The sequence below is a fragment of the Mahella australiensis 50-1 BON genome, assembly GCF_000213255.1.
Taxonomy (GTDB): Bacteria; Bacillota; Clostridia; order Mahellales; family Mahellaceae; genus Mahella; species Mahella australiensis.
In genome coordinates, this window is sequence record NC_015520.1 from 2821193 (window position 1) to 2936535 (window position 115343).

Annotated in this window: 85 protein-coding genes, 1 tRNA gene and 4 pseudogenes (1 of these 90 cut by a window edge); 15 read left to right on the plus strand and 75 right to left on the minus strand. The window is 43.4% G+C overall.

The genetic code is table 11. From position 1 onward, the window contains the following. The 33 genes from MAHAU_RS13285 to MAHAU_RS13445 form a co-directional block, all read right to left on the minus strand. On the minus strand, positions 1-224 hold the beginning of the coding sequence (locus MAHAU_RS13285; protein WP_013782237.1) for a sensor histidine kinase. It extends 1582 nt beyond the left edge of the window; 224 of the gene's 1806 nt are visible here — the first part of the coding sequence; its start codon is at positions 222-224; its stop codon lies off the left edge, out of view. Then, a complete protein-coding gene (locus tag MAHAU_RS13290; RefSeq protein WP_013782238.1) occupies positions 214-1809 on the minus strand; it encodes a response regulator in 1596 nt (531 codons plus the stop codon). The genes MAHAU_RS13285 and MAHAU_RS13290 overlap by 11 nt, the downstream gene beginning before the upstream one ends. Before the next feature lie 131 nt (positions 1810-1940). Continuing rightward, a complete protein-coding gene (locus MAHAU_RS13295) occupies positions 1941-6818 on the minus strand; it encodes an OmpL47-type beta-barrel domain-containing protein (RefSeq protein WP_013782239.1) in 4878 nt (1625 codons plus the stop codon). A 73-nt stretch (positions 6819-6891) separates the two neighbouring features. Continuing rightward, complete coding sequence (locus MAHAU_RS13300; protein WP_013782240.1) at positions 6892-12546, minus strand: OmpL47-type beta-barrel domain-containing protein; 5655 nt, start codon at positions 12544-12546, stop codon at positions 6892-6894. 285 nt (positions 12547-12831) lie between these two features. Then, a complete protein-coding gene (locus MAHAU_RS13305) occupies positions 12832-13026 on the minus strand; it encodes a hypothetical protein (RefSeq protein WP_013782241.1) in 195 nt (64 codons plus the stop codon). A gap of 166 nt (positions 13027-13192) precedes the next feature. Beyond that, positions 13193-15268, minus strand: coding sequence for an alpha-galactosidase (locus tag MAHAU_RS13310; RefSeq protein ID WP_013782243.1), 2076 nt, complete (start codon positions 15266-15268; stop codon positions 13193-13195). A 34-nt stretch (positions 15269-15302) separates the two neighbouring features. Continuing rightward, on the minus strand, positions 15303-16388 hold the full coding sequence (locus tag MAHAU_RS13315) for a uroporphyrinogen decarboxylase family protein (protein ID WP_013782244.1): 1086 nt from the start codon (positions 16386-16388) through the stop codon (positions 15303-15305). Between the two features lie 96 nt (positions 16389-16484). After that, complete coding sequence (locus tag MAHAU_RS13320; RefSeq protein ID WP_013782245.1) at positions 16485-18932, minus strand: glucosidase family protein; 2448 nt, start codon at positions 18930-18932, stop codon at positions 16485-16487. A gap of 25 nt (positions 18933-18957) precedes the next feature. After that, positions 18958-21009 carry a beta-L-arabinofuranosidase domain-containing protein gene (locus MAHAU_RS13325; protein ID WP_013782246.1) on the minus strand — a complete coding sequence of 684 codons (2052 nt, stop codon included), beginning with the start codon at positions 21007-21009 and terminating at the stop codon, positions 18958-18960. A 37-nt stretch (positions 21010-21046) separates the two neighbouring features. Continuing rightward, complete coding sequence (locus tag MAHAU_RS13330; RefSeq protein WP_013782247.1) at positions 21047-24205, minus strand: glycoside hydrolase family 2 protein; 3159 nt, start codon at positions 24203-24205, stop codon at positions 21047-21049. A 10-nt stretch (positions 24206-24215) separates the two neighbouring features. After that, positions 24216-25235 carry a uroporphyrinogen decarboxylase family protein gene (locus tag MAHAU_RS15200; RefSeq protein WP_013782248.1) on the minus strand — a complete coding sequence of 340 codons (1020 nt, stop codon included), beginning with the start codon at positions 25233-25235 and terminating at the stop codon, positions 24216-24218. An 83-nt stretch (positions 25236-25318) separates the two neighbouring features. Then, on the minus strand, positions 25319-29941 hold the full coding sequence (locus MAHAU_RS13340) for an FIMAH domain-containing protein (protein WP_013782249.1): 4623 nt from the start codon (positions 29939-29941) through the stop codon (positions 25319-25321). An 86-nt stretch (positions 29942-30027) separates the two neighbouring features. Further along, positions 30028-31986: a type 2 periplasmic-binding domain-containing protein gene (locus tag MAHAU_RS13345; protein ID WP_013782250.1), complete on the minus strand. Its 1959-nt coding sequence runs from the start codon at positions 31984-31986 to the stop codon at positions 30028-30030. 75 nt (positions 31987-32061) lie between these two features. Next, positions 32062-32961, minus strand: a complete 900-nt coding sequence (locus MAHAU_RS13350; protein WP_013782251.1) for a carbohydrate ABC transporter permease — start codon at positions 32959-32961, stop codon at positions 32062-32064. 13 nt (positions 32962-32974) lie between these two features. Beyond that, positions 32975-33922, minus strand: a complete 948-nt coding sequence (locus tag MAHAU_RS13355; protein WP_013782252.1) for an ABC transporter permease — start codon at positions 33920-33922, stop codon at positions 32975-32977. 115 nt (positions 33923-34037) lie between these two features. Next, positions 34038-35723 (minus strand): sensor histidine kinase, encoded by a 1686-nt coding sequence (locus MAHAU_RS15205; protein WP_013782253.1) that lies wholly within the window; start codon positions 35721-35723, stop codon positions 34038-34040. A 15-nt stretch (positions 35724-35738) separates the two neighbouring features. Beyond that, entirely contained in the window at positions 35739-37346 is a 1608-nt protein-coding gene (locus MAHAU_RS13365; RefSeq protein ID WP_013782254.1) for a response regulator, read from the minus strand. A gap of 100 nt (positions 37347-37446) precedes the next feature. Further along, positions 37447-38553 carry a DUF4432 family protein gene (locus MAHAU_RS13370; RefSeq protein WP_148258440.1) on the minus strand — a complete coding sequence of 369 codons (1107 nt, stop codon included), beginning with the start codon at positions 38551-38553 and terminating at the stop codon, positions 37447-37449. A gap of 74 nt (positions 38554-38627) precedes the next feature. Then, complete coding sequence (locus tag MAHAU_RS13375; RefSeq protein WP_013782256.1) at positions 38628-39650, minus strand: uroporphyrinogen decarboxylase family protein; 1023 nt, start codon at positions 39648-39650, stop codon at positions 38628-38630. A 140-nt stretch (positions 39651-39790) separates the two neighbouring features. After that, complete coding sequence (locus tag MAHAU_RS13380) at positions 39791-41146, minus strand: L-fucose isomerase (protein ID WP_013782257.1); 1356 nt, start codon at positions 41144-41146, stop codon at positions 39791-39793. A 40-nt stretch (positions 41147-41186) separates the two neighbouring features. Further along, entirely contained in the window at positions 41187-42035 is an 849-nt protein-coding gene (locus MAHAU_RS13385) for a carbohydrate ABC transporter permease (RefSeq protein WP_013782258.1), read from the minus strand. An 8-nt stretch (positions 42036-42043) separates the two neighbouring features. Beyond that, complete coding sequence (locus MAHAU_RS13390) at positions 42044-42943, minus strand: carbohydrate ABC transporter permease (protein ID WP_013782259.1); 900 nt, start codon at positions 42941-42943, stop codon at positions 42044-42046. A gap of 68 nt (positions 42944-43011) precedes the next feature. After that, positions 43012-44328: an ABC transporter substrate-binding protein gene (locus tag MAHAU_RS13395; protein WP_013782260.1), complete on the minus strand. Its 1317-nt coding sequence runs from the start codon at positions 44326-44328 to the stop codon at positions 43012-43014. Positions 44329-44498: 170 nt separating this feature from the next. After that, positions 44499-45353 carry a sugar phosphate isomerase/epimerase family protein gene (locus MAHAU_RS13400; protein ID WP_013782261.1) on the minus strand — a complete coding sequence of 285 codons (855 nt, stop codon included), beginning with the start codon at positions 45351-45353 and terminating at the stop codon, positions 44499-44501. Then, complete coding sequence (locus MAHAU_RS13405) at positions 45350-46783, minus strand: aldehyde dehydrogenase family protein (RefSeq protein ID WP_041644723.1); 1434 nt, start codon at positions 46781-46783, stop codon at positions 45350-45352. Before MAHAU_RS13405 ends, MAHAU_RS13400 begins: the two co-directional genes overlap by 4 nt. 55 nt (positions 46784-46838) lie before the next feature. Beyond that, positions 46839-47996 carry a UxaA family hydrolase gene (locus MAHAU_RS13410; RefSeq protein WP_013782263.1) on the minus strand — a complete coding sequence of 386 codons (1158 nt, stop codon included), beginning with the start codon at positions 47994-47996 and terminating at the stop codon, positions 46839-46841. Between the two features lie 3 nt (positions 47997-47999). Continuing rightward, positions 48000-48284 carry a UxaA family hydrolase gene (locus MAHAU_RS13415; protein ID WP_013782264.1) on the minus strand — a complete coding sequence of 95 codons (285 nt, stop codon included), beginning with the start codon at positions 48282-48284 and terminating at the stop codon, positions 48000-48002. A gap of 24 nt (positions 48285-48308) precedes the next feature. Beyond that, entirely contained in the window at positions 48309-49607 is a 1299-nt protein-coding gene (locus tag MAHAU_RS13420; RefSeq protein WP_013782265.1) for a nickel-dependent lactate racemase family protein, read from the minus strand. 13 nt (positions 49608-49620) lie between these two features. Next, on the minus strand, positions 49621-50469 hold the full coding sequence (locus MAHAU_RS13425; protein ID WP_013782266.1) for a class II fructose-bisphosphate aldolase: 849 nt from the start codon (positions 50467-50469) through the stop codon (positions 49621-49623). Between the two features lie 55 nt (positions 50470-50524). Then, entirely contained in the window at positions 50525-51610 is a 1086-nt protein-coding gene (locus tag MAHAU_RS13430) for a Gfo/Idh/MocA family protein (protein ID WP_013782267.1), read from the minus strand. Positions 51611-51834: 224 nt separating this feature from the next. After that, positions 51835-52869 (minus strand): YeiH family protein, encoded by a 1035-nt coding sequence (locus MAHAU_RS13435; RefSeq protein ID WP_013782269.1) that lies wholly within the window; start codon positions 52867-52869, stop codon positions 51835-51837. A gap of 37 nt (positions 52870-52906) precedes the next feature. Beyond that, the gene (gene melA, locus MAHAU_RS13440; protein WP_013782270.1) at positions 52907-54229 is read right to left on the minus strand and encodes an alpha-glucosidase/alpha-galactosidase; all 1323 of its coding nucleotides are present in this window, start codon (positions 54227-54229) and stop codon (positions 52907-52909) included. A gap of 142 nt (positions 54230-54371) precedes the next feature. Continuing rightward, on the minus strand, positions 54372-55589 hold the full coding sequence (locus MAHAU_RS13445; protein ID WP_013782271.1) for an ROK family protein: 1218 nt from the start codon (positions 55587-55589) through the stop codon (positions 54372-54374). A 190-nt stretch (positions 55590-55779) separates the two neighbouring features. On the opposite strand from MAHAU_RS13445, the gene MAHAU_RS13450 reads away from it, so the two are divergent. The 3 genes from MAHAU_RS13450 (at position 55780) to MAHAU_RS13460 (ending at position 59596) form a co-directional block, all read left to right on the plus strand. Then, positions 55780-56514 (plus strand): ABC transporter ATP-binding protein, encoded by a 735-nt coding sequence (locus MAHAU_RS13450; RefSeq protein ID WP_013782272.1) that lies wholly within the window; start codon positions 55780-55782, stop codon positions 56512-56514. Continuing rightward, positions 56511-58175: a putative ABC transporter permease subunit gene (locus MAHAU_RS13455; protein WP_013782273.1), complete on the plus strand. Its 1665-nt coding sequence runs from the start codon at positions 56511-56513 to the stop codon at positions 58173-58175. The genes MAHAU_RS13450 and MAHAU_RS13455 overlap by 4 nt, the downstream gene beginning before the upstream one ends. Positions 58176-58270: 95 nt before the next feature. After that, on the plus strand, positions 58271-59596 hold the full coding sequence (locus MAHAU_RS13460; protein ID WP_013782274.1) for a tetratricopeptide repeat protein: 1326 nt from the start codon (positions 58271-58273) through the stop codon (positions 59594-59596). Positions 59597-59632: 36 nt separating this feature from the next. On the opposite strand, the gene MAHAU_RS13465 is transcribed toward MAHAU_RS13460, so the two are convergent. The 11 genes from MAHAU_RS13465 to MAHAU_RS13515 form a co-directional block, all read right to left on the minus strand. Next, positions 59633-60589 (minus strand): 1-phosphofructokinase family hexose kinase, encoded by a 957-nt coding sequence (locus MAHAU_RS13465; protein ID WP_013782275.1) that lies wholly within the window; start codon positions 60587-60589, stop codon positions 59633-59635. An 82-nt stretch (positions 60590-60671) separates the two neighbouring features. Next, a complete protein-coding gene (gene rbsK / locus MAHAU_RS13470; protein ID WP_013782276.1) occupies positions 60672-61601 on the minus strand; it encodes a ribokinase in 930 nt (309 codons plus the stop codon). A gap of 72 nt (positions 61602-61673) precedes the next feature. Next, entirely contained in the window at positions 61674-62828 is a 1155-nt protein-coding gene (locus MAHAU_RS13475; protein WP_013782277.1) for a baeRF3 domain-containing protein, read from the minus strand. 28 nt (positions 62829-62856) lie between these two features. Then, positions 62857-62933, minus strand: a tRNA-Pro gene (locus MAHAU_RS13480). A gap of 69 nt (positions 62934-63002) precedes the next feature. Then, positions 63003-63713, minus strand: coding sequence for a DUF554 domain-containing protein (locus tag MAHAU_RS13485; protein ID WP_013782278.1), 711 nt, complete (start codon positions 63711-63713; stop codon positions 63003-63005). A gap of 1 nt (position 63714) precedes the next feature. Continuing rightward, complete coding sequence (gene hpf, locus MAHAU_RS13490; RefSeq protein ID WP_013782279.1) at positions 63715-64254, minus strand: ribosome hibernation-promoting factor, HPF/YfiA family; 540 nt, start codon at positions 64252-64254, stop codon at positions 63715-63717. Between the two features lie 65 nt (positions 64255-64319). Next, entirely contained in the window at positions 64320-65042 is a 723-nt protein-coding gene (locus tag MAHAU_RS13495) for an amino acid ABC transporter ATP-binding protein (RefSeq protein WP_013782280.1), read from the minus strand. A gap of 10 nt (positions 65043-65052) precedes the next feature. After that, a complete protein-coding gene (locus MAHAU_RS13500) occupies positions 65053-65727 on the minus strand; it encodes an amino acid ABC transporter permease (RefSeq protein ID WP_013782281.1) in 675 nt (224 codons plus the stop codon). A gap of 72 nt (positions 65728-65799) precedes the next feature. Then, positions 65800-66594: a basic amino acid ABC transporter substrate-binding protein gene (locus tag MAHAU_RS13505; protein ID WP_013782282.1), complete on the minus strand. Its 795-nt coding sequence runs from the start codon at positions 66592-66594 to the stop codon at positions 65800-65802. Positions 66595-67204: 610 nt separating this feature from the next. Continuing rightward, positions 67205-67492: a zinc-ribbon domain containing protein gene (locus MAHAU_RS16245; RefSeq protein ID WP_013782283.1), complete on the minus strand. Its 288-nt coding sequence runs from the start codon at positions 67490-67492 to the stop codon at positions 67205-67207. 195 nt (positions 67493-67687) lie between these two features. Continuing rightward, positions 67688-68707: a uroporphyrinogen decarboxylase family protein gene (locus MAHAU_RS13515; protein ID WP_013782284.1), complete on the minus strand. Its 1020-nt coding sequence runs from the start codon at positions 68705-68707 to the stop codon at positions 67688-67690. A gap of 166 nt (positions 68708-68873) precedes the next feature. On the opposite strand from MAHAU_RS13515, the gene MAHAU_RS13520 reads away from it, so the two are divergent. The 4 genes from MAHAU_RS13520 to MAHAU_RS13535 all read left to right on the plus strand — a co-directional run bounded on the left by MAHAU_RS13520 (position 68874) and on the right by MAHAU_RS13535 (position 73367). Further along, positions 68874-70583 (plus strand): proline--tRNA ligase, encoded by a 1710-nt coding sequence (locus MAHAU_RS13520; RefSeq protein WP_013782285.1) that lies wholly within the window; start codon positions 68874-68876, stop codon positions 70581-70583. Positions 70584-70651: 68 nt separating this feature from the next. Next, positions 70652-72586 (plus strand): flagellar filament capping protein FliD, encoded by a 1935-nt coding sequence (gene fliD / locus MAHAU_RS13525; protein WP_013782286.1) that lies wholly within the window; start codon positions 70652-70654, stop codon positions 72584-72586. A gap of 30 nt (positions 72587-72616) precedes the next feature. Next, positions 72617-73009: a flagellar export chaperone FliS gene (gene fliS, locus MAHAU_RS13530; RefSeq protein ID WP_013782287.1), complete on the plus strand. Its 393-nt coding sequence runs from the start codon at positions 72617-72619 to the stop codon at positions 73007-73009. A gap of 4 nt (positions 73010-73013) precedes the next feature. Beyond that, the gene (locus tag MAHAU_RS13535) at positions 73014-73367 is read left to right on the plus strand and encodes a flagellar protein FliT (RefSeq protein ID WP_041644165.1); all 354 of its coding nucleotides are present in this window, start codon (positions 73014-73016) and stop codon (positions 73365-73367) included. A gap of 2 nt (positions 73368-73369) precedes the next feature. Here the strand turns inward: MAHAU_RS13535 and MAHAU_RS13540 are convergent, their stop codons facing one another. The 12 genes from MAHAU_RS13540 to iolG all read right to left on the minus strand — a co-directional run bounded on the left by MAHAU_RS13540 (position 73370) and on the right by iolG (position 88707). Next, a complete protein-coding gene (locus MAHAU_RS13540) occupies positions 73370-74365 on the minus strand; it encodes an ABC transporter substrate-binding protein (RefSeq protein ID WP_013782289.1) in 996 nt (331 codons plus the stop codon). Positions 74366-74413: 48 nt separating this feature from the next. Next, positions 74414-75448 carry an ABC transporter permease gene (locus MAHAU_RS13545; RefSeq protein ID WP_013782290.1) on the minus strand — a complete coding sequence of 345 codons (1035 nt, stop codon included), beginning with the start codon at positions 75446-75448 and terminating at the stop codon, positions 74414-74416. 35 nt (positions 75449-75483) lie between these two features. Continuing rightward, entirely contained in the window at positions 75484-77001 is a 1518-nt protein-coding gene (locus MAHAU_RS13550; protein WP_041644166.1) for a sugar ABC transporter ATP-binding protein, read from the minus strand. Positions 77002-77116: 115 nt separating this feature from the next. Continuing rightward, positions 77117-78583: an ATP-binding cassette domain-containing protein gene (locus MAHAU_RS13555; RefSeq protein ID WP_013782292.1), complete on the minus strand. Its 1467-nt coding sequence runs from the start codon at positions 78581-78583 to the stop codon at positions 77117-77119. After that, positions 78573-79616 (minus strand): sensor histidine kinase, encoded by a 1044-nt coding sequence (locus MAHAU_RS13560; RefSeq protein ID WP_013782293.1) that lies wholly within the window; start codon positions 79614-79616, stop codon positions 78573-78575. Before MAHAU_RS13560 ends, MAHAU_RS13555 begins: the two co-directional genes overlap by 11 nt. A gap of 7 nt (positions 79617-79623) precedes the next feature. Beyond that, a complete protein-coding gene (locus MAHAU_RS13565; protein WP_013782294.1) occupies positions 79624-81240 on the minus strand; it encodes a response regulator transcription factor in 1617 nt (538 codons plus the stop codon). Positions 81241-81379: 139 nt separating this feature from the next. Next, entirely contained in the window at positions 81380-82903 is a 1524-nt protein-coding gene (locus tag MAHAU_RS13570) for a CoA-acylating methylmalonate-semialdehyde dehydrogenase (protein WP_013782295.1), read from the minus strand. A gap of 18 nt (positions 82904-82921) precedes the next feature. Then, entirely contained in the window at positions 82922-83701 is a 780-nt protein-coding gene (locus tag MAHAU_RS13575; RefSeq protein WP_013782296.1) for a 5-deoxy-glucuronate isomerase, read from the minus strand. A 15-nt stretch (positions 83702-83716) separates the two neighbouring features. Further along, entirely contained in the window at positions 83717-84793 is a 1077-nt protein-coding gene (locus tag MAHAU_RS13580; protein ID WP_013782297.1) for a transaldolase family protein, read from the minus strand. 28 nt (positions 84794-84821) lie between these two features. After that, positions 84822-85715 carry a myo-inosose-2 dehydratase gene (iolE, locus tag MAHAU_RS13585; protein WP_041644734.1) on the minus strand — a complete coding sequence of 298 codons (894 nt, stop codon included), beginning with the start codon at positions 85713-85715 and terminating at the stop codon, positions 84822-84824. Between the two features lie 17 nt (positions 85716-85732). Then, complete coding sequence (iolD, locus tag MAHAU_RS13590; RefSeq protein ID WP_013782299.1) at positions 85733-87664, minus strand: 3D-(3,5/4)-trihydroxycyclohexane-1,2-dione acylhydrolase (decyclizing); 1932 nt, start codon at positions 87662-87664, stop codon at positions 85733-85735. Positions 87665-87681: 17 nt separating this feature from the next. After that, positions 87682-88707 carry an inositol 2-dehydrogenase gene (iolG, locus tag MAHAU_RS13595; protein WP_013782300.1) on the minus strand — a complete coding sequence of 342 codons (1026 nt, stop codon included), beginning with the start codon at positions 88705-88707 and terminating at the stop codon, positions 87682-87684. Between the two features lie 227 nt (positions 88708-88934). Between iolG and MAHAU_RS13600 the strand changes: the two genes are divergently transcribed. After that, positions 88935-89564 carry a hypothetical protein gene (locus tag MAHAU_RS13600; RefSeq protein WP_013782301.1) on the plus strand — a complete coding sequence of 210 codons (630 nt, stop codon included), beginning with the start codon at positions 88935-88937 and terminating at the stop codon, positions 89562-89564. Here the strand turns inward: MAHAU_RS13600 and MAHAU_RS13605 are convergent. The 7 genes from MAHAU_RS13605 to MAHAU_RS13635 all read right to left on the minus strand — a co-directional run bounded on the left by MAHAU_RS13605 (position 89561) and on the right by MAHAU_RS13635 (position 98219). Continuing rightward, on the minus strand, positions 89561-90562 hold the full coding sequence (locus MAHAU_RS13605; RefSeq protein ID WP_013782302.1) for a LacI family DNA-binding transcriptional regulator: 1002 nt from the start codon (positions 90560-90562) through the stop codon (positions 89561-89563). The genes MAHAU_RS13600 and MAHAU_RS13605 overlap by 4 nt on opposite strands. A gap of 864 nt (positions 90563-91426) precedes the next feature. Then, positions 91427-92197: an amidohydrolase family protein gene (locus MAHAU_RS13610; protein ID WP_013782303.1), complete on the minus strand. Its 771-nt coding sequence runs from the start codon at positions 92195-92197 to the stop codon at positions 91427-91429. Next, positions 92194-93627: a glycoside hydrolase gene (locus MAHAU_RS13615; protein ID WP_013782304.1), complete on the minus strand. Its 1434-nt coding sequence runs from the start codon at positions 93625-93627 to the stop codon at positions 92194-92196. The genes MAHAU_RS13610 and MAHAU_RS13615 overlap by 4 nt, the downstream gene beginning before the upstream one ends. Before the next feature lie 102 nt (positions 93628-93729). Then, positions 93730-95370 carry an extracellular solute-binding protein gene (locus MAHAU_RS13620; RefSeq protein WP_013782305.1) on the minus strand — a complete coding sequence of 547 codons (1641 nt, stop codon included), beginning with the start codon at positions 95368-95370 and terminating at the stop codon, positions 93730-93732. Between the two features lie 153 nt (positions 95371-95523). Next, positions 95524-96399 (minus strand): carbohydrate ABC transporter permease, encoded by an 876-nt coding sequence (locus MAHAU_RS13625; protein ID WP_013782306.1) that lies wholly within the window; start codon positions 96397-96399, stop codon positions 95524-95526. A gap of 15 nt (positions 96400-96414) precedes the next feature. Further along, a complete protein-coding gene (locus MAHAU_RS13630) occupies positions 96415-97398 on the minus strand; it encodes an ABC transporter permease (RefSeq protein ID WP_013782307.1) in 984 nt (327 codons plus the stop codon). A 128-nt stretch (positions 97399-97526) separates the two neighbouring features. Continuing rightward, positions 97527-98219 carry a FadR/GntR family transcriptional regulator gene (locus MAHAU_RS13635; protein WP_013782308.1) on the minus strand — a complete coding sequence of 231 codons (693 nt, stop codon included), beginning with the start codon at positions 98217-98219 and terminating at the stop codon, positions 97527-97529. A 215-nt stretch (positions 98220-98434) separates the two neighbouring features. Here MAHAU_RS13635 and MAHAU_RS16090 point away from each other — a divergent pair, with 215 nt between their 5' ends. From MAHAU_RS16090 to MAHAU_RS13650, 4 genes and pseudogenes are all read left to right on the plus strand, one after another. Continuing rightward, complete coding sequence (locus MAHAU_RS16090; RefSeq protein ID WP_049783371.1) at positions 98435-98968, plus strand: Druantia anti-phage system protein DruA; 534 nt, start codon at positions 98435-98437, stop codon at positions 98966-98968. Between the two features lie 18 nt (positions 98969-98986). Beyond that, a pseudogene (locus MAHAU_RS16095) lies at positions 98987-99349 on the plus strand (Druantia anti-phage system protein DruA); the annotation flags it as partial. A 76-nt stretch (positions 99350-99425) separates the two neighbouring features. Continuing rightward, positions 99426-100157 carry a hypothetical protein gene (locus MAHAU_RS13645; RefSeq protein ID WP_041644167.1) on the plus strand — a complete coding sequence of 244 codons (732 nt, stop codon included), beginning with the start codon at positions 99426-99428 and terminating at the stop codon, positions 100155-100157. A gap of 36 nt (positions 100158-100193) precedes the next feature. Next, a pseudogene (locus MAHAU_RS13650) lies at positions 100194-100982 on the plus strand (IS66 family transposase); the annotation flags it as partial. A gap of 501 nt (positions 100983-101483) precedes the next feature. Here the strand turns inward: MAHAU_RS13650 and MAHAU_RS13655 are convergent. The 4 genes from MAHAU_RS13655 to MAHAU_RS13670 all read right to left on the minus strand — a co-directional run bounded on the left by MAHAU_RS13655 (position 101484) and on the right by MAHAU_RS13670 (position 105575). Next, complete coding sequence (locus MAHAU_RS13655; protein ID WP_013782309.1) at positions 101484-102584, minus strand: DUF362 domain-containing protein; 1101 nt, start codon at positions 102582-102584, stop codon at positions 101484-101486. 99 nt (positions 102585-102683) lie between these two features. Then, entirely contained in the window at positions 102684-103382 is a 699-nt protein-coding gene (locus tag MAHAU_RS13660) for an SDR family NAD(P)-dependent oxidoreductase (protein WP_013782310.1), read from the minus strand. A 136-nt stretch (positions 103383-103518) separates the two neighbouring features. Further along, positions 103519-104271, minus strand: a complete 753-nt coding sequence (locus tag MAHAU_RS13665; protein WP_216086245.1) for a PIG-L deacetylase family protein — start codon at positions 104269-104271, stop codon at positions 103519-103521. An 83-nt stretch (positions 104272-104354) separates the two neighbouring features. Then, complete coding sequence (locus tag MAHAU_RS13670) at positions 104355-105575, minus strand: MFS transporter (RefSeq protein ID WP_013782312.1); 1221 nt, start codon at positions 105573-105575, stop codon at positions 104355-104357. A 269-nt stretch (positions 105576-105844) separates the two neighbouring features. On the opposite strand from MAHAU_RS13670, the gene MAHAU_RS15460 reads away from it, so the two are divergent. The 3 genes from MAHAU_RS15460 to MAHAU_RS13685 all read left to right on the plus strand — a co-directional run bounded on the left by MAHAU_RS15460 (position 105845) and on the right by MAHAU_RS13685 (position 107375). Then, positions 105845-106111 carry a GrpB family protein gene (locus tag MAHAU_RS15460; RefSeq protein ID WP_281004407.1) on the plus strand — a complete coding sequence of 89 codons (267 nt, stop codon included), beginning with the start codon at positions 105845-105847 and terminating at the stop codon, positions 106109-106111. Between the two features lie 119 nt (positions 106112-106230). Further along, complete coding sequence (locus tag MAHAU_RS13675; RefSeq protein WP_041644169.1) at positions 106231-106488, plus strand: type II toxin-antitoxin system prevent-host-death family antitoxin; 258 nt, start codon at positions 106231-106233, stop codon at positions 106486-106488. A gap of 467 nt (positions 106489-106955) precedes the next feature. Beyond that, the gene (locus MAHAU_RS13685) at positions 106956-107375 is read left to right on the plus strand and encodes an SMI1/KNR4 family protein (RefSeq protein WP_013782314.1); all 420 of its coding nucleotides are present in this window, start codon (positions 106956-106958) and stop codon (positions 107373-107375) included. Positions 107376-107398: 23 nt separating this feature from the next. Here MAHAU_RS13685 and MAHAU_RS16250 read toward each other — a convergent pair. From MAHAU_RS16250 to MAHAU_RS13720, 8 genes and pseudogenes are all read right to left on the minus strand, one after another. Further along, positions 107399-107622, minus strand: a pseudogene (locus tag MAHAU_RS16250) (phage portal protein); the annotation flags it as partial. A 110-nt stretch (positions 107623-107732) separates the two neighbouring features. Continuing rightward, positions 107733-108293: a GNAT family N-acetyltransferase gene (locus MAHAU_RS13690; protein ID WP_013782315.1), complete on the minus strand. Its 561-nt coding sequence runs from the start codon at positions 108291-108293 to the stop codon at positions 107733-107735. Between the two features lie 371 nt (positions 108294-108664). Further along, a pseudogene (locus MAHAU_RS13695) lies at positions 108665-108934 on the minus strand (hypothetical protein); the annotation flags it as partial. 77 nt (positions 108935-109011) lie between these two features. Beyond that, positions 109012-109893 (minus strand): carbohydrate ABC transporter permease, encoded by an 882-nt coding sequence (locus MAHAU_RS13700; RefSeq protein WP_013782316.1) that lies wholly within the window; start codon positions 109891-109893, stop codon positions 109012-109014. 15 nt (positions 109894-109908) lie between these two features. After that, positions 109909-110808: an ABC transporter permease gene (locus MAHAU_RS13705; RefSeq protein ID WP_013782317.1), complete on the minus strand. Its 900-nt coding sequence runs from the start codon at positions 110806-110808 to the stop codon at positions 109909-109911. Between the two features lie 113 nt (positions 110809-110921). Next, on the minus strand, positions 110922-112658 hold the full coding sequence (locus tag MAHAU_RS15220; protein WP_013782318.1) for an extracellular solute-binding protein: 1737 nt from the start codon (positions 112656-112658) through the stop codon (positions 110922-110924). Positions 112659-112776: 118 nt separating this feature from the next. Beyond that, positions 112777-113946: a uroporphyrinogen decarboxylase family protein gene (locus MAHAU_RS13715; RefSeq protein ID WP_049783373.1), complete on the minus strand. Its 1170-nt coding sequence runs from the start codon at positions 113944-113946 to the stop codon at positions 112777-112779. After that, complete coding sequence (locus tag MAHAU_RS13720) at positions 113930-115330, minus strand: trimethylamine methyltransferase family protein (RefSeq protein ID WP_013782320.1); 1401 nt, start codon at positions 115328-115330, stop codon at positions 113930-113932. The genes MAHAU_RS13715 and MAHAU_RS13720 overlap by 17 nt, the downstream gene beginning before the upstream one ends. Positions 115331-115343: the final 13 nt, after the last annotated feature.

A 115343-nucleotide genomic window follows, 5' to 3' on the forward strand; every position in this document is an offset into this window, starting at 1 on the left:
TCCCGAATCATTACATCTACCATATCCCTGACTTTCGACAGCGCATTAGCATTAAGCTCTCGCATTTCACCCTGCATAAGGTTATTATAGTAGCCGTACACCCCGATGCTTAGTCCCACAAGCGGCAATATTATGAGCAGTAAAACAAGTATAAAGTTCTTCACGAATATGCTGTTAAATTTGTAATTCTTGATATAGCGCCATATTTCCGTTTTATTGCTCACAATCGTATCTGTTCTCCCGCAATATATTTGATCGGAATTCCGACGGTGTAAAACCCGTATAAGCCTTAAATAATTTTGAGAAATATCTGGTATTTTTATATCCTGCCATTTCGCTTATTTCATGCACTTTAAGCCTCGGATCCCTAAGCATTTCCTTTGCTTTTTCCATCCTTACTCTTACGAGGTAATCGATAAAATTCTCGCCAGTTTGCTGCTTGAAAAAGCGGCTGAAATATACGGGATTCAAAAATACGTGATCGGCTACGTTCTCCAATGATATATCTTTGTTGTAATTTCTGTTTATATATCTTTTGGCCTTTTCTATGGTATTTTGTTCGGGAGTCTTTTTGACTTGTCTCACCAATTCTACGATTCGGTACAGTTCGTTCTGCCCCCACGAATGTATTTTATCGACGTCGTCCAGCAACAATATGGTATCGTAGTTAATACCACCTTGATCCAAAATGCGCATATCGATACCGGCATCCTTAAGCTTGTCACGAATAGTGGCAAACAACTCGATTATAAGGCTGCGTATCTTTTTTATACCCATATCTTTAATATCGCTTAAAAAGCCATTGAATAAGTTTGATACCCCATCGGAATCGCCCGCCTCTATGCACGATACAAAAAGCTTCTCTCTGTCGAGCATCCCGGTTAAATCGTAGTCGTTCACCTCATTTGCATGTGTATACAACAACGCCCTGCCACCGGATGACAGTTCAAATAGGCTACCGGACACATACTGCAGCTTTACGGTGGTCTCTAAACCAAAGATAGCCTTGATACCTTGCTTAACGCTTTCAAAAGTATCTTCTATCGCATGTTTAAACGACGCTTCGTCCATTGCGTACGTAGCTATCACCAACATCTGCACATAGTTATGGATATTATATACGGGAAAACAGCGTATGCCATTATCCTCAATTCGCACAAAATTGTGCATAGCTGTATAAAAACCGTCTTTGCCATATTCCCATTTATCTTGAATATATTCATCGAATCCTATTATTTCCAGCAGGATAAGCCCACATATGTTTGATTCAGGGTTTATATCTATCTTACAAAGTCGCATACGCCTTTCTATTTCCTGTTTGTCGGTAAGCACTCCCGTTATTATATCTGTGAACAATTGCTCTTGCAAAATAGGTATAATCTCTTGGTACTGACGGCGCTCCTGCTCGATTCTTCTTTCTCTCTCATTTTCTTCATCCAACTGGGCTTTTATTTGCCTAAAAACACGAGTTATTTCATTAAATGCGATAGGCTTCAGAAGATAATGCTCTACTTTATAGTCAACCGCCTGCCTTGCGAAATCAAATTCTTTATAGCCGCTTATAAGCACTACTTTTATGTCAAGCTTATTTTCATAGATGTATTTCGCCAAATCAAGGCCGGATACAAAGGTCATCTTTATATCGGTCAATACAACATCCACAGACGCTTTTTCCACATATTCCAACGCCTGCTTACCGTCGGCAAATTGAGCAACTACTTCAAATCCCATTGCTTGCCAATCGACAAAATTGGCTAATCCCTCTCGTACAATATCCTCATCATCCACTATAATGATTTTATAGGGCATCAGATATAACCCCCATCAATACAAAATACATTCATTTGTTGTCTAAAATCGATAACAATATTATATCATCATATGAAACAAAGATAAATGGCGCTGTTTCTTTTGAACAACGCCATTTATCTTTATGCTTGTTATTCTTTCGTCAACGCTTCAATAAATGCATCGGCATCAGCATTGAGAGCCGTCTTCGCACCCTCCGATACGAACCTGTTCATGGCTTTGTTGTTAAGATGATTCTTGAAATCCTCCATGCCCTTTACAGCCATTTTCAGATTGGCTTCCGCAAGCTTCTGCTCGACTTTATCCCGTATCTTTTCTATCAAGTCTTTTATCCTGTGTCCGATTCCTAAGCCTTTGTCCCCGTCCTCATTATCCGCTCCAAGCTGCTCTTCTACTTTGTCCATAAAGAACTCGGCTTGCTTTAGATCATTGCTGAGCTGCATAAACAACGGGTTTTTTATGTCCCCCGATGCTTTATAGCGGTCCAGCAACCCCTGCATAGAAGCAATGCTGGTCGTTATTTCAAATGTGAGGTTCGCTTCTGTGGTGTTTCCCGCCTTATCCTCTACGACAATAGCGATGCTATGCTGTCCCAGCTTACCCGCGAAATCCATTTTTGTGTCCGGTTGATACGGCTCACCATCTACAACAACAGATGATATTGCTATGCCGGACAGATTATCCTCAGCTTCAACAGCGAAGCTTAAAAATTGATAATCCTCAAATACAGAAGCATCCTCAAATGATGTTCCGTTAACCGTCAGGTTGAATGCCGGCGCTGTCTTGTCTATAGCCAAAGCCACAGTCTTAGCCTCTTCGACATTACCGGCCTTGTCGACGGAGCGATACATGATCACGTATTGCTCATCTCCTGTCAGAACAATGGGCTGGCTGTATGTCTCCCACGTCTGGCCGCTGTCCATACTGTATTCAGTTCTTGCAATGCCGGATACATCGTCTGTCGCTGCAAATGTAACCGTTACATCGGATGTATACCAGCCATTCTCACCCTGCTGCCCCACTATTTCGGTGGTTGTTACCGGCGACACATTGTCCGGTATTGGCACAAATTTGAACCAATCGAAATTGCCGCTTGATCCGCCCGCTTTATCCGGAAATACGAGGTATAAACCATGAACGCCCGTGACCGTATCGACAGATACCTCTTGCGTCTGATAATTCTGGAATCCACCGGTAGACTGCACAACCATCGTGCCTATCAGTTGCCCGTCGGGAGCATCAAGCCTTATTTCCACGCGACCCCCGGCCCATCCATCGCTCACTGCCACATTGAGAATAAATTTTGATACTCCATATTGAAAATCAACGTTATTATAACATACCCAGCCATTCCCTTGAGTGTTCCAAATAATTGGAGGATCCGACATAGCGGAAACCGGATATTTGATGTCATCATAAATGACAGCCTCAATAGACTCATATGCATTTCGATTCATAATAATCATTGAACCTGATACTGTAATCCCGCCCAATGTTACCTCTGCTGAAATTATAGCTCTGCCATGCTTTTTAACCGTAACCAGACCATCACTATTTACAGTAGCAATTTCTGGGGCGCTGCTGCTGAAAGAAATCCCTGCCTCCGCTAAATTAGCATCCTTTCCATCCAGCATGATCCCTCTGATATCAAGTAGAGCTGAAGATCCAACTGTTAACGGCTCCATACTGCTTACCAAAACTTCATTCAGAATGTTTTTGATAACTGTTATCTTTATATGAACATATCTGGTAACCCCGCTAGTGGTCACAGAAGCAAGTATGTTGGCTATCCCAGGTTGTATTCCTGTAACGCCACCATGATCATCCACCACTGCAACCTGTTCATTATCACTACTATACGATACAATAGAAGAATCCGGATCATAACAATCTCTTAGTGTCTTTGAAACAAACTGTTCTAAATCCAGTTGATTTTGCTCGATTAAATTAGTGTTGATTGCATAGTCAAACCCAGACAAAATATCGAAACTGCTTGTTTTTGTTATCCCACCTTTCTTAACCGTCGCAGTAATCCGAGCTATACCTCTGCTTATGGCCGTTACTAATCCATGTTTATCAACAACCGCAATACCTTCATCGTCACTAGCATATTGTATATCTGCGCCTGACAAATCAGCTATATACCCATCAACTGTTCGCCCTAATAACTTCAACTGCAATGAATTATTCAAAGCAAGAGGCGTCCACGACTTATTGTTCGATTGTTCGGAATGTATATATAGTCTATCCAGTTTGTCAGACTGATCAGTAAATGGAAAATCTTCTGTCAGACCGATATCTTTTAAATCGATATCCTCAACACCTAGTGCATAAACGGGAGAGTCGTATATAAACCTGTAATCATGCTCATCTGGATTAATAAACTCAGGATTTGCTGTAATGGAATTTGAGTCGAAAATTCCCTCATTGATCTGCTTCCATTGGTCAATTGTCGAAACATTAGCCACTCCCTCTATTTTATATTCATCACTAATATTGAAAAACACGTTGTTATCTGCTTTTTTAATTAAGTCCTGCGGTTGTCCATGCTCCAAGTGATAAATAGGATTTACTTCGCAGAGAACGTTGTTCTCAATTACGGCATTTGGCGATTGTCGTATCCAAAATCCTCTTCTCAAATTTTTATTATCAACAATTAAGTTGTTTTTATATAGGTTATCGCCCAGCTGTGCTTGTCCTCCTTCTATTATGTTGTCCATTATCGCTGAAATAGGAACATCTCTGTTTTCTTCATTCATATTAGAAATAATGTTATTGGTTACTGTAAATCCATCCGCTAAGGCATCTAAGTATATTCCGTTTATGTTATTTGTTCCATATTTCCCATAACCATTAATATCATGTATCCAGTTGTTATTAATAATATTCCCCACTCCAGTATGATAGGCATAGATAGGGCCTGCGTCACCCGCTTCAGTTACAGCATCAAAAATGTCATTAAACTCCACAATATTATTTCGAGTGTGCGTATAAGTCTTTACATTTTCTCTCGTAACAACTGTACCGTCTGCTGCAGTCTTTCCTAGAGTTCTCATCCAATCATCGTAAAGTTCAATTGCTCCTCTGGTTGTATCATAAATCCGATTATGAGAGATAATATTGTCTCCGCTGCCGACTATAATGATACCATATCCGTCAAACGCATTGAAAAAACCCGTACGAAAAATCCGATTATTTGATACAAGGTTATGATCATTAATCGAATTAGCAGTTAGATCATTTATTGTACCCTGACGCAAACATGGACCTTCTAAAAATACACCAGCCCCACCGATATCACATATCTGATTCCCTTTAATTTCGTTATACTGAGCAAGCCCGAATAACCGTATACCATTCATACCAATATTAGTTAATCGGCAGTTTATAATTTCAATATTTCGCACATTTTCCATCCAAACTGCACTCATTTTAGTTTGTATTAATTGCTGTAAATTAGCCATACCACCGAAATAATAATTGTCAACCAAATCAGTGTTTCCAATCGTGAGACCATTAAATATGACATCATGTACCGGGCTTTGCTCCGAACTCCCCTTTACCTCCAAAATCGTCTTTAGTTGCGGAATTTCGATTATCTGCTGCTCGATAGGGGTTTCCCTCGGCCAGTAATACAATGTACCGGTAGCTTTATCCAGATAAAATTCCCCCGGTTGATCCAAAAATTCCACCGCCCCCTGGATATAATAACGCGACTGCGCGGGAATAGAGCTTGCAGGATATTTAAGCGTTACGCTTCTATCGGCATAATCAACGTTCTTCACCTCATATATCCCCGCATTCCAACCGGAATCCTGGGAAAGATATACCTGAAGACCGCTCATATCACCGACCGCCGGTATATCTCCTTCGGTAAAGTGGAATTGAGTATTTGTGGTCGGTCCCTGCGTATCTTTGAAAACATTCTTACCGTCGTCGCCTATATTGGGATACCTGGCTTTCCAACTTCTCTCTCCGTTCTCATACAATGTGTTAAAATACATGCCTTCATACACAGGCCCGCCTTTGGAAAGCACCTCTTTAAAGGAAGCATCATCATAATACGCTTCGCCTACAACCGTTCTATAATTATTATCCAACGGATAGTTCCTCAGTTCAAATCTTATCTTCACCGTATTGGCATTCCATATTATATCTGCGCCGCTTCCCGCCGGTCCTATAGTCCCCGCATACATCTTCCAGTCGTTTGCCGTTTTATCCAGTTGAAATCCATTAAATGAAACCTGTTGCCCCGAAGCATTAGCCTGCATTATGCGAAATCCCGCACTCCCCGATACATATTTGGCCCAGAATGTGTATCGATAGGTCTTTGTTGTGTCCACATCAACCCATTGAAACGTATCCATAGCGCCGTTTCCGTCGGCGCGCGGTTCATTAATATGCAGGCTATGACTGCCCGACTTGGCCTCGTTCGTGCTTATCTCCGCAATGTCCTGAGGATCGACCGGCCACGGTTTCTCTACTATCCACTGTGCCATGGCATCTTCGAATCCTCCGTTGACGAGCATTTCATCGCCGAGCTGTTCCGGTACATCTGTCGTGCCTTCTCCTACTTTGGCTTTATATATATTGCCTTCGTATGGTTCCCAATCGGTTATACGAGTACCACCGTTGAGCACCGGTTCCTCTCCGGGATAGTTCTTGTATATGACCTTATAACCGTTCCTACCGGAGTCCCTTTCATCAAATGTCACCGTCGAATCAAGATAGTATGTACCTCCGCGGAGCATAACGGTTATATCCGATGTCATGCCATTTGCAATAGCCGCTCTCACCGTATCCCTCGCCTTTTCGATGGTCCTAAAGGGTGCCTCCAACGTACCCGGATTGGAGTCGTCGCCATCGGGCGACACATAATAATCGGCTAAACCCTCGGCTTTGGCGCTGATAGCAGGCACAACCGGTACGCCGAACACTGTTATCAAGAACACCGCCGCCAATATAGCAGAGATCCAACGCCCCACAGATCGCTTTAGTAATATAAACATATAATTAACCTTCCTCTCATATATTTATAAGCATCTTGACATAAGCTATTTTCATAGTACATACGACAAATTGTTATTCTTTCGTCCACGCCTCAATAAATGCATCGGCATCAGCATTGAGAGCCGTCTTCGCATTCTCCGATACGAACCTGCTCATGGCTTTGTTGTTAAGATGATTCTTGAAATCCTCCATGCCCTTTACAGCCATTTTCAGATTGGCTTCCGCAAGCTTCTGCTCGACTTTATCCCGTATCTTTTCTATCAAGTCTTTTATCCTGCGTCCGATTCCTAAGCCTTTGTCCCCGTCCTCATTATCCACTCCAAGCTGCTCTTCTCCTTTGTCCATAAAGAACTCGGCTTGCTTTAGATCATTGCTAAGCTGCATAAACAACGGATTTTTTATATCCCCCGACGTTTTATAACGGTTCAGCAATCCCTGCATAGAATCAATGCTGGTCGTTATTTCAAACGCATAGTTTGCCTCAGACATGTTGCCCGCTTTATCCCCCACGACAGCGCTGATGCTATGCTGTCCCAGCTTACCCACGAAATCCATTTTTGTGTCCGGTTGATACGGCTCACCATCTACAACAACAGATGATGTTGCTATGCCGGACAGATTATCCTCAGCCTCAACGGCGAAGCTTAAAGGCTGATAATCCTCGAATACCGACCCGTCTTCAAACGGCGTTCCGTTGACTGTCAGGTTGAATACCGGAGCGGTCTTGTCTATAGCCAAAGCCACAGTCTTAGCCTCTTCGACATTGCCGGCCTTGTCGACGGAGCGATGCATGATCACGTATTGCCCATCTCCTGTCAGAACAATGGGCTGGCTGTAAGTTTCCCACGTCTGGCCGCTGTCCATACTGTATTCAGTTCTTGCAATGCCGGACACATCGTCTGTCGCTGCAAGTGTAACCGTTACATCGGATGTATACCAGCCGCTGCTTTGTTCTCCCGAAATGTTAGCTGTAGTTATAGGTGCTTGCGAATCGCCGGAAACATATTCTACGGACAGATCCGATATTTCGCTTCTAGTGAAATTGCCATCAATAACTGAAAATACGGCTATACCAGCTGTAACGGTGTTACCAATATCAATATTTATACTACCTGCTTCCTTCCACTCGTCGCCTTCTTTATAATAAGCCGTAAATTTATCACCGTTTTTAGTGAGCTTCAATTCTGCAGGAAACTTTAATGTGGCAGCCGGCATTTTATATGCGCAATTCCCACCTTTTTCTGATCTATATACGAATCTAAGTGTTCCATCTGGTAAAATCCTGTAATGCACCATTCTTGAATCTGCATCGTTGGTTTCCCGTATCATTATACCTGACGATGTATCCGTAGTAACAGCCTGCAAACTATCTATTTTAGCCGAGACCGATATTTCACTGTCTTCTTGTGCGAAAACATTGCGATACAAATAGTAGCATTGATCAGCGGTACCCCATACATTGCGTCCGTCCGTAACTATAACATATCCATCCTGCGTTTCTTTTGCATAACCATCTGTCAACGGTCCAAAGGCCGTAGTTCTCCACGGTTCTGTAACCTGATCTTCACCCACTACAACTTTTATACTATTGCCCATGCCTAATCCGTTAATAACAACCGTTATGATAGCTGTCCCTTCTTCTGCATTCGCTCTCAGTCTCAAAATCTGATTATGGCCTTCATTTAAAACTTCCATTATCGATATAACAGATTCATCGCTGCTCGTATAGGTAAGTTCTGCATCAGACAAATCGGCCTCAGTACCGTCGTCATATAAAGCTCTTACCAATAAACCGACCTCGTCGCCAGGTGGTATTATATTTCTGTTAGATGGCATTTCAAGCTTTAATTGTGAAATCTTTTTGTCCACTACTGTAAAAGATACATCGGTGCTTTTACCGTTTGCAGTTAAAGTTATAGTCGCATTCCCCACCGCTTTTGCCGTTACCGTACCGTCATCAGCCACCTCTGCTATGTTAGCGTCGCTGCTTGAATATTTCACAGATTGCCCTATATCCATAATCTGACCATATTTTGAAATACCATATGACAAGATTTTTTGGCTTCCTCCTATTCCCAGGACGGTTGTTGGGACAATCGTTTCAATCTTATCCACAGAATCTTCAACCATTACGTAAACTAAAGCAGACTTTGCTACCCCATCTTTGCTTACTGCCACCGTTATTTTGGCTATACCTTCTCCTATAGCCGTTATTTTGCCATCCGCATTCACTGTCGCAACTTCATTATTATCGCTTTCGTAACTAATATCAGCATTTGAAAGATCCATAAAATAACCCATTCGGCTCTTACCTGTTATATTCAGATCCTTCGATTGGCCAATCGTTAGATTAAACGTAGGCTTGTTATCCTCAGATTGGATAAATACCTTATCCAATGGATCAGCGGGATCAGCAAACTTGAAGTCTGACAATAATCCTATACTATCAAAATCAATATCCTTGAACCCTAAAGCATAAGCAGGAGAATCATATCTCAGTCTATAATCCAGATTATCTGGATCGATAAAGATTGGATCCTTCGCTTGCGAATACTGGTCGTATTTTCCGCTTGCTTTCCAACTCAACAAATCACTCGCAAATGGTGCTCCACTGATTTTATATTCATCGTTGTTGTTAAAGAATGTATTAAAGTCAGCGAATTTACCTCTGGTTTCGTCCCAACCCCCGAATCCATAAATGTAATCTCCACTGTTATAGATTATATTCCTTTGGATATTAAAGTCACCGATAACACCCCAGCCGCTTACACCCACTCCTATCGCGCCTTGTGGAGTATTATTGTCGGCAATAATATTGTTAAAAACCTTTGTATTGGTTGCCGGATTTACAAAGATGCCGTATCTTGTAGTCCCACCATCAGTTTTTTGCAAACCGCTGACAACGTTATTGCTTATAGTAACATAATCTGAGTTTCTATCTGCATATATCCCAAAGCCAAAAGAGAATGGTATACTGCTGTCGTGAACATAATTATTATTTATTACATTACCGACACCGGTAGCCATCGAGTAAATTGGCCCTCCGTCCTGTGAATCATTCATACAGTTATAAACATCATTATATTCTACTTTGTTGTCCCTTGTATGTTCGAAATCGAACACATTGTCTTTTGTAACGGCAATACCGTCTATAGTCCTGCCGATCAATGTCTCCGGCCATTCTCCTCCGAACTGTATTCCAAACCTTGGGGTATCATGTATTTTATTATGGGCAACTATATTATCACCGCTCATGTATAAAAGCACACCCACACCATGGCCTATCAGCCTACCGACACTATAAATGTGATTATTCTCTATACGATTGCTCTTATTGATGTATTTACTGGAAAATGCGGTTCCACTGCTGGCTTCAACGCCGTTAAAACCTATATCATGAATATTATTACCGTATACGGTATTGCCCTGTGCCCAACCCCTCATTTGGATAGCAGAACCACCAGTAGAATATATCTTGCAATCTTTTACACTGATATTCTTCCCGTTCTGTATATAAATAGCCCCTTCATTTGCAGGGCCATTCGTAGTGTTTAATGTTAAACCTTCGAATTGTATATTATTAGCAGGGGCTACTTCAGAACTGCCTTTTACCTGAATTATCCTTTTTACCTTTGGTGCAACAATATTTAAATCGTCAATCTGCTTTCCTGCTTCAAGACCTTTGGGCCAATAATAAAGGACTCCATTGGTTTTATCAAGATAGAATTCTCCGGGTTGATCAAGAAGTTCCAATGCCCCTTTGAGAAAATATCTCGATCCCATAGCGGTATCATATGTAGCTTGTCCGTTCAAAGTAATGATTTTATTTGTATAATCTATAGAGGCAACAGGCAATTCATTAGCAAACCACGCTATACCTCCGCCTGGCCATATGTAAACAGTTAAATCCTTAAGATTGCTAATAGGCGGTATATCTCCATCATTAAAGCCGATTTGTGATTTTGAGCCTTCGCTTACTGTCCTTGCCGCTATATTATATCCTGTATTAGGATAACGAGCTTCAATAGCCATTGCATCATCTTCGGTCAGGTTATCGAACACCCAGCCTGTTCCCACATTTGCTTTGTATATATGCCCTGAATAAGGCTCCCAATTTATAATTCTCTGGCCACCTACCAGCACTGGTTTTTCGCCGGGATAGTTCTTATAAGTTATTTTATAACCGTCTTTTCCGGAATCGTTTTCGTCAAATTCAATAGTCGAATCAATATAATATTCTCCCTGTCGTAAAAATACGTTTATATCGCTCGTCATTCCGGAAGCAATTCTTTGTCTAATAACTTCTTTAGCCCCTTGTATAGTTTTAAACGGCCCGTCGGTTCCTTCAGCGTTCGGTTGGTCAATGGTGCCACTCCAGTTATCGTTTCCATTTGGCGAAATGTAAAAGTCCCTGCCCCAATCCCATTCTCTGAAGTTTATAATATAAGTCCTTTTTGTTATGCCATCCTGCGCCGTAACATCAATAATAGCTTTGCCGGGAATTGATAGTGCTTGTGTTATTGCCACAGTTGCACCGGCAAAATTAGGTTCTGCTGTAACATTCGGCGGCGATGTCGCCCCTTCAGGCATAATAACATTGTATTCGGTCATTGATGGATTGAAATCATCAAGCTCAACCCCATCCAGTTCAATGCTTTTTAACGAAGCGTCCTCGCTTTTATCCACGGTAATCGGCACAGTGGCCGTCTTTGTGACACCATCATACACTGCCGTCACAGTTATAACCGTATCTCCTGTCGATATGCCGGTTATCACGCCATCGCCGGATACCTGCGCTATATCCGGATCCGCGCTTTCAAAACTCAATGAATCAAAATCATTAACGATACTATCGCCATCATTCATTATTCCAGTAACGGTTATCGCCGAAGTTTCACCAACACCTATCTTTGACAGCGATAACGTCGGCCGTATTTCCGCAAGCTGAAGATAATAGACTCTGAAATCGTCCGCATACATTTCCTCTCCGTCTTCCGCGAAGCCCAATGTGACAAAATCTATTCTCTTGATCTTTTTGTCTATATCATCCGTCATGTTTTTTCCACCCTGCAGATGTAAGCCTTCCGCCTTTTTCGCGCCGTTTATATACACATCATATGTATCCTGTGTTTCAGGATCTTGATCGACATGTAACACAGCCTTGATATCATAAGGAGTATTAATCTGAAACGTTTGCAATTGCTCCCAAGTATTATCGTTATATGCCAAGATATTTTCACCATTGAATCTGACTGTATTAACCCTATATTGTGATGTTCCACCGGCAGCATTAGGTATAAACAATACGATAGTCATTAAGTCTTTTGGTGAGCTACTTATTTCGGTAATATAGACCTTTTCCTCTACTATGAAACTTTTTGCTATATCCAGGTCTGTCTTTGCAATACCAACTGTAGCCGGTAAAGGATAATGTTCCCTATCTGGATGCCATCCGTTGTTCCTTATCTTCAGCATTTTGTTGCTGCCAAAGTAAGCATCTTGTTCTACCGCTATGGTATGTGCGCCATAATAATCTCCTGCCCACCAGCCGTTACCAGCAGGAAAGTTCCCGATAGCCCTGGTATCAAACCCTTCATACAGGATATCTCCAGTTTCAGCTTTTGCTGAAGTAATGCCCGGGCCAATAACAAAACCTGTGCCAAGAGATGTGAGCACCAATGCCAGTGTTAACAAATACACGCCCCATTTCTTTAATTTTGTCAACATTTCTATACCCCCATTCCAGATTTTATCCTTTTGATATTACTATAATACTTTAAAGAAATACGGTAAATGATATAGATTTGACATAACATGCTATAAAATTAAGCACTTGATGCTAATGAAATGTATACTTTTTATACTTTTGATACAACATTTTAACTATTACTCTATAACCAACACCACAAATGACGGTTTCATGGTTGCCCATAGTTACTTTTCCGGAATCCTTTCTTATGACAATTTCCGCTATTCGGTTTGATAATGTTGCCTGATGAATTGACTTATACCTTAAAGTTCTATGCCTTCTTTCTCAACATTCATAAAAAACGGCAGTGCATCTACAAATTGTCTGTATTGATCAAAACTTTGCAGAAATATAGATACGACAACATTATATTTTAAAGATAAATCAACTGTTATATCATTTATAAGTTCGGGAGGCAGTGAAGTCTTTTTGATTGTTTGTTCCGCTCCATGCAACATATTTTACATCCGTTCCTTTCTTTTCTTCTTAATTATACCATTTTCGAAATGGAAACACAAAAAAGCAGTATAGCAACTTAACTGACCATACTGCTTTTTGGACTGCGAGTTTTCCATTATTCAACCTGCTCGGCAATTTGTTTAACCTTATCATGGATAACTCGGTTTAATCGATAGCTTCCAAAAGGGTTAAATTGGAAGTAAGCGCATTATCAAGCTTTATGTTGAGCCCATCGTGCATTAAACTGTATCCATCCTTAATGAAAGTCTTAGTACCCGGTTCAACAGTAACCCTATAGCTTTTATCCTCTTTTAGGCCGCGGTATTTCAAGGTATATGTATCAATGTCCGAATTTATCAATCTGAAAACAGCGGCGACGCACTTTTTGCCATCCGGCGACGCATACTCCAATGCGCACCATCCCGTACCATCCGCTCCGGCTATGTTAGGCGTATGATGATATACTTTAGCGGAGCCTTGCAGCGGCCTTATAAAATCTTTATATATCGTTATATATTTTTTTACGCATTCCAATCCCTCGGGATTGGCTTCGCTAAGTTGAGGCGATATGCCTGAAATGGTCGGATGAGCCATAATTACATTATGTAACTGGGTTTCAATATTGCCCCGATAACTTCCTTCCATAATAACACCAAACGTTCTATTTAGATATTCCGGAGGCAACACCATACTCATCCCGTTAAGTATCCTAACCGTCCTCGGCATCCGCATCCAATCGGAAATCCATGTGGTCGTAAATCTGCTTACCATACCCAGATCGGTACGTCCTCCGCCGCTTGAACAATTTTCAAATAAGACATTGGGAAATCTAGTCCTCATCTTGTCGAATATTTCATATAAGCTCTCCACGTGGCGCCAAAGCGTATTCTCCATCTTCCCGTTTTTAAGGTTAAACCCGCCTTCATCCGCATTCATGTTATAATCCAGCCTGAAAAGGTTCAAATCATATCTCTCGATTAGCCTGATTATCTCTTCTTCCATATATTCTTTTACTTCAGGATTGGCAAGATCCAATATTCGTTCTTGCCTTTTACCGTATCTTGTTATAAACCAATCTGGATGTTCGGTTGCTATCTTTGAGTCCTTACTGGCAGATTCTATTTCCACCCACAACCCGCATTTAAGCCCTTTCTCCCTTGCATATTCGAATACAGGGAAGAGATCGTTAGGCAACCTGTCGCCGGCATACCAGTAACCTGTGTTATTCCACCAACTTGTACCCTTATCCGCATACCATCCCGCATCTACGATAAAAAGCTCCGCTCCTATTTCCGCCGCTATGTCTACCTCTCGTTTCAAACTTTCTTCGCTTATTTCATCCTCCGTATATCCCCAATGATTATACATTACCGGTTGTATGCCGTCGTTTGATTTCTTTAATACATTTCCCCTCAAATATTTATGCTGGTTTTGTATCAGAGAATCGAGATCTTGATGGCCTATGCCGAAATGAACTTCTGGGATTTTCACGGTTTCACCGGGACTTATAATCCTCATAGGTGCCGGAGCTACCGGCGACATCTCAAAAACGAGGCTTGCTGCAGATGGAACCGAGCGGTTATTATGAACAACCGCTTTCCAGTTTGCCGACCATGCCAAGTTGCAAATAAAGTAACCGCCGTAAATGTTATTTCTTAAAATGAAAAATGGATTATTCCACCCACTCCTGCCCCTATCCGAACCAAAAGAAATCGATGTGTTTGACGGAATGTCGCTCCACGCGAAATTGCCTTCCTGTCCCCATGCCACGTCCTTAAAATATCCTACCGAATATGGCAGTACGCTTTCATCTTTTAGATTATCAACCAAATTGTCGGACATGTACCACATTTCTCCGCATATAGGTATTACAGACGTCAGGCCGAGGCTTTCACTTTCAGATATATTTGTTATTTCCATATAACGCCTAAAGAAACCGTTGCCGAAACATTCGGTATGAATCCTTAAACGGATCGGCTTTACGGAATGCTTTAACTCAAGAACGGACTTACTGATGTTTTGATCGGATATTTCACGTGTAAAGCCCTGATATTCCCATCCGAAATACAGTGACTCACCGTCGATCGTAAGATTAAAGGCAGGACGATGCACCCTTTGATCTTTATCTTTCCTGGGTATTCCGTTATCTTCGTAATCTACGCAAACGAGCATCCCGTCCTCAAAGCGTTCGGCATATAAACCAAGGCCGGAGTGATACCTAAACAAGCTTTTATTCTCCATATCTCACATCCATCTTTCCTACTTTTTACCGTATTTATATTGATATTTTCCTGCCTTGCGCCTCTTCGTACATCGCTATTATATTGGCGATGGTAGTATCGGCTTGTATAGCATGCGTTGGCGCCAATATATAGCCTCCGCCATCGCCCAAGACGGATATTATTCTCCTCACCTCTCGCCTGAGCTCCTCTTCCGAGGCATAGGGTAACAATTGCTGTATGTCGATAGCTCCGTGAAATGTCAATTTCGAGCCGTATTCGCGCTTGAGTTTCTCTATTTCCATACCTCTTGCGCTCACTTGAACAGGGTCAAGTATGGTAACGCCCACTTCAATAAGCTCGGGTATAAGCTCCACGACCGATCCGCATGAATGAAAGAATATCTCTACGTCGAAGTTATCTTTGATCTCTTTATAAAATTTCACATAAAGCGGCTTGAAATATTTGCGGAACATGCCCTTCGATATCATTAAGCTATTCTGATTGCCGTAATCTCCGCCGCCATTAAGCTCATGAATCCTCCCGCCACCGGCCTCAAGGGCTTTTATGGCATGTTCCAACCTATGCTCGTTGGCCTTCTCTATCATCGCCATCGCCAGGTCATCATCAAGCGCCAAGATCATCATGAACTTTTCGTCTCCAACCCACTGGCAAATATGTTGTAAACCGGCAGGATCCCCGTGAGTTGTTATCCAATACTGCCCCCTGTCTTCCAACTCGTCTATCTGGTTAGGAATAGACGTAAAATCCCACCACGACATATCACCCATCGTTCCATATCTGTCCTTCAAATCATCCGTGGTTTCAATATCGCCCCACGGAAAATATACCGGGGTTTCGATTACACCGCCCCCGGGCGCTGGTATATCCTTCTTTCTCGGCCCGCCGAAAATACCTGTTTCGTAGCTGCCATCTTCAAACGTTCTCAACGGCGGGCCGACGTATCTGGGGGCGACGTGCCTCCTGTCAACCCCCAATACGTCCAATAAGTCATCCATATCGTCTATACTAAAATACGCCTTGAGATTCTCTATAACATCTTTTTCGGCACTGAAATCGCATGGCACTCTGTCCGGCCGTTTATGCGAAACAGCCGCTTTTATACGTTCATATGAAGTCATGACATAATCTCCTTTGTTATCCTCTACTACATATAATAGACCTATCAGCGAATATATCAAGTGCTCATAATTCAACTTTATGTACCATAAAATTAACTATTGCATTATCTCCAATTCTTCCACAATAGCGGGATTTAGCTTGATCTCCGCGGTGGCGATTCTCGTGTCCTGCGCATACCGCAATGGTACGGCAAGCTGGTCCACCATGACACGCGGTTCTTTATGTGCGGCTATTTTTATACGGCAAGTACCAGCACCCGATATCTTTGCTTTTATCTTACCATTATCAAAGCGATAATCGGTTAATTCTATACCATGAGCACATTTTATATACGCATCCTGAGGTTCTGTGGACGTCCTCCACACTTTGATATCCACATGATCTTTCCCTTCATATAGATCCGAAGGGAGTTTATCGGTGCCTTTTATTTTTATACCATCAACATCTATCCATTCTATATATCTTCCGTTGCCTTTTATTTCTATATCAAAGGCTTTGCCCATATAGTGAAGGCCCCTCAATGTCACTTCCGCTCCGTCATATGGGTAAAACGTAAGGCCGCCGGCATCCGCTTCCACGCCGACGACGCCATGCACCGCAGCCTGATACCAACCGCGCATGGAATAGCCATGCCATGTGCCGGGCAAAGCATTCCAGCTATCAGTATCCGGATCATCGGTCTCTATATAATAGGATATCCCTTCCGGGCACATCAGTTTTTCCGTCCAGCGGCTCACCCAACCGATCCATTTCTGTATGAGATCATTCCTGTTCGTAAGATTGGCAAGTTTTATAAAGTACTCCGTATTGACCGGCCACCAGCAATGCATCTGATTGGCGTCGCCGTCAAATCCATCATCCCAAAGAGGTATCTCTCTCAGTCCCGCTTCCGATATTGCATTTTCTGCAACGAATTCCAATGTGTCGTCGATGATGGGCTCTATAAGCTCGTCGCAATAGTTATTTTCCCATTTTACAGACGCGACATCATAACAATATCTCTTTTCCAATGTTTCGGAATCCACCGACGTTACTATGAACTTTTTATCAGGATCATAGAACAGCCTTATAAAATTGCCCTCCATCTTCTTAAAAACGGCCTCGGCCTGTTCGCGCATAACGTCGTCGCCCACCAGTGCCGCCAGATAATTCATTGATCTGGCACCGCAGTAAAAGATAGTATTATTAAAGCTGCTTATATCATGGCCGGTTTCTTTTATGCGATCCGGAAAATCGGGATAGAGCGATGTACCTTCGCAAAATCCTGTGTCGGCCACTTCTCTGCCGGAAATCAGACGGAAGATCTTCTTTGCGAACGGATATCTCTTCCTCACTTCCTCCATATCGCCGCTTATAGCGTAATACAGCTGAAGCAGCGTTATGTACATGCCCTGGGCCGGTATTGCGCTTATGCTCGCTACCGTCATGTCATTGTTGAAGCCATGCCCTATGCCAAGCTCGGGATGCGCCGTGCGTTCATAAAAGCTAAGCATGTTTTTTATATGCTCCACATCACCCCAATATGCCGTGGCATAGCTGGCCGTCATACCATCCCAGCCCCATACGCCGTAATGGGTTGTCTTGGCCCTTATAGCGCCGGGATAATCCGTGATCTTCAAGGACTCATGGTACATGGGTATCAGCATGAAGAAGTCGTTTAACTCTTTATACGGGCTTATGAGCTTAGGGCTGTTTTGAGCCACTTTATTATATCTGTCAAACTGACGAGTTATCTTATCCTCAAGATTTTCTCTCATCCCGAAGATTTTCTCTTTCAGATGTATTTTATCAGGTGCAAAGGCTAATATAAAGCTATACACGCTGTCGGGTTCAAGGACGCCGCTCTTTAAAATATGCTTTGCATTAAGCGGCAGAGCAGCGGCTATCACCGAATGCTCCATCGAAAAATCAGCCGTCATGCACATGTTCAACTCGGTTTGATAAATATCATCTTCCGCAAGCTCAGGGTTATTGGCGACAGGTGTATAACCCGGCCTTTGATAATCCTCTTCGGATACCTCTGTAAATCTTCCGTACAGCGCATTATCTTCGTCAACGTACCGCCATTCATCCCACGTTCTCCTCATCCCATGGCCCCAATAATTATAGTCATTCCGCTCCGAACCGCATAAAACAGATGCTTCCCAGAATTCCATCTTGAATTTCAGGCCGTCAGGCATCTCGCTAGGTGTAGTAAGTTGTATTATAACGGCTTCGGCCACAGCCATAACCCTATGCTTGAAAGTCGCTCCTTCACATGTCCATTCCGACTCAATCCCGAAAGGCCATATCTTACTATTGAGGTATTCTGGCTTATAAGTCACTCCATCAGCCTCTATGAAATAGCGCAGCACATCGCGAAGTCTTTTTACCAATACGGTATTGCTACCTCTTGTAAAACGCTGAGCCGGGTTCCTGTAATCCACCTGTGTTATACCAGATTCATCAAATCGGAATATCAACCTGCTGTCGGCAAACCATCTCGGCGATTGGGCAATGCCCTTATCACAGTAAATAACGCCGTCTTCAACCTCATAATCCACTATATTTTACCTCTTTCTTACTTTATCACATGTCAGCATCGCATTGCGGGAATATGGCAATGCGCATTTTGGTACAGCCATATGGCACAAGGGTAACTGTCTCAATATCTCCCAAATTGTTGTTTATAAAGTCGGCATCGGGTAATTGAGATGTAAATGTAAAATCCCCTCTTTTTTTGGCAGGCTTTATGGCTGTTTCTACCTTTCCGTTAATCCATTCGGTCACGTGCTTGGCGTACACGATTTTATTTTCTCTTTCCATCTCCCAGCCCTTTACTTCCCTTGCAGGCACCCGAATTTCTATAGGAGCTGAGTCAATGCTCCAAGGCTGTTCATTTATCGGTTTACGCACAATCTCAACTTTGCTGTTAATGTCCGTTTCATCAAGCGCAAGTGCATAGTTCCATTTGCTCGCCGCATAAAGGTCATATGCCGGAAATTCTTCGCTGCATTTTTCTTCTGTATCATCCGTTTCCCATTTTTCATCTATTTTTAGCGCATATACCAGGGGCCCACGTTCTATTCCGATCCCGCCCTTGGGCCAATGGCTTAATTTGAGTTCCATGGGCAGGTTCAGCGTTATAACATCGCCGTTTTGGAATACCCTTTTTATATCGACAAATGTTCCGGCTTCTGTCCTTACATTCATCGCAGCGCCGTTCAACAGCAATTTTGCGTCTTTGCACCATGCCGGTATTCTCACCGTAAGCTTAAAATCCGTCGGCTGTATCGTCTGTATTTTAAAATTTATCTGTTCTGAAAATGGATAGTCGGTTTCTTCAATCACCGTAATCTCTTGCAATTGCGCCCCTACCTTTGCGGTAATGCTGCTGGGACCATACAGAGCCGCCATAAGCCCGCCTTTTCCGTCATCCATCCACATACGGGCCGCATAATTCGGCATGATGCGGTTGACTTCTCCCGGGCAGCATTCAACATGGTTTGGGTCCGGGCGGTAAGACATCCACGCTTCTCCTTTATGGTAAAAGTTGTGGTTAGATGCATAATCCGCTATGACCTGATTGGGACATGAGAAGTATTGAAGGGCTTTAAAGTCACTCGTTACAGCTCCCGGAGCCGCGTTAAAGCAAGCTCGCTCTATTTTGTCCGCGTATTCGGCATTGCCGGTAGCCATAAGCAGGTAACCACAGCTCCATGTGTAATCCGCAATATCACATGTCTCGTGGCTGTCAAGCGGATCCTTGCCTCTAAGATGTTCGGCGGAACTGCATACGCCGTCTATCAGCATCTGATCCCTATCGATCTTCTTGTATCCGTTTACTGATGCCTGCAGATATTTTTCATTGCCGGTATACATATAGATAATAGCTCCTAACTTAGCTATTTCATTAAATGTTACACCATGTATGGTGGCTCTTCTGTCGGATAAAAGGCCCTCGACCGACGTATCGAAGATAGCTTTAGAATCCGGGGTATATGGTAAAGCGTCATCCGACAGATTATCCTGAGATTTAATATAGTCCTCGGGTAAAATGCTATTATATCCTTCAAAAACCTGCAGTGCATAATCTAAGAGCCGTTTATCGGCGGTTTGACCGTAAAGCCAGAGGATTATTTCGATATTGCATACTGATCGGCCATTTAAGTGTATAGGCGTCTTTGAAAGATAATGTTCGGTCAGTTTTGAAAGTATCGTCTTATCGCCCGTAGCCTGGTAATACGCCATGACCGCTCTGAAAAACACCGCATGCGGCCATCTGTTGGCTTTTTCGCCTTCTTTTAGTATCTGTGGCCCAAGGTAACCGTCCTCATCCGGATGTTCAAGGACAAACTCAATATCTTTCTTAGCCTTATCGATGAGATATTTATCGCTTAGCAAATATCCGCAGCGTGTCATGCCGTCAACCCAGTAGCCGGTTTGTTCATATATCCACCAATTATTATAGTATGGATCATTATCGGCGGACGACCACGGCCGAGCAATGAACGGCAATCCCACTGCCTCGTCAATATGGCCGGTGAGCCCGTCCCGTTGATTCTCCAGATAACGTCTCAACCATCCTTTTGGGGTTATATTCGTTATAGGCAATTCTTTCATCTTAGCATATGAATCCATTCCAAAATTTCTCCTTCTCTATATTCTATCTCCATTTCTATTCAATCCCCATTATTCTCCCAGCAAAAAGCTTTGCGGTCGGGTTGTGATTTACTCTGCCCGCAAGGCAGACCTGGCTGATAATTATACTGCCTTTGCCCACCTTTTTCTCCCCGGCGGCCAACGCCTGGCTCCAATTATTATTTTCATCCGTATTTCCGGTCGTAAGCACCGGTACGAAATCATCTGAAATAAAGGTATTTTCCAACAGCGGTGTAATGTAGTCCTTGCTCGGGTTATACCAAAGCCTGAAATCCCATTTGTCGAAACCTTCTACCAGAGCATGCCCCGTATCCCTTGATACAAAGTGCAAAGGCGACATAGCACAGATTTTAACTTTTACTTTACTGCCCGCTATATCATACGTCCCTTGCGGAAGTTCCAGGAATACCGCATATGCGCCGTTATTTACGGCATCAGCAACTTCAGCCTCATGTTCTTTGAAAAGTTCGTAATCGTCTATAAGTATTACTTCCGCGTCTTCCCTTTCTGTACCAATAAAATTCATAAGCCCCGTTTCCTGCGCCAGCGTCTGAGCTTTACCGCCGGTGTCTCCGATAACCCACACCTCTTTTGATGAATGAATGTTCGTTTCGGGGAATACTTCCACATCCATACATGTGTCATAAAGTACGTTCTTGTCTTTATCAACAAGAGCCAGCATTACTTTGACAGGCTGTCTTTCTTTGACGTCAGGGGCTTTAAGTACTATATACCCTTGAAAGCAGCTATCGCATGACGTAACTTTCGCTTCGCTGATACCTGCTTCAATAATCCGGCCGCTCGCCTCCACCTGATAGCATAGGGAGGCCCCCTCGGGCACTTCTGTCAAATCGTTGCATACCCAGGCTTCAAACCTCATTTCTTCACCGGCAAAATATTTGAACCGATCAGTGCGAAGGCTGACCATCAACGACGTGAGCGCGTCTCTATAGGTAAAATACGCAGGCTTCGGTTGACGGTCGACATCCATAATAGTTTTCATCCATCCAGAAGGAAAGGCGTCGATAAACAGATGGATAGCAAATGTAACCATCCTGTTATCGCGTCTGAAGGCCTCCGTCATAAATTTCACCGCCCACGCCTGGTATTCTTGACTTGACTTCACCCAACCCTCCAATGTCTTTGGCCGGTCATAAAACATATAGTAAAACTTGCCCGTCTGTGCGCGGACGATGCTGTTCGGCGACCATGACTCCTCTTCTTCATCGCTCTGGGGCAACCATTCCTTTGGGTAATATTTGCGCATGACATTCACATAGTCAAGCCCTTCGACGCCGAATTCGCCGCAACCGTAATTCCATCCCGGATTTACCGGTATCCAGTATCCTTTATTCAACATGCCGATATCCAGTCCGTGGCCATTGTACCAGGCGGTATAACAATGGTTGTCGGGCAGCGTCTCGGACGGGGGATCATAATCACCGTCAACATGTTTTACCACTCTGTCCGGGTTATTGAGATGTACGACTATATCCGCAGCTTTGAAAAAGTCCATTAATTCTTTCCGGATAAGATGACGATGCGGTTTGTTACCGGCGTTTGGAAAGGGTTCGTTTATATAGCTCAGCATTATATTGCACGGATGGCTTCTTACGAGCCTCTCCATTTCTTCGGCCTGCCTTACTGCTTCGCAGAACTGGTTGCGCCTTAATACCCCGAATAATGGAAGATCGGTCTGAGTCATAAATCCCAGTCTGTCACAAAATTCATAGACTTCGGGTTGTACCGGCCTCTGAGTAAGCCTGAAGAAGTTCATATTACATATCTTGGCTAATAAAATGTCGTCCCTGAGTTGATCCCAATCTTTTTTAAAAACGCATTGCTGCTCGTGCCCCATAGTATTCGCGCCTCTTAAACGGATTTTCCTGCCGTTGAGATAAAAAAACCCTTTGGGCTCATTTTCGACATCCATCCTGAACGAGCGCATTCCAAACTGCCGCTTTGCCGTATCCATGACGTTGCCGTCAGTATCGGTTACTTTAACCTGCAACTGATACAGCCACGGGGTATCTATGTCCCAAAGACGTGCGTCATTCATTTCAAACGGTATTTTTAAGTAGTTGATTCCCCGCTCCATTAGCAATTCGACCGGCTTTGCCGTTCCTGCCTGATTCGCGTTGTCCAATGTATCGCTAAATCTTGTTTCATAGCCCGTCTGCGGTTTGTAGTGAAGTCCTTCTATTTTCGTGAAAACAAAATTTTGGCCGTATACCGATAGTTCGAGCATAACCTCTTTTTCTTCAAGGTCACAATTAAATATCTCAATCCATGCCTCCGCACGCTCTTCTTCCGGCAGAGGTCTTACGAATATATCGTGGACATGCAGCCTGTTTCGTATCTCAATATAGACGTCCTGGTAGATGCCCATCCCTGGAGGACAGTGATGCCATCCGAAATTAGGGTCATCATATCCCAGCCCTGTGGCAGCATATATTTTATCGCCCTCATAACTTTTTCCCCCGCTCGTTTCAGTTTCATTTCCGCCGCACTTAAAGTCGTTTTCGACTTTTACGACAAGTACATTTTCGCCCGGCACCGCATAGGCAGTAAAGTCAAACTCGAACGGCGCGAAAAATCCCTCGTGGAATCCAAGATACGAACCGTTCATAAAGACATGGGCTTTATAATCCACGCCCTTAAAACAGATAAAAGCTGCTTTGCCCTGTATTTGGCTTTCTGATAAATTAAATGCCGTGCGATAATATGTTTCAGCCTTTCCAAGCGGTCCGCCGTAATGTGGTATTTTCACCTTCCGCCATTCGCCTTTCCCGGATAATACCCGGCCGAAATCTTTCATATCCGCGTCTTCTCCGATACGCCAATCGAATTCCGTCAATTCGGTTTTGCTTCGGAAGGATTCCAATTTAGGCGCGACATCCTGCATAAAAGGTTTATAATATTCTCTTTGCTTTTCAAGTTCAAGGCGGAGTTCTTCTTTCGTGCTCATCTTCCGCATGGGCTTAAATGCCGTTTCTGTAGGTTTGAGGTTAAACGGCAGGTATTTCTCCTCCTTTTTAGGAGGGACGGGCTGCACCAATCCTCGCCCTTCAAAGTCTGTTTTTATGGATGCTATGTCGGCAAATACGTCGTTTTTGCTTTCCACGTAGTTTTTTGTTTCTACAACAAATCCGTTGGCATTTTTATAAAAATACATAAATACTCACCTACTTATATAATCGTTTGGAGTAATCCCCGAACTCATAGAACGCGTCTCTGGCCATTTGCATCACTTCATCCGATATGCCGATCGACCACGGTTGCGGATAATCTTTCGCAATAAAGCCACCGTTGAATGAGCCAAGCTTTTCTATCTGCTTCTTTGCTTCGGCGCGTATTTTCTCCCTGTCTCCCGTTGGAAGCGTCGCCTGTATATCTATGGGGTTATAAAAGCAGATTTTACCTCCACATTCGGCGCTTAATCTGTCAATCCCTAATAAATTAACCTGGTCCATGTTTATGGCATCTAAGCCTATTTCAATAAAATCCGGTATGATATCCCATATATATCCGCACGAGTGCATCCATACATCCAGCCCCAGCTCGTGTGCGGCCTCGATAAATCGCTTATAAAACGGCTTATATATCTCCCTCCATGTCTTGGCACTGAAAAGCAAACGATCCTGCAGACCCATATCATTGCCAAATAAGAAACCGTGCGCTCCGGCTTCTTTCCATAACTTCAGCGAGTTTAACTCTTTAACTTCCAAAGCCTCGTTGAATTCCAATATCTTATCTTTATTAAGAGCGGTATCCACCAGAAATTCGGTTACGCCCCTCAAATCATACAAATGGCTCGTGTATAAGCCACCGAACCATATGAGATGGTATCTGTCCTCATTGTCCGCATCCAATACCTTTTTGGCTTCCACAAATCGTTCCGGATTATCAATATCCGGAATCATATCCGGCGACCAATCGGCCCAATCCAATAGGCCGGGGCGTATTACTTCTCCGGACTTGAAATCGTTTAACGAGCCGCTGATAACACCCCACTCATTCATCCTCACGCGACCTTTGAAATCAGGAACAAGTTTCTTTAGTTCTTCTTCAGGGGGCATAACCCAATGCGGGTTCGACGATATAGTAACCTCCGGCGTAAAGTCTACGCTGCCCTTACCCCAAAAAGGAACCCTGTCCGGTCCTTCAAAATGCAGCGCCCGTTTTACCCTTTCTCTTCCTGTCATTTCTCATCCCACCTTCTCGTATTGTTATATATTTATACACTGGATATGCGGATAATCCGCATATCCAGTGTATATTGCAAATGTTATTCCTTTGTCCACGCCTCAATAAGCTCATCGGCATCGGTATTAAGGACCGTCTTTGCATCCTCCGATACGAATTTGCTCATGGCCTTGTTGTTAAGATGTTTCTTGAAATCCTCCATGTGCTTGACAGCCATCTTTAGATTGGCCTCCGCAAGCTTCTGCTCGACTTTGTCCCGTATATCTTCTATCAAATCTTTTATCTTGTATCGAACTTTCAACCCTTTATCTGTATCCTGCTTATCTATCCCAAGCTGATTTTCTACTTTGTCCATGAAGAATTCGGCTTGCTTTAGATCATTACTGAGCTGCATAAACAACGGGTTTTTTATGTCCCCAGATGCTTTATAACGGTCCAGCAACTTCTGCATCGAATCAATGCTGGTCGTTATTTCAAACGTATAGCTTGCCTCCGCTCTGTTGCCCGTCTTATCCTCTACCGCAATAACGAGGCTATGTTGCCCAAGCTTGCCCGCAAAGTCCATTTGCGTACCCGGCTGATACGGTTCGCCATCTATGGTAACAGATGAGTTCTCCACACCAGATAGGTTATCCTCAACTTCTATGCTAAAGCTTAAAGGTTGATAATCTTCAAATACCGACCCGTCTTCAAACGTCGTTCCGTTAACCGTCAGGTTTAATACAGGCGGTGCATCGTCAGGAAGAGGCTCGAATTTAAACCAGTCGAAATTGCCGCTGGAACCGCCCGCTTTGTCGGGGAATACGAGGTATAGGTCGTGAACGCCAGTGGGTGTATCCTCTATAGAAATACTTTGTGTCTGATAATTTTGGAATCCACCGGTAGACTGCACCACCATCGTCCCTATCAATTGTCCAGCGGGAGCATCGAGCCTTATCTCCACCCGGCCTCCTGCCCATCCATCGCTCACAGCCACACTTGTACTGAATTCCAAAACACCATATTGAAAGTCAACATCATTGTAACGAGCCCAACCATCGGACGACGTATTCCATATATACCCCGGGTTCGTATACACAGGGTAACCTAAGTCGTCCGCGCTTTCAGCTTCAATGATATCGTAGGCATTCCTGTTCATAATCTGTATCGAGCCGGTCTTTGTAACGCCGTCCAATGTCACTTCCACCATTATGGTCGCTTTGCCGTATCCTTTGACAGTAACCGAGCCGTCGTCGTTTACAACGGCTATATTTTGGTTATCGCTGCTAAACGATATCTCAGCGTCGCTCAAATCCGCCGGTTCTCCGCCAAGCATCACGCCGGTGACATGAAGCTGATGTGTGCCTCCCACAGTAAGCTTGTCGTCGCTGGTCACAATAACCTTATCCAACGTGTTCTCTACCACTTGAACATGTATCGCCACATATTTCGTAATGTCGCCGTTGCTGACAGGAACGATTATATCGGCAATCCCTATGTCCCGCCCGGTCACTATTCCTTCCTCGTTTACTGTAACGACATCTTCATTGTTGCTGCTAAAGGAGAGCGTAGATGTCCCAGGAGCATAAAAGTCCCCCAAAACGTCGGCGATTATCGGTTTTACGTCCAATTGATGCTGTTCGACTATATCTTTATTCGCCGCATAATCCACGCCGCACAGCACATCTACCGTCGAGGATTTTGTTACTCCTCCTTTAGTCACAGTAACGGTAATACCAGCCACGCCCTCGCTAACCGATGTTACTATACCTTGAGCATCTACGGTTGCAATATTATCACTACTGCTGCTATAGCTTATATCGGCACCGGCTAGATCAGCCATATACCCGTTTGTCGTTCGTCCTAATAATTGTAATTGCATCGTGTCATTGACGGCAAGACGCGCCCATGATTTATCGCCCGTTTGCTCGGAGTATACGTAAAGCCTGTCAAACGCGTCGTCCGGATCGGCAAACGGGAAATCCGCCGTCAGGCCTATATCTTTCATATTTATGTCAACTACGCCTGCTTTATAAGCGGAGGAATCATAGCTCAAACGATAATCCAAAACCGACTTGTCCACAAATTCAGGATCCGCCACTATGGAATGCTGATCATAACCGAGTTGCTGCCAATCCTCCAATGTGGATACGTTGGGTACGCCCTCTATTTTATATTCACCGCTCGCATTGTAAAACGCGTTATTATCGGCCTGTCCGATGACGTTTTGAGGTAAATCACCTAAAAAATATTCCTTTGTCATATCGTTGAAAATATTCTTCTGTACATCCACTTTTACTCCAGGCTGCCCGGCAATCCTCAATCCTATTTCCATATTTTTATTGTCTATGATAAAATTATTATGGAATATATTATCACCCAAACCATAACCTGCCCCATCATTATCAAAAATACCGACAAACTTAACGTTCTCGTTGTCATTCCGGTTAAACCCAGATATAATGTTGCTCTGCACCATCGTTCCATCCGCATCGGAATCCAGATATATGCCGTTTATATCGCTTATACCGTATATCGAATAGCCCTCGATACCATGCACCCAGTTATTTCTGATGATATTACCGGTTCCCGTATCATGCGTATATATCGCGCCCGCATCGCCGGCTTCGGTTATGGCATCGAAGATATCGTTGAATTCTACGATATTGTTTCGGCAGTGCAAATAAGTTTCCACATTATCTGCGGTAATCGTTACTCCGTCCGCGGCGGTTTTGTTAATTAAATCATTCCGATAATTGCGGAACTCAACAGCTCCCCTCGTTATATCGTGGATTCGGTTATGCGAAATTGTATTTTCGCCGCTCGCGTTTACTTCTATGCCATATCCGTCGTATACATTGAAAAAGCCCACATCGTATATGTCGTTATTCGTAACAAGGTTATTATTGTTAATCGAGGTGGTCGTTAGCCCTTTTATAGTACCGGGAACATGCGCCGTAACAGGGTAGCCTTGGATGCCTGGCCCCAGCAGCCTTATCGCGCCACCGCCTATATCATGGAACATATTTCCCTTAACCTCGTTGTTTTGGGCAAGGCCGGCCAACGTCAGCCCGTTCATACCGGCGTTATAGACCTTTGAATTTTTAAATGAAACGTTATGCACATATGCCATCCAGACCGCGCTGATTTGATTCTGCGCTATTTGCTGCTCGCTGTTCCTTATAAAATAATAGTTGTCTGTAAGGTCGGTATTTCTTATGGTCAATCCCTCAAAGACCAGATCATGTGCCGGGTTCCCATCCGAACTCCCCTTTACCTCCAAAATCGTCTTTAGCTGAGGAGCTTCGATTACCTGCCGCTCGATAGGGATTTCCCTCGGCCAGTAATACAACGTACCGGTGGTTTTATCCAGATAAAATTCCCCCGGTTGATCCAAAAATTCCACCGCCCCCTGGATATAATAACGCGACTGTGTCGGAATAACTCCGTTAGCAGGATATTTAAGCGTTACGCTTCTATCGGCATAATCAACGCTCTTTACCTCATATATCCCCGCATCCCAACCGGAACTCTGAGAAAGATACACCTGAAGACCGCTCATATCACCGACCGCCGGTATATCTCCTTCGGTAAAGTGGAATTGAGTATTTGTGGTCGGTCCCTGCGTATCTTTGAAAACATTCTTACCGTCGTCGCCTATATTGGGATACCTGGCTTTCCAACTTCTCTCTCCATTCTCATACAATGTGTTAAAATACATGCCTTCATACACAGGCCCGCCTTTGGAAAGCACCTCTTTAAAGGAAGCATCATCATAATACGCTTCGCCTACAACCGTTCTATAATTATTATCCAACGGATAGTTCCTCAGTTCAAATCTTATCTTCACCGTATTGGCATTCCATATTATATCTGCGCCGCTTCCCGCCGGTCCTATAGTCCCCGCATACATCTTCCAGTCGTTTGCCGTTTTATCCAGTTGAAATCCATTAAATGAAACCTGTTGCCCTGAAGCATTAGCCTGCATTATGCGAAATCCCGCATCTCCTGATATGTATTTGGCCCAGAACGTATACCGATAGGTTTTGGTGGTATCCACATCAACCCACTGGAAGGTATCCATTGCGCCATTGCCGTCAGCACGCGGTTCATTGATATGAAGGCTTTGATTGCCCGTCCTTGCTTCGCTCGTACTTGTCTCCGCAATGTCCTCAGGATCCACCGGCGAAGGTTTCTCAACTATCCATGGCGCCATACCATCCTCGAACCCGTCGTTGACAAGAAGTTCGTCACCAAGCTGTTCGGGTATGTCTATAATGCCGTCCCCCACATCGGCTTTGTATATGTTCCCATCATACAACTCCCAGTTGGTTATGCGTTTCCCTCCATTGAGTACAGGTTCCTCGCCGGGGTAGTTTTTATATATGACCTTATAACCGTCCCTTCCGGAATCCTTTTCATCAAATGTTACCGTAGAATCAAGGTAGTATGTACCCCCCCGCAGCATAACGGTCATATCCGATGTCATACCATCTGCAATCACTGCTCTCACCGTATCCCGCGCCTTCTCAATGGTCTTAAAGGGCTCTTCCAACGTACCCGGGTTGGAATCGTCGCCGTCGGGCGATACATAATAATCGGCCAAGCCTTCGGCATTAGCGCTGATAGCCGGTACAACTGGCACACCAAACACCGTCACCAGGAACACCACAGCCAATATAGCGGACATCCAACGCCTCAAAAATCCCTTTGATAATATAAACATACATCCGACCTCCTCATCTATTTTTTAAATCGGCCCGGTATTCTCGCTAATACCGGGCCTGTTTTATACGCAAACGTTCTTATCGCTTACTTCAGATTCTGCATATAAGCCTCGTTATATTTCGGGAACAACTCATTGATCTTCGCCAACACATCATCGTTATAGCCGTTCTTCTCAACCGTTGATATGAAGTCGTTATACAACTTCTCGAACTCGCTGTCTGAAGAGGCCGCCAACGTCTTCAACATGGCGTCTTCAAACGACTGACGCGCTGCCCACGCCTTCTGAACCTCGGGTATAAAATCACTGAAATTATATATATTAAACGGTTTAGTCTGCGTTGTTTTTATCGGTTCAACAAACCCCAAAGAAAAGTAGGTATTGGCTTCATTTGGATTCCTTTGCCTGTCATACATATAAGCCGGATTGAATTTGGTCTTATGCCAGTGTACGAACGGCATTTTCCAGCCTAAACTGATTTTTTCGGTTTCGCCCGTTACCCATGAATTGCCCAAATTATAATAGGCCCACTTATCACCAGGCTCACCATAAACCATTTCGGCTTCTAGATCCTTATCCTTAAACACCCTCTTGCCGTTATTTTCCTCCCACAGACCGGCGCTCTTCGGGCCCCATGATTCAAGTTTTTCACCCGTATCGGATATCATGAAGTCAAGCCAGTGCAAAATCTGCGGCAGATCCTCTTCTTTAACCGAATCCTTGAATATGGCAACATTACTGGTGCTCTTTGGTAGTGGAGCTGGTACCACAAACTGATCATATTTTACAGGAATATTGAGATAAACCTTCCTATAGTTATATGGCTTGTTCTGCGACTTAAAAACAGCCGGATCCGGTATTGTATTATAGTAGCACACCGCATACAAGCCCTTATTGATCTTATCCTTAGCAGCGGCATTGTTATCAATTAACGATTCTTTGGATACGATACCGTCCCTTACGAGCTTATTCCACATGGCCAGGTCTTCCTTAAACCAAGGTTGTTTAAACATATACTCGATTTTCTGGGTCTTTTTATCGTAATAGGTAAAATAGTTGTTGCCGCTGCTGGCCCCTTCAAGCCAAGAAGTAAGGTTGGTAAAAAGTCCCCAGTTATCAACGCCGGCAAAACCGTAGGTAACCTGTACAGGTTGATTACCCTCTTTTAATCCTTCTTGGTCTATAACCTTTTTAACATCGTACAAAAATTTTACAAAATCGTCCTTGCTGTTTATAGACACATCCAATATATCCTCTTTTGTAAATGAACCCTTCTGCATATAGAGCTCCTCTATATCTTTTTGCGATTTTGCATCGGGGTACAGCTTCTTCAATACATCATCCCTGACCCATATATACCCCCAATCTTGCGGAGGTGAGAAGATAGCATATTTCTGAGCGTCGATAGATTTCTCTACCATAGGATATGTCTGCTCGGTTATACCACCCGGTATACCATATATTTTTCCATTTACCGCAACTCTGGTATCCCCATCCGCTATTTGCTTCAACACATCCTGTCCCAATTTTTTCATCAGGTTTGGCATATATTTAGGTATAAGGTCAGTCAAATCATATAATTTATCGTTTTCCACAAGTTGCGTAAGGCCGCCGCTCATGGAAGCATTGAGTATAAGATCAGGCCAATCACCGCTAGCAGCCAACATACCCAACTTTACGTCGGCTGTTTGGCCTCCGTTGTCAAATGATTCATCCGCATCGACCTTTACACCGGTCACCCTGAATATCTCCGGCGTAACTACGTCGCCGTCAGACTTCTTCAGTTCGGCTTCACCAGGACCATGAGCCTGCCACATGGAGAGTTCCAACTTCTTACCTGTCCAATCCGGTAAATCGGATGAATCGGATACCTGATCCAGCATATCCCAATAATTCTTGGCCTCTTCTGTCTGCTGTTGTTCTTCTCCATCGCCTTGCTCTGATGGCTGTGGCTCTTCTTCTTTCTGGCCACAACCGGCAAGCACCGATAGCGCCAATAAAAGAACCATCATCATAGCCAACCATTTCGTCAATACCTTTGACATCAACAAACACCCCTTCTGTTATATATATTTATTTGATAAACACCGCTTATGGCAGCGTATTATCCAAAAGAACACCTATTCCTTTACGGCGCCTATCATGACGCCTTTTATGAAATACTTTTGCAAAAACGGATAAACGATTATTATAGGTAAAGTAGTGATCACAACCTGCGCGGCTTTAATGGCCTCCGGCGTTGACCTTATCTGTACGTTATTTACATTGAGCCCCATTTCCTGGGCCTCCTGCATCATCTTGGCTATGCGCTCGCTCTCCTTGAGAAGCTGCATGAGTATATACTGCAGCGTATAAAGCCGCGTTTTAGTCACAAAATAAAGGGTCGTAGTCCAATCATTCCAATGAGCCACAGCCGTCCATAATGTGATGGTGGCCACTATAGGCATTGACAGCGGCAAAATGATCCTGGCCAGTATAACGAATTCATTAGCACCGTCCAGCCTTGCCGATTCCTTAAGGCTGTCCGGTATTGTGTTCAAATACGTCCGTATGATGATCATATTATAAAAGCTGAATGCCGTCGGCAATATATAAACCAGAAAATTGTTTAACAATCCTATTTTTGAGTACAAAAGATACTGCGGTATCAAACCGCCATTGAAAAACATAGGTATTATCAAAAACATCAGCAATCCGTTTCTGCCCCACAGATCCTTCTTGGTAAAGACATAGGCAGCCGTGAACTGCACAAACAATGCCACAACCGTGCCCGAAAGCACCCTCAAAACCGATATTACTGCAGCTCGTGTCAGCGAATTGTCGCTTAAAAGCACTCTAAAATTTTCCAACGTGGGCTTCCTTGGGAATATCGTTATCCCGCCCATTGCGGTGTCAAGGCCGTCATTGAATGCATTGGCCAATACGTTCAAATATGGGAATATCATGACGACGGCTACTATAATCATGAGAATTATATTAATGCACTTAAAAATCTTATAACCTGTGCTGGTATATGTCATTCTGCTTTCCCCCTCACCAAATCGCTATTCCGCTCAGGCGTTTTGAAATACTGTTGGATGCCGCCGTCAGCAGGAAAGCAACCAGACCCTGAACAAATCCCAATGCGGTGGATAACGAATAATTGCCTTGCTGTATGCCACTCTTAAATACAACTGTGGATATAACCTCATAGTTTATAAACGGGTTCTGCAACCCGTATATCAGCTCAAAATTGCTTGCGAACAATCCTCCCAAACGCAATATCAGCAGCAACATCGCCGTAGGCATTAAGCCGGGCAATGTTATATAGCGCGTCTGCTGCCATCTACTTGCTCCATCTATATATGCCGCTTCATAAAGCTGCGGATCTATAGACGTCAATGCAGCCAGATATATAATCGACCCCCAACCGGTTTCCTTCCATACGGTCAGTGCTAAAACGTTCGGTACAAACAAATCCTGCCGGGCCAAAAATAAAATCCTTTCAGTACCCTCTCCAAAAAGCGCCACTCTAAGATCGTTTATCGGCCCGTACGCCGCATATAATGTGCTTACAATACCTATAACGGATATCCAAGAGAGAAAATGCGGCAAATAACTCACCGTCTGTATGGTCCTTTTAAATAACCCGTCCTTTAATTCGTTCAGTAAAAGCGCCAGTATAATGGGCGCCGGAAATGCTACGACAAGTGATAGAACGCTTATAGTCAGCGTGTTCCAGATAGATTCCATTATAGCCGGTATTTCGAAGATTTCCTTTATATGTTTAAGCCCTGCCCATGGACTGCCGAACATGCCTTTGAATATATCATAATCCTTAAACGCCACTATCAGACCTGGCAGCGGCATATATGCAAAAATGAATGTGATAACCAACGCCGGCAGGAGTAAAAAATAGAAAAATCTATCTCGTTTTATTCTCTTCCATGCAGGCGTTTTTTTGATTCCTAATGCTGTTATGTTATTTTTAGATAATGCCATAAATCCTCTCCCTTTACATAAGTCAAATATAAATCCATTTGCATACTTATAGTATAAGGGAGCAGGAGGTGTTTTTCGAGATACGATTTTAATAATATGTAACGTTATTTGAACATTATGAATAGACAGAGGGAATAATAACGGTAACCGTAGTGCCTTTATTTACTGTGCTTTTGATACTTATACCGTATTCTTCACCATAATACAGCTTGGTCCTTTTTTGTACATTGCTTATGCCATAGCCACTGTAGGTATTGAGATTGGTGCCATTCAGTATATCCTCAATTCTCTCAGGCTCGATGCCGGGGCCATTATCCGATATTTCAAATATAATATCCCGCCCGACCAGCTCACCAGTTATGCGGATAGCCCCACCGCCTTCCAGACCATTCACACCGTGAAGGACAGCATTTTCCACTATCGGCTGTAAAAGTTGCTTCAATATAAGGCAGTCCAATATTGTTTCTTCAACATCTATGCTGAAAGTAAAATTGGAATCGTATGCAAACTTTTGGAGCTCAAGATATTGCCTTATCATATCGATTTCTTGAGAAACCTTCAATATATTATTTCCTTTGTTGAGTGCTATACGGTAATATCTAACCATAGAATCGATTAGGTATGCCAACCGCTGATCCGGATAAGTCCATTTGACGGCCGCAAGCGTGTTATAAAGAAAATGCGGGTTTATACTGGACTGTAATACGTCTAATTCCAATTGTTTCTTTTCGGCCTCGTATCTTATTATCTCTTTATAATACCCTTTCACCTTTTGGAGCAAACTGTAAAACCTGCTCCATATCTCCCCAAATTCATCGTCGCCCTCAAATGAAACAGCAGCGTCATCGCTAAGGGTTTCATCGAGATTTTTATCCATCTCGTATATCAGCACAGACATACGGCGTGTTAACGCCTTGGCCACTATTTCCACCAAAAAGAATATTATAAATGCCAAGGCCAGGAATATTGCTATGGTTATTATGAGAGGCCCTCTTATTTGCCCGTATACGAACGCTTTAGGTATAAAAATCCGTGCGCTGCCCACATTCTGCCCGACCTCCGCCGCTATAGTATAAAAATCTTCCGCCGCACCATCGGCAAAGTAGGCATCAGCTATCCTAAACGCTTCATCAGATGATATGCCGTTTCGTCCGACAACCGTCCTATGCGAATCGTCGGGAGCGGAATATACTATGAAACTGCCCTCGGGAATATCATATTGAAATTGCTCGGTTATTTTCTCGAAAGGCATTTTTACTTCGATAATAGCCAAAGGCGTGTTTATCGACATTATTTTCTTATATAAGATTATATAATCATCCTTATGTTCCCATAATAGAGCGTCGCCATCTGCTTTTAATATACGACTCTTTGCATCGCCTTCCATTCTTTCCGCGCCGACAATATAATCGCTGCCGTATATAAAATCCCTTAAAACATAGATAGTAAATTTACTGCCATAATTATCCGCCCTTAATGCGTCGAAGATGCTCCTCATATTCTGATATGCCGTCAATACGGATGCCAGATCATTATTGCCGGGATCGTTTGATAAAAATTCATATATCTGATAGTTGCTGCTTATATAATTCGCTTTCTGGGCAACGCTTATCAGTGCTCTATCCGCATTGTCAGCAGCTTCTTTCAAACGTTCATAGCTATCAACCACTATTTCATCGGCTCTAGTATTCCATAAACCGCTCAAATAAATCGCGCAAAAAACCGTATAGGGAATAACGGTAAATAATAAAATAGCGATGGCTAGTTTCTGCCTATACTTAATATGCGGTATTTTAAGCAATGACATCCCCCTCTATTACAATAATGCGCGTTCCTTATATTCGCTGGGGGTCAAACCGGTATATTTTTTGAACAGCAAGGAAAAATGCGATTTGTTGACATATCCGACCTGCTGGGCCACGAGATATATACGGCTGTAAGGGTCCTTAAGCAGTTCCTTGGCTTTTTCCATACGATATTCGATTAAATAATCGAATATCGTTTTACCTGTCTGACTTTTGAAAATATTATTAGCCCGAGCAGGGCTTAAGTAAACGCCTTGCGCTATATCCGCTACTGTAAGCGCTTTGCTATAATTGTTTTTTATAATTGCTTTTATATCCTCGACGATTTTGGCATTGCGCTGATCGTTTCCCGAGCCAAGATATTCCTTTACAGCCATGAATATATTATATATCCACTGCCTTATATCCACAATGGTCTCAAATCTGATCAATTTCTCCCAAATCGCAGTTTCGCTACCTAAAATATTGCTAAACGACTGCCCTTTTTGGGACAATATCATCTGCATTATGTTTACTACTGAGAAGGTAAGGCCCTTTACAAGTTCTTCCGGTTTAGTGGAGTTTTCATCGCCAAAATATTTATATATGAATTCATGTATATCATCGCTGTCGCCATAAGAAATCAGCGCTTCGACCTCCTTGTACAAATCTCCCAGATCAATGGTCTTTTCGTCCCTATTATATTGTTTTTCATCTATTTCTTCAAATGGTATAATCGGGCTTCCTCTCCAGTAAAATTTGGTTCTGAGTGCTTCGACGGATTGCCTGTATAATCGCGGGATATCCGATAAGTTATTAGAAACATCGCTTATACCTATAGTAACATTTATTCCCGGTGTTTCAACTAATATTTCATGGATAGCTACAGCAGCATCCAAAAATCCTGAACTGTTGTTATCAAACAACAGCACGGCAAACATATGGTCGGAAATCTGAACGACATATCGGCGAGGAATGTTCTGCAAGGCATAAATTGCCTTTTTGAGCGAATAAACGAGCAGGTATTGGGCAGTGATGTCCATATCGCGGATCAGGTTATCGTAATCGTTTATTTCTACGGCGAGGGCCGCGATAGCAGCCGAATCGGCCACGTTCATCTGCAAAAAGTCCATTCTTTTGCGGATATCTTCATTGCTATTGTATATCCCGAAAAGCAGTTCTCTTAAAAATTGCTCTTGAACTATAGGCAATGATTCCGCTATTTGCCGCAACATTATCTCTCTGTCTCTGTCGCGGGTATATTCCAGCTCGTATCTCCCCAGGACCTTGGCCACAGCCTTCTCCAATTCTTCAGCTATAATGGGCTTCAATACATAACCGTATACATCCAAATCTATGGCGGACCTGGCAAAATCAAAGTCGTCGTAACAGCTCATGAATATAAGCTTTATATCCGGATGGCTTTGCTTGAGCTGCTTAGCCATTTCTATACCGTCCATAATGGGCATGGCGATATCGGTCAACACGATATGCGGCTTTAGCTCTTCAATCCGATCTATCGCCTGTTTGCCGTTCGCGCAGGCGCCAATTATATTTATGCCCATCTGTTTCCAGTCTATTATTCTTTGTATGCCGTTTCGATCGCGAGGATTATCATCGACAATAAGCATATTATACATGGTTTCTCACCTCTACGTCACTGCTTGCCCACGTCGCCGCACAAACAAGGTCTTTCGATATCGCCGCTCCAACCTACCGGGTAAAGCGCTTCGACACACGCTACTCCAGAATATTTTTGATCTTTCTTCTGACATTTTCAGCCTCGTCGGGTTTTAACAGACCCGCTTCCACGTAGAAAACAATCTTTTGTCCCGCTTGCAGGATCTTTATATTGCCTTTCTCTTTTTCGGCAGTATAGCCGCCGTTCTCCGCTGTGCCGGGTAGTACGAGTCCCAAAGCATCTTCGTTCTTGGTTCTGGCTATCCATCTTATACCGTGATCCAATTCAGCCGGCCTATGACTCACATAATCAGCATAACCGTCGGGATGTACCTGCATGCTGTAAGATTTGCCTTCTTCGTCGCATAGATAATTTATGCTGAACACCACCTCAGGGTCAAACACCAATCCCGGTTTCAAAACATGATGCATTTCAGGATTCTTTTGGAGCGCATATAGGAAATTCTTAAACCCTTCCAATCCTGCGGACGGCTTGATGTGAGAAGGAATGTTTATATGCACTCTGACATCATCCGGATTACATCTAGCGCTGTAAACAATATCTCCGTAATCCACAGGACGGAAGTTTATATGCATCATATACATCAACTCCATATCGGTATTTTTCAGATTGGTTATAGCCATGGACACCGATAGGACTGCGGAATCCTCGTATAGTTTAATAAACGGTTCGGCCAGATAATTATGATTAAATGCCACGATATAATGATATTGCCCTCCGACGCCGATATACCGTCCTTTCTCATCCTCACCGACCTTTAAATACGCTGTTTCATAAGGCGCGTTGGGCAATTCCCCATGCAGCGGGTGGTTATCCTTGGCCGATGGTACTCCCATAGCCGTAGCTCCGCAGTGAAGTATAAAACCTCCGTATGTGCGAAGGTAATCCGTCGTCGGATACGGTTGGGATAACATAGACTTCATAGTCAATTCCTTGCCGTCAAAACGACAACTCCAAACCTGCTGGCCCTGGTAAGGAAGCACGATTATCTCCCCTCTGCAGTTGGTCAGCCGCAAAGCATGCACACCGGTATCGAAGATAAAGGTGCTCACCGTCATATCCCCGTTTTGAACTATCGTTTTCTCTTTTGCCATAAAATAATCTTTTTGCAAATACACCAAAGATTCATGTAACAATTCTATCATACCTCCTCTTTCCTTTAGTATCGCTCATCATAATGCGCAAAAAGCTCAACGATAGGTTAAGCATTTGCCATTTTCTAAGCTTTTACAGCATCAAAAAGGGCTTTGATATTAGCCGGATCAACATCGGGGAGAATAGCTTCGTGGCTAGGCGATATAATAAGCCCTGTGGGAAATATACGCTTCAATTCCAGTACTTTGGTTCTAACCTCATCTGGGTTCCCCAATACTAGCAGATTTTGCGCGTCCACACCGCCACAAAAGGCAACTTTATCCCCAAAATCCTTTTTAAGCCTGTACGGATCCATTCCATGCGCCAGTGCTTGAATAGGATGTATGGCATCCACGCCCATTTCTATAAGATCTGGTATGATATCGGCTATCGCTCCGCATGAATGATGTATCACCTTAAGGCCATAGCCTTTGGCTTGTTGTATTAATTTACGCGTGCCTGGCCATACGAATTCCCTTACGGCGGCGGGCGACAGCATCAAGCCGGTCTGGCTGCCGAAATCATTGCCTATGAGCACAGCATGCAGCTTTCCCTTAGTAGCATCATAAAATATTTCATTGGCTTCAAGATAAAAATCCGCAATTCTGTTTATTACCGCTCTGAACATCTCTGGCTCCAACTTCATCTTCATCAGCGCCGTCGACATGCCGAAAGCAGCACAGGCATCCTGAAAATGCGCAGACCATATAACGCCCAAAATAGGGTATCCTTCGGGCGCTCGATCCACAACCCTTTTACATTCCTCAGGATCGATATGTCTCGACGGATCGGGCCAATCGAAATCATCTATGCGCGACGGATCGGAATAATCCTCAAAAAAGCCTGGCGCCGTAAGCGTCCTGTCGGGAAGCTTTTCTTTGGCAAAATCCAGCGCTGTATATATTGCATTGCTTGTGGGAGAATGATACGGCATTTCCACCGCATAAATATCATCGTCGATAACGCGTTTTAACTTGTCCATGTTGTCCACATGGAAATACTCGAATAAATTATCGTAGGCATCAGGCACGGGCAAGCCAAGCCAAGAGGCAGGCCTATCTGTTTCTCTTCTCTCTATGGTAGCATAAAAACGCTCTATATGATCCATTGACATCCCCTCTTATAAAATAACGGCATCTGAATATTATGCTGTTATCGTTTTAAGTTTTGCTTGGTCTTTTATGATATGCTTATCATAACATACAATATGACTATTGTACATAATTTTTTCGTTTCGTTCCATATGCATTATACTTTCAGCACATCAATGCCGATTTCGCGCGCAAGTTCAAAAAGCTGACGGCTATGGTTACCGTATCCTATGCAATAATGGTGCTCTATACCATTATAGAATAATGTCTCGGCGATATCCTCGATATTCTTGTCAAAACGAATTTCCACGCTGGTACCGGTAAAATGGCTGCTATTTTCATCTAACGCTTTGCCTTCCATCACAAGCATACGGAAATCGGATAATCCCTTGCTGAGCCTCATGATAGTAACATTTCCGGGTTTGAGTACAAAATCATACACAAGCCCTTGTTTTCTGTTAGGGTGAACCGACGCAACCGGTTTGCATCCCGGAGCTGCCAGGCAACGAGCACCAGTGCCGCAATGCCAGAATACCGCAGAATTTTGCTCTTTATTGATTCTCACCATGTCCCCCAGATATGCGTTCTCACCGGATAGACGCGATTCGATAATCATGGATATCAACCCGTTTACATCGGCCTCGCATGCAGCCATCACCCCCAGTTCGTTGAGTTCAGATAGAGCACTGCATGCAGCTGAGCCGTAATCGTTGAAAAATCCCGGCCAACATTCAACCGCCACCCCAAGAAGATTGTGCTGTTCTACCAGCTTTTGCAGGGTGAGGTACATTTTTGCGGATTTTATGGTCTGCGAAGTTTCTATAGGAATGCCCTCAACGTCATTGCTCAATCTGTCTATAACCTCTCTGGCTTGAGCATCGGTCACCTGTTCCGCCTCGTCGAACAGCCCGTTAAGATTGTATCGCCGCACATTGACGCCCAACAGCCCGGCTAAACCCAATTCATCGACGGCACTGGGATAATAGCCTGAAGGCTGATTGCCGAATACCCCGAGAGTCGCGCCATTAAGTTCCCGCAATACGCCTATAACCCTTATATACCCTATGATTTGTGACAGCGTTTCTTTATCGTCCGGATTACCGTGTACAAACTTGAAGTTTCGCCGTATGCTGTATAATGTATTGGCGAGGAGATTTGCACCGGTCAGTGAATTGAGCCTTAACCGGCCTGTCAGAGTAGGCTCATCCACCGACCACAATATAATCGGCCCATTCCAGTTCTGAGCTACCGCAAGGGCAAATTGGCCGTCAACGAAGGTCGCCGATTGCATAATTATTACGTCAACGGCTTTATCCGCAAGCTCTTTTACCGCCGCAGCCGCCTGAGTCGTATCGCTTGCCGATTTCCCATCCCATACGAGGTTGATGCCGGCCTTCTTCAGTTCATCGGCCGTTTTGACACATGCTTCATCCGCTGCCACAGTATCAAAAGTCAGCCGCACCAATGGTAGATAACCTACCCTAATATGTTCAATAGAGTCTGTTTTACTCAAATGATTCATCCCCTTTTATTATCATAATTTGTTTATAGTTTTATCCCTTTACTGCACCAGCTGTTAAACCAGCAATAATCCCTTTCTGGAATAACAATACAACCAATACAATGGGGACTGTTGCCACAATAGAAGCTGCTGCCATATCACCCCATGGTACAGTAAACTGTCCTGGAAACATAGAAATAGCAACCGGTACAGTTCTCATGTTATCCCTAGTAACCAAAGTTAATGCAAACATCAATTCATTCCATGCAGTAATGAAAGTAATTATAGCTGTAGTAAACAAGCCAGGACCCATTAATGGAATAATAATCCTAATAACCGATTGAAAGCGCGTACACCCATCTACCATAGCCGCTTCCTCTAATTCGACTGGTATTTTTGTTAAAAACGCATTTAGAGTCCAAATAGCCATCGGAATAGTAATTATTATACTTGGAATAATTAAACCTGTATAGGTATTAATCAAACCAAGATTCTTAAAAAGGACATATAAGGGCGTAACTACCGCTATTATTGGGAACATATTAGCAGCTAAAATAAAATTCGCCCAAAAGTTTTTGAACTTAAAATTTAGTCGAACAAATGCATATGAAGCCGGTAGTGCAATTACTATGGTTATTATCATGGTTCCGCCCGCAACTATAACACTATTCTTAAGATATATGCCAAAATGGTGGTTGACAAATACATTTCTATAAAATTGTAAATTAAAACGTGATGGCCACAGTTCAGTAGGCGTCATATTAATATCTGCTGGATGCTTTAATGAAGTAATTATTTGCCAATAAAAAGGAAAAACGATAATAACAATAAAAAGTATTGTTAACATATCACCGAGCAGTTTATTTATCGAAAATTTTATACCTAATTTTGTTGATGACATAGCAAAATTCACTCCTTCGGCTTCAATACTGATATATAAAAAATACTGAAGATCAGAATTATAATGAAAACAATACTAGACATAGCTGAACCTAATCCGAAGTTTAAATCTCCAAATAAATATTTATAAGCCATTAACACCAAAGTGCTGGTAGAGTTTGCAGGTCCACCACCTGTCATACCATAAACAATATCAAAAATCCTAACCGCACCCATCGTTCTGAACAATAACACAACCAAAAGCACTGGTTGTATATTGGGTAGTGTAATGCTGAAAAACTGTCGTATTTTTCCTGCTCCATCAACCTCTGCAGATTCATATAACTCAACCGGAATAACCTCTAATCCAGCTAAAAGCATTAAAGCTACATAAGGAAACTGTTTCCATGTATCTGCTATAACTACCGCAAACATAGCCCAATTTTTATCAGCTAGCCATGTAATATTAGAATCGATCACATTTAAGGTAATTAAAATCTGATTGATGACGCTCAACTGATCGTTGAACATATACGAAAACATATATGATATAATAATACCTGGAATCGCCCATGGAATTAATACAGCGGTACGGACAACACCGACGACCCTTGTTACTTTATTCATCATAAACGCGCCGATGAAACCTACAATTAATTCTAATGCCACTGACATTACCGTAAAGCGCATTGTATTCCACAAGCTATAATAAAAATTCTGATCCTTAAACAATGTTATATAATTTTCTAGACCAATAAAATGGATGTCTTGGGGATCTGTCAATAAATAATGCTGAAAACTATATAAAAAACTATTTATGATCGGTATTACACCTATAAGGGTGATTAAAATCACAGCTGGCGAAATCAATATATATGCTGTTATGTTATTTCTAACCTCCGCCGTTATTCTTATTCTACGATTCCACATTTAGCCTCCCCTTCATTCTGAGTTGACAACCAACCCTTGATGAGGATTGGTTGTCAATAAAATTATTTCTATTGTTTTGCGTAAGCCGCTTCTAATTCCTTTGTCATTTGTGCCAGTGCTTCCTCATATGGCATTTCTAACATTAAGGCTTTATGCAAATAAATTTGCATAATAGAAGAAATAGCAGGGTAATCAGGTACTTGAGGTCTAGGTTTAGCTTGCTCAGTAGCTGGCATTACACTTTTTAGATACGGCAATGCCTGTTGTACATCGTTATCATCATAAACAGTCTTAAGCGTTGGGAAAGTCGATGCCATAATCGTACGATTCTTCTGTGCAGTTTCATCGCTTATAAACTTAGCAAAAAGAAGAGCTGCATCCTTATTATCTGTATGGGAATTAATGGCTATATTCCATCCGCCTAATGTACCACTGGATTCTTCCCCTTTAGGTCCGATCGGCAACGGTGCAACACCAACTTTACCTTTTACTTTAGAAGTATCGGCCTGAGAAGGTGCATAAGCATATGTCCAATTCCTCATAAACAATGCCTTACCCTCTTCAAAAATCGCTCTACTATCATCCGGTTTATGGGTTAAAACCCCTTCTGGAGAAATGTCATCGTCTATCAAAGAACGCATAAATTTTAACGCTTCAACGCTATTAGGAGAATTGATTACAAACTTACCATTTACAAAATCGTTTCCCCCGTTTTGCTTTATAAATTCTAAAGCATTACAAACCACCGGCTCCCCTTGAAAAGCTTGGTATATGAACCCATATTCTATGCCGTTCTTACCTATATTAGCTTTGCTCATCTCGACCAATTCATCCCATGTTTTAGGTGGCTCTTTAATAATATCGCTACGATAATACAATAATCCAACATCTGTATAGTCAGGAAATCCGTATGCCTTATCATTGAAATAACAAGTAGAAAGGGGACCAGCTACGTATTTATCCTTCATAGCCTCAAGATCTTGAGTAACATCTAAAAGCCATCCTGCAGAAGCAAATTGCGACAACCAGATAATATCCGTACTGAATACATCAGGATCAGTATCGCTCGCTGCCAAGGGGGCCATAATACCTTTTTTTACATCATCAGAATTACCCGGTAGTTGTTGAAAATCTACTTCGATATTGGGATAAAGTTTTTTGAATTCTTCTACATTTTTCTTAACAGCTCCTGTAGTATCATTACCTGCGACAAATGTAATTTTTCCGCCGACTTGAGTTGAAGTATCCTCAACAGTGTTTCCAGAAGAACTAGACACAGGGGCTTCGGAATCGTTGCTCGTGCTACTACAGCCTGTAAGAGTTGCAAATAACAACATAACCACGCATAATAAAATACTTACCACCTTTAAGACATGTTTTACCATAATTTTCCCTCCTTTTTCAATATTCTAAGATCAAAAGTACTGTTAATACATCTCCAGCCTTTGAGATATATAATGCACGATATATCTCAATCCTTCTTAACAAAGATCTTTAAATCCCTCATATAGCATCCCCCCTTTTATCATACCTCTAAATACCTCTCTGGCGATTTTTAGATAAACTGCTCTAAATGGCGCTTAGCCATAATCAGCCCCTTTTCGACTTTTTCGATACTGCCCTCCCAAACGGGGTCCTCATGTTCTATGCTTATAACATGATCATAACCCTCTTGCTCCAGCGCGTCTATGAAACTGCACCAATCTACCAGGCCGCGTCCCGGTATACGATAACGCCACCAACCTTGGCTGTATATGCCATATTTTTTCAGCTTCTCTTCCATTATCTCGGTATCTTTGGCATGTGCATGGTATATGCGCTTGCCAAAATCATGGACGGCCTTTATATAATCGATGCCCTGCCACACCAAATGAGAAGGGTCAAAATTCAGCCCCCATGCTGGCGATGGAATTATACTGAACATTTCCTCCCATACCTGAGGGAGCGCTCCTATATTGTATCCGCCCGCATAACAATTCTCTATAGCTATCTTGACGCCGTGTTTTTCAGCAAAATCCACAAGCGGCGGCCATTCCTCCTTAAACCGTTCAAGATTTTCTTCTATGGAAACAGACTGATCTCTACCTACAAAAGCGCTGACTACTGGCCCATCAAGATGTTTTGCCGCCAAGACCATCTTTTTCATGTATTCGTGGCTTTCCTCGCGCACTTTCTTATCCGGATGCAGATGCTGTGCGCCGTATAGGAGCGATGATATGCGCACGCCGTAACGCTCCTCCAGCTCCATTACCTCTTTGACCTTGCCCTCCGCCAATTCAGCTATATTCAAATGCTTGACCTCGGGCCGAGCGCTGATCTCCAACGCTTTGAAACCATTATCGCGGGCAAACTTTATAACCGACGCTAAATCCATATCTTTTAACGAACCGCTCACAAATCCTATCTTCACGGTTTCCTACCTCCTCCTATATCGAAGCATACCAGCTTCATATCGGTCATCTCCTCGACGGCATAGCGCGGCCCCTCGCGGCCTATGCCGCTGAGTTTTACCCCGCCGTAAGGCATGGCGTCTATCCTGAACGACGGCGCCTCGTTTATCATGATGCCGCCGACGTCAATCCCTTCTATAGCCTGCCATACATCGTCCAACCTGTTGGTGAATACGCCGGCCTGCAAGCCGTAAGTCGTGCTGTTGGCCAATTCTACGGCGTGTTCCATATCCCGGCATGGCGCAACGGCTACCAGCGGCCCGAAAACCTCTTTATCCCATACTTTCATACCAGGGGTCACATCGGCCAACACTGTGGGCGACAACAACGCTCCGCTGCGTTTAACCGGCATCATGCATCGGGCACCAGCTACAACGGCCTCCTGTATCCATTGCTCCACGCGCCGCGCCTCGGTTTCGGTTATCATCGGCCCCATATCCACCGATTCATCCAGCGGATCGCCTATATTCATCGCACCTATCATGGGAACCAACTTATCTATGAATTTATCATACGCCTTCTCATGGACGATGACGCGCTGCACCGATATGCACACCTGACCGGCATTGGCATAACCGGCCACACGCACTTTGCGCGCCACGGCATCTATATCGGCGTCATCCATGGCTATAACGCACGAACTTGAGCCCAACTCCATAGTCAACTTTTTTAGCCCGGCTATGTGCATGATATGCTCTCCCACCTCGGGGCTGCCTGTAAACGTAACCATATTGACCGCCGGATGGGCCACCAGGGCATCGCCCACGGCAGAGCCGCTACCGATGATAAGGTTTATGCCCTCGGGCGGCAATCCCGCCTCCAGCAATGCCTCGACCAGCATGGTATCAGCCAACGGCGTAGCGCTGGCCGGCTTTAGTATCACCGCATTGCCCGCCGCCAGTGCCGGTGCAACTTTATGCGCAGCCAGATTAAGCGGCGCATTGAACGGCGTTATAGCCAACACTATGCCTACGGGCACGCGCATATAGTAGCCGCGCTTGTTCTCGGCGCCAGCCGTAGCGTCAAAGGGCACGGTCTGCCCGTATATGCGCTTGGCCTCCTCGGCGGCTATGGTTATTGTCTGTATGGCTCGGTCGACTTCATTTTGCGACTCGCGCAGCGGCTTGCCAACCTCTTTGGTCAGCGTCAATGCAAATTCATCGAACCTCCGCTGCATAATACGCGCAGTGTTTAGCAATATCTCCGAGCGGTGCGCAGCCGACAGACGCCTCATCTGCTCTGCACCACGTCGTGCGCTATTCGCTGCTCTCTCTACATACGTAACATCGGCATATGAAACAGTATCTATTAACGAGCCATCATACGGGCTCTTCACCTCCAAATGCTCGGGCGTATCGGTCCATCGGCCTTCTATCCATATCTTCTTCATGATGAGATCGGGCCGGCAATTGCGGCACCGGCCCGCGCCTCCTTTCATACACGGGTTATGCGCTGCGATAAAGCTTGGTAAGCACGAATTCCTTGTGCCCCAGCACCTCTGCCGCCGTCAAACGGCCGTTTATTGTCCTCACTAGCATATCCCACAGATCGTCGCCGGCTTGTTCCAGCGTCTTCTCCAACGTCAACACTTTGCTCACATCAACATCTATATGCTCCGACATTGTGGACACCGTCTTCGGATTGCCGCATATTTTTATGACCGGTATAACAGGGTTGCCTATGGTATTACCCTGGCCGGTCGGGAACAAATGCACTACCGAGCCGGCTGCGGCAAACAGCGTCACAGCTTCGGCAGCGGCTGACGATGTATCCATGAAATACAGCCCTTTGCCTGAAGGCGCTTCGGCCTCATCGAGCACGCCGTCTACCATTGCCCTACCTATCTTCTGTATATTGCCCATGGCCTTCTCTTCTATAGTGCTCAGGCCGCCGGCGATATTGCCTTTTGTGGGCTGCGAGCCCAATAGATCTACACCTTGACTTTTTATGAGGTTGGCATAATCTTCAAAGAACTCCATAAACAGCTTGCGCGCCTCGGGGGTCTTCATGCGATCGGCCACGATATTCTCCCCGCCCGTTAATTCGGTCGTTTCACCGAACATTACCGTGGCATTTACGGCTACCATGCGCTCTACTACTTTACCTACCGTGGGATTGGCCGCCATACCGGAAGTAGTATCTGATTCTCCGCACTTTATGCTCATGACCAATTCAGATATATCCACCTCTTCGCGCACCATCTCGGAGGCTTTATGGACGAAGTCCTTGGCCGCCCATGATGCCCTCTCTATGGTATTGAGATCGCCATGTTTCTCTATAGCAAAAGCTTCAACAGGCTTACCGGTTTTGGCTATGCCGTCGGCTATCAGGTTGGTCCACTCCGGCTCTATCCCTATGACCACCGCAGCCGCTATGTTTGGATTGCAGCCCGTACCTATCATGGTGCGGAAGAACAGTTCCAAATCCTCGCCGAATTGCAAACGGCCATACGGATGTGGCAGCGGCAGCGTGCCTTGTATAACCTTGGCCACAGCCTCCGTGGCTGCGTTGGATATATCGTCTACCGATATTATGGCCACATGATTCCTGACGCCTACAGCATTATTGGGCCTTCTATAGGCCATAAATTTTGTATTGTTCATCTGTTACCACCTCGCGCTCTTAATATTGTGTGTATGAACATGCTCGCCTTTAGCGATAGGTTGCCTGGTCAGCCCTATCTGCACGCCGTATTTTATGACCGGCTGCCCCGTTTCGAAGTCCTTCAAAGCGATCTTGTGGCCTAACGGCACATCGTTTAAGGCCTTGATCTCCACGACCATGCTATGATCCTCCATGGCCACGCCCTTTACCGTCTCTCCTGCCGAAATGTCGGCTACCGCAACCCCTACGCTGTCTTTGGGGTCATGTATCAAAAATTTGTGCTCCATAATGGAATGATACCTCCTGTGAAATTAATATTTTTTCGGTAGTATACCTATACCCTGCGGTACGACTATGACCGAAGGGTTCAAGATGCCGGCGTTGCGGCATTGCTCTACTGCTTCATCCACGGCTGTCTGCGCCGTGGGACTGGGTATAAAGAACAGATCACGCGCCGTTTTTTCATCCAGATCGGATACAAGAAATGTTTTGAATTTATCCAGGCTACGCGCCAGAAGAAACGCTTTGTGAGCGCCTAATATAAATCCTTCTCTTTGAAAGCGGTCCAGTACGTCGCGCGGCGATGACGCTTCGTGCATCCATTGCATGAACAGCCCCTCTCCTACGCCGTCAGAGCAACGCGCTAATAATACGGCGACGCCGCCGGGTTTGAGCATTGGATCTATATGCGCCAACGCCTTCTGCGCCTGATACATATTTATATCCTTGGGATGCCCGCCGCATGAAACTATCGCTATGTCAGCCGGTTCGTCGAAGTAAACGACCGAGGCGTCGGCGGCAAACCGCACGCCTTCTTTATACGCCTCCGAATATGTGCCGGCGAACGCCTTAAGCACGAGTTTTTGCGTATCCAGCACCACGTTTAACATAAAATCCGTACCTATAAAGCCAAAGCCTTCTTCTATATCCTCCCTGACCGGATTGCCTTCAAAGATGCCCATTTTGGCCGACGGTCGAACCAGCAGGGAATGATTGTGCGATATTGTTTGCTCACTGCCAAGCCCTATGAATACGCTTTTAGCACCGCCGGAGAAGCCGGCCAATTGATGGGCCTCTATCATGCCGGTGATTATGCGCAGATCCGCCCTCACATAATTGCTATCTATATGTACTTCCGTTCCATATGAAGTAGTGCCGACGTAAGTCGTCTCCGACTTCCCGGCTTCATGCGCCACCACCCTGATGCCTTTTATAATGGCAGGGTTGACGATGCGCGCCATCTCATCTTCATACGGCTGCCTATGCTTGCCGCAAGCTATAAGTATGGCCATGTTGTCGCGCCGTACGCCGACGGTTTCAAGGCGGCTTATAATCGACTTTAATATGGCGTCATTGGGCACACCGCGCGTAGCATCGCTCACTACTATAACCGCGTTAAGCTCGGACACGTTTTTGCCTAGGTCTGAAGCCCTTTGCTCGACGACGCTCTCCAAAACATCTCCAAGCGGATGATTCAGCGCATCTTCGACGGGCTCGGCGGCATTGTCTGCCGCCGCCCCGGCTTCGGGCCTGTACAGTACGCTCGTGCGGCATATATCGGGTATATCTATGTCGGATGTGCCTTCGCCATATGGTAATGAAATCCTCATGTTATCCCTTCTTCTATGCCTTGCCGCTGCTGCCCGTCAGCCGCAGCTTGTCTACGGCCAAACGTTTTACGGCAAGCATGCCTTCCGTGATGTACTCCATTGGGAAATCATTTTTCGGTCTTTCGGACAGGCTTTGCTTTATACCGGATAAGAATGCCCTGTTAAACTCGGTGGCGATATTCACCTTGGTTATTCCGGCCTTTATAGCCTTCACCAGATCCTCGTCGCTTATGCCGGTGGAGCCGTGCATCACAAGCGGTATGGATGCGCGCCGTCTGATTTCCCGTATGAGCGGTATGTCTATACGCGCTTCCTTGACTGGCATCTTATGCATATTCCCGACGGATACGGCGACGGAATCGACGCCTGAGGCTTCGATGAATTTAACCACTTCATCCGGATCGGACAACGCCGTCGGCGTATAACCCGTCGTTTCATTATAAATCGTGACAGCACCCACCTCACCCTCGACCGGTATGCCGCACGCATGGGCCATCTTCGCTACCTCGGCCGCCAAACGCGCGTTTTCATCCAGCGGCAGCGATGAGCCGTCGAACATCAACGATGTGAAACCCGCCCTCAGGCAACGTATATTCTGCCCCAAATCATGGCTGTGATCAAGGTGTATGGCAATAGGCACAGAAACCCCCCTTGCCAAGGCTGCTACGTATGGCATAAATACTTCTGGGGATATGAAGTCCAGATAGCGCTGCCCGAATTGCAGTATAAGCGGCGCGCGTTCCTGCTCGGCAGCCTGTATGAGCGGCAATGCCATCTCCAGGCAATTAACGTTGAATGCCCCTATACCATAACCTTCTTCCATGGCCTTTCGAAACATAGTTTGAGTTGTAACCAGCGACATTATTTTTTCTCCCATCAATTTTATCTATAACGATATTACATGTTATAGTTTGCCATTAGGATAAACCCATACTAGCCATGACATCGGGTTGTTCCTCGTATATTTCCCGCAACGTAACCGATCGTCCCTCGGCAGCCGACTTTATTGCGGCCAGTGACGTGGCAAGTGCTATATAACCGTCGCTGCCCACGCGTTGAGGTGAACCATCACCTTCTATGGCTTTAAGAAGTTTTTTTAATAAGGTTATCTGAGGATCTATGATTTCCTCAGTTTCTGGATCGAGAAGGGGTATATCTTCTACCCGGTTTCCGTCCAACTTGCATCGTACCTCACCATTTCCGAATGGCTCAATCGTTTCAAGCAATCCTTTCGGTCCCACCATCTCGCATTGCAGGCTGCCGTTCACAGTGGGCGGTAGACCCCAACACAACGTAACGGCCCCTACATCCGACGACTCGAATTGTATGATTATGGCGGCGGTATCAGGCGCTTTATGCTCTATATGGGCTATCTCGGGCCTGTCCTGAGAAAAAGTAAAGTCCTTTGCAGCCACGCTTACCGGATCGGATTGGAAATACCATCGCATTAGGTCTGTGAAGTGACATAACATATCCACCATGGGGCCGCCGTTGCCGTATTGCGCGTCATGCATGGCCGGTTTGGGCCTTATGGAGCGGATATCGGCGAAACGTGCCATGATCGGCCGGCCTAGCAGACCGTCGTCTATGGCATGCTTAATCTTGCGAAACCCCCCTATGTTATGATATTGAAATCCCATGGCCAATTGGACGTTATTGTCCTGTGCGGTTTTGATCATATCCCCCGCTACCGCCAGGGAAAGCGCCATCGGTTTTTCGCTTATTACATGCTTGCCGCGCCGCATAGCGTATATGCTGATCTCGGGATGAAGATATGCCGGAGTGCACACCGTCACTATATCGGCATCGGCTTTATCGATGGCCTCTCTATAGTGGAGGTACTTCGCTTTATATCCGAATTCTTGCATGAAGTTGTCGGCGCGTTCCTGCAAAATATCGCATACGGCCACCAGTTCGACATTATCCATCTTAGACCATGCATTACTGTATGCGCGGCCGCGATCTCCCGCCCCTATAACTGCTATTTTATAGGCATTACCCATATGATAAACCTCCTCACAAAATACTTATCTTTTATCTTTAACGATATTTTAAATCAAAGCTTCGTATTTGTCAACAATCTATAATGACTATTTCTTCATCCGGATCGCCCCTCCTGTATATCCTTTCTCTTCTAAGATAAGCCATAAAGTCTTTCTCGAGAGGATATCCGTCGGCCATAAACGTCCTATTAAGGATATTGTCTATGGCAACAGTTTTATAGACGTTACAATCCACCTAGCTTTATTAATGCCAAGCTGGTCGCCGCCATGATTATGGCAGCTCCTAATCCTAGGTAAAATGCCTTAAACCCCATTGCCCTGATTCCCTTAAAGTCCGTATTCAAACCGACACCGGCCATAGCCATCACGATGAGGAATTTTGATACAGTCTTTATCATCCCCGTCCATTCGGTCGAAAAAACGCCCCATGTGTTGAGCAATGCCATGGCCAAGAAACCCAATATGAACCATGGGAACGCAGCCACTATGTTGACGTTTCTGGAAGCGGTTTCTCCTTTTGATTTTCTGAAGGAAAAAGCCATGATGAGCATTACAGGCGCTAAAAATATGGTACGGGTCAGCTTAACCACAGTGGCCATCTCTCCCGCTTGCTCTCCGTATAGAAATCCAGCAGCCACTACTTGCGAAGTCTCATTTATAGCAGTACCGGCCCACATTCCGAATGTTTTCTGAGAAAGATCCAACAAATCGCCCACAATAGGATATATAAATATAGCCAGTATGCCGAACACGGTTATGGTGGCCACTGCAAAACTGATATCCTGCTCGTCGGCATCAATAGCAGGGGCCGTAGCTACTATGGCGGTAGTACCGCATATCGATGTACCGACGCCTATTAGCGCCGCCAGTTTCGCCGGTATATGGAACCGCTTGCCCAAATACAGCGTTAACAGCAATGCCAGTGTGATACATGCTACTATGATCCATATCGAGGCCGCGCCCACCTTAAGTACATCGAAAAAGTTTAGGCTGACACCTAAAAGAATGATGCCGAGCTTCAATACGGTTTTGGCCGAAAAGCGTATGCCTGGAATAAGCATCCGCGGCAGCTTAAAAGCGTTCCCTATAACCATACCCAATATTATAGCCACTATGACATCGCTCAGCGGCGGATAAAGTGAATTTATAAATCTGGAGGGAATAGCGATTAATATAACGATCAGTATCCCCGGCAGCATGCCGATGTATTTCGATGCACCGTCATGCGTGTTTGTTTTAATATTTGTACTGTTACTCATTCGAGACAACTCACTTTCTTTCCATTCTTACTTATTATTAGCTAAAAAGCTTGAATTCGGGGAGCCAGCCTTGGTTCGCTTCCATCATCTCATCGCATAGAGATATTATATCGTCCATCGATAGTTCGGCGCCGGTATGCGGGTCAAGCATAGCGGCCTGATACACCTTCTCCTTATCTTTCGACATCACCGCCTCAATGGTCATTAAATGCATGTTTATGCTGTTGCGGTTGAGCGCCGCCAATTGCTCCGGCAATTCTCCGACATAACATGGATTGACGCCGCTCCCATCCACAAGACAAGGCACCTCGACACACGCTTTATTCGGAAGGTTTTCGATAAGACCTCCATTATTCGATACATTGCCAGCAATCTCGCACACTTCATTGGTTTCCATAGCGTTAATTATCTGCGATGCATACTCGTTGGAAGGCTCATGTTCGACGTTTTTATTGCTGGTCAGCTCATCGCGCATCTGCGCCCACTTTGCCAGCCTGTCTGCGTAATTCTTGGGATGCTGGTCCAGCGATATGTTGAACTTCTCAATCAATTCAGGATACCTGTTTTTGATGAAATATGGATTGTATTCGGCATTGTGTATGGATGATTCGGTAACGTAATAACCAAAACGCCGCATTATTTCAAAGCGCACCATATCATTATGTTTGCCCATTTGTTGCTTTATATCTGCGCGATGCCTTATCTCGGGATATAGATCCTCTCCGTGCTTATCGGCCACCTCTAGCAGCCAGGCCATATGGTTTATACCCGCGATTTTCCATTTGATGCCTTCCAATTCATCCTCCATACCGAGGGTTTTTAAAAGTCCGGGCACGCATGCCTGCACGCTGTGACATAACCCTACGGTTTTAACGCTGGTGGCGCGCTGCACATAACCGGTCACTATAGACATCGGGTTGGTGTAATTGAGCAAACACGCATCCGGGCAAACTTCCTCAATGTCCCGGGCAAATTCCTGCATAACTTTAATAGTACGAAGGCCACGGAATAACCCACCTATGCCGGACGTATCGCCGATAGTCTGCCTTAAACCGTACCTGTTCGGAATAACGAAATCGTTCATATATATTTTTTCTTTTGCACCGACATATATGGCATTGATGACATAATTCGCATCCTTGAGCGCCTCTTTACGGTCGGCGTAGGCTTTTATGCTGACGCCGCTGTTGTACCTTTCTTTCAAGTTGCACAAAATTTTGTATGAGTCGCTCAGCCTTTCTTCATCAATGTCAAACAAGGCGAACTCCGAATCCTGCAACGATGGAACGAGCATGCAGTCCCCCAATACATTTTTTGCAAAAACCGTACTTCCTGCTCCTAGGAATGTGATCTTAGACACAATTTCCCTCACCTTTCTACATTGTTTCTTAAATATTATAGATAGATTCAATTGCACTTTTGTCTTTAACGATATTTTAATACGTTTTACCAGCTAAGTCAAGGTTAGGGCTAATTAATCTATGGATAACGATAAATTTCGTTTATATCGGTGCGTCAAAAAAACCGAATTCCTGTTGCATAATCAATGTAGCGGCTCCCAACGCTCCCAAATCCTCGCCCCATTGGGAATATTCTATTTTCAAGTCCTGAAGATTCAAGGATAGAGCATACCTTCGTATGGATTCCCACAACATTTCAATAAATATGTCCTCCGTCTTCGAGATATCTCCCCATATAACTATCTTACCGGGGTTTAATATATTTATAGCAGCCGCCAAGGCATATCCCAGATATGTTGCGGTTTCCTCCAATAATTCCATAGCATCATCGTATCCCATTTTCACAGCCTGTACAAATATATCCATATCGATGGCGTCCGGATCTTCCGCCATGGCGCTGAGCTGTGCAAAACGGCCTACTTTTATACCTTCTCTTATTTTGGACAAGATCGCATCGTTGGACGCCTCCATATCCAAGCAACCTATTTTGCCGCAATAGCACCGCCGATTGCTGTTGGGCAAAGCAAAATGAGCAATTTCACCGGCATTATTGTTCTTGCCAAGATAAAGCTGATCATTTAGCATACACGCCATACCTATGCCTGAACGAATGCAAAGAAATAAAAAGTCCTCGGCCTCACCGTACGGTTTCAGCCATTTATGAGCCAAAGCCATAACCTTGGTGTTATTCTCTATATATGCGGGTATATCGAATGTTTTTTCTATTTCATCTTTTATATGTATATTGGACCATCCATGAATATGGCCATATTCGATGGAAATCCCCGCCTGTTTGTTTATTTGCCCCGGAACACCTATGCCTATGCCGAATACCTTGCTTGCAGCACTGCCTAAAAAGTCTAGCATTTCTTTTATAACACCTTTAAGGGATTGCAATATGGCCGCCGAGTTACTATCGGGCTCTATATCCGTTTTATTGTCGTATATTTTTTCGCCGGTTAAATTTAATATAACGCTGAATATACGCCTGGAATAAAACTCTATGCCGACGAAATAGCCGCCGTCGGGATTTACAGCTAACCAAATGGGTCTTCGTCCCCCTTGGGACTCACCTATACCAGACTCTACAATAAGCCCTTGTTTCAATAATTCATCTATACCCTTTAATACGGTACTCATTCCATATTTGCTGATGATTTTTACTTCTGAGCGCGATATATTTTCATGATTGCGGATAATATTAAGTATGCGATTGTATTTATTACGTTTTCGCAATTCTATGTTATAACCCTTCGCCATTTTTATCTCCTAAGTAATTCTTAATTTTTTATAAAAGCTTATCGCTTTATGGATATTGTATATCCGATAATGCGTTCCGTCAATAACGATATTATAGTACAAGCCCATATCTGTTTCTTTTCAAATTGGCAGAGATGTGGTAATATATTTATGGTAATAACAGCTAATAATCAAAGCGGAGGATATAGCGTTGATTGAAATAACAGGGGTTTCAAAGGTCTATAACAGGAGCGGAATAAAGGCCGTGGATGGTTTGAATCTCACTGTGCAATCCGGAGAGATATTTGGTTTCATTGGTCCGAATGGAGCTGGCAAGACTACTACCATAAAGATGATGGTGGGCTTATTGGAACCTACTGCTGGTTCTATAAAGATAGACGGATATGATATACGTTCGAATGCCATAGAAGCAAAGCGCCGTATCGCTTATGTACCTGATAATCCCGACGTATACGAAAAGTTGCGCGGTATAGAATACCTAAACTTCATAGCCGATGTATATGACGTTCCGATAGAGCACCGCCAACAGCGTATAAGTTATCTATTGGACACATTTGAAATGAGCGATGCCGTAGGTGACCTCATACAGAGCTATTCCCATGGCATGAGACAGAAAATCGTACTAATAGGGGCCTTACTGCATGATCCGTCGGTATGGATACTAGATGAGCCTATGGTGGGATTGGATCCGCACTCGTCATTCCAACTGAAGGAGATGATGAGGCGACATTGCGACGAGGGCCACACGGTCTTTTTTTCAACGCACGTACTGGAGGTAGCCGAAAGATTGTGCGACCGCATAGGTATTATAAATAAAGGGCGCCTGGTAGCATGTGGTACGTTGGATGAGTTGCGCCATGGCCAGATGGATGAATCTCTGGAGCAATTATTCTTGCAGCTCACGGAAGAAGGCGCAGTGCAGTGAACAGGTCTTTTATATCGCTGGTTAAAACCCTCATTAATGTGCAGTACGGTATATCGGCTTTCAAAGACAAATACACAAAAGAGAAGGACAAACTATGGCAGCCTATACTGGTTGGTTTACTGATGCTCTTGGGCTTTGGGATACTGTTCAGCTTCTATACAACCATACTCATGGGCATTATGCAAGCGGGGCTGACCATAGGTCAAACAGAACTTGTGTTGGTTATATCCGTTATAATTGTCCAGATTGTAGAGTTGATTACAGGCATTTTTACAGTTATGAGCGCTTTTTATTTTGCACAGGACTTATCTATATTAATACCCATACCATTTAAACCATGGCAAATAGTAGGAGCCAAGTTCATAGGCGTTATGCTTAGCGAATATGTCCTTACCATCCCGCTTATACTGCCCGCCGTAATAATTTATGCCACTTATATAAATATAGGAGTAATGTATTGGATATCATCCGTAATAATAATGCTCACGGCGCCACTTTTACCACTGGCCATAGCATCTCTGATAGTGATGGTATTGATGAGATTCATAAGTGCCACTAAGGGCAAGGAGTTTTTTACTGCACTAGGAACGGTCTTCGGTGTGATTATCAGCATAGGTATGCAAGTAATTATTAATAGAACAAACAATATGGGAACTGATAGCATGGAGGATATGCTAAACGGCAGCATGGATCTTGTACGCACTTTAAGCTCGGCATTCCCACCGGCGTCATGGGCTGTAAATGCGATGATCTCGGAAGGCATGCTTGCAGTCGGCTACATGGCACTATTCTTAGGAATATCGTCGTTGGTGCTAGCAGGCGTACTGGCTCTGTCTGAGACCGTATTCTACAAGTCGGTACTAGCGAGCTCGGAAGTGTCAGGTCGACGACAACGGTTAGATCGGCACCAATTGAGCAGAGCTTTTGGCAAAAAGAGGAGTCATACTATGGCTCTCTTTATGAAAGAGTGGAAATTATTCTGGCGCACGCCGTTATTTGTAACCAACGGCCTTATGCCTTTCCTTATCATACCCGCAGCCTTTCTCATCCCTTTTATGACATCTCAGGATATGAGCGGGATAACGACTTTACTCGATGTGCCGAGAGGATCGCTTGTATTCAATCTCGCAATTGTAGGTATATTGCTGTTTGTCGCCGCTAGTAATCCTTTAACTTATACAACCTTTAGCAGGGAAGGTCGCACTTTTTGGATGTCGCTTGCACTGCCCGTGGATATAAAAGAACAGGTAAATGCAAAGCTTCTGAATTGTGTGGCTATAATAGGTGTTTTTTTAGTGTTTATCATATGTGCTCTATCGTTTATATTTCACAGGAGCATGGTCGATGCTGCGATAATGATACTTATAGCGGCACCCGGTATATTCGCGATGGCATGTGTCTCTATGACACTGGACGCTCGAATGCCGAGGTTGGATTGGAATACGCCGCAGGAGCTGTTTAAAAACAATTCAGCCGCCGGTTTTACGTTTATACTTATGTTCGTCCCGTTGTTCGCACTGGTTATAGCGGCTATACTGTTGGTCATAAGCGGGCTAAGCGATACATTCGTGTATATAATATTGGCTGCTATTATGATAGGCATGGCGGTATTTGCATATAATCTTTTGACGGATGCAGCACGCCGGCTTTATAAAGCATAACTATTCAATTAACCCCATTTTTTACGCTTGCCTCTATATAAGATATGTGGTAGACTTATAGACAGGTATATATTAAGGATATATTGAGGGTATATATGTTTAAGAAGATATGTTTGATAATGATTACGGCAACATTATTTTTGCCGATATTTATAAAGCCCGCAATTGTATATGCAGCACCGCTTATAACCGATAATGAAAGCGACGAAGCACGGGTAATGCCTTCATCTGCAATATCGCTGTTGTCATTGAAAGCCACTGTCGATGTTGGGATAAATAACTCCGATGTTTCATTGCAATATGTTATAAAAAATAACAGCGATAAGCCTGTTCATATAACAATGGGATACCTCGAAAATGTTGCAAAAGTATATGACTTTTCAAGGGGCAAGGATATATATATAAACGGCCAGTTGCCTAAAGGTAATCAGGTGGTCAAACTCGGAACAGGCGAGTATACGGGTTTGCGCTGGATGACTTGGCCTGTCGATATAAAGGCCAATCAGACATTGGTAATAAAAGGCACATTGTCACTGCATAATAAGCTGCTCAACGATGGGACACAGGTCATGGATTTCCCGCTTAAGTCGATGGCATTATGGGATGGGGCTGTCAAACAGATAGAATTAACCTTCCGTTTTCCACAGCCTATGATATACGCTATGGACCCCACGCCCAAACCAACGCCTACCAAAATAAGCGACGAGGGCAATCTTGTATGGCGTTACAGCAATGTGGAACCGCCAGAGGATATAATCGTGCATTTTAAGCCTACCGAATTCATCGCAACAGAAAGGCTGAGGTTATCCGGCAATAAGCAACTCCAATCCATCGCCCAGTTCTACAACAACGACGATTACGTCAACGTCATAAATGCAGGCGAAAGGTATCTTTCGGTCAAGCCATCAGCGCAATATGAGCCGCTGGTGCAATTACTGCTGGCGCGCTCGTATACCGAGCTGTTGCAATCTGACAAAGCCATAGAACTCTATAACCGCCTGCTGTCCAGCAATAAGCTGGGCGACCTTGCCGTGACCGTCAAGCAGCAAGCATTGTTTTATAAATATACAGCCGCACAGCAACAAAACGATGTGGGGGAGCAGCAAGATGTGCTCGATAGAATAGGAAGTCTCGACGACGAGGAATCCACGCCGGCTTTCAAATCATGGGCCGCCGAGCAGAAAATTAATATTCAAGCCGTCGCCATAGTAAAAGAAGCCGAGAAAAGGGCTGCTGAACAAGCCGCCCGAAAGGCTGCTCAGCGCAAAAGATTCAGTCTTGATCGCCCCATCAATATAGACGGCTACAATATAGCGCTGAAATATATACTGGCGGCTGCGTTTATAATAGTCATCATTATAATAACACTTATATTGAGGAGCAAGCGTAAAAAACGCAGGAAACGCATGCCGCGCTGGTAGGGAGCTAGATGGCAAGGGCAGTACCTCCTGCCATTTTCACCCTTTATAAGACAAATAAACCGACGTCATGTCAGTTATGACTACTTCCTTGTATAAGTCCATAGCAAATTCTTTTGGAAATACTTCAGTCCCTTCTGTGGTGACCGCCGCGGCCCCGCAAGCCATAGCATACCGAAATGCTTCTATAGGATCACCGTAGAGGTCATACGAATATATAAAGCCCCCCATCATGGAGTCTCCTGCTCCGACGGTACTTTTCACATTCACTTTTAAGGCATCGGCCTTCAATATCATTTCACGTGATATCAGTGCGGCACCGTTTGCACCCATGGATAACAAAATCCATTTTATATGGAATCGTTCTCTTATAGAAATAGCGGCTCGGATTATATCTTCTAAAGATGATGAATTTATGCCAAACGTTGCTTTTAATTCGTCTATATTAGGCTTAACAAGGAAAGGCTGATATTTTACGCCTTCCAGCAACATTTCACCAGTAGCATCGATCACAATTTTATTATGATCGCCTATTTGAGCCAGATATTCGCCAAATAGACCCGGATAATTCCCATTATACATACTGCCACTAAAAACTATATATTTGGAAGCCATCTCATATTTTTTTATTATTACTTTTAATTTTTCAACGTCTTCTTGGGTTATGGAAAATCCAGATTCATTGAATTCGGTGGTTTGATGTCTGCTCAAATCTATAATCTTGGTGTTTGTCCTGGTATCTCCTTCCACCAATACAAAATCGTATTTTATGCCGTACATCCGGAAGAAATCCTCAAAAAATTGCTTATTTTTTGTTCCCAAATATCCTATAGCCGTAGTATCTCCATCGAAGACGCGAATAAGCTTGGATACGTTTATGCCCTTGCCCCCAACATCCATACGTCTGACTTTCACTTTATGGATTTCTCCCGGTTTAAACTCATCCACTATAATGGTTTGGTCTATCGCCGGATTTAATGTAACAGTTGTAATCATACCAATTTCACCTATATTTTATAAGCCCTCATCCACGCATCGATCAAATAAATATTCAATCCCCAAATGTATGTATAGTAGTTTATTTTGTATGCTTAGCCAAAAACTCCTCCACTTCTTTCGCAGTAGGCGAAGCGCTCTGAGCGCCGATGCGCATAACCGATATGGCGGCCACAGCATTGGCGTAGTCGGTGGCTCTGTCCATATCCATACCTTGAGCCAACGCATAGCATAACCCACCTATAAAGGCATCGCCGGCTCCTGTGGAATCCACTGCCTTTACTTCGTAAGCCGGCTTATGTTTTATGCCACTGCCGGAATTATAGATCATACCCTTGCTGCCAAGCGTTATTATAGCGTTTTTTACGCCCATGTCTGTCAACATGGTCACCATCTTGTCATAATCAGAACGCTGCTTGACCTCCATATCCAATAACTGCTGCGCTTCTAACTCATTGGGCACGAGTACATCTATATCGTGGTAGAACTCATCATCCAGAGTTGCTGCGGGAGCAGGATTCAATACCACCATGGTATCTGACTTTTTAGCCACGCTAGCCGCCCATACGACGGTCTCCAATGGTATTTCCAGTTGCATGAGCAGTATGCGTGCCCTCTTTATCATGCCTTCATAATGCTTCATCTGATCTATGGTGCATTGGCCATTGGCTCCGGCATATAATATTATGGTGTTTTGGCCTTTAAATACATTTATGAATGCCAAGCCAGTGCTAACACCGTCTAATTCGGATATGCCACCGGTACCGACATGATTGTCAATCAAATTAGCTATAAGTTGCCGGCCGTATTCGTCCTTGCCGACACATCCCATAAAGGATACATTGCCGCCCAATCGGCCTATGGCCACAGCCTGGTTATCTCCCTTACCGCCCGGCGACGTATAGAATGCCTTGCCCCTTATAGTTTCACCGGGATATGGATTTCTATCGGTCTCTATTATAAGATCCATATTAAGACTGCCTAGTACCAAAACATCTATATCTTTGTCCATATTTTCTCCTTATAAAAATTTATTGGGGCAAAGCACTAAGTACTCGCCCCGATATTTAAAAGCTGAACAGCTTTACATTTTGTATTTAAATATAGCAGCTACACCTGTATCACTAGGCATTTCCTCTTTTGGAAGCACCACTATATTACCTTTATTTCTAAAAACCATCTCTCCTAAATCGTCCAATACATCATCGACCAGTGGGCCTGCTGAATTGCCCTCCTTTATTTCTCCGCTCAAGGGATCAACTTTGCCTAACACTACTCTGTCTTCCTCTATAAGTATCGTATCAATATTAAATTGAAAAGCAGCCTTTGCGACTTTTGCTATATCGTCGGAGCCCAAATCCTTGGCTTTAGCCTCCCCAAATCTTTCTACAAGTTTTTTTATTTTTTCCCTATACAGCGGCTCAATGGCGCTCCAAACCTTCTTTTTTAAATCTTCTTTAGTGAGCGCAGTATAATCGACCTTAACCGCTTCTTCTATTAAGAACGGATTGCGGCTTATCTCCTTAAATAGGCTGTAGTACTCAGGCAATGCTACAACTAACAACGGCAGCTGGGCTTGACGCGAATACTTTTCATAGACCAACTTATCGATAAAGCGGAAGAATTTTTCTGTATCTTCCTTTATCATTTCGCTCTTATCATCGTAACCATAGAATATCGTGCTTCCAGCGGTGCTGGCCCGTGGCCTAGGCGCTATGAGCGCCTCCTTATCCTCTATACCCAATGCCTCTTCAATTGTCCTAGGCGTACCCGGTTCAAATTGAACCTCTTCAAATCCATACATATTCCCTTCATACAGCATGAATTCCTTTCGGTTTAAGCCCAGCACATGGTAGCGATCCGCTGATTGAAAAATCCTTATCAATGGCTTAATGTGGAAGCTATCGGCTGCTATAGCCAGCTCTTTGACCGGCCTCTGAAGCTTATATACTACGCATTGGCCCTCTGCTGCTAATACAGCCAGCCCATCATACATATTAACCCAGAACATTTCATCATCGGCAAGGGCATATAAAGGCTCCATTATAGAAGTTATTTCTTTTTTCGGATATTTTTGTTTTAATGAATCTTCGATATCTTTGATAAGGTTTTTATATCTGATAAGATTCTGTTTGTTTTCCGGCCTATATCGAACGGTCGGCTCATAAATAGAGATAAACGGAGGTTCTTTTGCTTTCAAAATTGCATGTGGAAAATTATTAGCGATTTCGTATAGCATTATAATTCCTCCCTTCTTTTTACATAAGTGGTCGGGGTGGAGGGATTTGAACCCGCGGCCCCATGCTCCCAAAGCATGTGCGCTACCAAGCTGCGCTACACCCCGATATTTTATATTATAATTATAACATCGATTTGCCATAAATTCAAGCACGTCTTCATGGGCTATACAGCCTTACAGCATTCGGCGTATCAATTCATATATAAGCGGTAGGAATATGGCCGGCAACAGATTGCCTATCTTTATGCGCTTTATATCCAGCAAGCTTATGCCTATGCCCATTATGAGAACGCCGCCTATCGACGACATGGCCTCTATAACCGGAGGTGTAAGTATGCCTTTCAACGCCGCAGCCGACAGCGTTATAGCCCCTTGGTATATAAATACCGGAATAGCAGCAAATGCCACGCCTATGCCGAGGCTGGAAGAAAATATGACCGCCGTAATGCCGTCCAATATAGATTTCGCAAATAGCGTCTGATGATTGCCTGATAAACCGCTCTCCAATGAACCCATAATGGCCATGGCCCCCACGCAATACACTAAGCTGGCCGTCACAAATGCCTGCGCAAATGTTCCTTCACCGGCAAATCTTGACTGCAACTTAGCAGCCATGCTGTCTAGCCTTTGCTCTATCTTGAGCCATTCGCCCACAATGCCCCCTATTACCAGGCTTATCACCATCATAAGCATAGGGTCTACGCCCAATACCTTTGGATCTATGCCAGTAAATCTGAGGGCACCAGATATGCCTATGATTACAACGGCCATACCCACGGCTTGCATAACGACATCTTTGTATTTGTCCGGCAGTCCACCTTTTATAAATTTGCCCAAAAATGCCCCGGCCACTATGGCCAGGGCATTAACTACTGTACCCATCATATCAAGCGTAATCCGGCTCTATCAACCCATAGCCTCCGTCTCTTCTCCTGTATACCACATTTATCTCTTCGGTTTCGGCATTATTAAACACGAAGAAATCGTGGCCCAACAATTCCATCTGGGTTATGGCTTCTTCTATAGACATCGGTTTTAACGCAAATCTTTTAGTCCTCACCACATCGTGCTGTTCTGATTCTTCGGATTCTGTTTCTATGTCGAATAGGAGTTCATCAGACTTAAAAGCGCCCTCTTTTATGCGTTTTTCCAGCTTGGTCTTATGTTTATGGATCTGGCGTTCCAGCTTTTGCAGCACGCGCTCTATGGATGTGTACATATCATCGGAATAGTCCTCCGCGCGCAGTATGCTACCGTTGAGCGGTATGGTAATCTCAACTATATGGCGATTTTTCTCTACAGACATGACCACGCGGACCTCGGTATCCTCATCGAAATATCTGTCAAATTTGCCTAACTTTTTATCTACTATGGCACGCAACGCATCGGTAATAGGTATATTCTTGCCGCTGATGATTATACGCATAGTCATCATCCTCCTTTGATTCTTTGTAACTATATTTTATACTATAATACAGCATTATTCAAGCATTACAGTACTTTACCCAGGAAAACCTTGGTTCTTTCATTCTTAGGATTAGAGAATATCTGAGCCGGCGCGCCTTCCTCAGCTATGATACCGGCATCCATGAACAGCACGCGGTCGCTAACCTCCCGGGCAAAACCCATCTCATGGCTTACGACCACCATAGTCATGCCATCCTTGGCAAGCTGTTTCATGACATCGAGCACCTCTCCCACCATTTCCGGATCCAATGCGGAGGTAGGCTCGTCGAACAGCATGACGTCAGGATCCATAGCCAAAGCTCGAGCTATGGCCACACGCTGCTTCTGCCCGCCCGAAAGCTGAGCCGGGTATGCTTCAGCTTTATCGTTTAGCCCCACCCTCGCCAATAGTTGCCGTGCTCTGGCGTATACAGCTTCTTTATCCAGCTTTTTGACCTTCATAGGGGCTAATGCCACATTATCTATCACCTTAAGATGGGGAAAAAGGTTAAACTGCTGAAATACCATGCCCACTTTCTGCCGCAGCTTGTTTATATCCTTCTTATGCTCCATAACCGACACGCCTTCTATATATATCTCACCTGACGTAGGCTCCTCAAGCAGATTTATACAACGCAAAAACGTGCTTTTACCCGAACCGCTAGGGCCTATTATACATATCACTTCACCTTTATCGACCCTTGTGTTTATACCCTTTAATACCTCGAGTTTACCGAAATTTTTATGTAGCTCCACTGTCTCTATCATCGTCTGGCCGTCACTGCTCACTTATTCTCATCCTCCTTTCAACCTTGCGGAATATAAACGATATGAGGTTTGTCAACACAAGATATATGGCTGCTGCCGTAAGCAGCGGAGTATATGGATCAAACGTTATGCCGCGTATAATATCCGCGCCTTTTGTCAAATCATCCAGCGCTATGAAACCTGATACCGATGTTTCTTTAAGCAGCGTTATGAATTCGTTTACCAATGCCGGCAATATATTTCTGAATGCCTGTGGCATTATTACGTGGCGCATAGCCATGCCGTACGTCATGCCCAGTGACCTAGCCGCTTCCATTTGGCCTTTATCCACAGCCTGTATACCGGCTCTTACTATCTCGGCTACATAACCGCCGCTGTTTATGCCAAAGGCCACTATCGCTATCATTAGCTTAGGTACCGCCGTACTACCGAATATTATATAATATATGATCATGAGTTGCACCACGGTAGGCGTACCCCTTATAATCTCGACATACGTCGAAGCCAATACATTAAATATTTTATTTTTAGATATTTTGCCCAGCGCCATCACAACGCCTATGATCATGCCTAAAGCGGCCGCCGCCAGCGCTATTATGACGGTGGTTTCAAGGCCATTAAGCATATACATATAACGATCATCGCGTATAAAGTTTCTGTATATGGCATTATAAAGCCCGTCCAATAAAAACCCTCCTTTACAGTGAAATAGCCAGCGATCAACGGACCGCCAGCTATTTCTCGCTTCTATGTGTGGTTACTCCGATCTATAATCGGATATATATTTTTTGAATATCTCCTCCAGCTTACCACTGTCTTTTAACTCTTTCAAAGTATCGTTTATGGTTTGAAGTAGCTCCGTATCGCCCTTTCTCACCGCTATAGCGTATTCTTCCGGAGGTGCCGCCGGCTCATCGAGCAGCTTTATCTCAGGATTAAGATCGGCCAAGGCCATAGATGTATAATTATCCAATACGACGGCATCCACGCGTTTATTCTTGAGATCCAGCACGGCATCGGCACCCTTTTTATAAGTCGTTAGCTTCACATCCTTATAAGGGCTATTCTCCCTGAAAAGGTCTGTTCCGGTTGTACCTTCCTGAGTACCTATCCTCTTGCCGTTTAAGTCCTCCGCAGTCTTTATTGTATCGTTATCCTTCAACACTATGATGGCCTGCACAGCTTTTAAGTACGTATCGCTAAAGTCCGCTTCTTCCTGTCTATCGGGCCTTATCGTGTAGCCTGCCGCTATAAAATCCACCTTGCCGCTCTTCAATGCCGACGGCAGGGCCTCGAAATCCATATCCTCTATTTTAAGCTTTACTCCAAGCTTATCGGCTATGGCTTGAGCTATCTCGGCGTCGATACCCACAATAGCATCGCCCTGGCGCATCTCAAACGGTGGGAATGCCGCGTTTGTGCCCATTATCACCTGGCCGTCATCTTTTATGCGCTTCATAGTATCGATATTGCCGCTGCAACCGACCGCCATCGCTGCAATCAGCAATGTGGTTACCAACGTAAATATAATTTTAAGGGGTTTTTTAACCATCTCTCCAGCTCCTCATTCAGTAATATCAAGCATAATTATACGTTATAATGAATGGAAAATCAAATTGAATTTATAAGCGATCTTCGATTCGTAATATAACAAATTCAGCGCGTGCAATGATATAAAGCCTCCGCCCACTCATGAAATATTGCTGGCGTACTTACGATTCGTTTGGCTTGAGCAAGCTAACGCCGGCAATTCGCGTCCATGCTCAGTGCCGGCTGGTCGGGCGTCCATGCCCGACCTACGCTTGCTCTACGCTGCACTCATTGAGTACGCCTACGCAATATTTCAAGGCGTTCTCCAGCTTTATATCATTTGCATCGCTTTATATCGCTCGTTTCAGTAATATATTACGAATTGCAGATAAGCGATATGTGTATATAAAAACTGTGGATAATGTGTATAACTCTGTTGATAATACTGGTTTTCGCCCTTTAAATTGTGGATAACCATGTGCATGGAGGAAAAATGTCAACTAAATGCGATTTTATTTACATATTATAGTAGTTATATAAGAAAAAATTTAAAGGCCATGCTTTTCAGCATGGCCTTGTAGACCAAATCAACCCTCTGTCTTAAATGGGATACCATTAAGCTCGGGGATTACCTATCTGCGCGCTTGGTAACAATCACTGCAGTAAACTGGTCTATCGTTTCTCGGTTCAAATGGAACCTTGGTAGGTGCGCCGCACGCTGCGCATACTGCATCGTACATCTGACGTGGCTGCCTCGATGACATGCCGCCTCTTCTGCTAGCTTTCCTAGCATCTCTGCATTCCTTGCATCTAGCGGGTTCGTTTTGGAAACCCCTTTCAGCATAGAATTCCTGCTCGCCGGCTGTGAACACGAACTCGCGGCCACAATCCTTACACACTAATACCTTGTCTTCATACATGGAATAAATCCCCTCGCTTATAAGTTTTTACTACGCGACTTCATCGCGTATGATTCATTATACAACCATTATCCCCAAAAAGCAATAGGTTTATTAAAAATTTTAAAAATTTTTTGTGGTCAATAGTTACTAATATTTTCATGCCATCTGTCACAAGTAGCAAAAGTTCTAGTCACTCGTACACTTTGTCCGCTATCATGGTTTATGCTCCAAAGCATATCTCATCATCGCTCTGAGATTTTCGGGAGGCGTCCTCGGCGATACTTCACAGCCGGCACCCACTATATGATACCTGCCGCATACCTTATGGCAATAGGCAGCAGCCTTATGCACATCATCGGGTGTACCGTTTAGCAGATCGTCTATGGTGGATACATTGCCCAGAATCACTCTATCCGGCCCTAATATTTGACGAGCTGTCTCGAGATCCACAGGAAAGTCCAATTCATATATATCGACCGGCAACTCTTTCATTTTCACTATCAGATCATTTGTATTGCCGCACATATGCAACCTGCTTATAGCACCGTATTCCTTTATAGCCGACAACACCATTCGCTGCGCCGGCCATAAAAACTTTTCATACAATGCTGGCCCTATCAACGATGCCGCGGCATCGCTCATGCCTATCGTATTGGCGCCAGCTTCCACCTGGGCTTTGGCATACACCATCGCTGTCCTAGCGGTAAAATCAAATAACTCGAGCACAAAATCCGGATCATCTATAAAATCTATCATTATATTGTTTATACCTCTCAGCTCGGCTGCCAATGCCAGCGGACCTTCTACCCAACCGACTATACTTAATCGATCGCCCATCTCTTCCTTCATCTTCTGGATAGCTATAATGCGATCATTCATACGGCCTTTATTCCAAGGGTCCGGAATCTTAAATTCTTTAAGGCGACTTTTATTGGATAAAGCAGCTCTCTCCTCATCTATGGCCGGAGGCTGGTCATAAAACCATTTTACGCTGTCCTCTCCTGCTATATCGATGAGTTCACGGGCTGGATCGGAGCATGCGAGGAGCACATCCAAGTCATAATCCACAGCCGTCTTCATCTGAGCTTGAGCCATTTTAAGGCCATCTTTACAATACTCGCCGTATGGTATGCCTGCATATTTTGCGGCGAACATCATCACCATGGGTTGGATCGGCAAATGATCGCACTCTAGGCCTTCTACAATAGCTTTCGCCCTTTCTTTACCAGTCACGATACATACCTCCCGTATACAAAATCAACTGACTTAACTATATGCGTTTCATAGATTATAGTCAAGCAAAATTTGGCCTATATCTCTAATTCCAATGTTTTTATTTTTTTATCCTCTATGGTATAATAATAAGCGATTATTTGCGATAAAGGTGGTAAATTTACATATGAAAATGTCGGAAATGTTTTTTACAACGCTGCGCGAAACTCCGTCTGAGGCTGAAATACCCAGCCATCAGCTTATGCTCCGCGCAGGGCTTATGCGCAAGTTGGCAAGCGGTATATACAATTACTTGCCGCTTGGCAAGCGCGTACTCAAGAAGGTTGAGGAGATAGTGCGCGAGGAAATGGATAAGACTGGCGCTCAGGAGATATTGGCCTCGGCGTTGCTGCCGGCCGAATTATGGAAGGAAACCGGGCGCTGGGACGTATTTGGTCCTGAAATGTTCAAATTAAAGGACCGAAATGAGCGTGAATTCTGCCTCGGCCCTACGCACGAGGAGATATTCACTGATATAGTCCGCAACGAAATAAAATCGTATAAACAGTTGCCTTTTAACCTATATCAGATACAAACCAAATATAGAGATGAGAAACGACCGCGTTTCGGCGTTATGCGCTCGCGTGAATTCATAATGAAAGACGCCTACAGTTTCGATAAAGACTGGGACGGGCTGGATATATCATATAAAAAGATGTACGATGCCTATTGCGCCATATTCGATCGTTGCGACCTAAAATACTGGGTGGTGGATGCCGATACTGGCGCTATGGGCGGTAAGGATTCCAACGAATTTATGGTGTCCTCCGATGTCGGGGAGGCTGAAGTGGCTTATTGCGATGAATGCGGATACGCGGCCAACATTGAAAAGGCTCCGTGCGTGAATCGCCCGATTCACGCAGAGGAGGCTGAGAAGGAAATAAAGAAAGTGGCTACGCCCGATGTAAAAACGGTGGACGAGTTGATGCATTTCTTCAATACCACCGCCGACCGCTTTGTTAAGACGCTCATATACGCGATAGACGATAAAGCAGTAGCGGTCATGTTGCGCGGTGATCGTGAGGTGAATATCACCAAGCTTCAAAATCTTTTCAAGGCATCGGCCATAGAGATGGCCGACCGCAATACGGTGGAGAACGTTACCGGTGCCGAGGTTGGCTTCGCAGGCCCGATTAATATAAATGTCGATGCGCTGGTAGTGGACGACGAAGTGGCTCATATGAAAAATTTCATAATAGGCGCCAATGAAACCGGTTACCACTACGAAAACGTAAATTACGGCAGAGACTTCAAAGCCGACGTAGTCGCCGATATACGAAACATAGAGGTAGGGGATCCTTGCCCTAAATGCGGAAAACCCATAAACATAGCCCGCGGCATAGAGGTAGGCCACATATTCAAGCTCGGCACCAAGTACACCGAGGCGTTGGGCGCCACATACCTGGATGAAAACGGACAGGAGCAGCCCATCATCATGGGCTGCTATGGCATAGGCATAAACAGAACAGTAGCCGCTATAATAGAGCAACACCACGACGACAGGGGCATAATATGGCCCATGAGCGTAACGCCATATCATGTAATCATCGTCGTGGCCAGCAATTATCAACCTGAACAGATACAGGCCGCCGAAAAAATACACTATGAGCTGGTTTCGCGCGGAATAGAGGTGCTGTTGGATGACCGCGACGAAAGAGCGGGCGTCAAATTCAACGATGCTGATTTAATAGGCATACCTATACGAATTACCGTAGGCAAAAAAATAAGCGCTGGTATGGTGGAATTCAAGCGCCGCGATAAAGCCGATAGCATAGATATACCTGTAAGCGATATCGTCGATAAGGTGATAGCTGAAATAAAGCACGAACTGGCATAAATACCTATAAAGCTCCCTCTGTTTTTTGCCGAAAATAAAGACAAAGCGATAGAACGGAGGGATTTATTATGTATATGAATCCTATAAATACATTTAGGGTAAGCGGCCTGGCATCTGGCATAGACACAGAAAGCATAGTGAAGCAGCTCATGACGGTCGAGCGCCTGCCTTTGGACCGCTTAAAACAAAACCGACAGATAATAGAATGGACGCAGGCGGCGTATCGAGATATGAACAGCGCATTATTGGCCTTTCGCAATCAGGTGTCCAACATGCGCCTGCAGGGCAACTTTCTAGCAAATAAAGTTATGTCGTCAAACGAATCGGTGGCAACGGCTACGGCAAGCGGATCGGCCACCGGGTCGGTGTATGATATAAATATCGATCAATTGGCGGCGTCGGCCAAGGCTATAAGCACCGACGGCATATCCAACCTAAAGAGCGTGCTGACAGGTCAGGGCATAACCGCTTCTGTAACCATAGATTCATCGTCTAATTCATTCCATCTCAAGGTCGGCTCCAATACTGCTGTTATAACGCTTGCAGAAGGCGCTTATAACACCGCAGGCGGCCTTGCAGCGGCCATACAGGCAGCCATAAATGCAAAGGCATCGGAACTCGGCATAGCGGAAGATGCTATAAAAGTATATGCGACACCCGATAACAAACTTCGATTTGTATCCGATTCATCCATCAAATTTGAGCTTACGCCGACCGATACAAATAACGCTTTGAGCAAGCTCGGCTTCGACGTGCCCGCCGGCAGCTCGATCAAGTCTACTGTCCAAGGCGTGGATATAAACACCCCTATAAATCAGATGATAAGGGAAGGTCGACTGGTAGGCGTATCAGCCCCATACGCAGACAATCTCGACTTCTCCATAACCACATACAATCAGGAGGGTACGGCTATAAGCCAGACCTTTACCATAGACCCTAATACGCAGAGCCTGCAGGACGTCATATCGGCCATACAAAATTCCGGCTTAGGCCTAACCGGGTTTTATGATGCGGCCAGCGATAAAATAGCCTTCACATCAAAATATACCGGAAACAATAATGCTGCTGGCGCAGATATAGAATTCGGCGGTGACGATGCAGATTTTCTTAACAATGTCATGAAGTTTGGCATAGTAAATGAAACCAAACGTGGCGTGACCGATGGCCAAGACGCCTCGTTCACCATAAACGGCCTGACTACGTCGCGCAAAAGCAATACATTCGCCTTAAACGGCGTCACCTTCACGCTCAAGAGTGCTGGAGCAGCCACCATATCGGTGCAGCAGGATACCGATGCCATAGTGAATAAGATAAAGGATTTCGTAACGCAATACAACGATATAATGGATAAGGTCAATTCGGCGCTGACTGAAAAGCGCTACAGGAATTATCTCCCGCTCACCGATGAGCAAAAGGATGCCATGAGCGATAAGGAAATAGAAAAATGGGAGGAAAAAGCCAAAAGCGGCTTACTAAACGGCGACAGCATACTATATAAGTCATTCTACGATATGCGAAACGCCATATCCCGTCCCGTAGAGGGCGTAAACGGTTCACTTAATTCTATGTCAAAACTAGGCATAACATCTGGTCTATGGTATGAGAATGGCCGCCTTTATATAGATGAAGCCAAGCTGCGTGATGCCGTATCCAACGATCCTAGCGGCGTTATGGAGCTTTTTACCAAGACGTCCACCGCCACTGATAAAACGCAGGCCTTCAACGAATCCGGCATAGCCCAGCGTTTATACAATATAGTAAACAACACTATAAAAGCTATCACTGATAAAGCCGGTCAAAGCAACAGTTTATTCAAAGTGGACAACAGCGTATTGGGTTTGCAGATGAAGGATATGGATAACCGCATAAGCGATATGGAACAGCGCCTAACAGATATTGAGAACCGCTATTACAGACAATTTACGGCTATGGAGCAGGCATTGAATCAAATGAATGCCCAGAGCGCATGGCTGGTTCAACAATTAGCTGCATCTCAACGATAAACAGATGACGAAAGGGGTCATATATAGATAATGATTTTAAATAATCCTTATCATCAGTATCAACAAAACAGTATCATGACGGCCAGCCCCGGCGATCTGATACTGATGCTGTATGATGGTGCTATAAAGTTTATAAAGCAGGCTAAAGTATATATAGATGAGAAAGATATGCAAAAAGCCAACAATGCGATATTGAAGGCGGAAGACATCGTAGCCGAGCTTATGGCTGACCTCGATCCGGCCTACGATATATCGCATGATCTATACAGCCTGTATGAGTTTATAAACGACTGCCTCGTAAGAGCTAACATAAAAAAAGATAAGGTGCTTCTTGACCAAAGCCTTGATCTCATAAGCGATATGCGTCAAACGTGGGCTCAGGTCGTCAAACAGTATCGCCAGCAAGAATACGCGGGTATATGATGCCATGTCTTATTTAGAGCAAAGGAAAGCGCTTATGCTCAAGATAAAGGATATAGCGTCCATGCAGCGTTTAGCTGTACAAGAGGCTGATATACCAAAGCTTCGGCAGCTTATAGATGAGAGGCAACGCTGTATGGATGCCATAGATGCTTTAAGCGATAATAGTTTTGATACAGAATTAGCCGATACAATTGAGCAAGTACAAGATATAGACAAAGAAACTCATTCAATATTAGAGCATATGATGCATGACGTGGACGATAAGCTCGGCAGTATAAAAAATACAAGAACCGGCTTAATAAGATATAATGCCGGGGTATCGCAGATACCCCCGGCATTTGTGGACAAGAAGATGTGATTCTATTGAATACTGTCAACGTTGTCTTGGCTGACAACAGACACGCCCGTATCGACATTCGGATTATCGATTTTTTCGCCTTTAATGGCTTTTACTGCGGCCTTTATGCCTTCATATCCCATAGTCTCGGGATTTTGCACTATAGTACAATACAGCCAACCTTCCTTCACCAATGAAAGTATCGCATCAGACTTATCGAAGCCGACACCCACTATATCTTTTTGCCCATATGCTTTTATGGCATTGCCAACTCCGACAGTAGAACCTTCATTGGTACCAAAAATACCAACTACTCCGTCGGTAATATAATTATCTGCTATATCCTGGCTTTTCATGGCATCGCCTTCACCGTATTGGGTGGGAAGCAATGTATAGCCTTTCCCTTCCAATGCCTCGCGGAAACCTTTTTCGCGCAAGACTGTAGAAGTCGTCGCGGAATTTACGTTCACAATACCTACTTTACCGTCTTTTTTACCGGCTGCCTCCAGAGCTTTGATCATTTGTTCACCGGCTGTTCTGCCAGCAGCCTGATTATCCGTCGCAAAAGTCGCATATGCCTCGGTATTGGCCGGAGAGTCTACATAAACAATCTTTATACCATTCGTCTTCGCTTCTTCCAGAGCCGCCGTAACAGCATCTGGCCCAGTCGCAGCTATTACTATGGCATCAGCCCCATCGGCAATCGCATTATTAATCCGCTCTATTTGCTGAGCATCGTCTTTTTTATCGGGGGCCATCCATTTATAATCGATATTTCCAAGTTCCTCAACTGCCTTCTTAGCGCCTTTATCTACCGCAACCCAATGCTGATCTGTGCTATCCATAGTGATAAGGATAATCTTATATTTTTCACCTTCATTTTGCCCCGTCGCATTGTCAGTAGAACCATTGGTCTTCCCTTCGCCAGCCGTTTCGGAATTATTCTGGCTGCTGCATCCAGCCAAAACACTCACCAACAAAACTGTGCATAATAAAACTGCTAAAACTTTCTTTTTCATGCAATTTACCTCCAAATATTTTTTATTTATTAATTAAAGCATATAGCTTTAACTAGCCTTTTGTATGGGTATCGTTTTATCCTCGAGCGCTTTTTTTCTTGGCCTACCAGTGCGAATGACCACATCGAGTAAAACAGATACGACGACAATCGTGCCTATAACAATATTGCGTATGGCCACCGGTGCCCCTGCAAACTGGAGGCCGTTTTGAAGCACTCCCCATATAGCAGCACCAACGACAGTTCCCAGCAAAATACCTTGACCGCCCAGCGTGGATATACCACCGATAACAGCCGCGGCTACCGCGTACATTTCGTACATGGTACCGGCGTCCATGGTTCCCATACCCGCCGTAGCACATGTTATAAGGCCAACTACGGCGGCGCAAAATGAGCTTATGACATAGGTAATAATCACCGTCATGTCTGTATTTACACCGGACAGCTTGGCTGCCTCAATATTGCTTCCTACGGCATAAATATACCGGCCGGTGCGCGTCCTGCTTAAAATGAAGTTAAATACCAGAAATATGGCCAAAGCTATCCAAATCGTGTTATATACTCCTGCCACACTGCCATAATAAAAAAAGTCGCGAAAGCCTTGCGCCGCTTTTCCTATGGCATCGGTATTATAGTTGTTATTAACTATCTGGGCTATACCGCGAGCAACCGTCATAGTGCCTAACGTAGCGATAAATGGCGGCAGTTTACATTTTGCAACCAATGCACCATTGAGTATACCAACTCCAAGACAGCTTATGAGCGTAACTAATACAGCTGTCCACGGGTCAACACCCCTTGTCATTAAGGTCGCAGATATCATAGTGCTCATGCCTACAACCGACCCTATAGACAGATCAATATTTCCCGTAATAAGCACATAACCCTGCCCAATACCGATAATAAGTATCGGAGCGATTTGGCGAAGTAAATTTCCGATATTTCTAGCAGAATAGAACGATGGATTTAAAAAGCTAAACAGTAAGCATAACGCTATCAAACCAATAGTGCCAGTTAAAACCTGCCCCATCCCGCGAATGGAAATTAATCTTTCCCATAAATTCATTTTTTTCGAGTTTTCCATCTTCAATACTCCTGACTATAATCTTATAAAACGCATTATACCGCTTGCTTCTGTGTGAGCTTAGACTCAAACTTGGTCGCATACTCCATAATAAGGTTCTCCGTCGCTTCGCTGGAATATAGTTCTCCGGTAATCCTTCCATCACACATAACTATTATCCTGTCGCTTATACCCATTATCTCCGGCATTTCCGATGACACAAACAATACGCCGATCCCTTGTCGCTTCAATTCATTCATAAGGTTATAAATTTCCACTTTCGCCGCCACGTCTATGCCTCTAGTAGGCTCGTCAAAAATAACTATTCTGGAATTACGTGCCAGCCATTTGCCTACAACAACCTTTTGTTGATTTCCGCCCGAAAGGGATGCGGCATCGACTTCTATACTCGGCAGTTTGATGCTTAAATTCCTAACAGTATTCTCTGCCACTTCGTATTCTTTCCTGCGATTGACAACGCCAAAATTGGTACAAAGAATATCGAGATTAGGCAATGCTATATTCTCTCTAACGCTAAGCTTAACACATAAACCATCTCTTCTGCGATCTTCCGGCACAAGCACTATACCCGAACGGATGGCGTCTCGCGGGCTATTCACCATAACTTCTTTGTTGTCCACAAAAATTCGTCCCGATTCCTTTGGATCAGCACCAAAAATCGCCCTGGTGGTTTCAGTTCTTCCTGCACCCATCAATCCTGCTATGCCCACAATTTCCCCTTCATATATCTCAAGATTGATATTGCGCACTAATCTGCCTGCATTGAGATTCTGAACTTCGAAAATCTTTTTACCGCGTTGGCAATCGATGCGAGGAAACCTATCCTTGATTTCCCGTCCCACCATATAAGATATTATTTCGGACATCGTCGTATCCTTAAAGTCCATCGAAATAATATATCTGCCGTCGCGCATAATGATAACGCGGTCTGCGATATGTTGAAGTTCCTCTAAACGATGTGAAATATATACGATACCGCAGCCTTCTTTTTTTAATTTTCTTATTATTTCGAAAAGATCCTCAATCTCCTCCGAAGTAAGGGCGGAAGTAGGTTCGTCCATTATCAAAACTTTAGCATTAATAGAAAGCGCTTTAGCGATCTCTACTAATTGTTGCTGAGAAACCGGTAATCCCCCAACAATCGCTTCAGGATCTATATTTACATTTAGTCGTTTAAGAATATTCCTTGCCTCATCATTCATTTCACTATCCTTTAGTATCCACGAATGCGCTTTTTCACGACCTAAAAAAATATTTTCCGCCACAGATAGATGAGGACACAAGTTCAGTTCCTGATGGATTATAGCTATGCCGAGCTCCTGCGCTTTTTTAGGTGTTATATCTTCTACGATCTGGCCGAATACCTTGATCTCACCTTCATCTTTGGTATACACCCCGCTCAGCACCTTCATGAGCGTGCTTTTACCCGCACCATTTTCGCCCAACAATGCCAATACCTCTCCGGGCTTTAATTGGAACGAAACATCCTTCAGCGCCTGTACACCTGGAAAGCTCTTGCTTATATGGCTCATCTCCACGATATATTCATCCATCTCTCTCACCTGCCTTAATTCCATATTACATAATCCAGTATAACATGGAACCATAAGCGAGATAAGGGGAGCAGCTTTTGATTTATAGGGGATTTTTTCACATGTTTTTAAGTAACTATAGAATTATGCTCTCAGAATTGAAAAGATAAAAATCCTCTCTGGGGTATTCTGCCTGAAATGTACCTTTTGACACAATAATAAGTTTATCGGCTACGGCTAGGGAATCCGCTATATTAGTTGCCAATATCACAACAGTGCTTCCTTGTTTTTTAAGTTGATTTATCAGTTCTATTATATGCCGACGCAAATACATATCAGCATTTGCAAAAGGCTGCACACAAAATACGATGTCGGCTTTACAAAGGTGAATCCTATAATAGACCAGATCATAAAGCGACTGCAATTTCAGCTTCATAATATCTGTTTCATAAATGTCACTTCCTATTACGGGTTCATATTCCTGCGCAATGCTGTTGATAACCCTTCTACTCAATCGAATGGGGTTACGTTTTTTATCTACTAGAAAGCACAGATTAGCCAGATAACTCATATCTGGAAAGAGCATTGTCGATACAGGATTTTCCTGAATAAATGCTACGCCGTATTTAAGCGAATGTTTTGCCAACTTCTGAGTGTATAGTTTATTCCTTAAGTAAATCTCGCCGCTATACTGATGTAGCTGACCATTCATCAGTCCAATAATATCCTGTATAACGGCATTATCCATATCCAGTAAAACTGTACTTTCTCCTTTTACAATAGTAAAAGTAAGTAACCGCATATGTTCCGTACACACAGCTTCAAATGTTAAAATTCCCTTATCACCAGTCACACTCAATCCTTCTCGTTTCACTTTAGCAAATTCTCCAATGTAATATGGAGCTATATTTTCATTGTTAAATTGATCTCTGTCCAATACCCTCAATATTTTGCCATCTCTCATAATTGCCATGCGATCGCATACTTTAAATGCTTCCTCATGATGGCTGCAGATATAGACAAAAGAAAAACCTTGACCGCAATAATATTTTAACAGGCTATGGAATTTTAATAAATCCGTGGTACTCAATACGTTGCTTATTTCGCGTATAGCTATCAATTTAGCTCCCATCACTACGGCACGCAAAAGTTCGGTAACGCATTTTTCATATGGAGTAAGGCTTGATACCAATCTGCTCCCATCCAGATCAATGCCGGCATCTTGTGTATAACGCCGCAATTGCTCCTCCAACACTTTGGAATTAATAATGTATTTTTTAAATCCCAAACGCATCACATATACATTATCAGCAACGGTAAGGTTTTCGATCAGTTTGCTTTTTTGTTCGATTACAGCGGTTTTATTCATGGTCATCGGGCTATGCTGATAACTGTTTACGAGTTTTTCATTAAAATAGACACGCCCGTACTGTATAGGCACATTCTGGCCGAGCAGTTGAAGCATGGCGTCCTGACCGTTGGTATTTATACATACAAGCCCCATTATCTCGGATTGAAAGATATGAAGATTGAAATCGTTGAGCAATGTCATCTCGCTCTGTACGACGGTAACATGCTCCATCCTCAATACTTCATTTTTCATATAGCACCTGATTCCTTTCAGTGATTTTTGGAAGGGTGATCTCCACATCTGTTCCGGCGTTCAGCGTGCTGTATATACATATACCGTATTCCTCCCCAAATAACAGTTTAATCCGGCTGTTTACATTGGTTATAGCTATTCCGCCGTGTTTTTCATTCTCCGGTTTTATATAGTCCAACGGCATGCCCTTTAGTCTATCACTGATTTCTTGAAGTTTCTCTTCGGTCATGCCGACACCGTTATCGGATACGGTGATAATCAAGCGTTTGGCTGTGCACTCTATTTTAATGCGCACTTTGCCTTCCCCTATTTTTCGCTCAATGCCATGATAAATTGCATTTTCCACAATAGGTTGAAGTATCAGTTTAGGAACCCTGCATGACATAATCTCCACCTCATCCTGCGCATCATATTCCACGCTCAGGCTGAGCCGTTCTCCAAAGCGGTACTGCTGAATAATGTAATAGTTGTCGACATTTTTCAATTCGTCCTCTAATGTAACCAGGTTTTCAACATTAGAGATGGTATAACGGAAAAAAGTAGCCAGTGCCTCCGTCATTTTTGCGACGTTATCCAGCCCCGCGCTCAAGGTTTCCCCACGTATTCCTTCCAATGTGTTATATAAAAAGTGCGGATTGATCTGATTTTGTAGTGCAAGATAATGGGCTTGCTTTTTGGTCGCGTTGAGAATCTCATAGGTTTCCATAATCTCCTGAACTTTTTCTATAACTTTATCCATTTCTGGACTCAACGTTATATGCCGGTCAAATAGGGCATCGATAGTATAACCGGCTGCAAATAGCTGCAAAACCTTTGCATTTTCTCTGTATGGCTTATAAATCCATTTGTAATATACCAAGAGAAGCAGCACCATTGATGCATAACCTATCAACACATAAACAATGCCGATACACCCCTGCACAGCAAGTACACTTACAAAAATCAGCAAAAATAATATAAAAGCAAATAGTGCACCAGTCAACCAAAAAATTCTGGTTGATAAATACTTTATATGTTTAAACTTCATCTGCATCACCCACTTAAGAATATAGCTTTCGATATTCGCTCGGTTTAAGACCTGTATTTTTACGAAAACTTTTCGTAAAATGCTTCAAATCACTATATCCCACCTGCTCGCATATCTCAGCAATACTTAAATTGGTCTCCCGAAGAAGTTCTTTGGCCTTATTTACACGCGTTTCCGTAAGATAATCCACAAAATTTGTACCGCTTATTTTTTTAAATAACGTACTGAAATAAGTGGGGCTGAAACCGACTATGTTGCTTATATCTTCTAGCGATATAGGCTTCATATAGTTCTCTTGTATATACTGCTTCGCCAGCCTTATAGGCCTGGTTTCTTCTTGTTCCTTTTGTTGTGCGATTAATTTAATGGATTCGCCTATCATCATACAGAGATAAGCGAATATCTCATCAACCGTTTTGCAACGCCAGGCATGAATATGAAATTTTTCCAAAAATTCATCACCATGATGAATAGCAATCTGATTGTTGCGTAGATGCGTAAGATACATCTCACACGCTTGTTCTGCAAGAGATATAATATCCAATCCGCTCAAATGTTTTTCCGCAGATATATTATTATAAAAATTCTTTAAACTGCTCAAGACAGCATCGGAATTCAGGACTTCTATAGCCGGCCCCATCGACTTATTTAATTCCGCCATTAAACGCGCCTGTAACTGGAGAGACTGATTCATAACTTCGCCCTCGATTACGCGGCCCGTACCCAGCAGCAGGCGCTGGCCAATGGCATATACCGCAGAATTGAAACTATCCTTCAGGCCGTTTATGTCATCATACGCCTCTCCCACGGCTATAGTGAATTCAAATTGCTCAAATGCCGCCTTTTGTTGTATCAGTTCGTCCAGTATCCCTTTTATCTGAGCACGTATGAATTTTTTCCTTTCAATATCGTAGTTTAATATGCAATAGACTGTGCTGTCATCCATATAAGTGCCAATTTCAAAGCATTGCGTCCTTAAAAGATTATCTATAATCCGGGATATTTTCTCTTCTAAGATCGGAATAGCACTGTTATATTGATCATCATACCCGCAATCGATTTTTACCCCTATGACTTGAAATATACCCGATTGAAACGAATAATGATAATAGTCATTGGCTGAATCGATTGTCAAGTCTTCTGTCGTAGCACCTTTTTTTAGTAAACACTTGCTAAAAAGATCCGCTCGCAGTTTATCCGCGTCATTTTCTATCTGTTTTCTCATACGCTCTTCTTCACTAAGTTGTTTTAAATTGCGAGCATACTTGGCCTTTATTTTTTCCAATGCAGACAAAAGATCCTCTTGCTTTATAGGTTTGAGCAAATAATCACCAACGCCATACTTAATGGCATTCTGTGCATATTCAAAATGCCCATAACCGCTGATTATGATAAAGTTTAATTCTTCTTTTATATCTTTTGCGCGACGTATCATTTCTAGGCCATCATATCCCGGCATACGTATATCAGTGATCACCAGGTCCGGAGAAAGCGTTCGGATCATATCCAATGTTTCTATACCGTTATGCGCAATGCCTATTATCTCCATGCCCAACGAATTCCAATCGATTAGGTTTTGGATTAACTGGCATACATTTTCTTCATCATCTGCGATAATAACTTTAATCATGTTTACTCCTTGCCTTGGCGTCATTCGCCCAGGCCTTCATGAATGATCTACAATAATAATGCCGTGGGTCCCGTAGGTCCACGGCATTATTATATCATATATTTTTCTGTTTTTATATCCGCTGTTTTTATTCCTTAAACTATATACCGCCTCCAACAGAGCCGTCCCATGTATCAACCTTGGTCCTCTTCAGCTCATCCTCGTCAAACCACCGTGTCGTCACCGTTTTTGTCTCCGTATAGAACCTTACCCCGTCCTTACCCAGCACATGCAGATCGCCTATAAACGACATCTTATGGCCATTGAACGGGAAAATGCCGACCGGCACCGGTATGCCAACATTGACCCCTACCATACCGCCGTGCGTTCTCCTAGCAAACTCACGCGCATAGTACCCGTTTTGCGTGAATATGACCGAGCCATTGGCATACGGATTGCTGTTCATAACCTCTATGCCTTCTTCAAAGTCTTTGACCCTTTTTATGCACAGCACAGGCCCGAAAATCTCCTGTTGGCCTATACTTATTTCAGGCGTCACATGATCGAATATGGTCGGCCCAAGGTAATAGCCGCCTTCATAGCCCGGCACAACTATGTTTCTGCCATCGAGTACTAATTCGGCCCCTTCCTCAATGCCCTTTTCTATCCACTTTATGATGGAATTCCGGTGCTCGGCCGATACCACAGGGCCCATCTCGGTCGTCCTGTCATATGCCGGTCCCACTTTCAAAGCGCTGGCTTTCATTTTAAGTATCTCAACCAGTTTATCGGCTATGCTCTCCTGAGCCACTATGACCGGCAAAGCCATGCACCTTTCGCCTGCACAGCCAAACGATGAATTCATAATGCCGGCCGCGGTCCTTTCAAGTGGAGCATCTTCGAGCACCAGGCCATGGTTTTTGGCCTCTCCCAAAACCTGCACCCTTTTGCCGTGAGCTGCCGCTGTTTCGTAGATATGCCGGCCTACCGATGTGGAGCCCACAAAGGATATGCCCTTTACATCGGGATGCTTCAGCAGTATCTCCGATTCGTTCCTACTGCATGTGACGATGTTCAGCACACCGTCGGGCAGGCCTGCTTCCTGCCATAGCTCGGCACATCTCATGGCTGTCATAGGCACCATCGAGGCTGCTTTTATCACTATAGTATTGCCCGTAGCCAGGCACAGCGGTGCCATCCAACCCATAGGGATCATACCTGGGAAGTTCCACGGCACTATGCCGGCGAATACGCCTACCGGTTCTCTATATAGCGTTGTATCATATCCCTTAGACGTATCCATGAGCGATTCACCCAACATGAGCGTGGGTATGCCACAGGCAAACTCGATCGGCTCTTTTATCTTGAGCACTTCGCCTTTGGCTTCTTCCCATACCTTGCCATTTTCATGCGCTATAATATCGGTGAGTTCATCTATATGGCTTTCCAGTATGTCCCTGAATTTGAATATTACCTGAGCCCGTTTCATAACCGGTGTCTGCGACCAACTTACGAAGGCCTCTTTAGCAGCTTCCACCGCCATATTGACCTCCTCGACGGTACAGCACGGGGTCTGCGCTATCACCTGGCCCGTGCTCGGGTTGTGTACATCCATGTACTTGGTTGTCTTGGATTCTATCCATTTGCCGCCTATGAAAACCTTCAGTTTTTTTATATCGCTCACTTTTTCTCCTCCATTACGTTATTTTGCCGGCCAGATCACGGCATCTTCCTGCATTGCCCACAGATGTTCCGATTCAAATGTGGGCGTTATATACGGGTTGCCTTCCAAGTGGCGTATAACCCATATATAATACATGGCATAGCCGGGGGCCGATACCTGAGGATGGCTGGCATCGTTTAGTATCTCTACAGTATCGTTGTTTTTGACTTTTAGGACGTTTTCGCCGAGGTTGCAAAAGCCGAAACCGTTCTCGGGACTAAATTTATAATAATATATCTCCGGCTGCGGATGATGGTGCGGCGGATAGCTGGACCATTTGCCGGGATAGTTTATCACCTCTCCCAGCACCAGGTTGGAATAAGGCGCATTGGAATAATCGAATATGGTTCTCACTATGCGCGTGGCCATCTCGTTCACAGTTCCTTTACCTCTTTCTTCGCTTCGGCATTCTTCATCCGAATAAAGATGGGCATCAAAGGCAACGCTGTTATCGGTCTGTGATACCGACAGCTCCGCTTCGTCGCTTATGCATTTTATGTTTACAGCAATCCCGGCCGGCACATGCAGGCACCATGGGTTTTGATCTAGAAAGCTTTTTCTGTGGACAATGGCCTTTCTGTTACCCCATTCGAAAACCACATCGCCCTGTATGAGCAAAAATGCGCGTTCTTTTGCCGACGCGTCGGCAAATCCCTGATCCTTTTTCAATTTCAGTATACCAAAGTCCATTCCCGTCTGATCTTCATACACTATACTGTTATAGCCGTAATCAAAAGGCTTACCCCTTCTTATCAACACATGTATCCTCTCCTTTTAAATGGTTATCATAAATCCCCTTATAACACCTAAAAGCTGTTCGTATCCTTCTATAAAGGATTTAAGGGTTTTCTTTGTGGCGCCAAATCCATCGAAATCCTCGGGTTTCATGCCGTCGGCATCGTATGCTCTGCGGAAATCGTCAAATTTAGCGTATAGTTCATCGATTATCTCCTTGTCGACATCATTATCCATCCTAGCAACTACTTCGATGTCAGAAGCATTGAACATCTTCTGCCATTTATACGGTATAGTAAGCACTATGTCGCCGCCCATAAGCTCGCTCCATTGCAGGTAGTTCCTATAAGCTGCCGCCAAAAGGCGCGTTCTATAACCTCGCTCTTTGTATATCCTATAGGCTTTTTTCATGGCGGCTATGCCAGCCCAATCGAGGTATCCCGGCGTAGCAAGTATTTCATCTTTTTCAGCCACATCCTTGAGCCAATCGTCCAAACGTCCCACCATTATCGTGCATACCGGCCTCATTGAGGCTATATCCTTGCCTTCTTTTTCCCTGCTGTCAAGCCCCCTTTCTATAGCCTCGGCTACAGCCAGCGACTGGGGAACGGTAAAGCAAACCGTCGCATTTATATTAACGCCGTTGTATGTGGCTTCTTCTATGGCCTCTATGCCGGCCTTCGTGACCGGTATTTTTACCTGCATATTAAGCGCCAATGTATTGAAATGTATGGCCTGTTCTGCCATCATCTCAGCATTTCTGTAATATTTAGGGTTGGTCTGTATGGATATTCTGCCTTTTAATCCATTTTCTTTATCGAATACCGGCTTTAGCAGCTCTGCTCCTTTGACGGCCATTTCCTCAATTAATTTCCATGCCACGTCTTCTTCCGTGCCCTTAGGCATCTCTTTTATTATCTGATTTATTCTGTCCTGCCAAAGATGCATTTCTTTCTTTAATACATTGAATACTATCACCGGGTTGGTAGTAGCCCCTACCGCACCGTTTTCTATAGCGTAGGTCAGCTCCTCCACTGAGCATGAATCATTCCAAAAATCCGTAGGCATCGTGGATGCCATCCTGTGCAATGGGCTTTTATAACCATCCATAGTCATTTAAAATCACCTCGACAAAATATTAGTTTTATAATCCGGCTTTCACCTTTATATATTCCCTGGCCTTTAAGGCGTATTCCAGCGGATTAGCCTTGGCCGGGTCCTGTTCCGCTTCCACCACCATCCATCCTTCATATCCTGTATCATCAAGAACTTTGAATATAGGGGCAAAATCTATCATGCCATCGCCGGGCACTGTGAACACACCGGCTCTTACGGCGTCGAGAAAGCTCATGTCCTCGCGTTTAACCTTCTCTAAGACATCTTTTCGGACGTCTTTGAGGTGCACATGTTTTATTCTGGCAGCGTATTTTTTCACCACTTCCACCGGGTCTTCGCCCGAGAATACCAGGTGCCCTGTATCATAGAGCAGATATACGAAATCCGGGTCAGTCATACTCATAAGCCGGTCGATTTCTTCCAGTGTCTGCACGCCGGTGCCCATGTGATGGTGGTAGGTCAATACCATCCCCTTATTCTGAGCCAATTTACCCAGATAGTTCAATCCATCGGCCAGGCGTTTCCACTCTTCTTTGGTAAATATGGGTTTACCAGCAAACACGGGTATATCTTTTAATCCTTGTATGCTGTGCCCTTGCTCCGCCGCGCCTATTATCTTCGCACCTAATTCATATAGAAGATCCCTGTGCTTTACGAATGCATCCACTGTTTCCTGCAGGGGTTTGGTGGTGAGGTATGCGCTGAACCAAGCATTGCATACCCTGAGGCCCCTCAGCGACAGGGCTTTTTTAAGCACCTGGGGATCTTTTGGATACTTGTTGCCTATCTCGGTGCCTTCAAATCCAGCCAGCGCCATTTCGCTTATGCATTGTTCAAATGTATTTTCTGCGCCTAGTTCAGGCATATCGTCATTGGTCCATGCTATGGGCGCTATGCCCAATTTCACTTTGTTTTTATCCATATCGTTCATCCTTGCCCTCAATACTTTCTTGCTTTTTTGAGCTCTTCTTTCAATTCCTCAGTAGCTTTCACTATATCCTGTTTGCGTGCTACCTCAGCATTGCCCACTCTCCACCACGATTCGTAATCATGCGTCATGGTCTTGGGCAATACTTTTATATCTATCAGCGTGGATACGGTTTGCTTCTTGGCATCCTCTATGGCGTTTCTAAGCTCTTCTTCGCTTCTAACACGATAGGTCTTGCAGCCGTAGCCTTCGGCACATTTGGCGAAGTCTATGCACATAAGCTCGCCATCAAGCTTCCCGGTCTGCTCGTTTCTCATGCGAAATTCGGTGCCGAAGCTGCCCATGCCGTGGCCCATCTGCAGGTTGTTTATGCAGCCGAACGAGGCGTTGTCGAATAGCACCACGTTTATCTTTTTGCGCTCCTGTATAGATGTTATGAGCTCGGAATGAAGCATAAGATAAGAGCCATCCCCCACCATAGAATATACCTCGACATCCGGCCTGGCCATCTTCACGCCCAACGCAGCATTTATCTCATAGCCCATGCATGAATAGCCATATTCCATATGGTAGGTATCGGGGGCTTTAGGCCGCCACATCCTCTGCATATCACCCGGTAAGCTGCCCGATGAACCGACTACTATTGCATTGTCATCTATTATCTCGTTCAATATGCCCAGCACTCTGGTCTGAGGCATGTATGAGCCGAATTTTTCTCCGAATTCTTCTATCACTTCATCTCTTTGACCTGCTATTTCTGGCTGGAAGCCCTCGCCATATTTGATGTTTGCAAGCCTATCCAGCTCTCGCAACCACTTGTCCCTGGCCTCTTTTATCTCGGTGGTATAGGCCGATTTGTAGCCTGTTTCTTTGAGCTCTTCGCATATGGCCTCAAGCGCCGCCTTAGCATCGGCCACCACCCTTACCCCATCCAGTTTGTAGGCATCGAACGAAGCTATATTTATGTTGAGGAAATCAACATCCGGATTCTGAAAAAGCCATTTGGATGATGTGGTGAAATCGGTATAGCGCGTGCCTACGCCTATTACCAAGTCGGCTTCTTTTGCTATAGTATTGGCCGCGATGTTGCCTGTCGCGCCTATACCGCCCAGATTGAGCTCGTGGTCCCATGTTATGGCACCCTTGCCGGCCTGGGTTTCTCCAAACGGTATGTTGAATGCCTCGGCAAATGTTCTAAAAGCCTCCTGCGCTTCGGAATACTTGACACCGCCACCGCATATCAATATGGGCTTTTTTTTGCTCATTATGAGCTTTACGGCATCGCTTATCATCTCTTTGGTCGCCGGCATGCGTTCTATGCGGTGCACGCGCTTTGCCAGAAACTCAACGGGAAAATCGTAGGCCTCGGCCTCGACATCTTGAGGCATGGCCAATGTTACAGCGCCGGTATCGGCCGGATTGGTCAGCACTCTCATGGCGTTTATAGCTGCCGACATGAGCTGCTCGGGGCGCGATATCCTGTCCCAGTACCTGCTTACGGCTTTGAATGCGTCGTTTGTGGTTATGCCTATGTTGTAGTATTGTTCCACCTGCTGCAATACCGGGTCAGGCTGCCTCATCGCATATGTATCGCCCGGCAAAAACAGTACCGGTATGCGGTTAGCAGTAGCCGTGCCGGCTGCCGTCACCATATTGGCGGCGCCCGGCCCTATAGATGATGTGCAGGAGTATATCTGCCTTCTGTGCATCTGCTTGGCAAAGCCTATGGCTGCGTGGGCCATGCCCTGCTCGTTTTTGCCCTGGTGCACTATCAGTTCCCCCGGGTCCTCTTCCAGCGCTTGGCCTATGCCCAACACGTTGCCGTGGCCGAATAGCGCAAATACCCCTCTTACAAACTTCTGCTCGACGCCGTCGAATTCGATATACTGATTATCCAGAAATTTGACCAGGGCTTGCGCTGTGGTCATTCTCATGGTTTTCATAATACCACCTCTAATTTTTATATGGAATTCTCTATTTCATGTATTTTAACCGGCCTGTTTTCTTCCAACGATTTCTTAGCCGCCAAAGCTATAAGCACCGGTTTTAAGCCATCTTCACCGCTAACTGGAGGATCGGTATCATTTATAACAGCATCTACAAATTCTTTTATTTCCTCAACAAACGAATCGTTGTACCTCTCGAGGAAGAAATACTTTGGCTTTTCGCCTATAATCCCATCAGCCGTGCTTAGAATTCTTGTGGACGGCGTATCATTCTGATCTTCGGCGCTGCCATTGGAGCCAAAAACCTCAACGCGTTGATCATAGCCGTACGTGGCCTTTCTGCTGTTGTTTATGACACCTATGGCTCCATTTTCAAACCTAAGCGTTATGACTGCCGTGTCTATATCGCCTGCTTCGCCTATGGCAGGATCCACCAGCACTGCTCCCGCTGCATATACTTCTTCTACCTCGCTTCCTGCCAGATACCTTGCCATATCGAAGTCATGTATGGTCATGTCCAGGAATAAGCCTCCAGATGATTTGACATATTCTATTGGCGGCGGTGCTGGATCCCTTGAGGTTATTTGGATTATATGGGGCTTACCCACTCTGCCTTCTACTACCGCTTCTCTAACAGCTTTATGGTTGTGGTCAAACCTCCTGTTAAAACCTATCTGCAGCTTTACACCAGCGGCTTTTACCGCATCTAAGGCGGCTTTCACCTTATCTACCGATAAGTCTATCGGTTTTTCACAGAATATGTGCTTGCCGGCTTTGGCCGCTTCGATTATGAAATCGGCATGTGTATTAGTGGGTGAGCATATAAGGACGGCTTCGATTTCAGGATTGTTCAAAATATCTTTGTAGTTTTTTGTAACAGCGTGTATACCGAGCTCATCCGCCCATTCTTTGATCTGATCCGCAAAAATATCAGCTATAGCCACAAGCTCTGCCTTCGGCACATTGCGCACAATATTTTCGGCGTGAAGTTTACCTATCCTCCCCGCACCTATAATGCCTATTTTAAGCCTTTCCCCCATAATCAAATTCTCCTCTCAAAATATATTAGATAATTCCTCTTTAGGATATCAAACGTTTGCATTAAAGTCAACGTTTTTTATGAATTCAGCTATCAAGACTGTATGTATATAATCTTATCGCTTTAATATTGCAATTTATCGTTTCAATAATCGTTTGCACAACTATACTTGCGTAAAAGAAGATATCTATGCTAAAATAAATCATATCATTCGGGGGTGATAAAAAAATGAATTCGGCAGAACAATCAAAAATTATTATAAAAGAAAATAAGCAAGGAATAAGCTTAGAAACTCCTCGTTTCTCTCTATCGTACGGACAGGCAGCGGATGCGGATATAGGAAATCGTCGGCTTATTAGTTTTAACATACTTTCAGCGCTAAAAGGAGGAGACCATGACGTTATCCTCGAGGTTGACAGCTCTCTGCTAAATGCCCCGAGGCAACATCGGGCCGATATAGCACTGGATTTTGTTCGCGCTGTGCGCAGCGCCGGTATAGATTTCAGATATGATAAGAATGCTGAAAAGACTTCTTTCTTTTCTCAGCTTTTTAGAATAGGTGATACCGGCTCTTCATTTCGTCACCGTGTTTTAACGTATGTCCCAAAAGGTATATGGAACAGTGAAACCTTTGTAAATATTTTACCCACTCAGGGTATACGGTATTATATAGTGCCGCCTAATGCTCAAAGCAGCAAACTGCTGGACGACATGCGCCAGGGTTATATATTAGATGATGAGAAGCTGGATATATTCGATCTGATAGTCTTCGACTGCTGCATTTTCGGCCAAATGGGCATATATACAAAGCATCTTTCGCTAGATGATATAAAAGGGCGCTTAAAAAATATCCTTTAAATACTTCTGCAAGTCCTCCTTATAATAAGCCTAGGTTCCAGTATCTTTTTTATCGGCGTTTTATCCTGCGGACTATTTATTTTTTGTATTATTATTTCCGCTGCTAATTGGCCTATCTTTACCTTTGGCTGAGCTACTGTGGTAAGGCTGATCTTATCAAAAGAGGCAAAACTTATATCATCTATGCCCATAACCGATACGTTGTCAGGCACTTTCAGTCCGAATTCTTCTACGGCCTGTATCACGCCTAGCGCCAGCACATCGTTGCCCGCCAGTATAGCGGTGGGAATATCGTTATAGATCAACAGCTCTTTAGTAAGTTCATAGCCGCTCATCTGTTTGAACTGGCCGTGCATAGGAGAATACCGCAGCGGCAAACCATAGGATTTCAGTGCTTCCCGATATCCTTCAAAGCGCCGTCTATCGCTGCTGCTGTTTTCCAATCCACCTATGTATGCTATATTTTTATGTCCTAATTTCAGCAAATATTCTGTCGCCATATATCCGCATTTATAATCGTCAGTAGCTACAAAACTGCAATCAGGATCATCAGGACTGTAAGTGACAAACACTACGGGCGTATCTCCACCATTAAAATTAGAGATTATATGGCTATCATCTACTGCCGGCGCAATTATAATACCATCCACCATCTTGCTCTTGAGGGCTTTTAGATACCTCTCCTCCCTCTCAATCTGCCAGTTGGTCGTACATAATAAAACGGTATAGCCATTATCATATGCGTGGCTCTCCACCCCCTGAGCCACTTCGGGAAAGAATGGATTTGTTATATCGGGTATTATAAGCCCTATGGTCTTAGTGGCCTTTGTAATCAGACTTCTGGCTATAATATTGGGCGTATATCCCATATCTTTAGCCAATTTCTTAATCTTTTTTTTAGTTTCCTCGCTGATATCCGGATGATCGGAAAGAGCACGGGAAACTGTCGCATATGATACATTAGCTGCTTTTGCTATATCCTTTATAGTTACGCTCATGAAGTCATCCCTATCCAAAACAAGTTTTCTTGAGTATAGCAAACGTTTTCGCAAATGTCAATGATAATTTTTTAACAAACTTATTGAAAACTATAGGATACCGGTTGGTAGCAGTACTCCAGACCCAGGGCTAGAGTATGAATATATTTACCTCCAAAGCTTTTCTAAAGGGCTTTTTTAAAACTGCTACAGCTTTATCATCTTTAACAAAGATATACCTTCTAAAGGATAGTGCAAAGTGATTGACCATTCTTTACTTAGGCCGGAGCTTATTGTAGAAAAAGTATATGAAGACCGTAGATTAGCCAGAGAATATGATGTTGCGGGCGCATGTAATTTTTCTGAAGCAAATTATGGTAAATATAATGCAGGATGCACCGCGTAAGCAACGGCATAAGCCAGGAGCAGGCCTTAGAACGTTTCGCTGTACGCTCTGCAAGTGAAACGAAGAACAGGCGTGGCCGGAGGCATGGAGGCCGAAGGCAGGCCGCTTGAGCATGGAGGCGAATTGCGGCCGTTAGCCTGCTCGAGTGGAGCGAGCAGCTAAGCGTACAAGAAACGTTCTTCAGACTGCGATGGCTTCATGACATTGCGTAGCGTGTTGCTTCTGGAATATTATGTATCAATAAAATTACATACGCCCTGATGTTGCCACCGTATGTGTAAAGCAAGCAGCTGTAGAAATTTCAAAAGAAGTACTAGGAGGCAGTAATGTATTAGTTACTACTGTAGCTGGTCTTCCCCACGGTTCCAATATCACAGAAATCAAAGTGCTGGAAACAGAACAGGCTATCGAAAGTAGTGTCATAGAGCTTGGTATAGTATTAAATAAAGGAACTTTATTATTCAGCTATATACAAAATTTTACAAAGCCTTAAGTTTAAAAAGACGTGCTATATTACCACCCATAATATCCTTTTTGCCATCTTCTGATACTTCTCCATTTAATAAAGCATTATACCTCGCTACTTCTACATGCATAAGTTCAAAGGGCGTATCACTTCCAAAGCACACTCGTCTAGTACCTAAAGTTCTTATTGCTCTGATTATAGGTATCGTTCTTATAGCGCTACCTATGAGCGTTATATTTTGACATTCCTGCGCCACTTCTATTGCGGCATGACTTAAATCAGCAAACGATGCTCCGCCCATATGAACCATTAGGATATTAACTTCCGGAAACATTTTTGCTATTTTACCTACTCGAAATGGATGAGTTCGTTCATAATCATCTGCCCCCACATGAAGAGCTAGTATTCTTCCTGTCTTAGCGATTTCTTCTATGAGCGGTAAAGCTAATTCGGGATCATCTATAAAGAAACTATTTTGTGCACCGTTAAGCTTTATGCCATAGAAATTATATTCGTATATACATCTCTTTATAATATTTTTGGATTCTTCCAACCCAAAGTGTGGATCTACCCAGCCAAAGCCTAATATCCTGTCAGGAAATCTAACAGATGATTCATAAATATATTTATTGGCCTCTTTTATCTCTCTCATATACGGTGGTTGAAGCCAAGTTATCGCTTTATCGACATCTGCTTTATCCATCCTCTTTATAAGTTCTTCCACATTTATACTATTGTTGCCCTCTGAGACTGGCGATATATGTACATCTGCATCTATTATCATTTACAATCTTCCCCTTCATAAAATGTGGTGACAGACTGCGGAGGTGCGCAATATTTTAGTATATTATCCTCTACATTAATGGATCCTATATACTGATATTTTTCTTCGCATGATGTACGATATGCAAAAAATATATTATTATGGTTTCCATTAATTCCTATATCAATTGCCTTTTGTTCTTCACTTATATTTATAACTACTAAAGCATTAGGGTTATCAGTATTATTCGCCGAAAATCCTATCAGTCCTATTGTAGAATCAGTGGCCGAAACAGCAGCTACAGCCATGCCCTGCTGGCCGGCTCTGCAAACTTGTTTGTAAAAATAATAACCTGGTTCAACTGAATAAGTACCATCTTCATAAACCTTAAATGCCGTACCCGGATTAGGATCTCCTCCCAACCATTTAACCGGCCTTTGTATGCACGCCCACGGGATAATAGCATTTGTTTTAGCACAATAAATATTATCCCTTATCTCATTTACGAACTTAGCATCCATTTTAGACCAGCTTGTAGATGTAACCCAGCTGTGTAGGCTAGGTTTTTTCTCTCGTATTATGTCGTTGCCCAGGCTTCTATGATCACCATAAAAATTACCATAATTCGGATTAAAAAAACCATGTGAGGTAATAATACCAAGCTTATCAACAGCATCCCGATCATCAGCTATGGCATAAGCATATCCCCAGTCACTAAAGCGATACCAATTTGTAGTCTCGCCAGGCGCCACTCCCATATCATTCATGCCTTGCTTATTCAAAATATCTCTTACTAATTTAATAAAATCGACAACTTGTTCAGCAGGCCAGTACATATTGTAATCATGGCCGGTGCCAAGATTTGAACCACTACCGTCATAAGGCCATCTATGATAATCCTCGCCCTCATTATGTAAGGATATATACTTTACTGGAAGATTTTCTATATCTCGCAAATACCTAGCCCAAGACACCATATATTTAGCACAATTTATTCTATGAGAAGGATCGAGGTCGCGTCCCCTTAATATCTTTTGTTTAGTCATCCATGCAGGCGGACCATACAATGTCGTTATTATATCTAAGTCCGCGTTTCGCTGTCGTGTTATTTTAAGGCCTTCTTTGGCAAAATAGCGCATCCATCGCGTCGTTTCAGTATGTTCATATAAAGAAAGATCTACATCATCTAAGCTCTTACTGTATTCTTGAGGTGGTATAGTCGGCTGATGAAACGGATCTAAAAACATTTTGATAATGCACGGCTTTAACCCTTCTTCACTAAATATCAAGTTTAATATATTTTTACGATCTTCATCTGTTAACAAACTAAATCCGCCGTAATCCTGAGGGTCAACAGTATAATCAGGCGTTTGCGCCGTTTCAACATAATTCACCCCGAATCCATCCCATTGCTGAAGTTTTTTTTGAAAGTCAACATATGCCTTTACCATAATCTTTATACATCCTCTCCAGATAATAATTTTTTCAAGCCCACAAGCTATTCAAGCTATTATTTTTTTATTAAATAAACTTATGGGCTTTTATGCATTAAATTATTTGCTTAAATATGGTTTGAAACTCCTGTTATAAAAGTCATTTGCCTCTTTTGTCATAATATCGCCGCCATTGGCAAACCACGTTTTCGTATACTCATCAAAAGCATCTATAGACTTTTTCCCTGTTATTATATCTAAGTATACTGATTTAGTAAGGGTCATTAAGTCATTACTATATTTCTGCATAGCAGGAGTATTTATTCCCATTAATACATCCCACATACCTGGATTTTGAGAAGCATACTCCACAGCTTTAGGATCAAGATAGTCTTTATATATATCTTCTACCCATATGGGGCATAAAGCACTTTCAGACATCTCTCTAACACCAACTTCGTCTAATCTTTTATTAAATTCAGTATAAGGTTCAAGGAACGTTGTGCCACCTTTATTTGCCGTTTTATCAATAAAGTCCCAGTGCACTCCTCTTTCACCCAACATAGCCAATTCAAAAAGCTCTTTGTCCGTGGCTATTGTTTCAAACATTCGCAGTATCGTTTCTAATTTGGCTTGATCTTTTTCAAGATGTTTGCCAAAGCATAAAACATATTTTCTCGGGCCCCATTCCCATGTCCCGTATTTACCATCGGGACCCTTAGGCCCGGGCACTGCTGTTATTTTAGCACCAGGAAGTTTCGATATATTTACATGAATCATACCTGTAGGTACTAAGGCAGGTGCATAACCTTTGGCTGTGCCTAGCGTTCCTATAGTTCCGGCATAAAAATCAGCTTCGGCTTTAGCTGTAGTTAATATACCTTTGGGTAAGAGGCCTTCATTATACCATTTCCCAAGTAATTGAAGGGCTTCTCTTACTTCCGGCTGTACTTCGCCCCTTACTACTTGACCATCTTTAAGCATCCATTGCCCGGGCATTATCCCATAAGCTGCAAAAACTTCGGAAAAGCCAACACCTGGTTGATCTGTCCCTGCTGTATAGCCAAACTCATCCTTTTGTCCGTTTCCGTTAGGATCTTTCTCTCTGACTGCTTTTAACCACGATTCGAACTCCTCCAATGTTTTAGGAGGATCCATATCGAATTTCTCTAGCCAATCTCCTCTGTATACAAATGTGTGCCTATTCGGTCCAAACATATTGAACGAAGGTATGCCATAGAGTTTGCCTGTTTCGACATCCTGGCCCCATGCCCACATGGCAGGATATACCCTATCAACCTCTGGGACATACTTAGGAAGGGCTTTTTTAAGCAGATCCATATTTAACTCAGCAAACCAACCCGCTTTAACAGCTTCAGGGCTTAAAGATGAAAGTTGAATAACATCTGAAGGTGACTCGCCAGAAGCAACAAGCATATTAAATTTGTTAGTCCAATCTGTACCCTCATGAGTTCCCATAGGTATCATCTTAAACTTTACATTAAATCCCTTTTTTATAAGCAATTCTGGAAGTTTTTTTACCACATAAGATTCAGGACCCGCCAAATCCAGGAAACATATATAGGATATTTCCATGGGTTCATCCATACTTTTAGCACCTTTTTCAGTATCGCTTTCTTGTGCCTGCTTATCCTGACTTCCCGCTGGCGCGCTTGTGTCGGAACCGCACCCTGCCATTATCAAAGCCAAAGATAAAATACATACAACCAACGTTAATACTTTATGCGGCAAATTTTTCATAATTGTGTTACCCCTCTCTTAGTTTTTATTTAGATTTCTCATAATCAGCTATTTTAAGTACCATAATCGTCCCTGTAGTTTCAAACAAATTATTACACTTTAGCATCACTCCTCTAACAATATTTTTGACTCAAACAGCATTTAAGCAATCTATTAACCTTTTACAGCACCTACCATCACTCCTTTCACAAAATATTTTTGTGCAAATGGATATACTACTAATATTGGAATAGTAGAAATTAAGATTGTAGCACTTTTAAGGGATTCAGGCCAAACATTTGATGTTTCTTGTAATACCGTCAGCTCACTATAATAAATATTGGATTCAATAATAAGGTTCCTAATCATCCTTTGTAAAACATATTTGTTATTATCGTTTATATACATTAAATTATCAAAGTAAGCGTTCCAATGATATACAGCCATCCATAATGCAACAGTAGCAATAACCGGCATTGACAAAGGTACCACTATTCTTATAAATATTAGCCAATCTGACGCACCATCTATACGTGCAGATTCTTCAATACTTTCAGGTATTGATTGGAAAAAATTTCTCATAATTATAAGATTAAAACCCCAGACGAGGGAAGGAAGAATCATGGACCATCTATTATTAAGTAATCCCAAGCCTCGCATTAATAAATAATTGGGAACAGTACCTCCAGAGAAATACATTGTGAATAAGATAGCTCCCATAAAAAACTTTCTTAATGGCAAATATTTTTTTGATAATGCGTAAGCTCCCATACCAGTGGTAAAAACCGACAATACAGTACCGATAATGGTCCTATGCAATGTATTATAGTATGCATTCCAAATATCGTCGGAACTAAATATTTTTTCAAAGGAAGATGTATCTATTTCTCTAGGCCATAAATGCAATCCTGGCCTCATCGCTTCAGCCTGAGTACTAAAAGCTATAGCAGTGATATGTATAAAAGGATATAAAGTTATAACACATAATATGGTTAATATACTATAGTTAACTATCTCAAATATTTTTTCTCCATTAACTTTCTTATTCATAATTCGCTCCCCCTTTTACCAAATGCCTTCTTGGCCTAAGCGTTTAGCTATAAAATTAGCGGTTACAACTAATAATAGTCCTATAAATGACTTAAACAAGCCTATAGCAGTACTATAGCTAAAATTCATTCGTAAAAGGCCTTGTTCATACACGTAGGTATCGATAATTTCTCCTACCGAAGCAACAGCAGGGTTTATAAGATTAAAAACTTGATCGAAACCTGCATCAAGTATGTTTCCGACTCGGAGTATGAACATTATCACAATAGTTGACGCAATGCCCGGCAAAGTTATATGTAATAATTGTTGTAATTTCCCTGCGCCATCTATAATAGCAGCCTCATATAATTCAGCATCTATACCAGATAATGCAGCCAGATATATTATTGAGCCCCATCCCACTTCAACCCAAATATCAGTTACAACCAACATCATCCTAAAATATTTCGGGTCACCCAACAAATTAATGGGTTCCTTACCCATAGCTTCAAAAAGCGGCAATATTACACCCGTATCGGGATTAAAGATAATTCTCAAAATACCGGCTAAAATAACCCACGATATAAAATGAGGCAAATAAGAAATAGTTTGAACTGTTTTTTTAAAACGCTGGTGCTTAACTTCATTTAATAGCAAAGCAAGAATTATAGGTGCGGGAAAGCCAAATATAATTTTATAAATGCTAATTAAAACTGTATTGATAATTATCTGCACGCCGTTCATGCTGGAAAAAAAGTCACTAAAATGTTTAAACCCTACCCATGGACTTTGGATAATACTAGCTATAAAGCCTTGACCGGCTATCGGCCTATAATCTTGAAAAGCAATCACTATACCAAAAATCGAGCCATATCTAAATATAACAAAATAAAGAAGTGTAGGTAATAGCATTAACATTAAGCTACGATAGTGCCATATTTCATATAATATTCCTTTGTTTCTTCTTTGTGTCAGACTATGTTCCTGGGCTTTACCTATAGTCAGATTTTGAATATGCATTATATATCCTCTCCTTCTAATAGTAGTAGAAACAGATCGACGACGTTACTAACAACACGGCGCTTTATTAATCTGTTCTCAAAAAGCCGTAACACTTATTAACGTACCACATTTTGATATATCCAAAACTATTTTGTTTCTTCCAAGCTACTTTTCCATCCTTCGAAGCTCGCCATAACGGCACGGAATAATTCCATTTCGTTTTTATCACAAAAAGCTTTAAATATTTTTTTATGATCCTCTACGGCTGTCTGTGGTATCCTTTTCATAGAAGTTCCTATTGACGCCTTAAAAAGTTCTAATACAGTGGATCCTATACTGATTACGAAGGGATTGTGCGTGCTATTTAATATAGCGTAATGAAAAGCCAGATCATCTTCCGCTTGTTGTCTACCTAACCTTATATTGTCCTCCAACAACTTTATAGTATCACCTATGAGCTCTATATCTTCAGGCGTTGCCTTTTTCATAGCCATAAGCATATATGCCGGCTCAAACATTTCTCTTAATTCAAATATTTCTATATTTGAACCTTGTTCTATAAGTAGAGCAAAAATTAAAGAGTTTATACCATTAACATCACATTTTTCTTTTATAAAGGTTCCATCCCCTTGTCTTACTTCAACTACGCCCATGGCCTCTAACATTTTTATAGCCTCTCTAACGCTAGTTTTACCCACTCCTAAACTTTTAGCCAATTCCGCCTCCGGTGGCAAATAGTCACCTGCTTTTAATTCTTTATTAATCAATGCCTCTTTTATACGATCTAATATTAATTTTACTACAGAACCTGTTTTTACTGGTTTAGTTAATGCCTGCATGATAAATAAAGTCCTACCTCTCACTTTAATAATACTGATATCATACATCAGATATCTGATGTATGATATCAGTATTATATATTATAAATTTTATAAATGCAATAGCTTTATAAAATTTTTCTTTAAAGTTGCTATAAACATGTTACTATTCACAGCCCTATTTAATCTTCATTCATAACACATAGGATATTCTTAAATAGCATTACGAGTTCGCAATGATAAAAAGAATAAAAGCGCGGCAGACACAACACCAAATAAAAGAAATTATGAATACATATAATAGACCGGAAATAACAGATGAAAAGATTGAGGTTATCCGAAGGCTGATTGCGGAAAACCCAACCATGGGACGCACAAAGCTATCGGTAATATTATGCGTGATGTGGGACTGGCGCAGTCAGAACGGTCAGCTAAAGGACATGTCATGCAGGGATATGCTCCGAGCATTAGATAAAGCCGGTAAAATTGTGCTGCCAAAGTCAAAATCCATCTCTCGTAAGGCAGGTGTGCCCATGAGGATAAAACACCTGGTACATGACGAGACTCCCATAGTAGGCAGCTTGAAGGATCTGCGTCCACTGTATGTTAAGGTCGTATCGTCAAGTGATGAACTTGTACAATTTAAGTCATACATCGACCAATATCACTATCTTGGTTTTGACCGCTACGTTGGCGAGCACTTAGCATATATGGTCTACAGCCGTGATGGGGCTGCTTTATCATGTCTGCTGTTTGGGTCCGCCGCATGAGCATGCAAGGAGCGTGACGCATTCATTGGTTGGGATATGCAGCAGCGCAAGCATAACCTTAACATGATGACGAACAATAGCAGATATTTAATACTCCCATGGGCAAGGGTTCCGCACTTGGCAAGTCATATACTATCGCTCATAACCAAGCGAATCAGTACAGATTGGGAACAAAAATACGGTCATCCGATATACCTACTTGAAACGTTCATAGAAACCGGACGGTTCAAAGGGACCTGCTATAAAGCAGCCAACTGGATACGTGTTGGCAGCACAACAGGTCGTGGGCGTGACGGCGGACATCATCGAGCCATTCTGCCGGCGAAGGACATATACCTTTACCCGCTGAATACTGACTACCGGGCAAAGCTTTGCCAATGATGCGCAATGGATTACCTGCAGAAACGGCTGCGGGATTTAGGTTGAAATGTCTGGATCAGGAAAGGAGATAACCATTTTGGGTACGAATTATGAAAAAGCCTTCTACAGGGATTATGAGCAATTATTCCAGAAGAATGAGAAACAGGCTTCGGAGTTGCGCACTCTCAAATACAACTACAACTTGATATCAAGAAAAAATGAGACATTAGAAAAGCAGAAACAGGAATTAGCTGAGCAAAATTCCGCAAAAGATGTCTTGATAATTGACCTGACAAAAGAGGTTGAGCGACTAAAGTCTCTTTTGAATATTGATGGGACGAACAGCGGGCTTTCTACAAGCAGCACGCCGATAAACAAGGAAAAGGTAATCCCTAACAGCCGTGAAAAGATGGGAAAGAAAATCGGCGGGCAGTTCGGGCATGCCAAAAAGAAATTAGAACGATTCGCAGACTCCGAAGTCGACACCTATGTGGAACATGTCCCTGAAGAATGTCCGGAATGCCAATGCACGGACCTTGATGATACGGGTGAAGTGATAGAAAAGGACTGCCTTGATTACAAAATAGTCGTGGAGAAAATACGGCACAGGTTCCGGGTAAAACGCTGTCATCAATGCGGAAAGGAATTTCATGAGAGGATACCGGATGATCTGAAGGAAGAAAACCAGTACGGCATTCAGGTTCAAGCAACAGCCTTGACGTTCATGAATCAGGGGAATGTGTCCCTGAACAAGGTTCGAAAAATGATAAATGGATTCACAGGAGGCGAGATGCAGCTTTCAGAGGGGTATCTATGCAAACTGCAGTAGAGGGCTTCACAGAATGCCTGGGATTTCTGCGAGGATGTCAGAAAGGAAATATTGAAACTGGATATGGTCTACTGGGACGACACAGTAATTATGATCAACACACAAAGAGGCTGCCTAAGGTTCTATGGTACGGAGAAACTCGCCTTATACAAGGCACACATGCATAAGGACAAGGAAAGCCTGGATGAGGACAATATCCTGAAACTGCTTCCCCCCACCACTACTGTGGTACACGACCACAATAAGGTAAACTACAATGAAGATTATTCCTTCCAGAATGCCGAATGCAATGAGCATCTGCTAAGAGATTTAAAGAAAGTCCAGGACGAGCTTGGACACAAATGGGCAGAGGATCTGGCGAGGCTGCTCGCTGACACCAACAGGCAAAGAGAAGAGCTGATAAACAATGGTGTGTCAAAATTCAGTCCAGAAGCACTTTCAGAGTTCTTCGATAAATTCAACAGCATTATGCTTGATGCATATAGGGAAAATGAGGCGGCCAACTCGAAGTATTATGCCCAGGATGAAAAAACACTGATACTGCGAATATTAGACTTCAAGAATGAATACCTTGCATGGGTGGTGAACTTTGATATCCCCTTCACTAATAATCTCAGTGAGCGTAGTCTACGGGGCGCAAAAACCAAAATGAAGGTATCCGGGCAGTTTCAAAATGTTAAAGCGGCATCATTCTATGCCAATATTAAAACCTATCTTGAAACGTGTTACAGGAACGGAATCAATGAGTTCTATGCACTGCTTCGGCTTTGCAGAGAGGATCTGTTCAAACTGGAAGAAATTCTGAATGATGGGGAACAAGGCTAGAAATTAGCCTTATTCCCCAAACCCTTTTGCATATTCGGGTTCGAAAGAATGCTATAGTTGCTTGCCGGTGAATGTCAGGATGCTCTCGGGCTGAAAGTAAAACCGGACATCCCTGAGGAGGGATACCTTTTTCTTATCAGCTCGGGAGCTCCGCTATGCTTTTTGCCTTATACCCGAGCAGACGTCAGGACTGTTTGCGGGTGTTGGGGCCACCGTGTTTTTTCTCAGTATATGCGGTGACGCGCTTCCGCACGCGACATGCCGCAACCGGACAGCGGGGCAGAAACTGTCCGGTTGCGGCATGTGGGGTATAAGCCCTAATATTTCGTGAAATTCTCAAAAGGGCTGATTCCGGTTCATCCATCCTTCCTGCGTACGTCCCGGATTTCTAAGGGGCTGTGAATAATAACCCTATTTCCTTATACCAACTTTAAAGTTTTAACAAACTTATTGAAAACTATAGGATACCGGTTGGTAGCCCGGCATCCTAAATAAGCCGGTTTAATCTACCTCTATTATATTATACTGCATGGTACCAAGGCCATGGCGTTCCAAGGCCTTAACCTGTACAAACGGATCTTTTCCATGGACCTTCTCCAACAGATGCTTTGTTCCTTCGGGATCATCGGCCAGTTGGCGGCCAGCGGGCAGGGAGTTCGGCAACAGATCGTATTTGTTTATGGCATCCAAACACGCCGTCTCTATTGCGACTATATCATCGGAAGCCATGATACCTATGTCCGGGACCAGTGGCGGCGTGGATAATCCCCAGCAATCGCAGACATATGTAATATTGGTCAATACGTTTATGAACAATGTCCGGCCTGGTTCAAATGTATTGAGCACGGTGGCGGTGGTCAGCGCCATACCTTCCTGAAAATCATCGAAAGCGCTCATATTCGCCGTTAGCGCACCGGTAGGACAAGCGTTTACACAATGCTGGCAATAGGTGCAGTTATCATAATTTATATGATATTTGCCGTCCTCATCGAAGCTATTAGCATTATAGCGGCACGCTTTGATGCATTCCCTGTCATGTTCGCATTTCTCTTCATCCCAATTGAAGCCACCCTGCAGCGCATGTATATCGGAGCGGGTCTTGGCCGTTACGCAGCCCATCGCTATATTCTTGCAGGCTCCACCGTAAGCACAAGCACCGTGGCCTTTTACATGCGAAAAATCTATAAGCACGTCGGCATCATTGATATGCCCAGCTACCTGCACTTCTTTTAAGCTTTTGTAATCGACAGGCACACTGTAATAGTACTTATCGAATAGTCCCGTAGCTGCAACCAACGGCGCCCCTATTACCTCTTCGGTATAGCCGCGGCGTTTAGCTCCAGGCACATCTGCCGGTATATCGGTAACAAAGACGATAGCCCCAGCTCTTTTTAGAGCATCTACCAATAATTGCACAAAGAGTGGATGTATTGTAGTATAACCAAGATTTCCTCCAAAGTGCATTTTGACAGCCACGCGTTTGCCGCCTACCATATCGCGCAGCGGCAAACCGGCCAACATGCGCCTGAATTTAGCCGGCAGTGTGGAATTAGCCTCGAGTTTATCATATCCCATTGAACAGTAATATACATCAGATGCCATAGTTTTTAATTCGACCCTCCTAACGTTTTTTATATATTATCACAAGCACCCGCCTTGTTCAAGCCTACAGCTTTATCCCTTCAATATCTTTGTTTAAATTCATATTGTCATGGGCTCACCCCTATAATTAATAAATCCTATATCTCCTACTTCAGTTATGCCAGTAGCAATGCGGTAAATGCCGTCTGCGGATTCCTCAGGTTCGATCTGTGCCGTTGTACGACCCATCTCAGTATTCATCCTGCCAGGGTGCACAGCAAATATCCTGTATCGCTTGCCTACCGTAGCCCGTAGGATAAACACCGCTTTATTTGCTGCCGCTTTTGAAATGGAGTAAGAAGGAAAACTGCTGCCCGAGTTGGATATACTGCCTGCTTCGGATGTGATGAAAATCATCGTTCCCTTACCATCATCGCGCATCAACGGTAAAAATTCTTTCATCATTATAACAGTTCCTATGGTATTCACTTCAAGACTCTTTTTCAAATCTTTAACATCAATATTATAAATGAGATCTTCTCTATCTTTAGGCAATAGAATGCCCGCATTATTGATTAGAATATCAATGCTTCCAAAGATATCGCATGCAATCCGCGCAGAGGAATTCACCGAGCTTTCGTCAGACACATCCATCGGCACTATCACGATCCTACCTTCATTTGCCGATGCAAAGCCCTCGAGTTGTGATTTATCATCGCCTTCGTACACACCTGCAAGCACACGGTGCCCTCTCTCGACAAACGTCTTAACTAAGCAAAGCCCCAAGCCTTTATTAGTGCCTGTTATAACAACATTCATACCATTAATCCTCCAAAATTGTATTTATTTCTCAAACTTCCCAAAGTCATAGGCCTTCAAAAGGCTTATGATTAAAACCAATCAATTATGAGTAATATCCATGCTAAAGATGCATTCTGATATAGATACAATTCTTCTATATATGAATGGCGTCTACAAAGCAATGCATGAACAACCTGCTCATAACCTTAAATCCCTCTCCCACCTCGAAACCTTTACCTTGGGCTAATTCCCGGCCTTTCATAGTAAAATAATAGCGGTATAATTCCAATATATTTTCGTCAAATTGGCTTTCATGCATTGCCATAGCCGCAAATTTTTTCTCCATAGTCGCAGTGGTATCGATAATGGTATTAGGGTTTGCGGTAAAATAGAATGCAATAATCGGTACTTCCCATGGGCTGTTCTGTTTACCGCGTGGATAATTGGCATTTCCGCTCATTAAAAAAGCCTGCGCTACCGCATAGCCGGTCTTGCGATGGTCAGCGTGGGCCTCATACGGCAACCATGGATCAGGGCACAGGATAGCGTCCGCTTTCATATCGCGAATAACCTCTATTATCCCGGGTACGATTTCCTCTATGCTTTGCGGCATGTTATCCGGAAGCCCGAGGGAATAAAATCCTTTTACCCCCAAATAGCGTCCGGCGGCCTCTGTTTCCTTAGCGCGAACAGCTTTTATTTCCTCAGGCTCAATATTCGAACCGCCGAGGTCACCGCTGGTTATCGTAAGATAGTATACCTCGCTACCTTGCTCCGAAAGTTTCGCGATAGTGGCACCGGCGCCTACTTCATTATCATCCGGATGCGGCTGCACACAAAGGACCCTTTTGCTCGCCATCAGATCTGGCGGTGTAAGCATTTGTTTGACTTTGTTCTCGTCCATCATGACTCCTCCTTTATAGTATTATCCTTAAAACGAACCAACCATGAACAAACATATGATAACATCATCAGCGCGAGCGGGAATACTTAAAACATCATTCTATTAGCCAGTGCCGGGTTGGAACCGGGATTTTGACTACTCTGGAATCCAAACCACACAGCCAGCAGTAAAAATGCGAGGCTTTTAATCAAACCTGAAAATCTGGTGACAAAGCTAATGGTAGATTGATATATACCCTCTCGGCGAAGGCCACTTTTTTGGGCATCTTCATCGATAATACGCGCTATGACCAGGTCGAGGGTAGCGGTTACGCCGGCAATGCCTATGCCGATGAGCATTCCGGCGATCATCGCCTGTATAAGAGATTTAACAAATAAAAACGGTATAAACGACAAGCCCAACCACATCAAAGCAGCTCTCCATGCCTTTACCGGACCTATCTTACGAGCGGCCAAACTCCATACAGCAACAGCCGGAATGGCGATAATGAATACTGTGCCAGTCATGTAAGTCGCATTGTTATCAGGAAGCTGCAACGTATATTTTACAAAGAACGGAATACTGGCCAAAAGCAATCCTGATGTGCCTTGATAGAAAAAATTCGCGAAGCTGAAAGCCCAAAAATTGCTGTTTGCGACAACCGCGCCAAACGATTCTTTTAAGCCGGGAACCCTTAACTTACTGAAATTCGGGTCCTCCTTGCAGCCCATTATAGAAAATACCAGAAGTCCCATGCCCAGCAATGCGAGGATAACGGCAAGTGTGGAATAGCCGATAGCATCTGCAAGCATTGGAGTAAGGGCCACGCCAATTATCAGTCCAACCAGTTGAAGCGCCTGCCTTATGCCATTTGCACTTGTACGGCTTTTAATATCGCGGAACAGTTCCGGAAACAATGAATGGTAATTGGTCGTCGTTATGGTACTCATGGTTTCAGTCAACATAAGAAACACGGTAAAATACACGGCCAATTCCGTGCCATTCTTCAATGATGACGGAGGACTGAAAAACAGTATCATAGCAATCGCAAATAAAGGCGCGCCAGCCAAAATCCATGGACGGCGTCGTCCCCATTTGGTACGGGTACGGTCGGATAAAAAGCCGAACATAGGGTCGTTGACCGCGTCCCAGATAGCGAAAATCGTGGTGCCAAGCGCAATAAGGGACATGGATAATCCGATTTTATCATTGTAAAAGAAAGTACCATATGAACTATACATCATCCCAGGAATGGTAACTCCAAGCATACCGATGGCATACCTCCATGGAGACGCCAAGCGATCTGCAGTTTCTGTTTTTTCACTCATATAATGCTGAACTCCTCTCCAATAATTTCTATAACTCTCCCTATTGTGACAAAAAGCAAGGCGAGGACACATATGAAATACAATGCAAGTATAGCATTTGTTATAAATATTATCAAGGCTGCGACACTATGGGAAATAGCGGACAGCTTGTCTAATCCTGTTTGGAGGAATAAAAGCGTTCTGTAAAACCTGTTTGTTATTCTTTATGAACAAGTTTCATAACAATCAGCTTATGCATTGTATTTTTCCCTTATACTTTTCAGCGGTTCATCAGAGTAGTTCCCTATGATCCTTCGTGGAAAGCGGAATATGAAGTAGAGACGCAGAAAATAAGGAATATCCTGAAAGATATCATAGTGGAAATTTATCATATTGGCAGTACAGCGGTAGAAGGGTTGGCTGCAAAAACGATTATTGATATCATGCCTGTGGTAACAGATATAAATTCCGTCGAGTGTCTTGTTCGGTTTCGCCCTTATTCTTCTACATCTATCGTCACGCTGGACTTGAATTCTACAGTGAATTTGTCCTCGTAGACGGTGACTTTTTGAATCGAAGTATTTTCCTTGGAGTGACATAAATTTTTGAAATTAAATATGCCGTTGAATTTTACGAATAATAAGCAAATAATAATAGCGGAAAGGAGCTGCTATATATGCCAAATATTAAACCTATATCGGATTTGCGCAATCACAACAAGGTTTTGCGTGACGTTGCCGTCGGCGAACCAGTTTTTTTAACGAAGAACGGTAGAGGTCGCTATGTTCTTCTCGATATTTCCGACTATGAAAAAACGCAGGCAACTATCAAGTTGTTTGGCGAGCTTAACAAAGGCCGTAAATCCGGGGATGAAAATGGATGGCTTTCGCACGAAGAAGTGAAAGCGCATTTCAAAGAAAAAGAAGATGAATAAGCCGCGTTACTCTCCCGAGGCCTTGAATGACCTCGATGAAATTTGGGAATATATCCATAATGAGCTGCAAAATCCTGCCGCAGCGCGAGAAACTGCGGGATTTTCCGGAAGTCGGCGCTCTCCTGTCATCAATTACGGGGATTGAAAGTGATTATCGACATCTCATCTGCGGACATTACATAGCATTTTACCATATATACGGCTCAAATGTGTTTATTGACCGGATTTTATACGGATGACGTGATTATCTGCGTATTTTGTTTGATGGATTATCAGAGGAATAGTCGTGCTTACCATGCTGCTAAAGGAGGTATAATTATTTTTAATATTGCCATACAGGTGGCAACATTTATAAAAATAGAATTGAATTATATGGCAAAGAAATCTTTTAATCGGCAACTACAGGGTAGCATGGACATGCGTATTAGTAAGATAATGCGCAACGAATAATATTGGGAGATAGTCAAATGAGCGTTTGGAATTTATTATATAAGGGATTAACGGGTACACATGATTACATTAAACCAAATCTTCCAGCCACACAAAAACAGATTTTTGATGTTGAAAAATCACTGGGTTATAAATTACCTACTGATTTAAAGGAACTGCTTCTCGAAATGAACGGGGATAATTGGCTCATTTTTTCTACGGAGCAAATCATGGAAATAAATTTGTCTGTACGAAAACTTGATTGTTATATGCCCCTTGACTGTTTGCTGTTTTTTGGTGGCAACGGTTGTGGCGATTATTATGGATATCCAATAACGCATCAAGACGGAGTGAGAGATGATAGTGTATTTATATGGGAACATGAATACGATAGCCGTATATGGAAAGCAAATAACTTAGAAGATTTGATAAAAAAATACTACAACGACGAAATATAGTATATTATCAATCACAGTTTCCATTCGGGGTTTGGCTCGTCGTGGAGTAGGGAGTAAAGCGGGCAACTTATAACGCACTCCTTCCCGCCATCCAGCTTGTACCGGTACACATGGAGTGGCAGGTTGGCGACGGCTTCGCTCATTGACCGTCTTGCCGCTGGTTGTGCCACCGAACATGAAGCTGAACTCGCCACCGACACGGTCCGCGGCTTGTCCGGGAATGGAACAGCCCTGTCAATATACCCAACGGATATCGTTTCCTGAAAATAGGCATAAAAAAGCGCCTCTTGCGAGATGCTTTGCGTAAATCATTGCATAAGGTTAAGCCGTTTACTGTATATTAAGAAGGATACATATTTAAATATATTGGTAATCTTCTGCGACAAGTCCGTACATTGAATAATCGCAGATACCTTGGTTATTCCAATCTCCCTGCTTTATAGTTCCCTCATAAATTAATCCACATTTTTTCATGACTTTTCCTGAATTAGGATTTCTCGGGTCATGTCTGGCTTCAATGCGATTTACTTTGACTTCTTTAAAAAAGAAACGAACTAAAGCACCGAGTGCTTCCGAAGTTATTCCTTGATGCCACCAATTCCTCCCAATGCAGTAGCCGACATGAACCATATTAATGCGTTCGTCCATCTTCACGATGCTTATACTTCCAATTGGTTCATTTCCATTTGATTTCAATACGATTGCCCATTGATAGAAGGCGTCATCCTCATATTGCGCGACCCATTCCTTTAGTATGGATTCTGATACACTCACATCCTTATGGGAAGGCCACGTTAAATATTTTGTTACTTCAGAGTCACTGGCCCAGTTCTTAAACATAGCCTCTGCATCGGACAATTCAAACCTGCGTAACTTCAGTCTATTGGTTTCTAACTCTTTTGTGCCTAAATGCTTCATTCTACACACCTTTCTATATTATTGCCGTTTAAGGAAATTATATATATCATAGACATTATAGCATTATTTAGCGACAAATTGTAGTACCGACAATCCTCGGCGAGTGCTTCAACCGTTTTGCCCTTTGAAGAGCTACAAAAAAAAATTAACAAATACCGTGGCCGCAATAGGATCAATAGTAATAATGATCCTATTGGATGCATTATCCTAACCGAACTGTTCTTCTTTGACGAGCATGGCTGGATTCCAATACCAGAAAATTGGAGTTTAAACATCATAGCTCATCGGCTCTCCGCTATTTTAGCTGTTTATCATATTTTGGTAATTTGATATTCATGTAATATATCAACGCATTGCCGCATACATACTCTATTGCGCTTTGCCTGAGCCAGCGCTTCATCAGATATATCTACGGCAACGACGCTTTTAGCACCATATTTGCAGGCATGCAGAGCAAATGCTCCCGTATGGCAAAAGCAGTCCAGCACACCGACTATCACATTTATAAACCTGTCCATGCCTAACGCAAGAATCTGTGCGACCAAATAATCGCCGAATTTATCCACTATGAGGCCGGGCAAGAAATCGGCTTCGGCAAATATTACGCAGCAACACAACGTATCGGCAAAATGCTGCCTATATGCTCAGGCTTCAGCACTATGAAAAATAGCGGATCGCTTGTTTAAATCCGCTTGGAGGATTTTATAAAATCTGTTTGTTACTCTTTAACACCGCCTAAGACTATTCCAGCTACGAAATACCGTTGTAAAAACGGGTAGATTAACAGAACGGGTATAGCACCTACAAAAATCTGAGCATTCCTTACCGTTTTTTCCGATATAAATCTCAGTCTAATTGCTTCGGATCTCGATATGACCCTGCTAGTCGGTTCGACGAGCAAAGACTGCAGATATGTTTGGAGTGGATAATTATCTGCGCTGTTCATATATATTAGTCCGTCAAACCACGAATTCCAATGACCTACTATGGAAAAAACGGCCAACGTAGCAATGGCAGGCAAAGACATGGGCACAAATATCTTCCATAATATCGTCCAATGACTAGCCCCGTCTATAAAGGCAGCTTCTTCCATTTCTCGCGGAATGCCTTTAAAGAAATTTATCAATATCAAAAGATTGAATACCGGTACGGCACCAGGAATAACAAGCGCCCATATTGTATCAATCAATCCGGTATACCTAACTATCATATAAGAGGGTATCATACCTCCGCTGAATATCATAGTAAATAAAAACAACCAGACAAGTATATCCCTTGCCCTAAATTCATCTTTGCTTTTAGACAACGGGTACGCAGCCAAAATCGTAAGTATAAGGCTTATACTTACCCCCAATATCATCCTCTCTCCCGATATGGACATAGCTTTCCAGAATCTATCATTCTTTAATATGAATTCATAGGAATGCAGATTAAATTCCACCGGCCATAAAACAACTTTGCCGGCCCTTGCAGCCATGCTCGAGCTTAAAGAAACAGCCAGCGTATGCACAATAGGTATTAAACAAATGATGCCGTATATTATAAAAAACAACGTATTTATAATCCGGAAAATATTTCTTCCTAAAGAACGATCCACCATGCCAATGGCCTCCTTCTAAAAAATCTTATAATCCGCATATTTATAAGCCAAATAGTAAGATAATGATACGGCCGCAAAACTAACAACCGATCTAAAAAGGCCGAATGCTGTGGCTAAAGAATATTGCGCTTGTTGTAGTCCGGCCCTGTATACCCACGTATCTATAACATCACCTGTAGTATATACTACAGGATTATATAAAACCAATATTTGCTCAAATCCGGCATTCAATATATATCCGAGGTTTAAAGTGAGAAGCAATATGATCGTTGATTTCATACCCGGCAGCGTGATATGCCAGATTTGCTTTATCCTCCCAGCCCCATCTATGGCGGCCGCCTCATATAATGTAGGGTCTATGTTCAGTATAGCGGCCAAATAGACTATCGTGTTAAATCCCGTTACCTGCCACGTCTCGCTGAATACCAAAATCCATGGAAAAATAGCGGGATCACCTAACCAGTTCTTAGAAGCAATGCCTAAAAAGCTCAAGAAATAATTAACAAGCCCTTCTCTTGCCAAAATCTCCCTCAAAATACCGCCCAAGACCACCCAGGACAAAAAATAAGGGAAATATATAACGGTCTGAATTGTCCTCTTGAACAACTTATTTTTGATTTCGTTAAGCAATAAAGCGCATAATATAGCCGCTATAGTCTCCACAATTATCTTCATCAAAGCTATATAAAGCGTATTCCATACTACCCTTGGAAAATCAGGCAAATCAAATAGATACTTAAAATTATCCAGCCCGACCCACGGCGATCTAAAAAAGCCTAAAGCAGGGTTAAATTTCTGAAAGGCCATGACCAAGCCGAACATAGGCCCATATGAATATATAAGCAATATTACAAGCGCCGGCATTATCATAAGGTATAAGGGCAATTCGCGTTTAAATCTTTCACGTTTTAACATCCGATATCCCTCCTCCAACATATCATTCATCTCGCCATGTGGCATCTAATTTTATATAATCATGGTCTAAGTCCGAGTAGAACTTAAACCATGATTATAATAGGATTTATTCTTTATTTATTCAAATCTTGGTTTATACTCTTCTTACCATTACTCTCATACCACTGATTCACTTCGGTCTCCATTTGTTCGCCGCCTAATTTCCTGTAGTCATCAATAAACTTGTCAAAGAGCGATATATTCTCACCCATGACAACCTTGGCCACTGTTTCGTCATATAGCTTTTTTATAACCGGGAGTTTTTCAATCATGGTTTGCGTAGGCGGTGCTGTATATTCGTTAAACATAAGCATTTTATTCTTTAAATAATAATCGCACACACCCATCGATCCGTCTTTTGTATATGAGCGATAATCGCACCATCCGGTTACATCGTGGTTATCTAAATACGCCTTTATTCTGTCATAAAATAGTTTATATGCCTCGCATAGACCCGAGGGATCATTGGTTTCCAAAGCTTTATCTATTGCAAGAGACGCCTCATAGTTAAATGAGGGATTATATACCTGCAACGGATAGAGGTCCATATATGCCGCACTTGTCACAGGATCGGTATTATATTTGGCAAATTCCATGGTCTCTGGATCATTATTTAATTTATGATATAAATTACACATCTTGATCAACGCTTCGGGATGTTCATATCCCTTTCTCACCACATTTATATTCCAGCAATTGAATACCGAGGTAGACGCTTTTGCCGGCTGTTGGCCCAAAGATACTATCGGCACAGGCGCCCAGTCGATGGTCGGATCCTCTTGGACTTGTGTTAATAGCGGCGGCCCGTAAGCGTCCCATTCAGCCCCGAAAACTATCCCGCACTTGTTATTCAACACATCCTCTTGATACTGATCGTAATTCATGGTCATAAAATCGGGATTGACATAGCCTTTCTTATACCATCCTTGAAGCGTAAGCAAGGCATTCTTGGTATTGCTCTTATAATCGTTGCCAAATCTGCCATCCTGTAATTTCCCATCCTTGCCTTCAATCCAGATATTCGGATACGAATTGAACATATTCCAGAATGCGTCATTCATCCATTCTCCCGGGGTACTTTTATATGTGCCTATCGCATAGGTATCTTTTTTATTGTTCTTATCAGGATCATTGTTTACAAAAGCATCCATGATTTTTAGCAGATCATCGCCTGTTTTAGGTAAATCCATGCCGACATTTTTGAGCCAATCCAGCCTTATCCAAAGCATGGGCGCATGTTCATGATACGAAACGCCATTAGGTATACCGTAAACCTTTCCTTCTTTGGTCGTCACGTCAAGTGCATGCTGATATTCTCCCGATAAATATTTTTTCGTATATGGGCTCGCATATTTATCGATATATGGCGTTAAATCTTCGATAAGATCGGCGCTATATAATTTTTCAAAAGTTTCTCTGTCAACGCTGAGCATATCCGGTATATCCCCCGATGTCAGCATGATGTTAATCTTATCTTTTGCCTGCGTAGAAGGGGCCGTCCATTTATACTTGATTCTTATGCCCAAATCCTGTTCGTACCTTTGAGTATATCTGTTATTTTCAATGGTTTCGCCCTCGTCAAGAGACAAATTCGAATCCGTTTTTTGAAAAACAGTCCATACCTCGATCGCCGGATCATATTTGCCAAAGGGACCATCACTTGCTGCATTGCCAGTATCCCCCGACGGTTGCTGCCCCTCGTTATTTTCCCCTTCTTGCGGCGGTTGTGTCCCATTCTGGCTTTGCGAGCACGCAACTAATGCCACTATTAAAATCATAACTGTGCATATGGCCAAAAATTTTTTCCACATATTAAAATTCCTCCTCTGTTAAATCTCCTTAGGTTTAATAACTTATCTGCTCTTAAGCAATCTACAAAATTCTCGTTACCTTTTAAGCGAGCATATAAACCACTCCTCAACATAATATCTAATAATATCCATATTCTTCACACGCTTCATATACGGCATTTATATTTTCGATAGGCGTGCCCGGAATAATGGCATTACCGTCTCTAAGCACGAATTTCTTAGTACGCGGCATCACGTAGCCTAGAATTCTCCTCACCTCATCTTTTATGGCACAAGGAGTCCCATTCTTTAGCAACACTACGCTCGGCCCTCCCCATATTTCGGTATCGTTCGATAATTCGTCATATAAACGTTCAAAATCTATGGGGTAACCGGTATCGAACATCTTAACATTGCATTCGCTTTGCAATATCGGGAAAAAGCGTTGAGCATCCCCGCATAAATGTATCGAGCGACTCCCGTCTTCAACTGTGAGTTCGTCATATATTCGTTTTATTCTCGGCAGCACAAGTTGTTCAAATAAAACAGGCGATAACAATACTATCGCATCGTCAGCATAGCCAAAATGACGGCTTCTTATATCCTCACCCAAATAAAGCCTTATCTCTTTTATTCTCCTTATAACAGCCTCGGTAATATAATCAAGGAGATTCTCGGCATAATCCGGATCATCTAAAATATCGTTCAAAAAATTAGTCATGCCGCGCATGCCGCATGCCAGCGTAAATATACCGTCCGTACCGCAAAAATTATAAGGCATCGACACATCCTTAATATTGCATCCCTTGTAAAGATAATCCTTGCTTTTATCGATAAAATGCTCATAGAATTCTCTAACCGTAGCTCCGAATCCGTCAAAAGCAGAAGGTATACCTTTCTCGAATATCTCATTCTTGTTAACATCGCTGACAAACGGCGGTACATGAGGCTCTACGCCATGCTCCACTGCCCCGCCTAGCCATGCCAATTCGGTATAATTTTCAAAGTCCACGCTAACCGACCAGCCGTCATCGCCCTCAGGGTAACCCATTGGGCTATCCGAAATAATGTTGAGCCTTCTCCATTCCTGAGCTTTCAATTGAACATCAAGCATAACCTCCGGATCTTTTACATAATCCCATAATGTAATACCCTCTTTATTTAGTTCATTTTCGAAAATCCAGTTTCTAGCGTCGGTATATATAAATACCGGCACCTTGAACGGAATACCTTTGCCGAATGCATCCCATACTTTTTTTGCTTGCTCGTTATGCCTTCTGAAGTCCATACTTTCACCTATATAATTCATCTTTGGCTTTTTTTACGATATATTCTATCTCTTCAAATTTTCGCTCATCTATTACCGGCAACCGCTTATTATAATCCCTGGTGACATCCTCGACAAATTCATGTGCCCTCTCTTCAATCGTCTTGGAACCCTTGCGGCGCCATTCATCCCAATCGTTCCTGTTAAAAATTTTAGAAAACCAGTAGCTGCTTCTCATGTTTTTTACCGTATGTTCTTCAGCCATAAAATTACCGCCTATACCTATTTTCTCTATAAGATCAGCAGCTATATTTTCTTGCGTTACCTCAAAGCCCTCGATCGTATAATTATACGCATCCAACCATTCATTATCTATTACCAATTGTTCAAAACTGAATCCTTGATCAGCGCCGACAATGCCTTGTGCACCAATGCTTACGGTACCGCCCATGCAGCTAAATATGGCAGTTAAGGCCTTTTCAAATCCCGCCTGAAAGTCTGGCAGCAAGGCATCGGTAAGCCCGGAATTGCTGCCTCCGTTGATTCCATAAAACTTTGCCATTTGAGCACTCGCCATACCTAATAAAGCCTGATTAGGCGAACCAAACGAACATAGAAGCGTACTCATATCCATGGAATGAGTCCCATGACCATAAAATCCATTAATTTTACCGCTTATCGCATATATAACGAATATACTCCCAAGCACTTCGGCGTTCATTAAAGTTACGGTGCCTGCAGCAGTAATAGGAGCACTTGCTCCCCCCATAACCATTGGGGCAATGCTCAACGGTTGATTTTCCTTAACAAATATAAGGGCCATTTCAAGGCTTTCTTTCCTAAATCTTAGCGGGCTTACCGTTTCCAAGAGATACCCTACTTCTCTACCGATAATCTTGGACATTTCTATGATATATCGCGCTGATTCCGGGGATAGTATATATGTGCCTCCCGGTTTTTCAGAATATTCGTATATTTTCTGGTAAGATACAACGTCCGTCAAAGTATGGTGAATATCAGACGGCACCGTAACCGCATTGCTTGAAGGAATATTATTAAGATGTTCGACCAGCGAAATCCCCTTCATCACATCGTCCAAACACCCGTATCTCCGAGTCCTTGTTTTGTAATCAGCCACAAACACCTGGGTCGAGATCGAGCCGGATATCCTGGAAGGAGTTTCAACATTCGTGCTTCCCTCATACTCGCCTCTCATCTTCTCCAGTAACTGCTCCATTATTTTCGAAGGTATGCGAACAATATCTTTCTCTTTATCTATTATGGCACCGGCCTTCCGGCACAGCTCCAGGCATTCATCGTTAGGCACCTGAAGCCCGACATTTTCTAATATTCTAAGTGTATTTTCATGTATGAGTTCGATCTCTTCTTGTCGCAATATATTTAATTCACATTTCACCCTAGCCATTTTTACCTTCCTA

What these genes read in the sequence shown, in the direction of transcription:
- MAHAU_RS13290 (WP_013782238.1), bottom strand. Translation starts at nt 1,809, where the DNA reads ATGCCCTATAAAATCATTATAGTGGATGATGAGGATATTGTACGAGAG.
- MAHAU_RS13295 (WP_013782239.1), bottom strand. Translation starts at nt 6,818, where the DNA reads ATGTTTATATTACTAAAGCGATCTGTGGGGCGTTGGATCTCTGCTATA.
- MAHAU_RS13300 (WP_013782240.1), bottom strand. Translation starts at nt 12,546, where the DNA reads ATGTTGACAAAATTAAAGAAATGGGGCGTGTATTTGTTAACACTGGCA.
- MAHAU_RS13305 (WP_013782241.1), bottom strand. Translation starts at nt 13,026, where the DNA reads ATGTTGCATGGAGCGGAACAAACAATCAAAAAGACTTCACTGCCTCCC.
- MAHAU_RS13310 (WP_013782243.1), bottom strand. Translation starts at nt 15,268, where the DNA reads ATGGAGAATAAAAGCTTGTTTAGGTATCACTCCGGCCTTGGTTTATAT.
- MAHAU_RS13315 (WP_013782244.1), bottom strand. Translation starts at nt 16,388, where the DNA reads ATGACTTCATATGAACGTATAAAAGCGGCTGTTTCGCATAAACGGCCG.
- MAHAU_RS13325 (WP_013782246.1), bottom strand. Translation starts at nt 21,009, where the DNA reads ATGGATTCATATGCTAAGATGAAAGAATTGCCTATAACGAATATAACC.
- MAHAU_RS13330 (WP_013782247.1), bottom strand. Translation starts at nt 24,205, where the DNA reads ATGTATTTTTATAAAAATGCCAACGGATTTGTTGTAGAAACAAAAAAC.
- MAHAU_RS15200 (WP_013782248.1), bottom strand. Translation starts at nt 25,235, where the DNA reads ATGACAGGAAGAGAAAGGGTAAAACGGGCGCTGCATTTTGAAGGACCG.
- MAHAU_RS13340 (WP_013782249.1), bottom strand. Translation starts at nt 29,941, where the DNA reads ATGTTTATATTATCAAAGGGATTTTTGAGGCGTTGGATGTCCGCTATA.
- MAHAU_RS13345 (WP_013782250.1), bottom strand. Translation starts at nt 31,986, where the DNA reads ATGTCAAAGGTATTGACGAAATGGTTGGCTATGATGATGGTTCTTTTA.
- MAHAU_RS13350 (WP_013782251.1), bottom strand. Translation starts at nt 32,961, where the DNA reads ATGACATATACCAGCACAGGTTATAAGATTTTTAAGTGCATTAATATA.
- MAHAU_RS13355 (WP_013782252.1), bottom strand. Translation starts at nt 33,922, where the DNA reads ATGGCATTATCTAAAAATAACATAACAGCATTAGGAATCAAAAAAACG.
- MAHAU_RS13365 (WP_013782254.1), bottom strand. Translation starts at nt 37,346, where the DNA reads ATGTATAATATGCTTATTGTCGATGATAATCCTCGCGATCGAAACGGC.
- MAHAU_RS13370 (WP_148258440.1), bottom strand. Translation starts at nt 38,553, where the DNA reads ATGATAGAATTGTTACATGAATCTTTGGTGTATTTGCAAAAAGATTAT.
- MAHAU_RS13375 (WP_013782256.1), bottom strand. Translation starts at nt 39,650, where the DNA reads ATGGATCATATAGAGCGTTTTTATGCTACCATAGAGAGAAGAGAAACA.
- MAHAU_RS13385 (WP_013782258.1), bottom strand. Translation starts at nt 42,035, where the DNA reads ATGTCATCAACAAAATTAGGTATAAAATTTTCGATAAATAAACTGCTC.
- MAHAU_RS13390 (WP_013782259.1), bottom strand. Translation starts at nt 42,943, where the DNA reads ATGTGGAATCGTAGAATAAGAATAACGGCGGAGGTTAGAAATAACATA.
- MAHAU_RS13395 (WP_013782260.1), bottom strand. Translation starts at nt 44,328, where the DNA reads ATGGTAAAACATGTCTTAAAGGTGGTAAGTATTTTATTATGCGTGGTT.
- MAHAU_RS13405 (WP_041644723.1), bottom strand. Translation starts at nt 46,783, where the DNA reads ATGAAGAAGATATGGATAGAAGGCCGATGGACCGATACGCCCGAGCAT.
- MAHAU_RS13410 (WP_013782263.1), bottom strand. Translation starts at nt 47,996, where the DNA reads ATGAACAATACAAAATTTATGGCCTATAGAAGGCCCAATAATGCTGTA.
- MAHAU_RS13415 (WP_013782264.1), bottom strand. Translation starts at nt 48,284, where the DNA reads ATGGAGCACAAATTTTTGATACATGACCCCAAAGACAGCGTAGGGGTT.
- MAHAU_RS13420 (WP_013782265.1), bottom strand. Translation starts at nt 49,607, where the DNA reads ATGAGGATTTCATTACCATATGGCGAAGGCACATCCGACATAGATATA.
- MAHAU_RS13425 (WP_013782266.1), bottom strand. Translation starts at nt 50,469, where the DNA reads ATGTCGCTGGTTACAACTCAAACTATGTTTCGAAAGGCCATGGAAGAA.
- MAHAU_RS13430 (WP_013782267.1), bottom strand. Translation starts at nt 51,610, where the DNA reads ATGGGTAATGCCTATAAAATAGCAGTTATAGGGGCGGGAGATCGCGGC.
- MAHAU_RS13435 (WP_013782269.1), bottom strand. Translation starts at nt 52,869, where the DNA reads ATGAGTAACAGTACAAATATTAAAACAAACACGCATGACGGTGCATCG.
- MAHAU_RS13445 (WP_013782271.1), bottom strand. Translation starts at nt 55,589, where the DNA reads ATGGCGAAGGGTTATAACATAGAATTGCGAAAACGTAATAAATACAAT.
- MAHAU_RS13460 (WP_013782274.1), top strand. Translation starts at nt 58,271, where the DNA reads ATGTTTAAGAAGATATGTTTGATAATGATTACGGCAACATTATTTTTG.
- MAHAU_RS13465 (WP_013782275.1), bottom strand. Translation starts at nt 60,589, where the DNA reads ATGATTACAACTGTTACATTAAATCCGGCGATAGACCAAACCATTATA.
- rbsK (WP_013782276.1), bottom strand. Translation starts at nt 61,601, where the DNA reads ATGGACAAAGATATAGATGTTTTGGTACTAGGCAGTCTTAATATGGAT.
- MAHAU_RS13475 (WP_013782277.1), bottom strand. Translation starts at nt 62,828, where the DNA reads ATGCTATACGAAATCGCTAATAATTTTCCACATGCAATTTTGAAAGCA.
- MAHAU_RS13485 (WP_013782278.1), bottom strand. Translation starts at nt 63,713, where the DNA reads ATGATGGGTACAGTAGTTAATGCCCTGGCCATAGTGGCCGGGGCATTT.
- hpf (WP_013782279.1), bottom strand. Translation starts at nt 64,254, where the DNA reads ATGCGTATAATCATCAGCGGCAAGAATATACCTATTACCGATGCGTTG.
- MAHAU_RS13495 (WP_013782280.1), bottom strand. Translation starts at nt 65,042, where the DNA reads ATGATAGAGACAGTGGAGCTACATAAAAATTTCGGTAAACTCGAGGTA.
- MAHAU_RS13505 (WP_013782282.1), bottom strand. Translation starts at nt 66,594, where the DNA reads ATGGTTAAAAAACCCCTTAAAATTATATTTACGTTGGTAACCACATTG.
- MAHAU_RS16245 (WP_013782283.1), bottom strand. Translation starts at nt 67,492, where the DNA reads ATGTATGAAGACAAGGTATTAGTGTGTAAGGATTGTGGCCGCGAGTTC.
- MAHAU_RS13520 (WP_013782285.1), top strand. Translation starts at nt 68,874, where the DNA reads ATGAAAATGTCGGAAATGTTTTTTACAACGCTGCGCGAAACTCCGTCT.
- fliD (WP_013782286.1), top strand. Translation starts at nt 70,652, where the DNA reads ATGTATATGAATCCTATAAATACATTTAGGGTAAGCGGCCTGGCATCT.
- fliS (WP_013782287.1), top strand. Translation starts at nt 72,617, where the DNA reads ATGATTTTAAATAATCCTTATCATCAGTATCAACAAAACAGTATCATG.
- MAHAU_RS13535 (WP_041644165.1), top strand. Translation starts at nt 73,014, where the DNA reads ATGTCTTATTTAGAGCAAAGGAAAGCGCTTATGCTCAAGATAAAGGAT.
- MAHAU_RS13540 (WP_013782289.1), bottom strand. Translation starts at nt 74,365, where the DNA reads ATGAAAAAGAAAGTTTTAGCAGTTTTATTATGCACAGTTTTGTTGGTG.
- MAHAU_RS13545 (WP_013782290.1), bottom strand. Translation starts at nt 75,448, where the DNA reads ATGGAAAACTCGAAAAAAATGAATTTATGGGAAAGATTAATTTCCATT.
- MAHAU_RS13550 (WP_041644166.1), bottom strand. Translation starts at nt 77,001, where the DNA reads ATGGATGAATATATCGTGGAGATGAGCCATATAAGCAAGAGCTTTCCA.
- MAHAU_RS13555 (WP_013782292.1), bottom strand. Translation starts at nt 78,583, where the DNA reads ATGAAAAATGAAGTATTGAGGATGGAGCATGTTACCGTCGTACAGAGC.
- MAHAU_RS13560 (WP_013782293.1), bottom strand. Translation starts at nt 79,616, where the DNA reads ATGCAGATGAAGTTTAAACATATAAAGTATTTATCAACCAGAATTTTT.
- MAHAU_RS13565 (WP_013782294.1), bottom strand. Translation starts at nt 81,240, where the DNA reads ATGATTAAAGTTATTATCGCAGATGATGAAGAAAATGTATGCCAGTTA.
- MAHAU_RS13580 (WP_013782297.1), bottom strand. Translation starts at nt 84,793, where the DNA reads ATGACTATGGATGGTTATAAAAGCCCATTGCACAGGATGGCATCCACG.
- iolE (WP_041644734.1), bottom strand. Translation starts at nt 85,715, where the DNA reads ATGGATAAAAACAAAGTGAAATTGGGCATAGCGCCCATAGCATGGACC.
- iolD (WP_013782299.1), bottom strand. Translation starts at nt 87,664, where the DNA reads ATGAAAACCATGAGAATGACCACAGCGCAAGCCCTGGTCAAATTTCTG.
- iolG (WP_013782300.1), bottom strand. Translation starts at nt 88,707, where the DNA reads ATGGGGGAAAGGCTTAAAATAGGCATTATAGGTGCGGGGAGGATAGGT.
- MAHAU_RS13600 (WP_013782301.1), top strand. Translation starts at nt 88,935, where the DNA reads ATGAATTCGGCAGAACAATCAAAAATTATTATAAAAGAAAATAAGCAA.
- MAHAU_RS13605 (WP_013782302.1), bottom strand. Translation starts at nt 90,562, where the DNA reads ATGAGCGTAACTATAAAGGATATAGCAAAAGCAGCTAATGTATCATAT.
- MAHAU_RS13610 (WP_013782303.1), bottom strand. Translation starts at nt 92,197, where the DNA reads ATGATAATAGATGCAGATGTACATATATCGCCAGTCTCAGAGGGCAAC.
- MAHAU_RS13615 (WP_013782304.1), bottom strand. Translation starts at nt 93,627, where the DNA reads ATGGTAAAGGCATATGTTGACTTTCAAAAAAAACTTCAGCAATGGGAT.
- MAHAU_RS13620 (WP_013782305.1), bottom strand. Translation starts at nt 95,370, where the DNA reads ATGAAAAATTTGCCGCATAAAGTATTAACGTTGGTTGTATGTATTTTA.
- MAHAU_RS13625 (WP_013782306.1), bottom strand. Translation starts at nt 96,399, where the DNA reads ATGAATAAGAAAGTTAATGGAGAAAAAATATTTGAGATAGTTAACTAT.
- MAHAU_RS13630 (WP_013782307.1), bottom strand. Translation starts at nt 97,398, where the DNA reads ATGCATATTCAAAATCTGACTATAGGTAAAGCCCAGGAACATAGTCTG.
- MAHAU_RS13635 (WP_013782308.1), bottom strand. Translation starts at nt 98,219, where the DNA reads ATGCAGGCATTAACTAAACCAGTAAAAACAGGTTCTGTAGTAAAATTA.
- MAHAU_RS16090 (WP_049783371.1), top strand. Translation starts at nt 98,435, where the DNA reads ATGATAAAAAGAATAAAAGCGCGGCAGACACAACACCAAATAAAAGAA.
- MAHAU_RS13655 (WP_013782309.1), bottom strand. Translation starts at nt 102,584, where the DNA reads ATGGCATCTGATGTATATTACTGTTCAATGGGATATGATAAACTCGAG.
- MAHAU_RS13660 (WP_013782310.1), bottom strand. Translation starts at nt 103,382, where the DNA reads ATGAATGTTGTTATAACAGGCACTAATAAAGGCTTGGGGCTTTGCTTA.
- MAHAU_RS13665 (WP_216086245.1), bottom strand. Translation starts at nt 104,271, where the DNA reads ATGATGGACGAGAACAAAGTCAAACAAATGCTTACACCGCCAGATCTG.
- MAHAU_RS13670 (WP_013782312.1), bottom strand. Translation starts at nt 105,575, where the DNA reads ATGAGTGAAAAAACAGAAACTGCAGATCGCTTGGCGTCTCCATGGAGG.
- MAHAU_RS13675 (WP_041644169.1), top strand. Translation starts at nt 106,231, where the DNA reads ATGCCAAATATTAAACCTATATCGGATTTGCGCAATCACAACAAGGTT.
- MAHAU_RS13685 (WP_013782314.1), top strand. Translation starts at nt 106,956, where the DNA reads ATGAGCGTTTGGAATTTATTATATAAGGGATTAACGGGTACACATGAT.
- MAHAU_RS13690 (WP_013782315.1), bottom strand. Translation starts at nt 108,293, where the DNA reads ATGAAGCATTTAGGCACAAAAGAGTTAGAAACCAATAGACTGAAGTTA.
- MAHAU_RS13700 (WP_013782316.1), bottom strand. Translation starts at nt 109,893, where the DNA reads ATGGTGGATCGTTCTTTAGGAAGAAATATTTTCCGGATTATAAATACG.
- MAHAU_RS13705 (WP_013782317.1), bottom strand. Translation starts at nt 110,808, where the DNA reads ATGTTAAAACGTGAAAGATTTAAACGCGAATTGCCCTTATACCTTATG.
- MAHAU_RS15220 (WP_013782318.1), bottom strand. Translation starts at nt 112,658, where the DNA reads ATGTGGAAAAAATTTTTGGCCATATGCACAGTTATGATTTTAATAGTG.
- MAHAU_RS13715 (WP_049783373.1), bottom strand. Translation starts at nt 113,946, where the DNA reads ATGAATTATATAGGTGAAAGTATGGACTTCAGAAGGCATAACGAGCAA.
- MAHAU_RS13720 (WP_013782320.1), bottom strand. Translation starts at nt 115,330, where the DNA reads ATGGCTAGGGTGAAATGTGAATTAAATATATTGCGACAAGAAGAGATC.